Origin of the sequence: Rhodococcus sp. WWJCD1, from assembly GCF_002258735.1 — a bacterium.
Taxonomy (GTDB): domain Bacteria; phylum Actinomycetota; class Actinomycetes; order Mycobacteriales; family Mycobacteriaceae; genus Rhodococcoides.
Genome location: NZ_NOXY01000012.1, coordinates 287,778 through 399,903 on the forward strand (window position 1 = coordinate 287,778; position 112,126 = coordinate 399,903).

Here is a 112,126-nt window from a genome sequence, read left to right on the forward strand (position 1 = left end):
CTGGATGTCGTCTATTCCGAAACTCAGTGTTCTTGTCTTCTGTGTGGGGGAACGCTGCGCGGTGGAATCCAGTGTGGGAGCGCTCATCACTGCGTCCGATCGACGATGTGATCGACCATGGCGTTGATGGAGCCGAACGCTTTGGTGTCGTCGTCGGTGATGTCGACCTCGAACTCGGCGGCCACGGCCACGACGAGCTCGAGCGTGTCCAACGAGTCGAGCTCGATACCGCGGCCGAACAGAGGCTGGTTGTCCGACACCAGTTCCGGCGAGGTCTGCAGACCCAGGCGGTCGATGATGAGTTCCTTGAGCCGGTTGTTCAGGGCGAGGCGTTCGGTGGCTGCGGCGCGAGTGGAGGAGCGGGTTGCGGTGGTCATGATGTTCCTTCCGGATGGTGTGGCGAATTTCGGGAATCGATGGGGGGAGTCGGTTCAGGCGGCGATCATGCCGCCGTCGACGGTGAGGACCTTGCCGGTGATGTAGGACGAGGTCGGCATGCCGAGAAAGACGACTGCCTGGGCAACTTCGGCGGCAGTACCGAAGCGTTGCAGCGGGATCGCGTTGCGAGCGCTCTCACGCATGGCCTTCGGCACCGCGCGAACCATGTCGGTCTCGATGAATCCGGGAGCGACCACGTTCACGCGAATCCCGCGTCCGGCTACCTCGGCAGCGAGGGACTTCGCCATCGAGATGATGCCGCCCTTGCTGGCGGCGTAGTTTCCCTGACCGGCCCTGCCGGCGACACCACTGGTGGAGCTGATCATCACGATCGCGCCGCCGGTGGAGAACATGAGCTTCGTGGTCTCGCGGGCGGTGAGGAATGTGCCGGTCAGGTTGGTGGCGATGACGGAGTCCCACTTGCGGGCACTCATCGTCGCGAAGTGCCCGTCGGCGGTGATACCGGAATTGAGCACCGCGACGTCGAGTCTACCGAAGCGGGAACGTATTTCACGGAACATCGCGATCACGGCTGTCTCGTCGGATACGTCGGCGGCGATGGTGGTGGCTTCGCGTCCGCGCTCACGGACGGACTGGGCGACCTTCTCGGCGTCCTCGGAACTGCTGCGGTAGTTGATGATCACGTCGCATCCTGACTCGGCGAGTCCGATCGCAACGGCGGCTCCGATGCCGCGCGATCCTCCCGTCACGAGTGCCACGGGCGGACGGTCGGTCACGGGGGTGTCGGTCATGAGCGTGCTCCTCTCGAATTGGTGGTTCCTGCCACGATGTGTTCGGGCGGGTCGAAGCCGGGAACCTCGGTCCCCAGACCGAGGCGACTCGATCGGTCGAGAACCAGAGCCGCGACGGCGAGGTCGAGGATGCCGAGGCCGAACGGAGAGAACACAACTCCCGCCGGATCCGGCCGATAGGTGCCGGTGCGCAGAATCGAACCGAGCGTTCCCTGCACGAAAGACAGGTCCGGTTGCTGCTGCGCCGCCAACGCAATCGAGGTGTTCTCCCGATTGACGTGGTCGACGTCGTCGACCACGTTGTGCGAGGACAGAATCGACGTGACCGTCAGATCTCGCAGCGAGACGTGCAGCAGCACTTGACCAGTCGGCCTGCCCGATGCAGCGAGGGTGAGCCAGGGGGCGGGTGCGGTGGTGGTGACGGCGACCGTGTCACCGCGCTGAATCACCTGCTCGGCGCGGTCGACGACGATGGGTGTCAACTGTGGGAATTCGCGACCGATGACGTCCCCGAATTGCCGGGCCCGGTGGGGGTCGTGGTCGAACAACAGTGCCGTGCGTGCCTCGGGATGAGCGACGCGAAGGAACCGAACCTGTTCGAGTGCAATGGTTCCGCAGCCGATCACTCCGATTGTCGTGACGGGTTGTCCGGCTCGCAGCGTCATGCTGGCCAGCGCCGCTGAGGCCGCGGTACGCCAGGCGTTGATTCTGCTGCCTTCCACGATTGCGCGCGGGTAGCCGGTGTCGAGACCCGACAGGAGCACCAGGGACGAGGCCCGCTGACGGCCGGTGTCCACATTGTGCGGAAACGACGACACCCATTTGACACCCGCGAGGGCCTGGTCGCCACCGAGATAGGCGGGCAGTGCGATGAAGCGTGTGCCCGGTTGGTCGATGGGCCGCACGAACGCCGAGAACGGCAGGTCGGATTGACCCAGATCATGTGCGATGTATGCAGATTGGACGGCATGCAGCACTGCCATCTCGGAGTCCGCCAGTGCGCGGTGCACATCGTCTGCGGTCATCAATTTCATCGTCGAAGCAACTCCTCGAGTCGGGTGGATGCGGCGAGTACCGCCGGTAGTCCTATGTGGTTCTGGACCCACGCGTCGTCGTAGATCGAGTGCAGGTATCGGTCACCGCCATCGGGGAGGATGGTCACGACGGTGCTGCCTGCCGGTAGTCGAGGCAGGTACGCGGCGATGGCCGCGATCACCGCACCGGACGAGCCGCCGGCGAGAATCGCCTCGCGCTCGGCGAGCAGCCGGCACGCGGCCACGCACTCGGCGTCGGTGACGAATACGACGTCGTCGGCCAGATCGTCTCGGAAATGACCGGGCACCATGGTGGATCCGTGTCCCGGGAGGGTGCGGCCGTAGTCGGGAGCGGGCGGTGCCATCGAACCGAATATGGCGCTGCCGCAGGCATCGACGGCCACGATGCGCGTATGGGCTCCGCTGCTGCGAAGGTGATCTGCGATGCCGCGGAGCGAACCGCAGGATCCGGCGGCCACGAACAACACATCGGGTTCTCCTATGGCGTCGACGATTTCGCGTGCTGTTCTCCTGTGTGCGGCCGCTCCGCTCGGATTGTTGTACTGATCGAGGCACAGTGCGCCGGGAATGGACGTCAGCAGCTCCTGGACCCGGAGCAGCCTGGTAGGCAAGAACTCGCCGGTGGCGTGGTCGCGTTCGGTGACTATCTCGACCCGTGCGCCCAGTGCCCGCATGATCGCGAGATTGGTGTGCGATGCCTTCGGATCGGTCACCACGTGCAGACCGAGGCGGTGATAGGCACAGACCAGCGCGAGCGCGACACCGAGGTTGCCTGAACTGGATTCGACGATCGTGGTGACGCCGGGAACAGCGCGTCCCTCTGCCAGGGCTGCCTCGACCATCTCACGCGCCGGTCGATCCTTGGTGCTACCACCGGGATTGGCGCGTTCGACCTTGGCGAGAACGCTGGCGGACACGGTGCGAAACAGTCGGTCCAGTCGGACCATGGGGGTCGCGCCGATTGCGGCGACGATGCCGTCGTGCACGGGGCTGATCGGATGTCGGGTTGCTGTGCCGTCCAGAATTACGGTCATGATGCACCTCCGGTTCTCGGGGGAGATGTCGCCGGCAACATCTGCAGGCGGATCTCGCTGACGTAGCGGTGCCCGACTGCGTCGGCGAGCCAGGAACTGCCCGGATCGGGCAGGCATTCGGTGACGACGATCGGATCGAGTCGGTGCTGCTGGCGCCGGACCTGATGGACGAACGCCGCCACGAGTGTCGGACTGTCGAGGTCGAGATAGAGCGGCTTCGTCTCGCCCGGCACCTTTGCGTACACCCGGCCCGGCAATCCAAGCTGGCGGCGCCAACGGGTGACGGCCGCGAAGTCGTGCCATGCAACGGTTTTCGTGGGCAGAGCGAGTTCGCCGAACGGACTGCGCCAGGTCTGCCGGAACACCACCGTACGATCGACCTCGAGCCGGGGGGTCCTCTGTCCGCGCAGCCCGACCTTGAAGCCGTCGGCTGCGACGATCGACAGTGGCACGGCGAAGGCTTCGGCGAGGGTGAATCTGCATCCGTCGGGCAGCACCACGAACGTGTGCCCCTCGGTTCTGTCGAATCGAATGTCCGACGCCGCCACCACCGATCGAGGCTCGCGCGCAGCGGCATTGGTGAAGCCGATCGACGTCTCGTCGTGGCCGCACGTGGTAGGTACGAACCGGCCGGTGTTGCGCTCCCACGTCGAGGGCAGCAGCGGGACCAGTCTGCGGACCCCCGAGACTGCGTTGATGGTGTCGCGGAAATCGTCGGCGGCGCCCAGGTTCCACGTGAACACCGGCACGTCCAGCGAGACCAGAGCGGCGTGCATCTCGCCGAGAATCGCAATGGAGTCACCGGCCAGAAGCCGATCGGCGTTCTCGGCGACGAACTGCAGATCCGGACTGTGCGGCAGATTCACCGCGGTACCGGTGAGATCGGTGAATGCTGCCCGTGTCGTCAGTTCGGCTGCGCTGCGCTTGATGACAGCACCGTCCAGCTCGCCCGGTTCGAGGCCGATCGACTGCGACCATCGGTCGGCGAGTTCACGGCGAGCGCGGTCGGCCCCAGTGCCCTCGCCCCAGAACACCGTCATGGTGCGGGGCCATACTTCGGCAAGCGTGATCGAGGTCAGATCGCCGCGGGCCGCGCGGTCGATGATCGCGTCGATCTCGGCGACGACGTAGTAGGCGAGGCGATCGGTGAACCACCGCGCGGCGTCGGCGATGAGTGCCAGAGCGTCGGCATGCGGGGCCAGCGCAGCGGTACCGATGGTCATGGTCACATCGCGGGCCGCGTCCTCGAAGCAGACGCTGCGGGCGGCGTACGACTTCGCCTCGGCGCGATGTGCTTTCACCTCGGTGATTCGCTCGAAGTCGGCCGAGAGTGCGGTGAGGGCAGCGTCGAGAGCATCCGGGGTGCCGGCCTCCGAGACCGCCCGCAGCCCACCGTCGATGTCCGCGAGATCGCGAAGGCAGCGGGCCGCCACGGAGGCGTCGGCGATAGGGAGTACGCGGGACTCGAGGATGCGGTGAGCGTCGGCGGTGGTCGGAATTCGGGCGTCCCAGTTCAGTACCTTGCGCCGAACGAGCTTGCGTACTGCCGTGTCCACGGCCGTGGCGTCGAGTGCGAGCTCGTCGGCTATCCGGTCGATGGTGGCGTGCCCGTCACAGCGGAGCACGATGCGGAGGTCGTCCTCGGCGAGCCGGATGCGGCGCGAGCCCGACCGGGCCTGCGACCGATCCGTATCGACTGCGACATCGGGGCGCAGGTACGGCGGGAGCCAGCGTCGGATCTGCCCGTCTCGGGACCACGCTGCGCCGATCGCCGCCGCGGCCCAGGCCTCGAGGAAGGTGCGGCGTTCGCGGATCAGCTGCGGCCCGTGCTCGAGCTCTCCCTCGGTGCTCTCACCCAGTTCCACCCACGCTCCGGGACCGAAATAGCCGATGGTCTCGGCCTTCCCGCAGTAGCGCTGCCAGTACAGGGCAAGCGATCGCAGACGCTGTCGACGCTTGGACGGCGATCCACAGAACGGACTGGCAATCTGACGCCAGGCACGGCGGTTCTGCCACACCAGTGCGGTGACGAAATCCTCGCGCTCGACCAGGAGCGTCAGACGAGCCTCCTCCTCGTTCCGGGACGCGGTGAACTCCTCCTCGGTGGCGACGGACGGCCCACCGAAGACGTCGAGGCCGTCGGCAGAGAAACCGGCGCTGCGCAGATTGGCTGTTCGCCACAGGTCCCAGTCGGTGGTGCCCAGAGCGAGGGTGCGGGTGAAGGGCGGGTCGGTCAGCGCGGCGTGCCCAGTGGTGTGCGGAAGTTCGACGGCGGTCACGACGCTGCCCTCTCGGTCTCGTCCGCTCGCGCAGCCGTGACGCCTGCGGCGAACCGGGTGACCGCTTCGACCACGGAACCGTCGGGAACGTGGGAGAAGCTGAGACGAATTCCGTCGGCGTGTTCGTCGGCGAGCGAGAAGTGGCTTCCGCCGACGATGGAAACGCCATGAGCTGCAGCATGTTCGACTACCGATGCCGTTGGGTAACCGTCGCTACGACGCAACCAGATGTAGAAGCCGCCACGAGGGGATTGCCATTTCCACTCGTCCTGATCGAGACGTTCGGCGAGTTGAGCGTCCATCAGCGCGGCACGACGCGCATAGACGGTGCGGAAGGCGTCCACCAGATCGAGCCAGCCGTGCTTGGCGTAGTAGCGGCCGACGGTTGCCTGGGCCAGCGGCGCGGGAGAGAGTGTGGTGATCTCGGCTACGGTGCGTAGCTCGTCGGCGAGCGCGGCGGGCGATTCGATCCAGCCGCAGCGCAGACCGGGCGCGAGGATCTTCGAGAACGTTCCGAGGTGAATCACCCGCTGCGGATCGAGACTGCGTAGCGTCGGGGCGGTGCGGTTGTCGATCGTCACGCCCGGAAAGCTCAGCAACGCATAGGGATCGTCCTCGATCACCGTCAACTCGGCCGATGCTGCCGCCTCGACGATGCCCCCGCGTCGGTCCGCGGACAACGATCGCCCGGTCGGGTTGTGGAACGTTGGATTGGTGTAGAGCAGCACCGGATGACCTCCCGTGCGGCGAATCTCGGCAGCGACTGCCCGGATGGACTCCGGAGTGGGTCCTTCGCAGTCCGATTCGACTGCGACGGTGTGCAGGCCGGCGGTACGAAACGCCGCCGCTGCACCCGGGTATATAGGTGTCTCGCACAGCACAGTGGCTCCGCCGCCGGCGAATGCCAAAGCTACGGTGAGCAATCCGTTCTGCGAACCGGCAGTCGGGATGAGATCTGCCGCGTTCACCGGGGCCCCGCGGAACTCCATGGCCCCGGTGATAGCGGCGGCCAAGGCGTCGGGCATGCGATAGGTGGAGTACTGCAGCAGAGTTCGCCCGCCGAGTCGCAGCATGCTGCGCATGGCATCGCTGATGTCGCTGGAAGGGAACAGCTCCGGATCCGGCAATCCGCCGGCGAGGTTGATGGTGTCTGCAACGGTATCGAACAGTCGGGGTAACGACGACCGAGTTGGCCGCGTCGGTGGCAGTGCAGTGGTGAGCATGTGAGATCCGTCCTCGAAGAGTCGGGTGCGAAGAACTACTGCAGCTATGCCGCAGCGAGAGTCGATACGGTGTCGAACAGGACGTCGGGGCTCAGAGCCGCACCTGCAGTGAGAGATTGCTCGTCGAACTCGACTCCGAAGGCATCCTCGATGGCAACCAGGATGTTGACCACGCCGAGGGAATCGATCGACGACTGCGAGAACGGACGGTCGGGTGCCACGACCGACTCGGGGGCGAGAGCGGCGAGAACGGAATCAAACTGCGAGCGCTGCATGGTGGTCTCCTGAAGGTGTCGGGGTGGTGGTGTCGAGTTCGGCGCACAGGGCGCGCCGGTCGGGCTTCCCGTTTGCGGTGAGGGGGATGTGGGGGCGGTGGACCACGGCGTTGGGATGCCGGACGGGATCGAGCGCGGCGCGCAGCTGCTGATGCACCCAGCGCGGATCGGCTGACCCGGTGACGATCAGACGCAGAGCTCCGTCCTCGGTGACAACGGCAACCGCCTCGTCCACGGAGTCGAAGGACTCTGCACACGATTCGATTTCGACGAGTGAGATGCGAACACCGTTGCGCTTGACGACGTCGTCGTCGCGTCCCAAGAAGTAGAGCCGCCCGCGGTCGTCCATGTATCCGCGGTCGCCGGTGTGCAGTTCGAGACCATCGGCACCGGGGCGAAATCTGTTCTGTCCGTTCATGGGTACGTTCCAGTATCCGGCCATGACCGTCTCGCCGGAGACGACGATCTCACCGGCAGTTCCTGCCGAAACGGGTGTTCCGTCACCTGCGACGATGCGGATGTCGTCGCCGGCGATGGGGTACCCGACCGAGTCCGGATACTCGTCGAACTGCTCGGGCGGCAGAATGGAGATGCGCTTGCATTCGGTCATGCCGTACATCGAGGCGTAGCGGGATCCTGGGAAAGACTGGAGCAGGGTTCGAGCGAGTTCGGGTGCCAGCCGGGCACCGGTGTTGGTGAAGAGGCGAACTGTGGTGATCGAGGCTGTGCGGCGAGCCACGATGCGCAGGATCTGGGCGAGCGCCGGTACCAGTGGGATGACGGTCACGGAGCGGCGTACCACCAGGTCGAGGATGCGCAGATCCTGGATCCCCTCGGCAACCACCACCGAGGCTCCGACTGCGAAGGACAGAAACACCTGGTAGAGGCCGTAATCGAACGACAAGGGGAGACGGCACAGCACAACGTCGTCGGATCGGTAGCCCAGGCCGGTGCCGATGGCGCTGACCGCGGCAGCGACTGCTCGGTGTGGGCACACGACACCCTTGGGACTACCTGTGGTTCCGGAGGTGTAGATCAGCAGTGCGATGTCGTCGGGTCGAACGGGACTGGTGATCGGAGTTGTGGATCGGGAGCTTCCCAGGGCGGCAGTGACGCTGTCGACGGTGAGAACCCGCACCGGGCTGTCCTCGTGACGCTCTGGGTGATCGGTGACGACGAGTCGGCAGCCACTGTCGCGGACTATGTGTGCTGCCTGGCTCGCGGTGAGTTCGTTGTTGATCGGTACGAAAACTGCTCCTGCACAGACGGTTCCGAACAGCAGCTCGACGAATGCTGCACTGGACCGGCCGTGATGTACGACGCGATCGCCGGGCCTGATGCCGTTGTCGATCAACCACGCCGTCACACGCAGAACGCGCTCCCGCAGCGACCCGTAGGTGAGCTCGGTATCGCCGTCGACGATGGCAATGTCGGTTTCCCGACCCTGGTCGAGGAGCTCAGGCAGCAGCATCGGATCGGCCCTTCATCGTGGACGACAGGCGATCGATGTCGCGCGGTGAGGTGATGCGCACGACGGTGGCCGATGGCAATGTGCGCGAGGCGATTCCGGCCAGAGTGCCGGCCGGTGGCAGGCAGATCGCGCTGCTGATGTCGGCTGCGCGGAAGGTCTCGAGGCAGAGGTCCCAGCGGACAGGTGCGGTGATCTGTTCCACGAGTCGCTCGCTCAGGGCCGTTGCATTCCTGACGTACGCGCCGTCGGCGTTGGACACGATGGGAACGTCGGCATCGCGCACAGGAACCGACGCAATCGCCTCGGCGAAGACCTCGGTGGCCGACTGCATCGCGGCACTGTGGAACGCACCTGCCACGTGCAGACGGCGTACGGCGGTTCCGACGGGTGGTGCAGCGACGAAAGCCTCGATCGCGTCGATCGGACCCGCGGCCACCACCTGACCCGGGCCGTTGTGGTTGGCCACGGTGAGGCCGGCTGATTCGATTGCGTCGGTGACGGTTTCGAGATCCCCGCCGAGTACGGCCGCCATCGATCCCGTGGTGGCTGCACACGCGGCGGCCATCGCGCGGCCTCGCACGGCGGCCAGATGTACCGCGTCCGCCGGGTCGAGTGCTCCGGCCAACGCTGCTGCGGCCAGTTCTCCGACCGAATGCCCTGCCACCGCGGTGTGGGCCTGGCCGGCGTCTGCCAGGGCGTCGATCACCGGAAGCCCGGCAAGGAGTGCGGCGGTGACGAGGAGGGGCTGTGCGTGCTCGGTACGGGCGATCTGGTCTTTGCTCGCGGTGGTCCCGAGCGCGATCAAGTCGATGTCGGCGCGCTGAGACCAGTTCGCTACCAGTCGATGTCGATCGGGGTCCTTGAGCCACGGTGCGAGCATCCGCGGCGTCTGTGCTCCCTGTCCGGGGGCGAGAAGGGTGATCATGGTGGTCCTCGTGCTCGTAGGTTCGGGGCATGCTTTCTCGCGCGGCGGCCGGAGTGGCCGATGCGTCGGGTGCTGCTGGAAGAGGATGGGAAGTACACGTGAGTCACTGGCGGCCGGTTGCCCCAGCGAATCGTCGGACGGCGGCGAAGGAGAATCCGACGAACCAGGCTGCGACGTTGATGAAAGCACCTGCCAGTGAGGCGTGAGATCCGTCGAGGTTGTAGCCGTCGGTCAGCGCGTAGCGGGCCAATGTCGCCACACCGTAGAGCGGTGTCACCTGTGCGACTGCGAGCATGCCGCCCGAGAGCGGGATGAAGATGTTGCCCAGGAAGGCGAGCCCGGTCATGACGACGCCGGGAACGTGGGTGACCACCTCGGGTGGCAGCAGCATCCCCAGCACCAGGCCGAGAGCGGAGAAGATGGCAGATCCGATCCAGGCCACGACGAGCCCGGTGATCCAGACGATCGCGTCGGCGCGGGCCCCGGTGAGTGCTCCGAGGATGCCGACCACGATGACCGGAATGGCCGCGTACACCTGGCAGGCGATGATGCGCGATGCGACGTAGCCGCCGGCACCCAAGGGCGACAGGCGAATTGTCCGCAGCCAGCCGTTGGCCTTCTCGTTCGAGATGCCCGCGGCCCGCGAGATGGTGCCGATCGACGCACCGTAGACGGCGATTCCGATCATCATCCAGGCCTGAAAGTTGCCGTGCGGCAGATCGACTCCGGCGCTGGGTTCCACGACGCGAAACAGGGCGAGGTAGAGCACGGCGGGCAGCGCGACGGTGAAGATCAGATTCTGTGGGGTGATCTGCCTACGGATGTCGTGCAGTACGAACGTGGGGTGTAGTCCGCGGCGGGGGCGTAGTGAGGTTGTAGTGGTCATCGAATGTCCTCAGTTCTGGTGAGTGCGGTCGGTCAGCGCCGAGAATGCTTCGTCGAGTGAGGCCGACACGATCGCGATATCGGTCGCGGAGGTCGACGTGCTCAGTGCGCGCACCACGGGGTCGGTATCGGTGCACACGAAGCGGAACCGGCCGTTGGCGAGTTCCTGCAGTCGCGAGCCGGTCTGCCCTGCAACGAATTCGGCCTCGGAGCGTGGCAGGTTGGCGTCGACGGTCCGATTGGAGACGGTGGCCTTGATCTGGGCCACCGTGCCGTCGGCGACGAGGGCGCCGTCGACGATGACGACGATTCGATCGGCGAAGTCCTGTGCCTCTTCGAGGTAGTGGGTTGCAAACATCACGGTGGTGCCGTTGGCTGCCTGTGCGTGCATCGCCTGCCAGAAGTGCTTGCGCGCAGTGACATCCATGCCGGCGGTCGGTTCGTCGAGCAGCAGTAGTTCGGGGTCGGACAGGAGCGCGAGAGCGAACCGCACCTTCTGCTGTTCGCCACCAGAGCATTTCGATACGCGTCGATTCACCAGTTCACCGAGCCCGGCCCGGGTGATCGCGGCGGCAGGATCGGCACCGATGTACAGCGAGCCCATCATAGTGACCAGTGCGCCGACAGTGACGTCCGGCAACAGTCCACCGGACTGCAGTACCGCTGCGCTGCGTCCTGTCGACGCGGCGGTCAGCGGATCGGTGCCGAGCACCTCGATGGTGCCGCCGTCCGGTTCGGTGAGTCCGAGGATCATGTCGATCGTCGTGCTCTTGCCTGCGCCGTTCGGTCCGAGAAACGCCACAACCTGCCCGCGGGGAATCGAGAGGTTCAGTTCGCGAACGGCGCGGAACTTCGAACCCGTGGAGTCGCTGAACGACTTGTGGACACCCTTGGCGTGCACCGCGAGTGCAGTCTCGGTACTCACCGCCTCGGCGCGAGTTGAACTCTGCGTGATCATCTGCAATTCCCTTCGCTCTTTCGTCAGTGGATCTTCAGCCGTGTTCCTCGGCGACACATCAGACTCTTCACCTCGGAGAAAGCGCAGGTCAACGCCAAATGGCACGTCGTTTCGGCCGTCACGATGAACTGTTGACAACTGTCACGTGCAATTACGGACCAGGTGTCACGTAAGCGCCCCGATGCAGGGATTCACGCCCCTCGCGGGGATTCACACCGCCTAGAGCGGGCGTGAATGACGATGAAGGGCGTGGATTGGGTAGTGGACTTATCGTGGCGTGATGGAAATCGGATTCGACGCGGGTTCGTATACGGTCCGTGAGGTCGATGGCGGAGACACCACCGAGCGGTTCCTGGCCGTGTTCAACAGCAACCCCGAGTTCCTCGATGCGAGCACGTTGCACACCGGCGTCACCGTCTTCACCGAGGTGGATGTCGAGAAATTTCTCTGGCACAACACGGTCATGGAGAACTCTCACTGCCTGGTGATTCGTGCAGCAGAACGAATCGTGGGGGTCATGACGTTGCTGGTTCCGCATCCCCGCGAAGGTCAACCGTGGGTGGGGAGTCTGATCGTCGACGGGGAACTGGAGCATGAGCGTGTGGCGAATCCGGTGCTGGCGGAGCTCGAGCGCATTCTTGTGGCACAGGGGTGGACCCATGTGTTCGTGGGTCCGATGGTGAGCATGGTCGAGAGCATCGGATGGTGGCGTTCCCACGGTTACGAGCCCATCGAACGGCGTCTGGACAACGACAAACGCGAAGTCGAGGTCCACCGAAAAGCGTTGCGGTCTATCAGTTCTCCGGAGTGAGCGCCGAGATGTTCGACGACGTCAGATCATCCGTGTCGGCCGTCTCGTCGAAGTAGCGACGGAAGAGCATCCGCATCGATTCGATGACCTCGACGTGCTGTTGAAGAATGATGTCGAGAGACCGATCGGTGCCAGTGGCGAGACGACCGAACCGGGCTTGCAGATCTTGCGCAGACTTCAAGTCGCCCCACGGAGTAACGACATCCATCGCTCGAGCGTCAACCTTCATTTTGTCGAGGTGTGCCAGGTAGGTAACGCAAGCGGCGTCGCATTTCGCGGCGACGTCGGAGGGAATTGTGATCGCGCCGGCGTCGGCTTGGGCGTTCAGATCCTGCCAGTGCGCGATCAGATCTGGTTGGGCATCGGCCACGGTTTCGACATCCTTCGTTTCGGAACTTTAGGTGGGTAGCTCGGAATCGAGCCGGGAGACAACTTCGTTGATTTCCGTGCACGGGTCGTACGGCGGGTCATCGACCAAGGCGCTTGTATTCAGGGTTGCCATGATTAATTCGGTCCCAGCAGTGAAGGCGACCCCGCAGTCGAGGGACGCGTCGGAAGCGACTTGCTGAAACTGGGTGGCTGCCCGTGGACCCACCCGCACAGGGGCGAGTCGATCAAAACGACTCGCATCGCTGATCCAATCGATGCCTCGAATCCCCACAAATACCCGCACGTAGTATTTACTCGCCGACGGCTCGTTCTCCCACCCACAGATCTTGAATCCGTATTGATCCCGGCCGAACACCCCCGACTCCTTGGTGTCGACGTTCAATCCCGCTTGCTCGATTGCCTCGTCGGGGATGGTGCAGGGATCCCATGGCGTAGTGGGTGTCGCGACGGTGGTGCTTGTCTCCACCCGCGGCGACGCTTCCCCTTCGGTGGTGCTCGAGCAGCCCGCGATCAGCAGAAGTGTCGCCATCATCGGGATCCATCGACGTGCCCTGCGCATTGCTCTTGTCCGTTCCTCGAGAACACCTACGTTCTTGGACGCAGCACAACCAGCGTCGGTTCCCAAGTGTCAGCAATTCGGGAGTCTCAGAATCTGTGACAGGCTGGCAGACGTGGAGGATTGCGACGACGGCAACCCAGGCTTCACTACCGTGCTGGTCGAGACGGGTATCTACGGGGAACTGGATTTGATCTACCGGGACGACGAGGTATGCGGTTCGTATCGCGAGGGCGTACCCATGACCGTCACGATTTCACGCACCGGGCCTCGGTTCTCGGACTCGGCACCGATCGGGACGCGCAGCGCCGCAAACCTGCAGGCGAGCATCGACGGCCGCGACATCGTTCTCGATCCCGGCCGCGCGAGGCTCTTCAAGCGGTCCTACCGCGTCGGCATCCAATACGCCGGACGTACTCTGTCGCTGCGCGCCAAGAACCTGGAAGACAGTGTGCTGTTCGATGGTTCGTCGGATCGGGGCGACAACGAGTTCGGGGTGTTGACTCGCGTTTTCGGTGGAGGTGTCGATGTGTTGTGGTCGCTGCCTTTCAAGATGGTGAACAAGACGATCGAACCGCCGACGCCGTCCCGAGAGGACGCCCTCGTCGGCATCGTCGTCGCCGCAGCGTTCGGAACCGGTGGGCTGTCGTTGACGACCATCGTGATGGGCGCACTCGAATCGATCCTTCCGTGACGGTCCCGCGGGCAACGCGCTGACAGATCGGCCTCGATTTGGCATGGTGGAGGGATGCAGCGGCGCGTGGGCGAGAGTTGGTCCGCGGGACCGGTCTCAGGGGTAACCCCTGGGTACATCACGAGAATCGAGCACTGCGTCCGAAGCTGGTCTGCACGCTCCGCGTGCTTGGCAGCTCCGAGGACGAAAGATTTCGGTCGCCCCGCGCCGTTGCATGTCACAGCGCCGCACGTGATCGGTAAACATCCGTGACCGAGCGGGAGTTCACCCCGAAAGCAGCGGCGACACTGGCACGCCTGGCTGCCGAGGCCGAATGGACGCGGTCCGGACTGGAGGAGGCGTTCGAGCCACTCGTCCCGGCCAAGGCGTCATGGTTGGCGGATCGGGTAATCAACTTGTATCCGAGTCCGCCGTTCGACGAGGCGTCGATTTTCGTTCTGCTGCGCGACCTTCCGTTCATTCCGGAACCGTCGGTTTCGTCACAGAGACCGACTCGTAACAGTGACAAGCCCTGGCGATTCGAGGTACCGCGGTACGAGACCACCGGCCAGCTGGCTCGGTCTCTCGACCTGACGATCTCCGAAATCGAATGGTTTGCCGACCTGCAGGGAAGGCTCCGTACTGCGCCGTTCCCGTTGCAGCACTATCGATCTGCGCGACTCGACAAACGTCAGGGCATTCGACTACTGGAGGTCCCGAAACCACGCTTGCGTGAGATTCAACGAAAGATACTGCGCCGCATACTCGATCGAATTCCTGCCCATCCAGCGGCGCATGGCTTTCGGAAGACGCGCAGTCCGCGTACCTTCGCGATGCCGCATTCCGAACGCGATGTGGTGGTCTCGGTGGATCTCCGACGCTTCTTTCCGTCCATCGGGTTCGATCGAGTGGTCGCGATCTTCGAGGCGGTCGGCTACCCCAAGAGGGTTGCGGCGAATCTCGCCGCGCTCTGCACGACAGTCACCCCTGCCGGCGAATTGGTCGGGGTAGACCGTCCCACTGCGGCGCGGCTTCGAGCCACCCACTTGCCGCAGGGTGCGCCCACATCACCGGCGTTGGCCAATCTGGCTGCCCGACAACTCGATATCCGAGCCGCGGGCCTGGCCCGGTCCGTCGGCGCTCGCTACAGCCGATACGCAGACGATCTGGCGTTCTCGGGTGGTGCAGACATCGACGTCGACAGACTGCTGTGGCTGATTTCCCAGATCGCCCACGACGAAGGCTTCACCATTCATCCCGACAAGACCAGGGTTCGACGCGCTCATCAGCGACAACAGCTGACCGGGCTCGTCGTCAACTCGTGGCCGGCAGTGCCCCGAGAGGAGTACGACAATCTCAGGGCACTGCTGCACAACTGCATCAGCACCGGACCATCTGAGCAGAACCTGCATGACCACAACGACTTTCGAGCACACGTCTACGGACGCATCGCCCGGATCGGCGAGACGAACGAAACGCGTCGAGCAAAGCTGCTGAGCATGGCGGCCCAGGTCGAGTGGGCCTGAAGCCGCAGTTCAGACGGCTCGCACCCGCAGCAACACTCCGGTCTGAGGGAACAGCACCGGAAGAGCCACGCCCGCCTGCGCCAACATCGAACCCGACAACTCGACGATTCCGCCGTCGGCGATCCATGGCGGTAGTTCGATTCCGTTGCCCAGGTCGCTGAGCTCCCGGACGAACTCGACGCGGTACCGAACATGTGGATCCAGACCAGGGAGTCGGACCCGATCGGTGCGGTCCTCGGGTGAGGTATCCATCCGCACTACCGAGTATGCGGCCTCCGACAGATCAGCTGCCACGACTCCGTGTACCCAGACGCTCGGGTCGGGATGGTCGGCGCGCACAACATCGCCGGAGTGCAACAGCCCGCGCAGTTCCTTGTACAGCCCGGTCCACGACGTCAGGTACTCGTGGTCCTCGGACGACAGTTCGGTGACGTCCATCTCCAACCCTGCATGGCCGAACAGCGATGTCAAGCAACGGAACTGGAGAGTGGACCACCGACCCGACGTATGCGCGATCTGCGGCCCGACATGCGAGCCGATCAGTTCCGGCGGCAGCAGCTGGGTGGTCCAACGCTGCAGCCGTTGACGTTCGAGCGGATCGTTGGTGTCCGACGCCCAGACGCGGTCCGTGTGCTCGAGCACCTCCAGGTCGATGCGAGCACCGCCCGATGCACAGGATTCGAATTCGACCTGTGGATGGCGGGATCGCAAGGCGTCGAGCAATCGATAGAACGCCGAGGTCTGTGCATGCACCGCAGCGCGACCGTCGGAATCGACCGCCAGCATCAGGTCCCGGTTGTGATCCCACTTCACGTAGTCCGGCCGCTCGTTGGTCAACACCGCATCGATGGCCGAGAGGAGATAGTCGAACACGTCGTCGCGGGTCAGATCCAGTACGTGCTGATGACGCCACTCCAGCGGGATGCGGGCAGGAGCGGCGAGCAGCCAATCGGGATGTGCCCGAGCGATATCGGAGTCCAGGTTGACCATCTCGGGCTCGAACCACAGGCCGGGGCTCATCCCGAGCGCTCGAACGTGATCGAAGAGCGGTGCCAGCCCATCGGGCCAGACTCCCTCGTCCACCTGCCAGTCACCGAGACCGGCTCGGTCGTCACGTCGGTGACGGAACCAACCGTCGTCGAGCACAAATCTCTCGACGCCCACGCGCGCGGCGACATCGGCGATACCGCGAAGCCGGGTGAGATCGTGGTCGAAGTAGACGCCCTCCCACACGTTGAGCACCACCGGCCGCGGCGACGAGGGATGCGCCGGACGGGAGCGCGTCCAGCGGTGCAGCGAGTGCGCCGAACCGTCAAGTCCAACAGCCGAATAAACGAAATGCACCCACGGCGTCGAGTAGGTCTCGCCGGTCTGCAGCACCACCTCACCGGGAGCGAGCAGTTCACCACCGCCCAGAACGCCAGAGGCCTGACCGGCCCGCTCGGGAAGCCGCTCGGCCAGGTGCAGGTGATCGCCGCTCCACGCGACGTGCGCACCCCACACCTCGCCGCTACGGAAGCCGAAGCCCTCGCTGCCTGCGGTGAGAACCAGGGTAGCGTCGTGCCCCGTTCGTCCGCGGCGTGAAGCGCGCACCACCGCACCGTGGTCGAACCGTCGACGCTGGGGGGTGCGCTCGCGGCAGTGACGGCCCGTCAGATCGAGGAGTTCGGTTGCGGTGTCCGGCAACGGCATCAGGGTCACAACGCCGTCGACGGTCAGGGGTCCACCGTCGACGTTACGAACACCCTGCCGAATGCGCAGTGATCCACCGACCTCGAGGGACAACTCGATCGACCACGAGATGCCTAGCTCGCTATCGGAAGCGTCCACAGTGCAACCGAATTCGGTAGCGGAGATGTTCACATCCGCCCAGCGCGGGTACTGCACCGAACCGTCACGATGCATCGCCAGAGCCGGGGTGCCCTGCCAGGCGTCGTCACCGCCTGGTGCGAGGGTGAGCCACCGCGGCACATCCACACTCGAATGCGGAACCGCCGGTATTGCGGCCCTGCGCAGTTCGGTGAGGTCGAAATCGGTGAGCTCACCGAGATCGGAGCCCCAGTGCAGCACTGCGGGAACGGCGGTGGACGACGGTCCGAGGATCACCATGACGCCGTCGCGGCGCAGGACGGTGAAGCTCACTTGTTGGCACCCATCGTCAGACCGGACACGAAATGGCGTTGCAGCGCAATGAACACCAGCACCGTCGGCAGCGCCACCAGTACCGAGCCCGCCGCGAGCAGGTTGGTGTCGGTGAAGAAGCTGCCCTGCAGATTCTGCAGCGCCGTTGTCACCGGAAGCTTGTCACCGCTGACCATCAGGGCCAGGGCCCAGAAGAAGTCGTTGTAGATCCACGTCACCATGAGGGTGGCGAGGGCTGCCAGCGCGGGCCGGCACAGGGGCATGACGACCTGCCAGTACTGCCGGAACAACCCGGCTCCGTCGACGGTCGCGGCCTCGAGCAGTTCGTACGGCACGGTTTTCATGTAGTTGCTGAGCACGAAGACGCAGAAGCCCGTCTGGAATGCGACGTGCACGATGATCAGTCCCCAGTAGCTGTCGTACAACGAGCCCGAGGAACTCATCCAGTACGGAACCGGAATTGCGTTGTACAGCCGGAACAATGGGGTCAGCAGAGTCTGCTGCGGCAGCAGGTTGCCGGCGATGAACACCGCCAGCATGAAGATGTTGAACTTCCAGCTGAACCGCGCCAGGATGAACGCCGCCATCGAGCCGAAGAAGAGGATGAGCAGCACCGACGGAACGGTGATGACCATCGAGTTGAGGAAGTAGTGCGGGATGCCGCCGATCTGCCACGAGTCGATGTAGTTGTCCAACGTGAAGCCGCCCACCGACAGGTACCCGTTGAGCAGCACGTAGTCGTAGTCGCGGAACGAGTTGTACACCGCCCACACCAGTGGGAACAGCCAGGCCAGCGCCATGACCGTCAGCAGCACGTAGATCGCGATCTGTGCGGTGCCCGCGCGTCGACGATTGGCGACGGCCGCGCGGTTGCGGGTCAGTGGATCGCGCTCGGGAGGTGCTGTGCGCGTGAGTGAAGTGGTCATCAGTCTTTGCTCCGAAGAACGATGGCGAGGTACAGGGCGATGAATACGAGCGAGATGCCGAGCATGATGGTGGCCAGTGCCGAACCGAATCCGATCCGGCTCGCCTCACCGACTACGTTCGCCGTCACGAGAGCCGAGATCAGCTCTAGTCCGTTGCGGCCCTTGTTGATCACCCACACCAGGTCGAAAGCGCGCAGCGCCTCGATCACGGTGATGACGATGATCAACAGGTTGGTGTTCTTCATCAGCGGGAAGATGACGCTGAAGAACGTGCGAATCGGCCCGGCACCGTCCATGACCGCAGCCTCGCGGACGGACGGGTCTATGGCCTTCAGACCGGCCAAGTACAACAGCATGATGTAGCCGGTGTGACGCCAACCTGCCGCGACCATGACGGCCCAGATGTTGATGTCCGGATCGCCGAGCCAGTCGACGTCCGTGCCGAGCAGGCTGTTGAGGACGCCGCCCTCGGTGGAGTAGATGAGCTGCCAGATGAAGCCGATGAGGGCCATCGACAGCACCACGGGGATGTAGAAGATGCTCTGGTAGAGCCGAGATCCCTTGAGATTCTTGTCCAACAGAATCGCGAGCAGGATGCCGATGACTGTGGGGACGAGGAACAGGAAGACTAGCCACAGCACGTTGTTCTGCAGTGCTTGCTGGAACGGCGGATACGCCTGGACCGCGTCGACGTAGTTCTGAGTACCGATCCACTCGATACTCGACGTGCCGCCGATTCCGTCCCAGCGTGCGAACGAGAGGATCACCGTGAACACGGTGGGAATCCAGACGAGACCGATGACGATCATCGCGGGAACGCCGAGCATCAGTGCGATGGTCCACTTCTCGCGAACACTGCGCCGAATCTTCGGCGACTTGACCCGTTCGGGTGCGGTCATGGCATTACCTGATCTCGAGGTCGAGTGAATGATGGGGGCCGAATCACACTGCGCACGATCATGTTCCGAACACCGCCGACTTCTGGCGCTCGATGCTGCGGACCAATCCGTCGACATCGTTCGGGTTGCCGATGAACTGTTGCAGAGCCGGGATCATGACGATGGACGCGAAGTCGGGTCGGGTGTCGCGGTCGAAGAACTGAGTGATGGATCCGGCGTTCTGCACGAGGTCTGCCGATTTACGCACCAGCGCAGGGAAATCCGACAGGTCGGCGTCACGGTGTGCGGGGATGGCCTGCGGATCCTGCTTCGCATAGGCCACTGCAGGCTCGGGGCCGGTGAGGAAGGTCAGCAGCTTCTCGGCAGCGGGACGGTTGCGCGGATCGGCGCGCATCATGAAGCCGTCCATCGGGGCCTCGACCGCGGAACTGCCGATGGCGGAGTCGAGTTCGGGGAAGGGGAAGAAGTCCAGATCGTCGCGCTCGGCCCCGGCGGGGAAGCTCTGTGCGACGAACATGCCGGCGACCAGGGACCCGACGCTCTTGTTGAGCAACGCCGTCTGCGCATCGGCGATCTTGCGGCCCAGCGGCTGCGGTTGATGGAACGGCAAGAGCTCGCGCCAGGTGTCGAACACCGTGCGGACGCGGTTGTCGGTCCAGCTGACATCACCGGCCAACAGGGTGCGGTGGAAGTCGACACCGTTGAGGCGCAGGTTCAGGTAGTCGAACGTCCCCATCGGTGGCCAGCCGTCACGGGCACCGAAGCCGATCGGGGTGATGTTGTCGGCCTGCATCTGCTTGTTCAGCGCGACCCATTGGTCGTAGGTCTTGGGCGGTTCGTATCCGCGCTCGGCCCACAGGCTCGGCCGGTAGAACACTGCCCAGGGGTAGTAGAAGAACGGAATCAGATACTGGTTGCCGTCGGATCCGGTCGAGTTCTCCTTGAAGCTGTCGCTGTATCCGCCGCCGTTGCTCGCCCACACATTCGAGACGTCCTCCACCAGACCCTTGTCTGCGAAGTACTTCATTCGGTAGCCGCCCATCCAGGTGAACACGTCGTCCGGCGTCCCCTGGAGGTAGTTGTTGACGTTCTCCTGGAACGACGTCGAATCGACGGTGTTGACGCGGATGTCGCCACCGGTCTGTTGCCGATACATGGCAACGAAGTCCTCGACTCCGACCTTGGAGTTCTTGTCCGACAGCCGCGAGCCGAGCGTGACCGTGTTGGGATCGAGACTGCTCGAGCACGACGACAGCACGCCACCGGCGGTCACTGCGCCGGCGGCAACGAGCGCTGACCTGAGGAAGTCGCGCCGAGACGGCTGCCACGTACGCGGCCACTCGTGTGGGTTCATGAGAATCCTTCGCCGGAAAATGTCGATAACGATCAGAAATGAACATCCACGATGTTGAACGATGTGCGTTTACTGACCGTTCGGGGTGATGCAGGTTACAGAAACATGACTCGGCAGCGTCTGTCAAGCTCTTGATGGTCCCTTCACCTGCGTCAGTGGGAAAATGTTCATTCATGTTGACATCTGAGAGCTGCTCGTTCATATTGTGAGCATGGACACAGCGCGACGTAGCACCTGGCCGACCCGGGGAATTTCTTTCGGAGGCGATTACAACCCCGAGCAGTGGCCCGAGGACGTGTGGCATCGCGACGTCGAGCTGATGCACGAGGCCGGTGTCGACTTCGTGACCGTCGGTGTCTTCTCCTGGGCGCGCCTCCAGCCGACCGCGACGACGTGGGACTTCGAGTGGCTCGATCGGGTCATGGACCTGATGCACCAGGGCGAGATTCGGGTCGATCTGGCCACGGCTACCGCGTCGCCCCCACCCTGGTTGGCCACGGCCTACCCGCAGATGCGTCCGGTCGACGATCGCGGCTACCGGTACGCCATCGGAAGTCGTCAGACGTGGAGCCCCAGTTCCACTGTGTACCGCGAACATTCACTCGCGCTGGTCGAGAAGATGGCGCACCGCTACGGTGAGCACCCCGCGCTGGCGATGTGGCATGTCTCCAACGAACTCGGCTGCCACAACGCCCTGTGCTACTCCGACGACAGTGCCTACGCGTTCCGGGAATGGCTCAGCGCCAAGTACATCGACCTCGAGACCCTCAACACCGCCTGGGGCACCGACTTCTGGAGCCAGCGCTACAGCGACTGGGACGAGATCGTTCCTCCATCGGTGAGCACCACGTTCGGCAACCCGACTCACCAGCTCGACTGGCGACGCTTCTGCTCCGACGCACTGCTCGAGCAGTACCGCGCCGAGAAGGCCGTGCTGAATCGCGTCACACCCGAGATTCCCGTGACCACGAACTTCATGGTGGGTATGGGACAGGGCCCCGCGCTCGCCGGCAACATGGACTATGCGTCGTGGGCCCCCGAGCAGGACATCGTCTCCACCGACCACTACCTCGTCGGACCCGAAACAGGCGACGCCGCAGCACATCACAAGCTCTCGTTCTCGGCCGACCTCACCCGTGGCGTGGCAGGCCGTCGACCATGGTTGTTGATGGAGCACTCCACCAGCGCCGTCAACTGGCAGCACATCAACCGCGCCAAGGTTCCCGGCGAGATGATGCGTAACTCGTTGGCGCACATGGCTCGCGGAGCAGACGGTATCGCCTACTTCCAGTTCCGTGCCTCCAAGGCGGGTGCGGAGAAGTTCCATTCGGCTCTGGTTCCCCACGCCGGTGAGGACTCCGCCCGCTGGCGCGAGGTCGTCGAGCTCGGCGCGGCTCTGCGTCGCATGGCCCCGGTGGCAGGCAGCACCGTCGATGCTCGGGTTGCCGTGCTCTTCGACTGGGCCTCGCAGTGGGCGTGCGAGCAGGAGGGCCATCCGTCGATGGCGATGCAGCCCATGGAGATTGCTCGACGCGCACATCGCGGATTCACTTCCGCGGGCGTGACCTGCGACGTCGTCCCGTCGTCGACGGACCTGAGCGATTACGACGTGATTGTGGTTCCGGCCCTCTACCTGTGCAGCGACGAGACCGCTGCGCGGATAGCCGACGCTGCCGAAGCAGGTGCGCAGGTGCTCGTCACTGCGTTCTCGGGAATCGCCGACGAGGACGATCACGTGCGACTCGGCGGCTACCCGGGTGCCTTCCGCGAGCTGCTCGGCGTCCGAGTCGAGGAGTTCTTCCCGCTCGCGGACGGCGAGATCCTGACTCTCGACGACGAGACCCTCGGGGAGATCTGGAGCGAATACCTCACTGCGTCCGAGGATGTCGACGTCCTCGCGCGGCATACCCAGGGCCACTTGCGCGGCGTTCCCGCGCTGACCAAGCGCGCAGTCGGCTCCGGCACCGCCTGGTACGCGGCCACCGTCCCCGACGCGGCGGGCTGGGCCACGCTGGCCGACAAGCTCTGCGCTGCAGCAGAAATCGATACCCGACGCGACCTCGGATCCGATGTGGAGATCGTGCGACGATCGGCAGGGGAGCAGTCCTGGCTCTTCGTACTCAACCACGGGAGCGACAAGGTCAGCGTGCCGGCCACAGGTACCGACCTGGTCGGTGGGGCACAGGTCGACGGTGAGCTGATCGTGGCCGCAGGCGGCAGCGCAGTGATCGCCGAGACCCGCTGATGCTCGCCCATCAGCGTCAGCAGAAGATCCTCGACCAGGTGACGGCCTCGGGCGCAGTCAAGGTCGCCGATCTGGGTGCAGCGCTGTCGGTGTCGGACATGACCATTCGACGCGACATCAACGAACTCGTCGCCCGGGGTCTGGTCGAGCGGGTGCACGGCGGCGTCACGCTCCCCCGATCGGCGAGTGTGTTCGAGCCGGGGTTCTCGGCCAAGTCCGAACTCGATCGCGACGCCAAGGCCGCAATTGCCAAAGCCGCTGCGCGTTTCGTGCGACCGGGAACATCGATCGGTATCTCTGGCGGCACTACAACGCACGCGCTGGCCGAGGAACTGCTCGACGTCCCGGACATCACCGTCGTCACCAATTCTCTTCCCGTTGCCGACCTGTTTCACACCGGTGGCCGGACGGATCAAACCGTGTTGCTCACCGGCGGGGAACGCACACCCTCCTACGCGTTGGTCGGGCCGCTCACGGTCAGTGCACTGCAGAGCATCCACCTGGACATGCTGTTCCTCGGGACGCACGGGGTGGACATCGAATCGGGGCTCACCTGCCCCAATCTCATGGAGGCACAGACCAATCAGGCGCTGGTGGCGTCGTCCCGCCGCGTCATCGTGCTGGCCGACCACACCAAGTGGGGTGTCCGTGCGCTCGCCAACACCATTCCGCTCTCTCGCGTCGACGTGTTCGTCACCGATGCCGGACTCGACTCCGGCGTACAGGACGCGTTGTCCGAGGTGGTCGACGACGTGGTGATCGCCGGAGGCCCTGTCGACACGAACGAGGAACGAGTACTCGATGACCGCGCATGACGCCACGACGCACGCACTGCGCAAGACGTCGACCACTCTGGCCGATGGTCGAGAGCTGATCTATTACGACGACACCGAGCCGTATGTGTCCGGTGGAGCCACCCGCGACCTGGTAGATACTCGTGCCCTCGCGCCGTCGATGTCGCAGTCGCAGATGCGATTCGACGTTCTCACCGGCGAATGGATCGTCATCGCCGCTCAGCGGATGGACCGGACGTTCTTGCCGCCGGCCGACGCGTCGCCGCTGGCTCCGAGCCGACCGGACCGGCCGGCGACGGAAATTCCGGCTGCGGATTACGACGTGGTCGTGTTCGAGAACCGATTCCCGTCACTATCGGAAACTGCTGCACAGCAGACGCTTCCGACAGAGGTGGACGGTGAGGCGCTGTGGCCGCTCGCGCCCGGCACCGGCCGCTGCGAGGTGATCTGTTTCGCCAGCGATCCGGATGCTTCTTTCGTCGCTCTGGAGCTCTCCCGGGTCCGCACCATCATCGACGTCTGGGCCGACCGCACCGCTGCGCTCTCCGCGATCCCCGGCGTGCAGCAGGTCTTCTGCTTCGAGAACCGTGGCAAGGAAATCGGTGTCACGCTGACGCACCCGCACGGTCAGATCTACGCCTACCCCTACCTCCCGCCCCGGACCGATGCGCTGATGAGACAGTCTCGCAAGCACTTCGAGAACACCGGACGAGTACTGCTGGCCGATGTCCTCGCTGCCGAACTGCGTTCGGGTCGACGCATTGTCGTCGACGCCGAGCACTGGGTCGCCTACGTCCCTGCAGCGTCGCGGTGGCCGGTCGAGGTTCACCTCGCCCCTCGTCGCGATGTGGCGGACCTCGCCGAGTTGAACGATGCCGAGCGTGACGAACTGGCCGAGGTCTACCGGCATCTGTTGCGCGGAGTCGATGCGTTCTTCGAGGGTGTGGACGAGGTGCCGTACATCTCGGCGTGGCACCAAGCTCCCGTGGGAGCCGGCCGCGAGCTGGGACGGCTTCACCTGCAACTGTTTTCGATGATGCGCTCACCGGGTCGGATGAAGTTCCTGGCTGGATCCGAATCGGCGATGGGTGCGTGGGTCAACGACACCACGCCGGAACGGATCGCCGATCGACTGCGCGAGGTTCTCGGATGAAGTGGCTCGATGTCGTCGCCGAGGAAGATCTCGCCGACGGGGCCGCAGCGCTGTTTCGCAGCGCGTTCGGCGCCGAACCCGACGGCGTGTGGATCGCTCCGGGCCGAGTCAATCTGATCGGTGAACACATCGATTACGCAGGCGGGCTCGTGTTGCCGTTCGCGTTGCCGTACGCCACCGCGGTCGCGGTACGTCGTCGCGAGGACACGGTGATGCGCGCCGTGTCGACACACACCGACGAGTCGTGGACGGGTGAGCTCGCGGAAATCGGCCCTGGCACACCGTCGGGATGGGCCGCGTACGTGGCAGGCGTGGCCTGGGCGCTACAGGAGCACGGGATAGGCGGAGTCGATGTTGCCGTGCACTCCTCGGTGCCGGTGGGTTCGGGCCTGTCGAGTTCGGCAGCCCTCGAGTGCTCGTTCGCCCTGGCACTCAGCGAGTTGTTCGATCTGCAGGTCGATCGAAACATTCTGATAGACGCCAGCATTCGAGCCGAGAACGAGATCGCCGGTGCGTCGACGGGCGGCATGGATCAGAACATTGCGATGTCGGCTCAGCCGGGACACGCGCTGCTGCTCGATTGTCTCGACGGGTCGACGCGTCAGATTCCCCTCGACCTCGATGCGTCGGGAACCAGGCTGCTGGTGATCGACACCAACGCACCACATCGGCTGGTCGACGGTCAGTACGGAGCGCGTCGGAAGTCGCTCGACACCGCGTACGCCGAATTGGGGGTCACGACGCTGCGCGGCCTCGATCTCGAGCAGACCGCCTCGCGCCTCGTCGACGACACTCTGCTCTCCCGAGTTCGCCACGTCATCAGTGAGATCGGGCGGGTGGAGCAGGCAGCCGAGCTACTGGACCGCGGTGCCGCAGGCTCCGAACTCGGTGAGTTGATGACGGCCTCGCACGTGTCGTTGCGAGACGATTACGAGGTCAGCTCTCCGGAACTCGACAGTGCCGTGGACGCAGCGCTTCGCGCAGGTGCTCATGGGGCTCGCATGACCGGCGGAGGATTCGGCGGATCGGCCATTGCCCTGGTGCCGTCGGACATCGTCGACGCCGTGGTGGTCGAGATCGACTCCAGTGCAGCACGAGCCGGACTGCCACAGCCCACATTTCTCCGTGCCGAGCCCGCCGGCTCCGCGCATCGATTCTTCTAACCTCTACAAAGGAGCACTCCCATGGCACAGGTCACGTACGAAGGAGCGACCAAGCTGTATCCGGGATCGGACGTTGCAGCGGTCGAGTCGTTGGATCTCGCTATCGAGGACGGCGAATTCCTCGTTCTCGTCGGCCCGTCCGGCTGCGGAAAGTCCACCTCGCTGCGCATGCTCGCCGGGCTGGAGGACGTCGACTACGGTGCCATCAAGATCGGTGACCGCGACGTCACTTCACTGGCACCCAAGGAACGTGACATCGCGATGGTGTTCCAGAACTACGCGCTGTACCCGCACATGACCGTCGCGAAGAACATGGGCTTCGCGCTGCAGATCGCCGGTATGGACAAGGCAGAGGTGGGCCGACGCGTCGAGGAAGCGGCCAAGATTCTGGACCTGACCGACTACCTCGGCCGTAAACCCAAGGCGCTCTCCGGTGGTCAGCGTCAGCGCGTTGCGATGGGCCGTGCGATCGTGCGGAACCCGCAGGTGTTCCTCATGGACGAGCCGCTGTCGAACCTCGACGCCAAGCTTCGCGTCCAAACCCGTACGCAGATCTCCCTGCTGCAGCGCAGGCTCGGCACCACCACGGTGTATGTCACCCACGATCAGGTCGAGGCCATGACCATGGGAGATCGGGTGGCGATCATGAAAGCCGGTGTGCTGCAACAGTGCGCCAGCCCGAAGGAGCTCTACGAGCGTCCGGTCAATGCGTTCGTTGCCGGCTTCATCGGCTCGCCCGCGATGAACCTGTTCGAGGTGGACGTTGTCGCCGGTGCCGCGAAAATCGGATCGCTGACGGTGCCCATCGAGCGATCGATTGCCGACCGCATCGACGGCAGCCGCGTGACGATGGGCGTGCGACCGGAAGCATGGACGCTGTCCGATTCCGGTACCGACATCGTCGTCGACGTTGTCGAGGAACTCGGTGCAGATGCCTACATCTACGGCCGCACCGTCGAGGACGCGTCGAATCTCGGCACGCTGGGGGCGCAGATCATCGCCCGGATCCCCGACATCGCGACGCCCTCTCAGGGAGACGTCATTCGAATCGCTCCGCGCGCCGAGACGGTGCACTACTTCTCGACGAAGACGGGATTGAATCTGCGCCCCTGAGCTGGTGCACTGATCAAAAACGGAGGCGGGTATCTGTGACGGTTCACGCGACACTGGCCGCTCCGACGGTCGACCTGCGCGGGCCGTGGCTGGACGCCCACAACGAGTGGGGGCCGGGCCTCCACGAGGACGGGTTCGGAGTGACGGCCGCCGATGATGTCTGCAGCGTCGAGGGTTTCTCGGACTGGATCGACCGGCTTCGGAGCGACGCGGGATGTACGTACCGGTGGATCGTCGAGGGCGAGCGAGTATTGGGCGGCGTCGCACTCAGACACGACGGCCACGAGCTCGCCGACCGTCTCGGGCACATCGGCTACGGGGTTCGGCCGTCCGAACGAGGTCGAGGAGTCGCCTCTCGGGCAGTACGCGAGATGCTCAGGCTCGCCGCAGACTTGGGCATGACCCGAGTGACCGCGGTATGCGAGGTGGGCAACGCGGCCTCGATTGCGACCCTGAAGCGTGTCGGAGGTGAACGTGTCGACGGCATCGGGTCGGCGGTTCGCTTCCGGATTCCTGTGCCCTGATTTCTGCGCTTGACCCTCACACTGTGTGAGACGAGAACCTCGGAGGGTCATGTTCAGCATCGGAGAGTTCGCATCGATCGGCCGGGTCTCGGTTCGGATGCTTCGGCATTACGACGAGATCGGGTTGTTGACGCCGGCGCGGGTGGATCCGTTCACCGGATACCGCTCGTACGACGGCTCGCAGTTCGAGGTTCTGGGACGCACTCTCATGTTCAAGGACCTCGGGTTCCGGCTCGACGAGGTTACGCAGATCGTGCATGCCCAGGTCAGCGACGGCCGTCTACGCGAGATGCTCGCCGCCAAGCGCGATGACGTCGTGCGTCGACTCGATCTCGACGCCGCTCGGCTGCGTCGCATCGATGCGCGGCTCTCCCACACCGAAGGGATTTCGATGATCACCGTGGACACCAAATCGTTGCCGGCCACTCGCATCGCTGCCGTCACCGAGACCGCCGCCGGGTTCGGGCCCGCAAATATCGGCCCGGTCATCGGCCCGATGTATGCCCGACTCGCTCAGACGCTCGACGGGCACGGCGTGACGTTCGGCCCTTCGTCGATCGCCATGTACGAGGCCGTCGACGACGGAGACGGCACGGGCATCACCGTGCACGCCGCGTTCGCGGTGGGGCCTGAGGTCGTGGCCGGCGAGGGATACGAGGTACGGGAACTGCCGCCGGTCGATCTGGCTGCCACGACCGTGCACCACGGGTCGATGGCCACGATCGGTGAAACGTGGGAGCAGTTGATAGCGTGGATCGAGGCCAACGGCTATGAGCTCTCAGGCGTCTGCCGGGAGTTCTACCTGGTGTCGGAGCCGCAGCCGCAGGAGAACTGGGTTACCGAACTCCAGCAGCCGGTGGTCCGACGTCAGGATGCCTGAGCGAGCTCGACGAGCGCGGTGCACTGGCAGCCGCCGGTGACTTCTTCGCACTCGAGCACCAGGAAGTGACGGACGTACTCGAGGTCCACGCAGTCCGGCTCCGTGCACTCCGCACCGCCGACCGCGTGGATCACGAGTGTGCCGTGGCAAGTATCGAAGCTGGTGGACACGCGAATTCCCTTCTGTCGTTTCTTCTACATCCTTGATATCACCGGGCTCCGACAAGTTCGGGAGAAGACCAGCGTGTTCGACGCCTGAGCTGGGTGACAACCACGACCGTCACGGCCGGAATCCAGGCGTATCCCAGAGCCGTCCGGATGGCTGTGTGGTCGCCCAGCCATGCGCCGACACTCACCAACGCGGTGGCCCAGACCCCGGCCGCGACGAGACTGATCACCGCGTATTCACGCCGTCGCAGGGTGGTGGCAGCAACGAGTCGAGGGGCGATGGTGCGGATGCCTCCGACGAGATGGCCTGCGGCCGCCACTGTGCGTGGTCGTGCTTGTGCCGAAGCAGTCACTCCGCGGACCACCCGGGTCAGCGTGCGCGGCAACGCGGATTCGATCCGGCCCGACCCGAGAATCGTCTTGCTGCGGCGACTGCGCCAGAGCGCCCACTGAGCTCCAGTGCTCGACGCCACCGCCGCAGTGACGACAGCGGGAAACCACGGTACGACGTCTATCGATGTCAGTACTCCGAGCGTGATCGGCACACTGTTCCCGGGCGTGAAAAGACCGAGCAGAGAGCCGGATTCGAAGGCCAGCAACACGACGACACCTGCGAGGACGACCCAGACCGGCACGGTCGAAAGGCGATCGACGTCGAATAGGTTGAAGTTCATACCCGTCGAATATTCTCGCCCGCAGAGCGGGAAACACCACGGTCGTCCCACCGATCGATGGTAGTGCGTGCCCTACCATGCGCCGTGGGTTCACAGTGGGGACAAGTCGACAGGCGCCCACTTAGGCTGATCCGCATGAACGAGGCACTACCGATTCCCCTGAATCCGCTCAGGGCCTGGATATCTCCGAACTGGTGGCTGGCGCTGGGCTCGCTGCTTGCGTCGATGCTGGCCGGCCTCGGCGGCTGGATGATCCTGGGCCTGCTGGTACTCGCTGTGTGCGCACTCCCGTTTGCGCTGAGCGGAGTGCTGGTCTTCGCGCTGACGATAGTGGTGCTTCGATGGATGGATATCGCCGCTCGAGCCGGAATCGGTTTCACCAGCGGTATCGCCATCGCGGGACCGGCGGTGACCGTCTATCCCACCAGCTGGCGCAAGCTCGTCTGGTGCGTCCGCGACGTCGGACTATGGAAGTCGTTGTGCTACTGGCTTGTTCGCATTCCGATCTCGGCTGTCCTGGTGTTCCTGCTGCCCGCGCTCTTTCTGGTTCTCCCCGTTCTCGCAGCGGCACCGTTCGCGTGGATCGTGACGAACCCGGTCGGTAATCAGCTCGAAATCGGTGATCGGGTGGGCTACCCGCTCGTCGCACTGGTCGGCGTCGCTGCCCTGGCCACTTTCGTTGCGGGATTGCCCTTGCTGGTGACCGGCTTGGCGAGACTCGACTGGTGGAGTGCCGCAGCGCTTCTCGGACAGTCCGAATCGAGTAGGAGGGTGGACGAGCTGACGGTGAGCCGGGCACGGGTCGTCGACGCCGCAGATGCCGAGCGCCGCCGCATCGAACGCGATCTGCACGACGGCGCCCAACAGCGCCTGGTCTCGGTGGCGATGTCACTGGGGCAGGCGAAGTCGCGCGTCTCTGCGGACGACGATGCGGTGCTGAAGGAACTGCTGGACGACGCTCACCGGGAAGCCAAGAATGCGATCGGCGAGATCCGAACCCTCACCCGTGGTCTGCATCCGCCGATCCTGACCGACCGAGGACTCGATGCGGCACTGTCGTCTGTCGCGGCCCTGTGTTCGGTGCCGGTGACGATCGAGGTGGACCCGGCTCTGTCCGGGCCGCAACGACCGGACGCCACCGCCGAAGCGACCGTCTATTTCGTCGTCTCGGAGGCCCTGACCAACGTCAGTAAACACGCGAGCGCCGGCCGCGTTCGAGTCGACGTCACGAGGAGTGAGTCCGCTGTGCAGGTGAAGGTGGTCGACGACGGTTGCGGCGGTGCGCATATCGCTCCGAACGGAGGCTTGGCCGGTCTCGCGGACCGACTCAGCGGAATCGACGGCACCCTGTCGGTCATCTCACCGACCGGCGGCCCGACAAGTCTGGAGGTGAGCATCCCGTGCGAGTGATCATCGCCGACGATTCGGTTCTGTTGCGAGAGGGTGTCGCTCGACTGCTCACCGACAGTGGAGCCGACGTCATCGGCAAGGTGGGCGATGCGTCGGAGTTACTTGCTTCGATGTCTGCTGCCGACCCGCTCCCCGACGTGTGCGTGATCGATGTTCGGATGCCGCCCACCTTTCTGGACGAAGGTCTGCGCGCGGCGTTGGTCATTCGCCAACGATGGCCCGCCGTAGGTGTTCTCGTGCTCTCGCAGTACGTGGAGGAACGGTATGCGGCCGAGTTGATCCGGCAGAGTACCGACGGCGTCGGGTACCTGTTGAAAGATCGTGTCGCCGATGTGGACGACTTCGCCGACGCCGTGCGGACGGTTTCGGACGGCGGTACCGTCATCGATCCCGAGGTGGTGCAGCAGATTCTGGCACGCGCACCGCGATCGGATCCTCTCGATTCGTTGACGCCGCGGGAACGAGAAGTGTTGACGGCTATGGCCGAAGGTAAGTCCAACGCCGGCATCGCGGCCGCGCTGGTGGTCGGTCAGGCAGCCGTCGAGAAGCACATCGGAAATATCTTCGCCAAGCTCGGTCTGCTCGGCGACAGCGCTGATCATCGCCGCGTCATGGCCGTTCTACGATACCTGGGAGCTATTCGATGAAGAAAGTGTTGTGGCGCAACATCGTTGCCGTGTCGGTTGCCGTAGTTGTCGTGGGCACCGCCGGTGCAGCTACGACGGCAGCGATTGCATACGGCTTCACCACGCCGAAGATGCAGTCTTTCGACTACACCGAAGACCATGCCGTGTCCGGGAACAACCTTGCTTTCACGACGAGGTTTGCCCATGTGACGGTGTCGATGAGCCCCGATTCCGATGTGCACGTCCGGGCCGACGGGTCCTACCGGGGAGATATCCCGGCGGTCGATATCAGTGACGACGGATCGAAGATCGCGGTGGAATGTTCGTACCGAGATCGTGGCAGCTGCGACGTCGATGTCGAGCTTCGGATTCCCGCGGGGTCGATACTCGATATCAACGGAATGGCGGGCGATGTCGTTCTCTCGAACGTGGATGCGCAGACATCGGTGACAACCGCGTCCGGGGCGGTGATCGCTCGTGGTTCCGCAGGAACCCTGGATGTGACCACCCGATTCGGTGATGTGGACATCACCGACGCGGCGGTGTCTGCGATCGAGGTCGACACGACATTCGGGCAGGTCGTTCTGGACTCGCGAGTTCCACCGGATTCGGTGCTCGTGCAGAACACGATGGGAGACAGCACGATCCAGCTTCCGGCGGCCGAATTCTACGACGTCGATGCGTCGTCGGAGAAGGGGGACGTCGAGACGGACGTGGTCGACGATCCGAGTTCGCCGCGATCGGTGTCGATCACCAGTGAGGAAGGCCAGATCTCGGTGCAGCGTAGATAGTTCCAGTCAACTACTGCTGTTCGATGGCTGCTGTTCAATGACTCCGACGCCATGCGCTGAACGAACGGACCGAGGATGTGGTGGGACGCGTCAGCCAGGGCCATGGATGCAACTCGACCGGGGCGATGGCGTCGGCGATGCGGGAGAAGCCGGGAACGGGTGCCCAGGTGGCGGCCAGCGATCGTCCGGAGAGCTCGTCGGAGACTCGGCCGCGACGTACCTCCAACGGCCTATTCGACGCGATCTCGCCGAGTGTCTCGGCGAGAAACACCAGTCGCTTGCCGGAGAGTCGCAATTTTCGCAGGAGTGGTTCGTCGAATACGAAGACGGCAGGTCGCTCGGGATTCGCAGCCAGTGCTGGGTCTGCGGTGCCGAGCGATTCGGCCGTCAGCCAGACCTGTTCTGCACCATCGCCTTCCATGTGTGCCGGGCCCGCGGGAATCGGAGCCTTGTTCAGATCAGGCCCGTCGACCGTCGGCCCGAGATCGTCGTCGGGCCAATTCTCGATGGGGCAGGCATCTTCCAGTGCGCAATTGCGGCACAGCGACGGGGCGCGCTTGTTCACCTGCCATCGGCTGAATCCGTAGACCTTCCCACTTCCGGTACCGACGGTCCACTGCCAGCCGAGGCGGTTCGCGGCACGAGAGCCGTCGAGCAGGTGGGCGAACATCTCGTCCTCGCCGTCGCGCCACGTCGCTCCGGCACGGACTGCCCACTGGGAGGCCAGCCACATGCGTGTTTGGTTGACCAGCCAGCCGTCCTCGTGCAATTCACCCACCACCGAAGACATGCAGTTCATCTCCTCGGCCCAGGGCTGCGCCGTCCAGTTCTGCTGCCGCGGTTGCTCACGCCGTAGCGAACGCCCCAAGTCGGTGCCGACTCGTGCGTAGAGATGGCGGGCGTACTCCTGCCACATGAGCTCGTCGCGGTACCGGGAACGGTCGCGTGGGGGAGCGTCGGCGACCGCGTCCCAGACTTCTCGAAGCGTCAGCAGTCCGTGGCGAATGTACGGCGACATGCGGCTTGCGCCGCGGCGATTCACCGGGAGGACGGTGCTTCGGTCGCGGGCGTAGCCGGTGATGTCGAGTCCGGCCAGGGCGGTATCGGCAGCGGACTGCCCGCCGCGGATGCCGCCCGCCGTGATGCCATCCGGCCCCTCGCGCGTCAGATCGCTCAGATGCTCGGCAACCCAGGCGACGACATCGTCGGTGGCGGCGCCGTCGGCGATGGACGGGGGAGGGGGCAGCTCGGGCATGCCGTCGGACTTCCCCGTCGGCCCGGAAGGGAAACGCAGCTGTCAGGGGCGGGGCAGGCGGCGGTGGAGGGGGTTCGATGTCGTCCTGGTTGCGGATCGGCCCGCGGCCGGCAGAGACGAGACGACGGCAGGCGTGTCCGCGGTGGCGCGTGAGGCGTCGTGTGCCTTCATTGCAGCGCTGTTTCCTCTGCCGAGGGCCGGAGAAGAGATCTGTCGTGCAGCTGCCTCGCCACAGTCAGGGCACGGCACCTCGCCGGGAACGTCGGCCATGGTGAATCTCTGCTCGACGGGGGCGCAACGCTGTGCGCAGCGGAAGCTGTAGGTGGGCACGCATTCGAGAGTAGCGCGAGGTGCCGAATCAGTGGCGTTCCGGCGCAACGTCATACAAGATTTACACGGCATATCGAGCCGGATACTTCACGACGGTGCAATGATCGAGGGAGGAGAATCCGCGCAACCGGAGGTGCCTCGTGCCCGAACTGCTGTTTCCGCTCGACTCGACGAAGAGTTTCACCGAACAGGAGATCGTCGGCCACAACCGATGGCATCCCGATATCCCGGCGGCGGTTACGGTCAAACCCGGCACGTCTTTTCGAGCGCATTGTCGCGAATGGTTCGACGGGGCCATCCGCAACGACGATTCGGCCGAGGACATCCTGAATGCGCCGCTCAACAACGTGCACACGCTGTCCGGGCCGTTCCACATCGAGGGAGCCGAGCCCGGTGATCTGTTGATCGTCGATATTCTCGACGTCGGTCCGATCCCGCAGGAGGATTCGGGTCCGCTGGCCGGCCAGGGCTGGGGCTACACGGGCATCTTCGCCAAGCAGAACGGCGGCGGGTTCCTCACCGATCGATTCCCCGACGCGTACAAGGCGATCTGGGATTTTTCCGGGCAGACCACCACATCTCGCCACGTACCGCACGTGAAGTACACGGGCATCACCCATCCGGGCTTGATGGGGACCGCGCCCTCGGCGCAATTGTTGGCGAAGTGGAACGCCCGTGAAGGTGCTTTGATCGCCACGGACCCCAACCGTGTCCCGCCGCTGGCGCTTGCTCCCGAACTCGACGGGGCAATTCTGGGATCGTTGAGCGGCGACGAATTCTCCCGCGTTGCAGGCGAAGCCGCGCGCACGGCACCGCCCCGCGAGAACGGTGGAAATCAGGACATCAAGAACCTCACCAAGGGCACCCGCGTCTTCTATCCGGTGTTCGTGCCCGGGGCGAAGTTGTCGTTCGGAGACTTGCACTTCTCGCAGGGAGACGGCGAGATCACGTTCTGTGGAGCCATCGAAATGGGTGGTTTCATGGACCTGCACGTCGACCTGATCAAGGGTGGCATGGAGACCTACGGGGTGAGCGAAAACGCGATCTTCATGCCCGGCAACACTGCGCCGCAGTACTCGGAATGGATTGCCTTCTCGGGCATTTCGGTGACCGTCGACGGTGAGCAGAAGTATCTGGACTCCGACCTGTCGTACCAAAACGCGTGCATGCACGCGATCGACTACCTCACCAAGTTCGGCTACAGCCCCGAGCAGGCGTACCTGCTGCTGGGCTCGGCCCCGATCGAAGGACGCCTGTCCGGGGTGGTGGACATTCCGAACTCCTGTGCCACCGTGTACATCCCCACTGCGATCTTCGATTTCCCGATAGCGCCCTCGGCAAGCGGTCCGTTCCAAATCGACCCGGGAATGGGAGCGCCGAGAGCGCAGTTCTGATCTACTTCGCTCGAGATGTCGCAACTGTGGATGCTGGAGGACATGGAACCGTGGCCTGACGAACCTGCCGTGGGCGCGGTGTTCACACCTACGACGTACTGGGCGTCATCAGAGCAAATGGAACTGCCCGCGGAGGTGTGCACCGAGGTGCCGGCTCGGGTCGAGGCCGTGGATATCGATGGCAGAACTGAGTGGGTGGCTCATCTCGGCGACGGCTTCATAACGATGATGAGCGACATTGCCGTGGTTGGTGACGTGGTGCTGCGTGGGTGCTTGGTGTGGGACAGGTATCTGTGGTTGGACTTCAAGACAAGACCGCAGGGCAGTCTCCGCATCCTGGATCGGGCGGGTCTTCTCGTGCAACGTGAGGAGTGGACCGCCACGCGACACCCGGGCATGTTCAGCGTGACGTACAGCGGTGCGCTGGAGTATCACCAAAGGGATTCAGGACCTGCAGGATTCGGGGTTCGATGGAAGGCATCGATTGTCGAGACTGTTACGCCGGATAATTGAGGCATCTCAGTAGTTGTGCTCGTCGTGGCCCGCGGTGACAATCTGGTCGACGCGGACGGAACAGGTTTCGAGCTTGTCGAGCGCCAGAATGTCGGTAACGGTCTTCGTGCTGCCTCCGAGATACGCACAGGGGAAGTCGAAGTGTTGAGCCATGCACCACGCGTGATCGACGGGCCACCACAAATTCGGTGGCAACCCACCGAGGGTGTCCGTTGCGCGTGCGACCGGTCCCCTCAACAGGAAGTAGTTGTAGCCGGCGATGTTTGCGGTCGGTGCCGCGTCGCGAATGTCGTCGAGAACGGTGTTGCCTTCCCAGACGGCGTACCAGCAGTCATTCGGTGTTGTCGTATTTCGAGTGAGTACCTCGAGGACGGGTGCCAGCTGATCACGTGAGGGTGCAACGGGTTTCGCCGGAGTCGGACGAGGCGCGCTACCGAGAGGGGGATACAGGATCCGGGCATAGGAGTCGAACACAGTGGGGACAAGCGAGCCCACCGTCGTCGTCCGGACGACGCCCAGGTTGTCGTCCACCCACAGGGCTTCCGATACATCCTGTTGCAGCGAGTCTTTCGACAACTGGGCGCGATGGTGTCTCAATGGCTGTACCAGGGTTGTGGGCGGGCAGGATCGTCGCTGACAGTGTCGACTAGACGATCAGCGAGAACGTCCTCGATCGCTGATGAGCTGGCACCGATGGTGGCGAAGTGGGGGTCGACGTCGTTGGCGATGCACCAGGCGCGGTCGGAGGGCCAGACGAGCGAGGGAATCGGCAGACTCTCGGAACCCGGGGGATCGAGCGCCTGCTCCCAGTTGAGCAGGTCCAGCGCAGGTCCTCGGAACAGGAACGCTCCCCGTTCGGGCAAGTTGATTCGTGCGGCACCCCGAACCGTTGGACCGCCCCATCCCTCCCACACACAGAAGTAGCAGTCCAGTGGTGTCGTCGTGTGCTTCGCCAGTGTCGCGACGACTATCGCCAATTGGTCTGTCTCCGAGCGCTCGTCGTATGGAACGTCAGCCTCGCCCTCGCGTTGAGTCGGGTGTTCCGGATCTGGGATGAACCGTAGCCGCGCGTAGCTCTCGTACCCCAGTGGGCCCCTGGTGACAAGGTCCCACCAATCGCGGTCAGCGTGGACGAGCCAATCGGCGGCAGTTGCATCGTCGGACGGTCGCACGGTCATGCTGTGCACTTCCTGTCGATACCAAGCTTTCTGATCCTGGGCGCAATCTGATGCGTTGCCACGACGCTACCGAGCAACCCGGTGGATCGGACTACTCGCGGTGGTGCAACCGTCAATTGGGAACGTGTGTTCGAAAATGTGTCGGTGGGTCGCGATAGATTCTGTCCATGCTTTCGGGGGACGGCGGACCAGGGGTGGACGGCATCGAGACGGTGCCGCCTCCCCCTGTCGTGTCCGATCCCGAGTTGTCGGTGTTGGTGGATCGTGTGGAGTCCGCGGTCGCGGAGCTGGCCGAACAAGCGTCGGTGTCGTGGACGAACGCCGACCGGCGTGCGGTGATCCAACGCATGGAAACACTCACCCGATCGGTGACGGCGTATTCGTACACCTGGCTCAACGAGTTGATCGCTCAGCACGGGCTCGATGTGTACCCAGGCTCGGTGCCGTCGTCGGTGGCGTGGATGCTGCGGATCACCCCACGAGCAGCCGGTGCACGGGTGCGTCTGGCTGCGGAGTTGGGTGACCGCATCGCATTGTCGGGTGAAGTCCTCCCTGCGCTGCTGCCGCATACCGCCGAAGCGTTGCGGGCGGGGTTGCTCGATGCCAAGCATGTGCAGATGATCCGCGAGTTCTTCAAGCACTTGCCTGCCAGTGTGGATCCGCAGACCCGGGATCTCGCGGAACAGCAGTTGGTGGGCTACGCCTCGACCAGACTCCCTGACGACTTCGCACCGCTGGTGGCGCACCTGGACTCGATCCTCAACCCCGACGGCGACTACGACGAGGACGAGGACGAGGACGAGGACGGTAAGCCCAAGCCACGCAAACGACGCGACGCGTTCTTCTACCTCGGTGAGCAGGGTGCCGACGGGATGTCGGAAGGCAACTTCTGCGTCGACCCCGAACTACGCGCCTATCTCGAGGCTTTGTTCTCCAAAGCCGCGAAGCCGGGAGTGAACAACCCGGCCGACCCGACGTCGGTCGTCCACGGGGGCGAAGGCGACAGCAAGTCCACTGCATCACGGCCCGAGCCGCCGTCCGGTGATGCAGGGTCGAGTGATGCGGGTCTGTGGGATGGAACGGACTGCAACGATGACGATGCCTGCGGTGAGGGCGACTGCAGCGACGGTATCGACTGTGGTTGCGGCACAGGGCCCGACGACACCGGCGGATACGACGGCTCCGACGACACTGCAGGCGCTGCCGACCCCGGCGGTCACTCCGGATCCGACGCCGGCGGTCACGATGACTTTGACGATGATGCACCGGACACCGCAGTGCGGGACGCTGCCGCCGCGCGGGATCGACGCACCCAGAACGAACGCCGTCACGACGCCCTGAAGATGGCACTGCGGCACACACTCGCCTCCGGGACCCTCGGCACCCACCGCGGCCTGCCCGTCACCGCCATCGTCACCATGACCCTCAAAGACCTCAACGCCGGTTGCGGATACGCCATGACCGGCACCGGATCCCGAGTGTCCATCCGCGACGCCATCCGCATGGCCTCCCACGCCCACCACTACCTGACCATCTTCGACGACAACGGACGCGCCCTCTACCTCGGCCGATCCAAACGCATCGCCTCCGCCGACCAACGCATCGTGCTCATCGCCCGAGACCGCGGCTGCAGCTTCCCCTCCTGCACCCGCCCGGCAACCTGGTGCCAAGCCCACCACCTCGACGACTGGACCGACGGCGGACCCACCGACATCGACTCCCTCACCTTCGGCTGCGACATGCACCACGCACTCGTCGGCACCGGCCCCGGAAAATGGGCAACCACCAAAACCGGAGCAGCACATCGCTACCCAGGCCGCACCCTCTGGCACCCACCCACCGGAATGGACCCCAAGCGCCGCGGGCTGATCAACCACGCACACCACCCAGAAGAAGTCCTCTACCCGCCCGAACACCACGACGACACTGGCGACACCGGAGACGAGGAACCACGACAACCCGCATGACGACCAACACCAGCATCACGGCAGAGCTCTGTCTGTCTGTCGTCGGTACATCGCGCCCGCACCGGCCGTGCGCGAAAATAGAGGGGCTCTCTAGTCGGTACCTGCGTACGGTGGGTCGATGATGGTTCTCGCGAGCAGGACCGCGGTGTTGTCGCCGCCGGTCTTCTTCGTCTGGAAGGCACTCATGCGCCCAGATCTGCATCCGAAGAATCAGGGGTTCGCCTGGCCGGTGATGTTCGAGGATCAGCCGCTACCTCGCATCGTCGAGAGCAGCGAGTTCGACCGCGTTGTCTGGAGCTCGCCGTGGCAGAGTCTCCCCGACATCCTGTTGCAGTTCGACCTGACTCCAGAAACTCGTCTGCGCTGGACGCTGTTGGCCCACACGCCGGCACCCGATCAGCAGGCGGTCGAGTGGCTCCGCGACCAAGTGAGCCATCTGGTGAACATCGACCTGCGCAACGCGATCGAATATTGAACTGTCATCTGTTGCCGCCGCTCGGTCCGTAGGGATAGCGCTTGCCGACGGCGAACCACAGGATCGGCCCGATGATCGGCAGAATCAACGCGACGAATGCCCACGCCAGCTTGACCACAAGCCCCGTGCTGGGGTCGCTGAGGATCGAGGCAAGTGCCATGGCGTACAAAGCGATTGCAATCGCGACACCGGCAGAAACCATGGCTCCTAAGGTAGCTCAATCCGCGTTGCGAACAACCTCGATCAGCCTGTTCGCGAAACTGGTTGCGGTGATGACCAATCCGTTGTTCAGCTGTGGATCCAGTACCGCACTGCGACCCGCGGCGACAGCGGGGAGGTTCTGCCACGCGGCGATTCCGTCGATCTGGGTTGGATCGGTCGTCTGGTGGAAGATGAACTCCGCATCCGCGATCTGGTACAGATTCTCGACCGACAGGCGATAGTTTCCTTCCTCGTCCTCGGGGTTGTTTTGCAAGACAGTGAATCCCATGTCCGTGGCCACCGCATTACCGAGGTAGTTGGTCCATACGATGACGTATCCCTTGGCAACCGGTTCGCTGGTGATGAGGGCGATTCTGCGACCGTTCGTGACCGCGGCCGCGTCGTCGATGGTCCGCTGGTACTCGTCCAGACGCGGCTGCACAGTGTCGAGTAGACCGATGGCCGAGAACTGGTCGACGGTGTACCGCTCGAAATCCGGTTCGTTCACCTCGACGGGAAGGACAGGCGCGATCTTGGTGAGCTGTTCGTTTCCGTACCAGTCGAGTCGCCATCCGTTGGCACGCATCACGATGAGGTCAGGCGACAGCGCCGCGATCTCCTCTGCCGTCGGACCGTCGGGTCCACCGATGACCTGGGTCTGCGCGTCGAGCAATCCCTCGAACTGTCCCGCGGGACGCACGCCGGGCTGGAAGGTGTTGCCGGTAGCAATGATGGGATATCCGGCCAGCAGAGCGAATTCGAGATCTCCCCGTCCCTCCATCACGACCACGCGGGTGGGGCGCGCGGGAACGGTGACATCGAATCCGTCGCCCGTCATCCGCACTGTCTGCGAGGTCGCGGCTGCCGCGTCCTGGCCCCGAGGCGAGCAGGCGGTAGCGAGCGCAACCGCCCCGGCAGCCAGGAAGAACCCACGGCGGTCGAGCATTGCGGACGTCAAAATTCGAGAGGGCATTGGGATAGGCTACCCTTTGTTCTGGTGCCCCTGTGATGGTCCCCGATCGGCGGCCCAGCAACGACCCTCCACTGCTCACGGACGCCTGTCTGGGCGGCCGATCCTGCGAAGGCGCTCCACGGTCTCGTCAGGATGCAGGGAGTGCTGCAGTTCGACAATGGCGGCATCGTCGAGTTCGACGTCCATTGCCCCTGCTGCCCAATCCCATTCGGCCGTCGACCAGACGAAATGAGACACACCCCATTTCGGAAGCCAACCGTCCTCGCTACGGCGCCGCCGACCTAGGAGCGTCCGGCGATTATTCGTCTCGAAACCTCCGTCGCCGACCTTGTTGATGTGCACGTCTCCCGGAGTGAAATCGAGAGGTGCACGCACGATCACCGGTGTCGACGCCACATTCTCGGTGAACCACCGGGCCTGCTCTCGTTGCCGAGCTCGGTAGTCCTCCTCGAGCTGTTCCTGATACTCCTCTGTTGTGTAGGCGGGACCATCCCAGACGAATACTGCATCGTCGATCGGCTCGCCGATCGTCACGTCGACGAACTGCGAACCGATCCCGTCCTCGTCGATGCGGTCACCCAAGATGAAACCGGATTCGACGTCGACCCAGATGCGCAGCGGATACGGTTTCCCTTCGGGAGGAGCCAATTGCACAGTCCAACAATCGCGTCCGGCGAACTCGACCGTCTCCACCGTGCCGATCGGTTGCGCGAATTCGTTTCCGGTCCACTCGGCGGTACTGCGTTGCCGCAACAAGAATTGGCTGGGACCCAGGTAGATCACGCGACCGGGTGGGCCGACGCGTGGGCGATCGGCCCGCCCTGTGAAGTCCCAGGCGCGCAGGCCGTCGCTGATGAAAATAGGACTACCGTCGAGGTGTTCGACGCGGGCCTTTCTCCCGGATCGCCATACCCGACAACTGTCTTCGGGTGCGATCAGAACGGGAGGCGTGCCGCTGTAGGCGAATCCTTGACGAAAGGACTCGGGACTTCCTGCTTCGTGGATCTCCTCGATAGCGCCCCGCATCGGTATGGTCGAGTCAGTGGTCATGGCCGTGAGAACCTCGATCCAGGCGGTCATTGCTGCAGCTTAGTGCTGAGCAAGGTCCATAGGCTGGCTATTCGAGGTGACGGGACGGGGAATCATGGACGGCAGCAATCCCACCGGGGCGCTGATCTGGTTCGTCGCTCGGCCACGAGACTCCGATACCGATCAGCGAACGAGTTCGTAGCGGGCCAGCCACAAACCAGGCAGAACCTGCTGATTCTCGGTGTGCACGAAGCCGAACGATTCGTAGAGTCTGCGCGCCGGTGAATTGTCTCGCCCGGTAGCCACCTGTATACGTTGTCCCGCAATCGATTCGATCACCACCACGACCAATGCTCGTCCGATGCCCTGGCGATGTGCGCGTGGTGCCACCACCAGCCGATCGATCTCAGACTCGGACCACGCTGCGGCACCTAGGATTTCGTCACCCTGCCGCGCGACGAGCCAGTGGACCTGTGCAGCGCACAGATCGTCCACCGACTCGTGCAGCAGCGGGATGCGGTCGTCGCCGATCAGTCTCGCTTCGACTGCGTACGAACTCTTCTGCACCGCGAGGATCTGCTCGGCGAGGCCCAGATCGGCCGCAGGGGCGACGCGAACTATCTCAATAGCGACCACCGGCGGGAGCCGGCAGAGCGTCGAGGGCAGCCAGGTGGTTCGGGCTCAAGGTGAGCGAGGCTGCGCCCGCGTTCTCGTCCAGACGCGAGGTGCGTCGGGTGCCGGGAATCGGGACCACGTGCTCACCCTGCGCCAGAACCCAGGCCAGGGCCACCTGCGCCGGCGTCGCACCGAGCTCGTCGGCGACGGCTGCGATGGCGTCGACGATCACGAGGTTCGCGTCGAGGTTGTCCTGGCTGAAGCGCGGCAGGCGAGCACGGAAATCGTCTGCGGCGGGCGCTGTTCCGCGGAAGTTGCCGGTCAGGAAGCCGCGGCCAAGGGGTGAGAACGGCACGAAGGCCGCGCCGTTGTCTTGCGTCCACTTCAGTGATGTGGCGAGGTGATCGCGCGTCCACAGGGACAACTCCGACTGCACGGCAGAAATCGGGTGCACCTGCTGGGCCCGATCGAGCTGCTCGACGGTGAACTCCGAGACACCGAGCGCCCGAACCTTTCCGGCGTGCACGGCCTCGGCCATCGCGCCGATGCTGTCCTCTACGTCCACCTCGGGATCCGGACGGTGGAGGTAGTACAGATCGATGTGGTCGACGCCCAAGCGGCGGAGTGAATCGTCGATTGCCGAACGTAGGTGATCCGGCTTGCCGTTGGGGCCCGAAATGACCGGTTCTCCGGCGTCGCCGACGTGGGAGACGAGACCACCCTTGGTCGCGAGTATCACCTCGTCGCGTCGGCTACCGATGGCCTTGCCGACGACTTCCTCGTTGGTGAACGGTCCGTACACATCGGCCGTATCGATAAAATTCACACCCAGGTCCAAGGCGTGCCCGATGACACGGTCGGGGGTCTCCGTCCGGTCGTCAGCCTTGTATGCCCAGGTCATTCCCATGCAGCCCAGGCCGATGGCGCCCACCTCGGGGCCGTCGTTCCAGAGAGTTCGGGTCGGTATGGTGCGTGCGCTCATGTACTCGACACTACGACGGGAAAACCGTTGTCGCTCGGACTTGCCCCACGACTAGCATCACCGCATGGCTCTTCCGCACTCGAAGGTGTATTTCGGCGATCGCTTGGTGGACGCGCAGGACGCAACGCTCGGGGTTGCTACCTCGGCCGTTCTGTACGGGCTCAGTGTCTACACGGTGTTCCCGGTCCAGGTGGACGGTGAACGGCGTACCGCTTTCCGGTTGCTCGATCACTATCAGCGACTCGTCGAATCCTGCAAGATCATCGGCATCGACACGTTTGCCTCGCAGTGGACGTTCGAGCGATTCGTACAGGCAACGCGGGACGTGGTTGCCGCCAACGCTCCGACGACCGAGGTCTACGTTCGAGCTACCGTCCACGTCGACGAGTCGATCCCTGGAACGCGGGTGCGTGGCCTGCACACCACGGTGTCCATTTTCCTGTACGACGCCAATCCCATTGTCCCGCAGGACGGGATGCGATTGAAGACCAGTGTGTGGCGGCGTATCCCGGACAACGCCATTCCGTCCCGCGCCAAGGTGAACGGAGCGTACGTCAATTCCGTTCTGGCGAAACAGGATGCGATCGACAGTGGCTTCGACGACTGCATCTTTCTCGACATCAACGGCCACGTCTGCGAGCTGAGTGCCGCGAACATCTTCCTCGTCCGCAATGGTGTGCTCGTCACTCCCGACGTCACCAGCGACATTCTCGACGGCATCAACCGTCGAACCATCCTGACCCTTGCACGCGAAGAAGGACTGACGGTTCAGGAGCGCACCGTCGACCTCACCGAGCTGTACATCGCCGACGAGGTGTTCGTCTGCGGCACCTCGGCGGGAGTTGCCCCGGTGTACGAAATCGACGGTCGTGCAGTCGGATCGAAGGAAAGCGGGCCAGTGACGCTGACTCTCCGTAAGCGTCATCAGGCCGCGCTCGCGAGCGACGAGGTACACGGTTGGGTGAGTGTGCTGTGAGTGCTACGCCGGGCAGGTCGAGGCGAGTCCGGTGATCAACGCGTTCGTGGCCGGCTGCTCGAGAGGGTCGGCGGCCGGATTCGGAGCCGCCGTGGTCCAGGCCAGCGATACCTGACGGTGTCCGTCGGGACTGGAGAACTGGAAGGTGCGGTAGCCGAACCCGTTGCCGCGCTGGCCGAACACGAGCTCACCCGCGCCAGGATTGCAGGCATCGCCGCCGAGCAGCAGTCCGAGGCCATACGCGGACGGCGTGAGGACCTGCATCTCGTCGATCAGATTCTGCGGGATCAGCGTGCCGTCGAACAGTCCACGGAAGAAGGTGTTCATATCGCCGACCGTGGACACCACGGCGGCACCGGACGACCAGATGCTGGCGTCGTAATCGGTTACGTCGGTGTACGTCCCGTTCTCGAGTGTGTAACCGTGCAGCGCGTCGTCGGCGATGGCCGCATCGGTTGGGTAGGTCGTGTCGGTCATGCCCAGTGGGTCGAAGATCCTGTCCTGCAACGACTGTCCGATGCTCTTGCCGTCGAGATCGGCTGCGATGCGACCGAGAAGGACGTAGTTGGTGTTGGAGTAGGCGAATGTGGACCCCGGATCGGTGGGCCACGGCATGGCCAGGGCCTGGGAGATCAATTCGTCGTCGGTAACCGAATCGGCGGAGCGTGCGGCAATCTGCTCCGCAGAGTCGAAGCCGACCAGGTAATCGGGTACGCCGCTGGTGTGATCGAGCAACTGACGGACGGTGACCGGCTTGGGCAGCAGGCCGGGTAGCAGCTCGTCGACCTGCTGATCGAGCTGAAGTCTGCCCTCGTCGACAAGCTGCAGCACCACGGCTGCCACCATCGACTTGGTGACGCTGGCGATACGGACCGGGTCATCTGCGGACGCAGCCTCGGTACCGTCGCGCTCGACGAGGCCTGCGGCTCCCGACCACGAATTCTCGCCGTCGCGTACCTGCGCAACAGCGGCAACGGATCCGGCGTCGACCAGGGCGTCCAACGCTGCCTGGACGTCGTCGGTTCTGATGGTTCCGCTCGAGGGCGTGGTGGTGGTCGCTTCGACGGCAGAGGGCTCGTCGGACGATGTGCACCCACTGACCAGCAGAGATGTCGACACGGTGAGGGCGGCGAGGATTCGTAGCTTGCTCATGTCTTCGACGCTAACGCCATCCCGCGAAGGATTTCAGTGTCAAATGTCAGTGATTCTCGATGAGTCAGCGATCGACCTGGCAGAAGCGGAGGTTGTTCGAGAATGGGTCTATGACCGTCATGGTCGGACCGCCCGGTCCGTCGTGATCGATTCCCGGTCGACTGCGTGGGTGGTTCTTCTGCAAGAGTTCGCCATTGAACGACACGACATCCGCGATCGGTATCCAGACGGACGATCCCGGTGTGCCGTCGCCGTAGTGCTGGGACAGATCCAGGATGCACTCTCCGCGTGAAATACGAATGTACAGCGGCAGATCCGGCTCGAATCGATGTTCCCATTCGACCGAAAAGCCCAGATAGTCCAGATAGAACGCACGCGCTTCGACGTCGTCGAAGATGCGGAGAATCGGAACTGCCGAGCCGAAAGCCTTCATGACATCGAGTGTGGCATGTCCAGCGCCGCCCGCGCCAGGATTGCGCTACCGTTGGCTCGAATCCAGCAGCACCCCGGCCGCAGCCTTTGCTGCAGAGGCAGATTCGGCCAGTTCGGTAATGGCGGCGGTAGTTTGAGCGCCTTCGGCGAGCAAGGCGATCTGCAGCCCGACGGTCGGCTCGCATCCGGCTTCGACGGCCAAGCGGGTGACGTACTCGATGAAACGCCTCTTGTGCTGATGAGCGGCGTCGGCGACCTCGGGCATGGTTGCGCCCAGTTCGCCGAACGAGTTGATGAAGGCGCACCCGCGGAAGTCATCCTGGCGAAACCAGTGGTCCAAGAAGTCGAAGATCGACAGCAGTTTCTCTCGAGGGGATCCGTGTAGCTCTGCTTCGGCGTGGATGCCGTCAGTCCACTGCTGGGTGCGACCGCGAAGAACCTCGGCGACGATGGCGGTTTTCGAGGGAAAAAGCGTGTACAGGCGCTTGAGGGAGATGCCGGCCTTGGCACGCAACTCGTCCATACCCACCGCCTGGATGCCACGCGCATAGAACAGTTCGTCCGCGGCGTTCACCACCTGTGCCCGTCCGATTTCCGTACTGGTCATCGCTCACCCCTTGCCGAGAGAACCAACGTTCTCTACAGTAGTCCACATGTCGAGAGAACGACCGTTCTCCCGCTCGATGTTCAGGACACAGGAAGGCAGGATCATGGCGTACATCAACGTCGGAACCGAGAACTCCACCCCCGTCGAGGTCTACTACGAGGATCACGGCTCCGGACAGCCCGTTGTGCTCATCCACGGCTACCCGCTCGACGGCAACTCCTGGGAACGTCAGTCGCGCGCACTACTGGACGCCGGCTACCGCGTCATCACCTACGACCGTCGTGGGTTCGGGCAGTCGAGCAAGCCCACCGTCGGCTACGACTACGACACCTTCGCTGCAGACCTGGACAAGGTGCTCACCGAGCTGGATCTCAACGATGTCATCCTGGTCGGATTCTCCATGGGCACAGGCGAACTGGCTCGGTACGCCGCGAAGTACGGCACCGACCGCGTGGCGAAGTTCGCATTCCTCGCTTCCCTCGAGCCGTTCCTGCTGCAGACGGACGACAATCCCACCGGCGTTCCGCAGTCGGTGTTCGACGGTATCGAGACCGCCGCCCGCGAAGACAGGTTCACCTGGTTCGAGAACTTCTACAAGGACTTCTACAACCTCGACGAAAACCTCGGCAGCCGAATCAGCGAGGCCACAGTGCGCGCGAGCTGGAACACCGCCACCACCAGCGCACCTGTCGCGGCATACGCCGTCGTACCGACTTGGCTCGAGGACTTCCGCGCGGATGTCGCGAAGGTACGAGAATCCGGCAAGCCCACGCTGATCCTGCACGGAACCGCGGACAACATTCTGCCGATCGATTCGACGGGTCGTCCGTTCCACGAGGCGTTCCCCGAAGCCACGTACGTCGAGGTCGAGGGCGCGCCCCACGGACTGCTGTGGACGCACTTCCAGGAAGTCAACGACGCGCTGCTCGCGTTCGTGAAGTAAGAGCACTACGGCGGCAGGCATTCCGGCCTGCCGCCGAGTGGGCTGCTAGACCGCGACGACGCCGTCGTGGTCGCTGTAGACGATCTCGCCCGGGTTGAACGTGATGCCGCCGAAGCTCACCGGCACGTTCTTCTCACCCGAGCCGGTTTGCGTGCTCTTGCGCGGGTTGGTCCCCAGCGCTTTGACGCCGATCTCGAGTGTGCGCAGGATCGCGGAGTCGCGCACCGCACCGTTGACGATGACACCCGCCCAACCGTTGGTGACGCCACGTCCGGCGATGATGTCGCCGACGAGGGCGGTGTGCACGCTGGCATCGCCGTCGACCACCAGAACGCCACCGTTGCCGGGCTCGCCGAGCGTCTGCTTGACCAGCAAGTTGTCCTGGAAGCAACGGATGGTGGTGATGGGGCCCGCGAATTCGGTGTGCTTGCCGAACTGGATGAACTGGGTGTCGCAGCTACGGATCTCGGGACCGATCTCGTCGGCCAGATCAGCTGTTGCCTTGAATTCCACAGGTGAAGTCATGCGGCACAGACTATCGCTCGCTCATCAGCCCCGGCCGTGACGCCGTTCGTAGTCGTCGCGAGTGCGGTCGACGCGGCTCTGCGCTTTGGCGTTGATCAGTTGCGGGTCGAGGCCGTGAATCAGCAGGCGATGCCGCCGATAGACGTTCATCAGGGCAATCGAGAAGTACACCAGCGGGATGAACAGCAGCGACATCATCGCGAGCGACATCCACAGCGGACCCGGAATCAGCAGGAACAGCAGCAGTAACGGAATGATCGGCACGATGAATCGGGCGATGTAGCGGACCTGGGCGCCGTTGCCCACGAGATCCTTGCGAACCCAATCCTGCATCGACTCGGGCAGCGTGCGTCCGAACGAATAGCCCAGAAACTGCAGCGGAGTGGGCGTCGTGCGTTCGGTGGTCATCGCGCAATGCTAGTCCCGTCTTCGTTGGTAGATCTCACCGTTGACTGCGGTTTATCTCATATGTGACGATAACGTCAGTTGAGTCGGAGGCGTCGACAAGAAGGACTTCCACTGTGATCGATCGCAGAACCCTGCTGGGCACCCTCAGTGCCGCGACGATCTCCGGGGTTGCCCTCTCGACACTTACCTCCGCTACGACACTGACCTCCGCTACGGCATCGGCCTCCACCGGCCCGGCCGCAACCGGGGTGATCGACGTCCATTCGCACATGGTTCCCGACTTCTACCTGCGCGAAGCCCTCGCGTCGGGCATCGCATTTCCCGACGGCATGCCGAAGTGGCCGAGCTGGTCGGTGGGCGAACACCTGCAGATGATGGACGGCTGCGGCATCGACAGAGCGATCCTGTCCGTCTCGTCACCCGGAGTGCATTTCGGCGACGACGGCAAGGCGGCCGATCTTGCCCGACGCGTCAACGACTTCGGGGCCGGGGTGGTCGCGAGTCGACCCCGACTCGGATTCTTTGCGTCGCTACCGCTCCCGAACGTCGTCGACTCGACGGTCGAGGCAATTCGTGCGCTCGATCAGCTCGGTGCCGACGGAGTGACGATGATGTCGAACGCCGGTGGGATGTACCTGGGCAACGCCGTGCTGACGCCACTGCTCGCCGCGTTGGATGCGCGATCGGCAGTTGTGTTCGTGCATCCGACCTCTCCGCCGAATTCCGCTGCCGTGTCGCTCGCGCGCCCGGCCCCGATGATCGAATTCCTCTTCGACACAGCGCGAACCGTCGTCGACCTGATTCTGTTGGGTGTGGTCGACCGATTCCCTAACATCCGTTGGGTGTTCACTCACGGCGGCGGAGTACTGCCGCTACTGGCGGATCGGGTCGACTTCTTCCGGACGCAGGTCGGCCTGGGGACGCCGACGACGCCGGATGTACTGCAGCGCTTGTGGTTCGACCTCGCCGGTACGCCGGTCCCGCGGCAGCTGCCCGCGCTGTTGTCCACCGTCGGACCCGATCGGCTGGTGTACGGCAGCGATTACTGCTTCACGCCGATCACCGGCGTGCAGGAGCAAGTGCGATCACTCGACGCCGGTGCTGCGAACGGCGGACTCGAGAACTGGCGCGCGGCCACATCCGTCAACGCCCGCCGACTGCTGAAACTCTGATCCGAAGGAGGCGGGTAATGCCGATGAAAGCACAAGCACTGCAACCGATCTCCGAACAGTGGGATTGGCAGATGAATGCTGCCTGCCGCTCGATGCCGGTCTCGATGTTCTACCCGCCCCTGGGGCTGCGGGGATACTCGTTGAGAAACCTGGAGCGACAGGCCAAGCTCGTGTGCGATCGATGCCCCGTGATCGCGCGCTGTCTGCAACATGCACTCGATACGGACGAAAGGCATGGAGTCTGGGGTGGATCGACCGCACACGAGCGGTCCGCGATGGCCCGCGTCAACCCTGACGGGCAGCGTTCGCGACAATGACGTCGCGAAGGTACTGCGCCAGTCCGGCGGCAATATCGTTGTAGTGCTTGGCAAATCGCTCGTCGGCGATGTACATCTCCGCCAGGTTCACCTGCATCTCGTAACCGCAGTCGTAGTACCGCTCGATCGATGCCCGATGACGCTCGGCCAGTTCCCCGGCCTCGGTGGAGTCCGGCGACACACCCCGCTGCATCGCGGCAGCGAGATCCGCTTCCAGTAGGTCCGTCTCTTCCTTGACGGCCTTCCAATCGTCCTTGGTGAACGACGCCGTTCGCTGCTGCGACTGCTTCCACTCGTCCGTCTCGCCCCAGCGTTGCTCGGCCTCCTCGGCGTACTCCTCGCCGGGCCAGTTGTCTCCGAAAATCTCGCGCTGCTCCTCGGGAGTCAGTTGCATACCCATCTTCTTCGCCTCCATCATCTTGTCCACGGCCGCAGCCATTGCGTGCAAGTGATCGATCCGCTCGCTGAGCAGGTCGCGCTGCCGACGTAGATGCGACATGGCGTCGACCGCCGGGTCGTCGAGCAACGCTGCAATGACCTCGAGCGGAAACCCGAGTTCGCGGTAGGTCAGTACCTGATGCAGCCGTTCGACATCGGCCGACGAATACGTCCGATAGCCCTTGGGGGTTCTCCCAGATGGCACCACCAACGCGATCTCGTCGTAATGATGCAGCGTTCTGACGCTGACACCCACCAACTTCGAGACCGCGCCGACCTGCATGCCTGCCGAATCACTCACGAAGGACACTGTGCTGCCTCCCGTGGCGTGAGGGTCAAGACGAAGCTCGAGTCTCCTAGCGAATCACGCGTTCGCAGCCGGAGGTCGGCACGCCGGCGAGACGTTGTGCGAGCCAATCGTATGCGCCGGGACGGCCGTTGGACTGGGCGAGTGTGTGGTCTCCCGGGACCTCTTCGAGATGGACCGAAGCGCCTGCGGCGCACCACTGGTCCTGCACGGCTTCGGCACCTTCCTTGGGGATGAGGAAGTCCTGCAGGCCCTGGTAGATGTACACCGGCGCGTCCGGCTTCTTCTGGCCCATCCGGTTTTCCTCGACGACGGTCTTGGTGATCGGATGCTCGAAGACATCAGGGACGCTGGAGAGGTTTCGCTGGTCCAACAGCAGTAGTCCCGTGTAGGACAACACATCCACGCATTGATCCTTCTGCGCCAGAGCCAGTCGCTTGCCGTTGTCGTTGGCGAGCTGCCGCATCTCGGGGTACTCCCGGGACAGTCCGATTGTCGCCGCCGTGAACAAGCCCGATCCGATCTGACCGTTCAAGGAGGTCTGCAAAATCTTGTAGTCGGTCGGCGGACCGCCGAACGCGACGCCGGCGATGTTCAACTCCGGTGCGTATTCCGGAGCCAACTGCGCTGCCCAACCCGAGGCGATGGCACCGCCGGAGTAGCCGGTGATGCCGATCGGTGCATCCGCGCCCACTCCCGCGCTCTGGGAGGCGCGCAGGCCGTCGAGCACGGTGTGTCCGGAGACGAGACCGGCCGAGTAGGCCTGCCGAGGTCCTTGATAGTCGGTGACGACGACGGCGTAGCCGCGATCGAGCAGAATCCGTACCTGATCGATCTCCTTGTTGTTGCCCCGCGGGAGGGTGTACGACGGCGCGCACTTGTTTCCGAGCGAGTCCGTTGCCTCGTTGTACGCGATGACGGGCCGGTCACCGCCTCCTGTCCACGGTGCGTTGGGAGTCAGCACCGTCGTCGCCGCCGCGATGGGCTGGTTCTTGGAGTCGGTCGAGCGGAAGAGCAATTGCACCGACGACGCCCCGGGCGTCACCGCGACATCACGACGGTTGAGCACTGCACCAGGCTGGAGATTCTCGTATCCGGCAGGCGGATCGAACCATGGATCACCGAGTGAGGTGGGGAGATACGCATCGGGATCGCTCGGCGGCGAGATGAAGTCCTGAAGTGGATCTGCTTGAGCCGACCCTGCGAACGACAGCATCAATGCTGCAGCTCCGGCCAAAACGAATGCCTTGCGCATGTATTTCCCACCCCAGTAGCTCCGTACGCCCCGACGTCCGGTAGACCACTGCCCATCGTGCCACAGGATAGGCCGACTTCGACCCTGTGAACTGAGCCGAAGACCAGGTAGGTTGTCTGTTACTCCGAACACTACTCACCAGTAGGGACATCGAAATGCCTGCACCGTCCGCCTCGACCTTCTCTCGGCTCGCTGATCTCATCGCCATTCCCGACGCCGAATCGCGGCCGACGAAAACGATCACCGAGGTCTTCACCGGCAAGGAGCTGGCGACCATCCCGGTCGGTACCGCTGCTGATGCGACGGCAGCGATTGCACGCGCACGCGCAGCTCAGGCGGCATGGGCCAAGCGCCCGGTGTCCGAGCGCGCGGAGATCTTCCACCGCTACCGAGACCTCGTGCTCGCCCATCGCAACGAGCTGATGGACATGGCGCAGGCCGAGACCGGCAAGTCTCGTGCCGCGGCTCTCGAAGAAGTTCTCGACATTGCGATGACCTCGCGGCACTACGCGCGCACCGCCGCGAAGCTGCTGGCACCCAAGAAGGTCACCGGCATGCTGCCGGTGCTGACCAAGACGCGAGTTCGATACCAGCCCAAGGGAATCGTCGGGATCATCTCCCCATGGAACTACCCGATGACCCTCGCAGTGTCCGACGCCATTCCGGCCCTGCTGGCCGGCAACGGAGTGGTACTCAAGCCCGACAGTCAGACGCCGTACTGCGCCCTCGCCTGTGTCGAACTGCTCTACAAGGCAGGTCTTCCTCGTGACCTGTTCGCCGTGGTGCCGGGGCCGGGTTCGGTGGTGGGAACCGCATTGGTGGAGAACACCGAGTACGTCATGTTCACCGGCTCCACCGCCACCGGTCAGCTGCTGGCCGAGCAGGCGGGGCGTCGACTCATCGGGTTCTCCGCCGAGCTCGGCGGTAAGAACGCCATGATCGTGGCCAAGGGTGCGAACCTGCGGGAAGTGTCCGACGCGGCTGTCCGCGCCTGCTTCTCGAACTCAGGTCAGCTCTGTATCTCCATCGAACGTATCTACGTCGAGAAGTCGATCGCCGCAGAGTTCACCGAGAAGTTCGGTCAGCGAGTGCGCAACATGACCCTCGGAGCCGACTACGAATTCGGCGTCGAGATGGGCAGCCTCATCTCCGAGGATCAGATCAAGACCGTCTCGTCTCACGTCGACGACGCAAAGGTCAAGGGCGCGACCGTGATCGCAGGCGGCAAGGCTCGCCCCGACATCGGCCCGCTGTTCTACGAGCCGACGCTGCTGGCGAACGTCACCGAGGACATGGAGTGCGCGGCAACCGAAACCTTCGGGCCACTGGTGTCGATCTACCCCGTCACCGACGTCGACGAGGCCATCGAGAAGGCCAACGACACCGAGTACGGACTCAACGCCAGTGTGTGGGCGAAGACCAAGGCGCAGGGTGAAGCCATTGCGGCGCGGCTGCATTCGGGCACCGTCAACGTCGACGAGGGCTACGCACCGACGTGGGGAACCACCGGCGCGCCGATGGGCGGCATGGGCGTGTCCGGGATGGGCCGCAGGCACGGCACCGAGGGCCTGCTCAAGTACACGGAATCGCAGACGATCGCCACGACGCGTCTGCTCAATCTCGGCGGACCGCGGGGACTTCCGCCGAAGTTGTGGGCGAAGATCATGCCGCCGTTCGTCAAGGCGCTGAAGTACATCCCGGGTCGGTAGACCGGCCCCGCGGCGTCGACGACGGGGGAGGTTCTACGTAGCTCGTAGAACCGACATGCTCAGTGCCCTGCTGTAGACCGAGTCGGTTCCGACTCGGTCGAACGTCGGCCACGACTGCAGATCGATTCCCTCGTCGTCGAGTGCGGTCGTGGGTATGTCCCACACGGTGTTTCCGGTTCTGACGTCGATGCCTCGTAGTACCTCGGGGCCGAAGAGAGTGGCGACGTCGCCGTCCAGTGCGCCGACTTCGGCGAATCCGCCGGACTCTCGACTCCACAACGTGGCTCCGGTGTCGAGGTCGATTGCGGATTCGGTGGCCGTGTCGTTGTTGCGGAGCAGCGCCACCGAACCCACGACGGCGTAGGCGAGCCCGTTCGTTTCCAGGAATCGCGCGGCGGGTTCGGAGACGTCCGCTGGAACAGCCCAGACCAGACCGTCGTTGGTCCACACCGGATCGGGAACCGACGGTCGGTATCCGCCGGTGCCGAGCAGTATCGGTGTCGACTGGGCCGGAGAATCGAACGACGGCTGCTGCAGGGTGACGGAAGCCGTTGCAGCGAGCGCGGTTCCATCGGTATCGACGACCTCCGAGCCCGTGACCGTGCTGGGGTCGGAGCAGTCGGTCCGTACCACCCGAACTCTGCCGTCGAGCGAGGCAGCGCCGGACCGAACGCAATCGGGAGCTGTTCTCGACCAGAGATTGTCGCCGGTGTCGAGGTCGAAGGCGAAGAGGCCTTGATCGTCGTCGAACAGTCCGATTCCGTTATCCGTGTGCAGCGTGGAGGCGTGAAGCGACTGCGCCGAGTCGAACTGCACCGACCAGTCTGCGTCGAGAGCGTCCGCGGTGCCGCGCGATACTGTTGGCTCGGCACCCTCGTCCGCCGCATGTGAGGTGTAGACGCGGCCGCCGGACGTCGTCAGATTCGTGATGGGGAATGCTGCGTCCCGAGTGGTCGACTCTCCGGATTCGCCGCTTACAGTGAGGATTTCGGAACCCGACCCGTCGTTGCCGCGATAGCAGACGACGTCGCCGTCGACGAATTCCCTGCCGCAGCCCACGATGTCGTCCGCCGGAACACGCCAGCGCACCGCCCCGTCGGCGATGTCGAGACCCACCAGGGTGGCATCGAGGTACTCTCGTCCGTCCGGACGGCCGACGAGGGTGACGACCGTCGACCCGTCGGTGATGGAGCCGGATTCCATCGAGTCGGCCGTGCTGCCTCGCACGGGATCGCGGAACTGCCCGTCCGACACGTCGAGGTCCGAGGGCGACAGGGTCCATCCCAGACCGGGTGCCGCTCCGGTGGCACCGTCGACCGGTGTGCCGGCCGGAGGCGGCTGCTTCTCGGCCGCGCACGCCGCGCAGACGATGGCTGTTGCCAGGAGCACCGCGGCGGCGGACAACTGGGAACGTCGTGTCATGGAAGGTGCTCCCGGGAAAAAGGTGGGCGGTCTGTTCCGTCAGCATAGAGAACGAAAATTCCCCGCACTCCTGACGGGGTGCGGGGAATTCTTCGTCGTGCTGGGCCTAGTTGACGCTGTGGCCGTTCAGTCCGGCATTGGCGTAGTGATTGCGACTGTCGGGAATGTGGTTGTCTCCCAACACCCGAGCGATCTGCTCCTCGCTGAGTCCGAGGCGACGAAGCCGCTCGCACACTGCGTCGAAGTCGATCATCTTCGCATCGAGTTCCTGTTGCAGTGCAACAACTTCGGCGCGAATGGTCTCGGCCTCGTCGAGTGCGGCCAACGTGTCCTTGGGCTCGGGCAACAGCAGGGCGAGCAGTCGATCACGTGCGTCGGTGCTCAGACCCTCGAAGGGGCGCTGCCCCGGCTGGGCCTCGTGCCGACCCTCGATGCGGCGACTCTCGATGCGACGATCGGTTTCGTACTCTGTCTCGTAGTCGGTCGAGACGTACTCCTGCGTTGCACCGAAGGACGGGATCTCGGCGAACTGATCCTTCGACTCGTCCACCGGTCCTGTTGCGGGAGTCGAGGCGATGTCGATCGTCTGGCGCAGTGGGCGATTCGGGATGAAGATCACTGCGATCAGCGTGACGATCGCAACGAAGCCGGCGATCATGAAGATGCGTCCGGTCGCATCACCGTAGGCGGTGCGGATGACGCTGACGATCGGTGCGGGCAGTGACGTCAGATCGAGTGAGCCGCCGCCGCTGGCCGAGCTGTCCACGCCGAGCTGAGTCAGACCGGACGCCGACTTCTCGGCCACTCGGGTAGCCAGCAGGGAGCCGAGAACCGAGACGCCGATCGCGCCGCCGAAGGTACGGAAGAAGGCAACCGTCGACGATGCTGCACCGACGTTCTGCACGCTGACCGTGTTCTGCACTGCGAGAACGAGATTCTGCATCAGCATGCCGGTACCCAGGCCGACGATGGTGATGAAGATGCCGACAGTGACCAGGCTGGTGGCGTGATCGATCGTCCCCAGAAGCAGGAATCCGACAACCAGCAGAACGGAACCGGTGACGATGAACGGCTTCCACTTTCCGAACTTGGTGATGAGCTGACCCGAGCCGACGGAGGCGACGAGCATGCCGAACACCAGTGGGATCGAGAGCAATCCGGCTTCGGTGGGGGTGTAGCCGCGAGCGGTCTGGAAGTACTGGCCGAGGAAGGTGGTGGCTCCGAAGAGGCCGACACCGACGGCGATGGACGCGACGATGGCCAGGCCGGTGGTGCGCTCGGTGACGATCTTGAGCGGGATGATCGGCGACTTGTGCCGAGCCTCGACGATGATCGTCGCGGCGAGCAGCAGAACTCCGCCGCCGACCAGGTAAGCGGTCTCACGGGAGATCCAGTCGTAGTAGTCCGCCTTGCCTGCGAACGAAACCCACACGAGGAGAACGGAAACGCCCGCGGTCAGCAGCAGTGCGCCGAGCCAGTCGATGGAGACGTTGTCCTTGCGGACGGTCTTGATGTGCAGTGTCTTCTGCAGCAGGCCGAGGGCGATGACAGCGAGCGGCACGCAGACGAAGAAGCACCAGCGCCAGCCGAGGGGGCTGTCGACGATGACGCCGCCCAGGATGGGGCCACCGGACATCGACACGGCCATGACAGCGCCGGTGTAACCCGAGTAGCGACCGCGATCACGCGGGGAGACGATGGTGCCGATGATGGCGATGACGAGTGCCGTCAAACCGCCCATGCCGATGCCCTGCACCACACGAGCGGCGAGCAGCAGCGGAACGTTGTGCGCGAAGCCGGCTATGAGCGAGCCGGCGACGAAGATGACGATCGCGCTCTGAACCAGGACCTTCTTGTTGAACAGGTCGGCGAGCTTGCCCCAGATGGGCGTCGACGCGGCGTTGGCCAGCAGTGCGGTGGTGATGACCCAGGCGTACGCGGTCTGCGAGCCCTTCAGGTCACCGATGATGGTCGGGAGTGCGGTCGAAACGATGGTGGTGCTCAGCAGCGCGGTGAACAGCGCGGCCAGCAGACCGGTGAGGGCCTCGAGGATCTGGCGATGCGACATCGCATCGGGATCGGCGACTGCCTGATTGGGCGGATTCTCCGCTGTTGTGGTCATGTCTTATCTCGCAATCAATTCAATGCGGGCCACGTCCTGGTGCTGGGCGTGGGCGTCTTCGGTGAACGTGTCGTTGAGCTTGCGGATGGAATCGAGGGCATCGAGGGCCTCGGTTTCACTCCACTCGCTCAACATCTCTGCCAGGCGTCGTGCTCGCCTGTCCCAAATTTGTTTCAGTCGAGCCTGACCTTCGTCCGACACGCAGACCCGGGACGCCCTTCGGTCGTCCGGATCGGGGTGCCGATCGATGTAGCCGAGGTCGACGAGGTCCGCGATCTGCCGGCTGAGGGCGGACTGGCTGACGCAGAGCCTGCTGGCGAGGTCGGTCTGTCTGCATTCACCTTCGGTCGCGAGGATGGCCAGCACTCCGGTCAGCGCCTGCGGCAACGGTGAATCCTCGACTCCGGTGGTCACGGCCCGCTTCAGCGTGCGCCCGAAGAGGAAGACCTCTTCGACCAGCGACTCCGCTGTCGTGGATTGAACTGCCATGAGTACTCCAACACTGAGTTCGATTTACTTGCTGTCTGCAACCATATATATACATACATGCGCTAAGCAAATAATATTCCTGTCTGGTGAATCACAGTGACGGGTCTGCTGGGGCTCGGGGGGGATCCGAACGATCCGCGGTCCAGGGGAGCTAGTGCGGGTAGAAGAACGACCGCCGGACGGTCATGGCGACGGTGTCGCCCACCTGTGGACGCGGTCCACGAACCGAGCAGCGGAAGTCGACGTCGTCGCTGCGCACCAGCACATCGCAGGCATCACGTCCGAACAGCGAGGAGGTCACGGTGCCGCTGATCCCGCCGTCGGGCACGATCTCGATGTCGGTCGGCAGGACCGCGAGTGTCCCGGGTCCGGTGCCGTCGGATGCCAGTGTGAGGGAGCCGGAGGTGAAGGTGCCGTGGGCAACGGTGCCGTCGACGAGGGTGGCGTCGGACAGGAAGCGGGCGACGAACGCCGACTTCGGGGCACGCACCACGTCCTCGGGTGTACCGACCTGCGCGATGGTGCCCTGATCGAGGACGACCACCCGGTCTGCGAGGGCAAGGGCCTCGGTGCGATCGTGCGTCACATGTACGACGGTCAACCCTGCTGCGCGCGTCATCGCCCGAAGCTCGAGGCGAAGGCGATCGCGTAGAGGCTCGTCCAATGCCGAGAGAGCTTCGTCGAGGAGCAGCGCCCGCGGCGACGAGACCAGAGCGCGAGCGAGCGCAACGCGTTGCCGCTGGCCACCGGAGAGAGTGGCGGGGTCCCGCTTCTCGAGCCCCGGCAGTCCGACGAGTCCGAGCACGTCGGCGACCTTCTTCGTGCGCTCCGCCTTGGATGCCTTGGACAATTCGAGTGGGTAGGAGACGTTCCTGCCGACGGTGCGGTGCGGCCACAGTGCATGCTGCTGGAACACCATCCCGAGCCTGCGGGACTCGGGAGGCGTCGAAACGCGTTCGCTTGCCACCACATCCGGGCCGATGGAGATGGAACCGGCGGTGGGCGTCAGGAAGCCGGCAACTGTGCGCAGCAGTGTGGTCTTTCCCGAGCCCGACGGCCCGACGAGTGCAACGAACTCTCCGTCGGCGATGTCGAGATCGATTCCCTCCACGCCGACCGTGCCGTCGTGGTACCGGAGGCCGAGATGTTCGATCGTGATGGCAGACATCGGGTTCCTTCTTATCGGCGTCGGATTTGCGGGCGTCCGGCTCGGGTGGAGGCGACCAGGCCCAGACCAGCGAATCCGACGAGCGCGACGAGTAGGGACAGGGCAGAGGCGGCGTTGTAGTCGCCGGCCTGCTGCAGGTTGAATATGGATACGCCGAGGGTCTGTGTGCCCGGAGCGACGAGGAGCACCGACATGGTCAGCTCGCGCACTGCAGTGAGGGCTACGAGCACCGCTCCGGTGACTGCGGCGGGGATCGCCATCTTCCACGGCACGTCCCAGAGCGACCGAAGATGTGATGCGCCGGAGGATCTCGCGACTTCTTCGAGGGCCGTCGGCGTGGAACTCAGTGGCGCACGGACGGCTTGGACGACGATCGCGAGGAACGCCATGACGTAGGCGCACAGGATGACCCACTTGGTGTCGAACAGTCCGGTGTAGCGTCCGATGATCAACCAACCGACGGCGATGACCAGGCCGGGAATTGCCTGCGGCAGCATGGCAGCCAGGTCGAGGCCGACGTTGTCGCGGGATCGGGTGCGGGTGGTGAGCACGCCGATGGCCAAGCCGAGGAATCCGCAGACGAGAGCCGCCGCGAGGGCCAGCGTCACCGAATTCTGAATGCCCACCAGGGTTCCCGGTGCGGTGACGGCACTTTCGATACTCTGTAGCGTGAGGTTTCCCCAGGTGAGCGGTACGCCGGGGGCCGGCAACAATGCCTGAGTTGCCAGCGCCAGGATCGGCAGTACCGTCAGGGCCAGCCCAAGGATCCATGCAGCGACGCCTGCCAGAATTCGACTGCAACCCAGCGGAAGTAACTGTGGGGCCGTGACTGCGCCGTCCAACTGAATCGACCGGCGGCCGAGAATGCGATCGATCGCGACTGCGACCACGGCGAGTGCGAGGAGTCCGATGCCGATGGTCGAGACCACTTCGAGCGGTCGACCGACGGTACCCGACTGGATGTATCGGTACACCATGGTCGAGAGCGTGACGTAGCGCTCGGGCAATCCGATCAGGGCCGGAATGCCGAAATCCGCAAGATTGGATACGGCCGTCAACGTCAGTGATGCCAGCAGGGCCGGGCGCAGCAGTGGCAGCGTCACGTCGCGCATGGCCCGGAACGGTGATGCTCCGGCAATGCGAGCCGCCTGTTCCAGATCGCCCGGTACTCGTCGCAGTGCTGCCGAGATGATCAGGTACGCAAGCGGATACGAGTGCACGGTCAGCAGGAAGATCACGCCGTCACCGCCGTAGATGTTCCACAGCGGTCCGCCGCCGAACGTCTCGTTCCAGAACGAGTTGATCATTCCGCTCGGGCCCAGCAGTCCCGTCCACGCGATCGCGCCGACGAACGGCGGAATCAGCAACGGGCTGAGCAGAATCAGACGTAGTACCGAGCGACCGGGCAGATCGGTGCGATCGAGAACGAGGGCCATGATCGTCGCGATCGCCACCGCCGCTGCCGCCGACAGACCTGCAGATACGACACTGTTGGCCGCAGCCGAGGCGATTCCTCCGTCGAGCAGCTCCTGAATGTGGTTGCCACCGAGTCCGATCGAGACCACGGCGGCCAGCGGTGCGCCGATCAGAGCCAGGACGGCCAGCCACAGGCAGGCGCGTACCCAGGTGACGCGGTCAGCCAAGAAGATCGTTGAACGTAGCGACGGCATCGGGCTGCGAGGCGGTGATGGTGTCGAGGTCCGGGTTCAGCAGTGCGATGTCGTCGAGAGCAGGCGCGCCCTCGGGCGTGCCGACATCGGACCGGACCGGCAGGTACTGCTGCTCGACGGCGATCTCCTGACCGCGCTTGCTGACCAGGAAGTCCACGTACTTCTGTGCGGCCTCCTGATTGGCCGAGTCCTTGAAGATTCCGGCGGGCTCGGAGATGTACGGGACGCCATCGGTCGGATACGAAGCGGCGATGGGCGAGCCCTTCTCGGCCAGTTCGCGCACCAGGTAGTCGACGACTATCCCGACCGGCTGGGTGCCTGCCGCAACCGCCTGAGCGACGGGGCCGTTGCTCTCGGCGACCACGGGCTCGTTGGCAACGAGGTCGGTGAGCCACGGAAGCCCGAGGTCTTCCTGGCCGAGCCACACCGCGGTGTTGAACGCTGCCGCGCCGGACACGTCGGGATTGGGCAGCGTGATCTGGCCCTTGTACCGCGGATCGGCCAGTTCTTTCCACGACGTCGGAGGCTGCGAGACGGCCCCGGTGTTGTACGCGATGACCGTCGGAATGATGCGGGTGCCCACGTAGTAGCCGTCGGGATCGACGACGTCGGGATCGAGCGCATCGACGTCGGCCGGGGTGTACTGCAGCAGCAAGTCGTCGGCCTTGTACTTCTCGAAGGTCGGAGCGTCTGCGGCGAGCAGAACATCGGCACCGATGGAACCGGTCTGCCGTTCGGAGGCGATGCGCGCGTTGAGATCGCCGGTTCCTGCACGGAACACCTGCACGTCGATGCCAGGATTCTCGGCGGTGAACTCGGCGTTGAGCGCATCGATCTTGGCCTGCGGCTCCGAGGTGTACACCGTGAGGGTGCCGCTCGCACCGTCTCCGCCGGCCTCGGGGGCCGCAGGCTCGGAGCATGACGCAAGGGTGAGAGCAGCTGCGAGACCGAGGATTCCACTGGCGGCGACGCGAGAAACGATGTTCACTTCAGACTTCTCCTGAGAAATATCGAGCACGGAAGCTGCTCATGCTTCCGACCGTAACCGACGCGCTGACGTGTGTTGTGGGAACCGCACATGTCGTCGGGGTGAACGAATCGATGGTTTCAGGGGGTGCCGATCTGGACCAGTTCTTCGATGCCTCGAAGATCCTCGACTTTCGGGTCATCGGCCGAGCACCGTGGATCAGATCGCCCGCAAGGGCCGGGTCGTGTTCCGAGTCGAGACGTCGGCTACGTCGACGAAGTTGTTCCATTGTCATCGGTCTGCCGGACCCAACAAGGTGCTCGGTCGTCCTGCGACCGTAATCAGCAGCGACTCGCCGGCGTCCGCTCGCTTGTCGTACCCCTCGCCTACTCTCTCGACCACACACATCCGGGGGGACATCATGAGCAACCGCAGATCGCGTAGCAGAAAGACCAGTCGCGAGGCCTACAGTCAGGCTCAGCGTGAAAGGGAACCTCTTTTTTGGCCGAGCGCCCTTCTTCACTTCTCCGATTGGCTGGTCGAGAATGCCTTGGTCGCAGATCAGTTGACGGCTTTTGCGACCGCAATGACAGTCGATCGGTCGGTCCGCGAGCGGAACGTGAGCGTGTACGGCGCAGATTTTCCGATCGACATGTTCTGTCTCGAAGATCACGAGTACTTCGACCTCGATGAGTATGAACGGTCGCCGTGGGAGCGCGACGAGATTCGCCGCGCCATCGATCTTTTCGGCAAGTTCGTCGTCGCCGAACAGCTGTCGCCATCTCAGAACGAAGAGATCGCGAGAGAGATCGGGTCCTCGTCTGCATTCGCGCCGGTGCCCAGTTCTCCGATATCGCCGGGGCGCTCGAGCCCACTGAGTACACCGATAGTGGTCTCACTCCTGCAACGTTTGGCAACGTGGGCTGCGACTGAGCGCCGCGCGCCATCGGCCCGAATCGACTACTGGGACGACTCGGCCGAGATCGTAGCTACGCTTGGGATTCCTGGTTTCGACAGTATCGCTACACAACCTGACTTCATGGCGATGGTGAACTATCGATCGGTGTTGGATACCGCCCGTAGGGTCGGTGTCCTCGAGAACGCGGGCCAGATTTATACCCTCGGACCCGAAGCCTGTGCTTGGGTGGTGTCTCCGAGTGCGGACCGAACTCGCGCCGCCGTGGTCGAGGCGTACGCATCCTGCTTGACGCCTGTGTACGACTCCGGCGATGATTCCGTGCAGTCCGAGCTCGTGGCAGGCTCGGCGTTGGCGACCACCGTGCTCGTGCGCAGCCTCGTCGGTGATCCGGTAGGGGAATCCGACGGTGTCGTTCTGGGAACGATGTCCGACAGTAAAGTAATTCAGACCGTCGCGACACTCCGGTTCATGTCGATGTTCGACCTCGGATTGCTCGTCAAGGTGAACGACAAGTTCTGCGTACCTGACCCTCTGGCACCCCTGCTGCTCGAGGCGCTCGATCGAGATCGTCTGCGGCGCAAAGGGCGTGCAGCATGACTTGATGAGCGGTCGGTAGCACATTCTGGTTCACGAGCCGAGTGCGTGTACGGCAAAAGTGCGTCCCCAATCCGATACGGCCCCGTCGCGACCCCAAGTCGACGGCACAGCGCCGATCAAAGTGAGGAAGTCCAAGGTCGGTCGAGCGAGGTACTGGGCGTAGCGTCTTTCGCTTTCGGGGATTCGCCATCCGATGGTCTCGAGGCTTCGAAGGATCAGCAAATTGCGTTCGGTCGCAGAGCAACTCCCTGCAACCGACACCAGGAGTAGCGCGCCCGCATCCTTCTCGTACTGCTCGCGGCCAAAGGGCATCCGAGCCGCGGCGTGCGACCACAGGCGGACTGGGTCGGTGGCCAGGGTGTTGCCCAAACGGGTGCGAAGTAGCCGTCCTTTCAGCACGCGAACCAGTCCGAGTTGCGTCACAGCAGCCCGAAGCCAGTGCACCTGCTGATGGTCCACCTCGCGGTTGGAGTTTCCGAACCATTCGGCACCCCACTCGAGCTCTACACGCATCGCAGCAACGTCTTTGGGCGGGAGATAGCCCGCAGCAGTCAGCGTGATTCCGTCTGCACCCACCCGCGCCAGCATCCACGTCAGCTTATCCATTGCCGATGCCGCCGCTGCGAGGTCCACCTGTGCCACATCGAAATCGACGCGTGCGAGGACATCGGGCAGATCGGGGTGATACTCGAGGGACCCGCGTTCGAGAAGCGAGCCGAGTTTGGGTAGCCGCTCCTGTACGCGGCCGGCCAAATCCGTCACGGCGCGCCGCAACGCGATTCTGTTGTTCGCGTCGGCCACCGCGAAGCGCGCCTCGAAGCTGCCCGCCCACTGCTTCATGTGGTTGTGCTCAGGATGATCGGTATCAGCGAGAACCTTCAGCAGTTCGTCGTAGCCCGACGTGCCACCGCAGTCCTCGGGTGGGCAGGCGCGGTCGCCGTCGAGGCAGGCTGCAGTACCGGCAACGGTCGATATTTCCTCGACGACCAGGTGGTGTGTCCATCCGTCACCGAAGTCGTACTCGTACCCGAGACGATCCCCGACGGCACCGAGGACTTCGTCCACTCGAACGCCGTCCTCGAGCGTCCCGGTGCCGTAGTCCCACTCCTCGAGCGCGGACTTCATCTCGTAGCGTCGACTGGTTCGATAGGGATCGTCGCCGACGAAGAACATGTGCAGGTGTCGGTCTTCCCAGCCCATGACGTCTTGGATGACGTCGTGTAGCTCGGGCAGTGTGGCGTCGGAATTGATGGTGAACTGCCGCCACACCGCTGGTTCGATGTCGGCCAGAGTCACCTTGATCGTCAGCATCGAAACATCGTCCCCCATGTGCGAGATGCTCGTCGAGAACGTCCCCGCGGGGACGCTTTCGGAGCGATACAGTCCAAACATGGACGTTGTGCGCGCGATGCCCCTGCTCACGGTCACCGATCTCGATGCGACGCTGGATGCGTATGTACAGGTCACGGGTATGGAGGTTGTGATGAACCACGGTTGGATCGCGACGCTTGCTCCGGCCGGCGACAGCTCGGCGCAACTGAGTCTGATCACCACCGACCCCACCGGACCGGTGAACCCGTCGGCGTCGATCGAGGTGGACGACGTGGACTCGGCCTATAGAGCCGCAGTCGACGCGGACCTCGAAATCGTCTACGAGATCACCAACGAGGAGTGGGGCGTACGCCGATTCTTCTTCCGCGATGCGAGCGGCAATGTGGTGAACGTGCTCGCCCACATGTGAGATCAGTTGGGGTGCAACAGAGTTCCTCGTAGAACACCTCGAACGGTGCGGGTGGCGACGATGATCCAGGCTGCGAGCAGTGCCGCATACAGCACAACGGCGAGGGCGTGAACGAGACCTAAATCGAGGGCACTACCCAGGGCAGTCGCTCCGGTGACACAGGTGCCGATGGGAAACGTGAACGACCACCACGTCAGCGAGAATCCCATGCTTCTGCGCGCCGCGTACACGGTGAGAGCGGCGGCGAGCGCGAACATCAGCGTGCCGAAGCCGCCCATGATCAGCCCGTAGCCGATGCCGAACACGTGTAGTCCGACGGCGATCGACGCCTGTGAACCGGTGAACACCATCGATGCATCGGTGCCGAGTAGGTTTGCCGCAGTAATCGATTGACCGATCAGTCCCAGCGTGATCCACACGGTGGGAGCCGCGTCGACGGGCGGTAGACCGCCGTGCACCAGACGTCCGTAGATCAGCGTCAGCGTGATCATCCCGACGATCAGCGACAGCCCGAACATCGCGTAGCAGGCGCACAACAGAGCCAGCCGCCACTGGCCTTCGGGCAGGTGCGGAAGCAGCAACGCCCCGGTCGACGCCGACACCATCGGCGGGACGACGGGCATCAGCCAGGCCGGCAGGGCGGCGACGTTGCGGTGATCGGACGTGGTGATCATTCGATACGGAACGGCGACGCTGGTGAACAGGCCCGCGAGCGTTCCCGTGATCCACAGGATGGCGAACACTGCGGTCGACGCCGAGGGGCCGAGCACATCGGCTCCGAGGAGACTGGCACCTGCACCGACGGTCAGTAGTGCCATGGGCGGGGCTCCGTAGAACTGCACCATCACCGGATGTCGTGCGTACTCGACGGCCCGGTCGCGATGCCCGATCCAGTGCAGCGCGAAGGCTGTGCCGATGACGACTAGCGCCGCAGTGGCACAGACCCAGACGGCGACCGCGAAAATGTGCAGAGCCGGGAACTGCACGGGCAACGTTGCGGCTGCGGTTGCGACGATGCCGGTCCCCATCACCGCGGCGAACCAGTTGGGGGTGATGTGCTCGAAGGTCCGGCGGTGCGAATCGGTCTCGGTCGAGATCGGGGCGGGGACGGTCACGGTCATGTCTTCAGCCTGCGCGGCGCCGTGCCCGCTCGGTAGGCGCCGGTTTGTTCACCGGTCATAACGTGGGGTTATGGCTGTGTCTTCGCCGCCACAGCCAGCAACTCTGCGGCCGGACCGGTCGGGATACGACCGGACGGCCAGATGGCCCTCAACTCACGACGCAGAGTCAGCCCTGGGATCGGCACCTGGATCAGGGTTCCGGCGGCCAGCTCGGGGGCGACGGCCAGTGAGCTCAGAACGGCTCCGCCGATTCCTGCGCCGACAGCCGATTTGATAGCCGTCGTCGAGGAGACCTCGAGGAGCGGAGCCGTTGGTTCCCCGAGTCCCGCTGCGGCCAAGGCATTTTCGTAGGCCGAGCGCGTGCCCGAGCCCGTCTCTCGCGTGACGAGTGCCGTGGCGACGATTTCAGAGGCGGTGGGCGAGGTGCTGACCCAAGCGTGTCCTGGCGGGACCACGAGCACCAATTCGTCGGTGGCCATGGTCCGATGGTCGAGACCTGCAGGCAATCCAGGGCTTTCGATGAAACCGATGTCTGCGCTACCTGCCAGCACCTTCTCGGCGACCACCGTGGAGTTGCCCGAACTCAGCGTCGGCACGATGTGCGGGAGATGCGCATGCAGCGTGACCAGCCAGCGTGGCAGAAGATACTCTGCGACAGTCTGACTCGCGGCGATCTGCACGTGGCCGATGCGTTCGGCATGCAGCGCGGCGATCGCCGTCGCCAAGTCTTCTGCCGACCGGACGACCGGTGCGGCCCAACTTGCGACGAGCTCGCCGAACTCGGTCAGCACCGTTCCGCGTGCGCCTCGTTTCAGTAAGGGCGCGCCGACACGACGCTCCAGCGCACGGATACGGGAACTTGCCGCCGGCTGCGACATGCCGTGAGCTCGACCCGCTCGCCCGATACTGCCGAGCTCGGCCACCGACAGCAACAGATCGATGCTGGTGAGATCGGCAACGTGCGGGGGAAGCGGCACAGGGCGAGCCTACTTTCGTCAGTATTCGCTGAACAGGTCCAGCTCGCCGTCGGGTTCGGTGCTGCCCTCTATCTCTACTGTGTCCTCGGAGTCGTCAGGGTCGCTACGCTCGTGCAGCACCGAGCCCACCAGCGCGGTGACGTCGATAGCTGCGGGATCGGGGATCGGATGCCCCTCGACGAAGGCGAGTCGCTCGGCCGACAGGTACGCCAGCCGCACCGCCTGCACGACGAGGACGCGTCGCAGGCCCTCGGACACCTCTCCCCGTTCACGAGTGACGGCGGCCAAGCGTGAGATTGTCTCGGCGCGGCGCGCGATACGGATGTCGGGGTGCCCGCGCTCGCGACGCGTCTGTTCGGAGATCAACGACCGGCGCAGCGATGCGGGCAGCGCGATGGGCTGCGAGACCGGCGGGATCTTCTCGTTGAGGATTGCTTTGTGTCGCGATTTGTCGATGGCCTCGAGGTAGGCCGTGTACTCGTGGGCATTGAGATCGCGCTCGGCAGCCCGGAAGTGCGCTGCGCCATCGGACTTCTTGAGGTCCTCGTACTGCCACAGTGGCCAGATCTCGATCTCCGCGACCTCGAACACGTCGAGCACCCGCATCGCGACGGCATCGGTTCGCTGGTTGGTCAGATGTCGTTGCACTCGGACACTGAGCTTCTCTTTGGTCTGTCCCACATAGATCGGTTCGCCGTCGTAATCGTAGAACGCGTACACACCCCACTTGGCTGCCGACCACACTCGCCCCTGATCGTCCTTTTCGCTCAGCACTTCTCGTAGCGCTGTGCGAAAGGACTGCACGTCGTCCGCCGGCAGGGTGCTCTTTCGCGGCGCGACGGCCGACGCCCGCAGTGAGGACTTACCGTGACTGGACATGTGCCGCAGCAGAATTCAGGGCCGTCGAATTGACGAGAGATCCGGTGACGAGCGGCATCAGGTAGTGCTCGGCGAGCCACGCGACCACGGGAACACACACTGCGTCGCCGAAACCGAAGAGCGCCTGATTGTTTCGCAGACCATCGAGCGTGTAGCCACCGGCACCCATCAGCCGGGCGTACTCCACCGGCGTCATCCAACGCACCTGCAAGCGGCCGTTCCCAATCTTGACGACGGCCTGCTTCGACGAACCGCCGCGGGCGGTACGGAGGCACCCGGAGATGTCGTCGGGTCGAGCCTCCCACACCGCGACGCCGTTACGAGTGCGACGGTAGGCGGTGCGGTAGCTGACCTTGCGGGCCTTCTTCAGAATCTCGATGCGCTGCAACTGAATCGGCGACAAGGACTGCACGAACGCCGCGGTACGGGCTGCATCCCACCACCGCGAGTCTCGGTAGTCCATACGCTCGACCACGTCACCGAGACCGCTGGTCAACGGAATGGGTGGACTCGGTAGCGGTGCTCGATGCGTCAGCAACGTCGAATCGCCGTACACCGCCTGGAGCCAATCGGGTCGTAGCTCGCTGTTGGGATCGCGGGCATCCTCGGGGGGATTCTGCGCACCGATCAAGAACAGGCGCGGACGCGACTGCGGGACGAAGCGTCGAGCATCGATGGTCAACACATCCACCGAGTAACCCAGTTCGTTGAGCTCCCGGACCGCTGCGGCCAGATCGTCTCCGCCGTGACTGGTGGCCAGGCCGACGACATTCTCGAGCGCGACCACCTCCGGGCGTGCGGCACCGAGTTCACCCAGCACCCGGGTGAAATGCCGGAAGGTCGACGAGTTCTTGCCCGCGAGACCGGCCCGGCCACCGGCCAGCGACAGATCGGTGCACGGAAACGATGCCCACGCCAACGACAAGCCTTCGGGCAGATCGTGACCGCGAGTGGCAGCGACATCGCCGAGCTGAAAATGGCCCGCATCGTCACCGAAGTGCTGGCGATACATCTGGTGCTTGTCACGCTCGATGTCGTTGGCCCAGCGCACCTCGAAACCGGCCTGCTCCAAGCCCATTCGGACGAGACCGATGCCGGCGAAGAACTCCGCGACCGTGGGGATACCGTCGACCGAAGACGCCGAAGAACCACCCGGCACCACTGTCAACTTCGGCATGCACCCAGGCTAGTACAGACCCCCGACAGACTGACCTGTCCGGTCATTCCGCAGGCTCCACTCCTGCCTATTCGGACCTTCCGCAGGCTCCACTCCCGCCTATTCGGTCATTCCGCAAGGCTCCGCTCCTGCCTCATGCCGTGGTTGCCAGCGCCGCCGCCAGGCCGAACGCCACCGCCAGTAGACACACGTGCGAGGCTGAGCGGCCCAGCGAGTACTCCACGGTAGATCGGTGCGCGGCGGCGCTGGGCAACCACGTCCGGCGAATTCGGTTGGCCACCGCGACGAGGATCACGGTGATCAGGACCTTGGCGAGAACGATTCGGCCGTAACCGGTCTCGACCGCTGCGGCGATGTTGTCCAGCTTGAGGACCGCGTCCAGCACGCCGGTGCCGGCGACGGCGAGTACGCACCAGAAGGCGATCCTGGAGTAGACCGGCAGCAGCGTCGCCCAGGCGGACTTGCTCCGCAGACTCAGCGCCATCGCACCGAGAACGCCGACCCACACCGATGCGAACAACACATGCACCGCAACGGCAATGGAGCCGAACGCAAACTGTGACATGTGGCCGGTGATCGGGCGCGCGACAAGGGCGAGGGACGCCAACACGATCACCGGAATCGGAGACCAGTCTGCCTCGCGTCGATAGCCGGCCACTCCGATGGCGCACAGGGCAAGCGCAAGAAGTACCGTTGCCGTCCCCAGTCGACCAACCGAGATCTCGGTCGCGAACGAGGTGAATGCGCTCGGCGACAACGTCAACGGAGTGCGACCAGCAGAATCGGCAGCGGCCGCGATGAGCAGAACGAACTCGGCAACCGCCCACAGCCCCGACAGGAATCCGATCGCTCGCCACATCACCAGCGGGTCGACGGCGGGGCGTCCGGAATCGGAATTGCCGTCCATGACAGCGAGAACGCCGAACCCCAACACCACCGAACCCGAGGCCACCGCAACCACCCGCAGCCACGACGACCCGCCGGGGAAGGTGGGGTACGCGAGTACGAAGGCGGCCGCCACCCCCAGCAACGACGCGGCTGCGGCGGCGAGCACGAGCCGAACGCTTCTCTCGCTCACCGCAGCCACGCCGGTCCTACTTCTTGGTCTTCGGCTTACGCAGGGCGAATCCCAGTGCCCCTGCGAAGGCCAGAACCGCAACCACGATCAACACGATGTGCCCGTAGCCGCCGAGGAACCCGCCCTCGGACTCGTCCGAGGTGCCCGACGCGTCGGCCGGTGCCCCGGGCGTTCCCGAACCCTCCTGAGTCAGCGTGAACGTCGCAGTGCCGCTCACCGGATGACCGTCGGCCGAGGTGATGCGATAGGCGAGGGTGTAATCGCCGGTCGGTCCCAGCTCGCCGACATCGACGACGACGCTCTGGCCCTCGATGCGGGCGTCGCCCTTCGACCAGATGTTGCCGTCGGGTCCGACGACGTTGAGCGTGGCGAACTGCGACTGCGGTACCTCGTTGAACGTCACCGAGGCCGTGGCCGGAGACGCGTCGAGAGAGGAGCCGTCGGCTGGGCTGTATCCGGTGACCTGCGAGTGCGCCGACGCGATGGGGGCGGCGATCAGCAACGTCAGCAGCGCTACGACCAGTGCTTTCGCAGTAAAAACCAGTGCCTTCGCAGAAAAGGCCAGCGCCCTCACGAGCGCCGGGCCCGGATCGTTGCGCCGATGCCGAGGCCTGCGCCGACGGCTCCGAGCACCAGTCCGACGCCGGCGAGCCAGCGAGCGGTGTTGTCGGAAGTCGACGCCTCCGACGATGCCTCGGCGGTCTCGGTGGTTGCCGACTGCATGCCACCGTGCGCCTCGCCGCTGGCCGCGGCGAGAGTCAGAGTGGGAGCGGGCAGTTCGGGCTCGCTGCCGTCCTGTGCCATGGGCTCGTTCCACTCGACGACCTCACCGTCGGTGTAGGTCTGCGTGGCGGGGAAGGAGACGGTCTCCTCCTCGGGCAGCGGGCCCGCCGACAGCAAGAACTGCTGGAACTGGCCCGGGCCGACCTCGGCACCGGGGTTCGCCGTCCACGTCACCGACACCGCGAGATCGGCCGAGTCCTTCTCGACGGTGGACGTCCAGCCCGGAATGGGCTGCGTACGAGCAGAATTGAGGCCAGGCAGGGTGACCTTGACCGAACTGGTCGCGGCGGTGTCGGACTCGGTGGGAACACGGAACGTCAGCACCGAGTAGCCGCCCTGCTCGGCGTCGGGAGCAGAGACGACGACGTGTGCCGATGCCGCGCCTGCGCCGATCAGCAACGCGCCGACGGTGGCCCCGGAAACGAACAGGGCACGGGAAAGAGAGCTCTTCATGGGTATTGGGTCATTTCTGTGTGGAGAAGTGCGGAATGGGATGTCGGTCAGTACGACGACCGCGAGTGGAGCCCGCGGAACGAGTAGATCGACATCGGGGGCCCGCGACGAGAAATGGCCCAGTCCAGCGCGGTGCCGTGTATCGACGGCAACGCAACGGAGAATCGGACGCGACCGACGGCGGAACCGTCGGGCAGGGGAGTGAGGAGCGCGAGAACGGCGCGGACGATGGATGTGATCGGTCCGTAGAGGCGTTCGGCGGCGGCGATCAACAGCGCGGCGACCACGGACGCGGCCGCGTGGAAGGCAATCATCGCTGTGCTGGGGAGTAACGAGTGGCTGTGCAGCATGCCCGACATGTCGCTCAGGCTCAGCGCGATGTGGGCGAGAAGTTGGCCGACCATCAAGGCCGGGAGCAGTACCGTCGACCGTCTCGGTACTGCCGTCATGGCCCCGACGCCGATGCTGACGACGACAAGCAGAGTCAGAGCGGCTCCGTCGGGCCAACCGCCGCCGGCCATGCCGTGCGCGGCCACTGCGAGCGCCGCGGTGACGCTACCGACAGCTCCGCCGCGCAGTGGTGCGGCGGAGGCGTCGGTCATCGGTTGTTCAGAGGTCAGCGCACGCCGAGGCGGGCCAGCAGATCGGCTTCGATGCCGTCGAGCTCCGCGGAGATGGCCGCGTGGGCGGTCTTGCGACGAGCGGGCGGCATCTGCTCGGATGCACGCACAGCGGTCGTCAGATCGTCCAGGCGCTCGCTGATCGCGGCACCGAAACTCTTGGTCTCGGGATCGGAATGACGCGCACCGATGGTGCTCAGCGACTTCTCGGCCCCGGCGATGCGGGCACTGAGCTTGCCGCCGTGGCCGGTGTACTCGCTGAGCTGATCCGTCGCGATACCCATCTGCTGCGCCTTGCGGCTGTCCAGCTGCCCCCGGACGACGGTGGCCGCGCGGTAGGCGATCGGAGCGAGCACCGGAAGCAACAGCCGAGCGATGCCGAGGTACTTACGGATCTGCGCCACGTTGAGCGTGCCCTGAGCGGCAGCCTTCTGCTGCGCCCGCAGAGCCGACACCTGCGCCTTCTCGACATTCTTCTGCGACTTCGCCTCCACCGCGCTGAGCTTGCTCTGCGCCTTGGCGATCGACTTCAACTGCTTGCGCTCGTTCTTCGCGCCGAGCTTCGCTTCCAGAGTGGCCTTGTGCTTGAGAGCCTTGGCCTCTGCCTTGCGAGTGGCACGACCCTTACGCTTACGGAACAAACCCATCGACAAGGCTCCTGACATGTACTGCTCGGCGGAAACGGTGCGTTCCACACAGCCTATCGGGCGCTGATCTGTGATGGCTGTCGGAGGGCTGACCTAGTGTCTTGGAGTGTGAACGGTCAACGAGGTGCCTCGGTGTCATCTCTCGAGCTGTCATCTCCCGTGCTGCTCGACGCCGGATCGTTGACGCGCTGCCGTCATCGGCTCTATCTCGATACCGCCTACGGATCGTTGCTGCGCGGTGAACCCGAGAATCCCGGCGTCCGCCAGCGCCGGGAAGCAGCGCAGGCGCACCGCGAGAACATCCGTATGCAGCTGGCCGTGGCAGATCCGATGGAGTGGACCGAAATCGACGAGCCGACGGCCCGTGCCGCGGCCGAGGCCACTGTCGCGGCCTGCCGGGCCGGAGTCGAGCGAATCTGGAACGCGGTGCTGCCTCTCGAGCGCGACACCGGTCGGCGTGGACGTAGCGAACTTCTCGTGCGCGACGCGGCGGGCGGGTACATCCCGGTGATCGTCGTCAACCACAAGGTCACCGATCCGGGGCGCGGCGCTCGAACGACCTCGCTGACGCACTGGTCCCCGGCCGTCGACGAGACCCTGAAGGTGCGCAGTCAGTTGCGTGACCAGCTTCGGCTCGCCCACCTCTACCGCATGCTGGTGCACGAGGGACTGGAAGCGTCCTCGCCCGTCGGCGGCGCGGTGGGCTATCGCGGCGACTGCATGCTGGTCCACGATCTGACGACGGTGCTCGGCGAATACGACACGCGCTTCGCAGACCGGCTCGCCGTGGCCCGTGGCAGCGCGTTCACCGTTCCCTCGCAGGTGAGTGAATGTCGTTCGTGTGCGTGGTGGTTCGACTGCAAGCCGCAGCTCGAAGCCGTTCGTGACGTCTCACTCGTCGCGTCGGGTTCTCGGGCGGACGTGCTCCGCGCTGCGGGTGTGCGCACCATCGACGAGTTGGCGCAGTGGACCGGTCCGGCTCCCGAGGAGTGGCCGTTCGGAAACTTCGACGACGCGGTGTCCGCGGCGCTGGCCTGGCGAGCCGACGTCCCTCTGCTCCGGCGCTCCGAGACCGTCTCGGTGCACCGCGCCGACGTCGAGGTGGACGTCGATATGGAGAGCTACCAGGAACACGGCGCCTACCTGTGGGGCACGTTGCTCACCGAGGCGGGTGGGCCGCCGCCGATATACCGGGGTTTCGTCACGTGGGATCCGCTGCCGACCGTCGACGAGGGGCGCTCGTTCGCGGTGTTCTGGAACTGGTTGATGGAGGTCAGGGCCGACGCGGCCGCCCGCGGCAAAACTTTTGCGGCGTACTGCTATTCGCGTCAGGCCGAGGACAAGTGGTTGCTCGATTCCGCTCGTCGATTCGCCGACGTCCCCGGGGTTCCCACCGAGGCGCAGATTCGCGAGTTCATCGACAGCGAGCAGTGGGTGGACGTCTACCAGGCCGTCAGTGATCAGTTCATCTGCCCGAACGGCAAGGGGCTCAAGAAGATTGCCCCGGTGGCCGGTTTCGCATGGCGCGACGACGAGGCCGGTGGGGAGGCGTCGATGGGCTGGTACCGCGAGGCCGTCGGCTACGACGCGGACCCCGACCATACCCAGCGAGAGCGGCTGCTCGTCTACAACGAGGACGACGTGCTGGCAACAAAAGTGTTGCGCGAGTGGATGACCGACCGCGCCGAGAAGGAGATCCCGACCGTGGCGGACCTACGCGCTCGTGCGTGACCCCGCCTCGGAGAAGCGGGGTCACGCGACGGCTGTCTAGCGCGGAGCCATGCGGATAGCGCCGTCCATACGGATGGTCTCTCCGTTGAGGTAGTCGTGCTCGGCGATCATCTGGACGAGCTGGGCGTACTCGCTGGGCTGAGCCAGGCGAGAGGGGAACGGCACCGACGCCTCGAGGCCCTGACGGTATTCCTCGGTGACGCCGGCGAGCATCGGAGTGTCGACGATGCCGGGGGCGATGGTGTTGACGCGGATGCCGACCTGGGCCAGGTCGCGGGCCGCGGTGATGGTCATCGCGTGCACGCCGCCCTTGGAGGCGGTGTAGGCGATCTGGCCGATCTGACCCTCGAATGCGGCCACCGATGCGGTGTTGATGACCACGCCGCGCTGGCCTGCGTCGTCCACGGTCGACTGCGACTGCATCCGGTTCGCGGCCAGCCGCATCACGTTGAACGTACCGAGCAGGTTGATGGTGATGACGGTGCGGAACAGCTCGAGATCGTGCGGTCCCTTCTTGGACAGGATGCGACCCGCCCAGCCCACGCCCGCGCAGTTGACGACGATGCGCAGGGGCACACCGGATTCGACGATGGTGTCCAGTGCGGCCTCGACCTCGGCCTCGCTGGTGACGTCCGCGGGCAGCAGAGTCACCCCGGCCGGGACGCTGTCTCCGGCGCGCTCGATGGACTGCGGCAGGTCGAGGCCGAATACGGTCACTCCCGCGGCGGCCAGACGAGCGGCCGTTGCGGCTCCGAGGCCGGACGCCCCACCGGTGACAAGTGCTGCTGTTCCTGAAATCTCCACGTCGTACGATCCCCTTCGCTCACGGTGGCGGGCCACGGCACAGGCTGCGACCTCGTAGTCGCTTGCACCATAACCGGCGGGGCACCTCACCCACCCTCAGGCGCCCTGAAGGGGACCTACTTGATCCCGCTGCGCGCGAATCCGGCGATGAAGTACTTCTGGAAGAACAGGAACAGCAGCGCCATCGGTACGACGTTGATCAGCGCGAATGCCATCGTGGCACCGTAATCGCTGTTCGCCTGGCCCTGCAGGTACAGCAGGCCGATCGGCAGCGTGAACAGCTCGTTCTCCCGCAGGGCGATCAGCGGCCACGCGAAGTCGTTCCACGACTGCAGCAGGCTCATGAAGGCGAGTACGGCGATCAAGGGACCCGACAGGGGCAGCACGACGCGCCGGAAGATCTGCCAGTGCCCCGCACCGTCGAGACGCGCCGCTTCGAGCAGCTCGCGCGGAATGCCGAGCATGAACTGGCGCGCGAGGAACAGGCCGAAGGCCGACGCCGAACTCGGCAGGATCACCGCCCAGTACGTGCCGTACAGGCCGAGCCCGACGACGATGCGGAACAGCGCCACCATGATCACCTGCACCGGCAGCACCAAGGTGGCCAGCGCGATGAAGAACAACGGTGTGGAGAATCGGAAATTCAAGTGCGCGAACGCATATCCTGCGAGCAGGCTCGTGACCACGGTGATGATCGTGACCACGACGGCAATGGCGATCGAGTTGCCGAGCCACGTCGCGACCGGGAACGAATCGAACACGCGGGTGACGTTCTCCCACGTCACCTGGCGTGGCCACAACCGTAGCTCGCCCCCGCCCAGCAGCTCGCCGCGAGTCGAGAATGCCACGGCGAGCATCCAATACAGCGGTGCCACGGTGATCAGACCGATGACGGCGATGATCACGGTGCGCAGCACCATTGCCCGGCGAGCGGACGCGTTCCTCGGCCCGCTCATTCGACCAGATCCTTCGTTCGGCTCGCGCGCCACTGTGCGGCGGCGAAGGTGAGGGCGAACAGGAACAGCACCATGCCGATCGACGCGGCGTAACCCTGATCGCGGGTGACGAAGCCCGTCTCGTAGGCGTACGTGACCAGCACCGACGTCGCCCCACCCGGTCCACCGCCGGTGAGGACGAAGACGAGATCGAAAACCTGGAACGAGTAGATGACGTTGAGCACCAGTAGGAAGAACGACGTCGGCCCCAGCAGCGGCACCGTCACGTTGCGGAAGCGTTGAAATGCGTTCGCGCCGTCGAGCCTGGCCGCCTCGTACAGATCGGGACCGAGGCCTTGGAGGCCGGCCAGGTAGATCAGCATGTTCAGCCCGGTGCGCCACCACACCGTGGCGATGACGATCGACGCGAAAGCCGGTCCGGGCGAGGACTGCCAATCGATAGCGGGCAGCCCGAGGAAACCGATCAGATTGTTGAGCACGCCCGAGTTCTGGTCGAACACCAGAATGCCGATCAGTCCGGTCGCCACGCCCGAGACGGCCATCGGCAGGATCACCAGTGAGCGCCACAACGGCCGCGCAGGTAACGCGGAATTGAGCAGTACCGCAGCGATCAGACCGAACAGCATCGACAGCGGAGTGACCAACGCGGTGAACACCAGCGTATTGATCAGCGCTCGCCAGAACAGCGGATCCTCCACCAGGCGTGCGTAATTGGCCGCTCCGACGAACTTCCCGGCACCGAATCCGTCCGTCTGCTGCAGGCTGACCACGAACGCGGCGACGAGAGGAACGAGGACGAACACGGCCAACAGTGCATAGCTGGGGGCCAGGAATCCGGCGGCCGCGAACGCTTCTTTGCGCGCACCTGCCCGCTTGGGTGTGAGGTTCGGTGTGGCCGTCATGCGCCGGTGACCCCGGCGATTCCGGTCTGCAATGCCGACACGGTGGCAGCGGCGTCCTGCGAGCCTGCGAACGCGAGATCGAGTTGCTCCTTCAGCACCGGGATTATTGCCGACATCGACGGCGAGGCCACCTGAGCTGCATCCTGCGGCTGCACGGTGGTCGCTTGCGCCGCGAAGATCGGGGCCAGCTCCGACCGGATGTCGAATTCGAGGTCGGAGTTGAGCAGGTCGGTGCGCGTGGGCAGCAGGGAGGCGGCCTTGCAGAAGTTGCGCATCTGCTCCTGCTGAGTGACGAACTCGAGGAACGACGCCGCCAACTCGGGCTGCGAGGTCTGCGACGTGGCGACGAGTGCGTTGCCGCCGAAGTCGCCGCCGCCCCGGCGATCTCGTGGTGCATAGGTGGCCGTCCAATCGAAGCTGGCCGTGGCATCGGCGTCGGGCAATTGGAACGCACCCGACCAGACCATGGCCACCGACTGCGAGAACCACGCCTCGCTCGCGTAACTCGACGACGCGATGGTGTTGTTGGCAGGCACGTAGCCCTTCGAGAAGAAGGACGACGAGAATTCGACGGCCCGGCGCGCCTCGTCGGAGTCGATCAGTGGAGTCTTCTGATCCTCGGCCAGGAAAGACCCACCGGCCTGGAACAGCAGACTCAGCCAGCGAGTGACACCGTTGCCCTGCCAGTTGTAGGCCCACGGATACTTGTCGGTCGGCAGCGATGAACGCAGTCGATCGCCGATCGACGTCAACTCTTCCCACGTCCAGGCGTCGTCCAGACTTGTGGGAACCGAGTCGATACCTGCCTGCGACAACAGGTTTCGGTTCACCAGAATTGCCGAGGTGTCGGTGTGGTGCGGCAGGCCGTAGGGGATTCCGCCGTTCTGCACCGCGGCCCACGCCGTCGGCGTGAACTGATCCCGCGTGTCCGACGCCAACAGCGGCGACAGATCCAGCAGTTGGCCTCGGCCGGCGTATGCGCCGAACGTGTAATACGGAACGCGGAAGATGTCGGGTGGGTTGCCCGCCTGCAGCTGGGCGTCGATGTTGGTGAACATCTGCTCGTACGGCACCGCGTTGAGGGTGATCGTCGACCCGGGATTCGCCGCCTCGAATGCGCTGATCGAGTCGCGGAAGCCGGCCAACTCGGCATCGGTGCCCCACGTGGTGAACGTCAGTGTGCCCTCGGCCTGCTGCGACGGGCTGGACTTGACGAAGCCGCACCCCGCCAACAGCAGCGGCACGGCGGCGGCACCGGATCCGATCAGGAACGATCGACGATCGAGAGGCATGGCGGGGCTCCATTCACCGGCAGCGGCTGTACAGACCTACTGGTCCGCCGCAGGGTAACCACGACGGTCTCGGCCCAAACCCGGCGTTCAGCTGGTGATTCGGCCGGTGTCGTCGTACTCGATTCGCCGTGCGGTGTCGCCGAGGTCGTCGAGCAGAACGGTGGCCGCGACCGGGCGCCCGGGAGGGAGGAGCCGGACCGTCACGGACCCGGCGTCGGCACCGTCCAGGCTGTTCGACGCGGCGGCCACGATGCGGTCGCGTGCGTCGTCGTTCAGCGTGGCCGGGGCTCGGTCGTCGAGCATCATCACCTCGACCCCTCGGGCCCGTGCCGATCTCGCAGCGCGAGCGAGGTCGGGTCGCACCAGACCGCGGGCGCGCAGGGAATCGCGGAGTTCGGCTTCGAGCAACACGCACGCGAGGATCTCCTCCTCTGTGAGGTCGGGGCCGTCGGCTATGCGCTGAAGCAGCGGACGGGCCAATGCGTCGAGACTGGCCAGACGCGCGTCTCGTTCCTCGAGGACGGCAGCCGCGGCGGCTCGGGACGCGATACGCACCGTGGACTGCGTGCGCAACTCGAAGATTGCTGCGGCCAAGGGGCGGATGGTGAAGGCGAAGAATGTGGCCATCAACAGCGGAGCGACGTTGATGGCGCTGAACGAGAGCCCGTACAGCACGCCCTGGCCCGTCACGGCCGCCCACCCGATGGCGACGGCCATGGTCAGCACCAACCCGAGCCACGCGGCCGGTGTCCGGCCGCGGACGCACATGAAGGTGTAGATCACCACGGACATGCCCAACGGCCAGGTCTGCAGGCTTCCGGTCAGTGGTACCGGTAGCACCGCGAAGACCGCGGTCGCGGCGACCGGACCCGATACGGTGAGCAATGCTGTCGAGCGAACCCCCAATGGATCGCCCGAAGCGCCGAGCAACAGGGTGACGGCTCCCGCGAACACGAGAACCGCCGCGAACGGTGGCCACACCGCCGAGACCCCGTCGAGCGTCGCGCCGGCGCACACGGCACACGCGAGAACGAAGAACACTGCGACGGCATATGCGGCCGTCGACTTCATCGACAGCAGGTCGCGGATGTCCTGGCCGTTCATCCTTTCCAACCCAACCGCACGATGGTGCCGGCGCTGGAGGACTCGATGTCGGCCGATCCGCCGTCGAGCTGACGCATCCTGCCCTCGATGCTGACGGCGACGCCCAGTCGGTGGGGCGGCACCGAGCGCCGATCGAAGCCCGCACCGTCGTCACGAACGGTGACCTGCAGAGACGACGGGCCCACGCGGGCAGTGACCGATCGGTTCGACGCCGGTGCGTGAATTCGGCTGTTGCGCAGTGCTTCAGCGAGAGCTGCAGCGACGGATCTGACGACGTCGGCCGGGTAGTCCTCCGATCGTTCGGGCTCTTCCGCCTGTACGGTGAATTCGATCGACTCGTCGACCGTCGTTGCGGCGGAACGAAGCTGAGCGAGAGCCTCGTCGGCTGAGAAATTGTCGGAGACGGTACCGGTGGTCAGATCGTCCAGATGGGCGAGTGCCGACCGGGCCTGGCGGGCCAGACTCGGGGTGCGGCCATGGCGCGCGACGGCGAGCAGCGAGGACATGACCTCGTCGTGGATCAGCGCGTCGAACCGCTCACGCTCGACTTCGCGCGCGGAGGCCGCCGCCGCCCGTGCCGCGTCGCTGTGTGCTTCGGAGATGGTGGCATCGAGAATGCGTCCGGTGCGTACCGCGGCGAGTGTGGCCGCCACGAACACCGTGCAGAACATCATCGCGAAGAAGATCTCCGCAACGATGTTGCTGCGCGGGAACGGTTCTCGCAGAGCCTGATTGGTGAGTTGGACGATAACAACGCTGACGGTCATGTGGACGAACGCCGGAACGGGACGCCACACTGTGGCAGCGGCGAGCGCCGCAAGGCCGGGGAACGCCGCGAGAAATGTCCCGGCCTGATCGAAGGCGGTGCCGTCCCAGGCGGCCCACCACAGCAGGGCCATGATCGGGAATGCCGACGCCGCAACCGAACCGGCGATCCTGATGGCAGTGATGCTCGGATGAAAGGTGGAGGCTCCGAACGCGAAACCGCTGCCGAACACGACCACCACGGTGACCGGGGTCCACCAACCGGGAACTGCTTCGCTACTGCGCCCGATGTCGGGAATCAACAGCAGCAGATAGACCAGATAGCCGGTACCGACAAAACGGCCGAAAATTCTGATCAGTCGATCCGTCGAACGGTGCGCCGCGTCGGCTCCGGCCACCTGCTGCTCGTCGTCCATTCACCCCTCCGAGGGAGGAGTGTAAACCAAGGTCAGGCGTCTTCGGTGGTGGTCTGCTGCTCGATCTCGTGCGACCCGTCGGAGCTGGAGGACTCGGTGCGGGACGCCTTGGCGCGAAGCACCGCGACGATGACGGCGGAGATCGCCACGACCACTCCCGCTGCGATGTACGGCGCGGATGTGCCCGGCATGAGGCCCTCGAAGAACAGGACGGCACCGAAGACGAAGAACAGGATTGCAGCGCCGTACTGAATCATGCGCTCCGGCAAGTGCTTTCCGAGAACCGCACCGACGACAATGGCAAGCGCATCGGCCGCGACCATGCCGATCGTCGAGCCGATCCAGACGCCGACCCAGTCGTTGTCGGCAGCGAGAGTGACGGTCGCCAGCATCGTCTTGTCGCCCAGCTCGGCGAGGAAGAACGCCGAAGCGATCGCCAGGAAGGCGGACTTGGTGACGCGGGAGGCCTTCGCGCCTTCGTCGTCGGACAACGAGTCGCCGCGCAGCGTCCAGAGTCCGAAGATGACGAATGCGATGCCGCCGACGATCGATATGGCCTCGGTGGGGATCGACACGCCGAGGAAGTGGCCGACCGCGACGGACACGAGGTGCACGATCGTGGTGGCGACCGTGATGCCGCCGATGACGACGTACCACTTGTAGCGCAGAGCGAATGTCATGGCCATGAGCTGGGATTTGTCACCCAACTCGGCCACGAAAATGACAGCGAAACTCAACAACAATGCGGACAGCACAGCAGACTCCTCGGTCGTCGAACGGACCGAAGGTCTCGCCCACCGGAAGAACCGGTTCAGGTGCCGGGTCGCAGTTTTACGACCAGTATGTCGACACGTTGATTGGGGGCTACTCCCCTTCGCTGTAGACGACTCTAAGTGCCGTTTCGCGAATTGTCCAATGCGCCAATAAGTTTGGGCACCCGAAAAATCGTGTGCGGGGAGCGGTCAGGAGGCGAGGAGCATTGCCAAAACTGCGGTGTCGGGATCGCTGATCGGATCGAGGCCGACCCGACTGACCATCGATGTCACGGTGCCGTCGGATTCGGCCTCCACCCACGCAGCCCGGTGATCGAGGCCGAGATGCGGAAGACCCGGCAGCAGAACACAACCGGAGGCAGCGCCCGCGCACTCCGGAAGTGAGGGCGTCGTCTCCGACGGTGGATGCAACATCAGCAACGCGGCCGGCTGATGGGCCGAGAATCGTCCGGGTGCCAACGCGAAATCGCCGATCACCGGTCCCTCGGCCACCACCAGGCCGACCGTCCCCGGCTCGGGATCCTCGGGCAACTCCTCCCGCACCCCGAACACCGTCGACGTCGCCAACAGACCCGGCATCGACGCAACCCGAACGGTCAGCGCCAAAAACTGGGCCCACTCCTTGGTGGTGTCCGGCCAACGGCCGGAGATCACGAACCCGCGCAGCAGACCGGCGGCGTGAAAAGGCGAGACACCGATGAGATTTCGATCGTCCATTGCGCATCCCTCCCAGACAGGTACAAGGCAGAAGCCGGGTACACGACGTTGGGTAAGGAGAAGGATGACCCGAAAACGGCTGGCACACAAGATGGGGAGAGTGCCAGCCGAAAACGTAGCCGCCCCACGGCGGGTCGGCAGTCGATACGCTGCTGCGGTGAAAAACAGAGGTCGACGAATCCGCGGTGCGCGCACCTGGCGAGAACAGCACGTTGACCGTCGCGCGCGTGCGAGCCGACTCGTTGCGATACATGACCCAGGACGGATCGTTCCCGTACTCGGTTCTGGCCGATCTGGGCTACCGAGCCCCCGCGCAGCAGGATCGCGGTTCGGACGCGGTGCAGACCCTCGACGTCAGTCCGGAATTGATCGATGTACTGGCGGCCGACGACATCCTCCTGCTGATAGACGCCGGGACGGAGGATGCCGTGGCACAGCTACGACAGAACCCGCTCTTCACCGGTCTCGGTGCTCGGGTGATCGAGTTGCCGTCGAAGGATTTTCTCTTCGGCAACGTGCTGACCGCCCGCGCTCTGATCGACACCGCGTCGCAGATCGGGGGCTGACGTGCCTGCATCCGAACGCTGGGTGGGCTGCGCTGCGGTGGCGCGCGCGAGCAACGAGTCGCTCCGCGGAACAGCAGCGAGGGCCGAAGGGTGGGTATTGATCGAACATCGCGGCCCGTGGGGTCGCGAACCATGGGATCCGGAGGGTCCGTTGGGCCGGATCGGCACCGAACTCTCGCGGCGCTGCAAGGCCGTCGGCGTTCGCCCTCAACTCGTGCGAGAAACTCACGGCAGGCGTGAACCCACCGATACACGACGGGTGTTCCTGGTTCATTCGGGTCGCCGCAGTGCATGGCTGGAGCAGTACTCGATCGACACTCTCGAGCAAATACTTCGACTACCGCTCGAAGCCGCCGCCGAAGGCACCCCACCCGGCACCGGGACTCGCGTCGACCAGCGGCTGTACCTCGTCTGCACGCACGGCAAGAAGGACCCGTGCTGCGCGGTGCTCGGTCGGCCGGTAGCGGCTGTCCTGAATCGACCGAACGGGCGGGTATGGGAATCGACGCATCTGGGCGGGGACCGATACGCAGCAGGCATGGTGGCATTGCCGGACGGTAGCTATTACGGCAACCTCGACCCGGCAAACGCGCAGGCCGTGGTGGACGGTCACGACCGCGGGCAGCTCACCCTGCAGAACTACCGGGGCCGCTGCACCGACGACACGGCCGCTCAGATCGCCGAACACGCCGTACGAACCGAGTACGGCCTTACCGGAATCGACGACGTGCACCCGACCGAGGTCACCTCGTCCAGCGGCGGGTCCGATGTCGTCGTGGTGACAGCGTCGGGATCGGTGCAGGTACACGTGACGCCCGATCCCGAGACCCCGCGTAGGACGACCTGCCGCTCGGAAGCATTCGCGACGCCCGACCACGGCGTCACGTCGATTCGGTCGGTTCCCGCAGCCGGGAGCGCATGACTTTTCGAACGAGACAGGGCCACCGCAACGGATGCGGTGGCCCTGTCTGCGATTGCGCGACTTACGGCAATCTCGAAACCTACGGGAAGATCAGACCCGGGGTCTTCGAGGTGGCGGCCTCGAAACGAGCCTGGACGTCGGCCCAGTTGACGACGTTCCAGAACGCCTTCACGTAGTCGGCCTTGACGTTCTTGTACTGCAGGTAGAAGGCGTGCTCCCACATGTCGACCTGGAGCAACGGGATGATGCCCAGCGGCACGTTGGCCTGCTGATCGTAGAGCTGGAAGGTGAGGAGCTTCTTGCCCAGCGAGTCGTAACCCAGCACTGCCCAGCCGGAGCCCTGCAGGCCGTTGGCGGCAGCGGTGAACTGTGCGCGGAACTTGTCGAACGAACCGAACTGGTCGTCGATCGCGGCACCGAGCTCACCCTCGGGCTTGTCGCCACCGTTGGGCGAGAGGTTCTTCCACCAGATGGAGTGGTTCACGTGGCCACCGAGGTGGAACGCGAGGTTCTTCTCGTGCAGGAAGATGGCAGCGTGATCGTCGTTCTCGCGTGCTGCGGCGAGCTTCTCGAGGGCGGTGTTCGCGCCTGCCACGTAGGTGGCGTGATGCTTGGAGTGGTGAAGCTCGTTGATCTCGCCCGAGATGTGCGGCTCGAGGGCGGAGTAATCGAAATCAAGGTCGGGCAAGGTGTACTCGGACACGTGGTTCCCTTCTCTAACGACGCCGTACCCATCGCGTGATGCGGGCACGTTCGTCCTACTTCGGATCTTTCGTGGGGTTCAACCCAATCTCATTCCTACCCCTTGTGCAACCGTTGTAACCGAGATGCTTTTCTCGGAATAAATTCACGTGAACAAGGCAACGGAATTCGCGGCTGCGAATTCGCTCCGAATATCACGAAACAGTTGCGGAGCGGGTCTGGATTGGTCCTGAAGTTGAACGGAACCTAAACTCGCGGGTGTGGAAGGGGACCGACCGAGCCGAAATACGGTCGAGGACTCCGCCGTCGTGGAGCCGGTCACCGCGCCCCGAGTTCAGATGAACGGTGCCGACCTCCTTCGCGTGATCGCTGTTTTCGCAGTCCTGTACTCACACATTTCGTTCTATCTGATCGACGACATCGGCGGTGGCTGGTGGGTGATCGACGTGGTCAACACGGTCCTCATCCAAGACGCCGGACTGAACCTGCACCTGTCCTTCGTCGGCGTCAGTATGTTCATGCTGCTCACCGGCCTGCTGATCACCCGATCGGCGATGCGGCACTCGCGTCGGGACTTCATGGTCGCGCGTCTCGCCCGCCTGGTCCCTGCGCTCTGGTTCGCCGTCGCGCTGGCGGTCATCCTCGTCAAACTCGGCCTCAACGGGATGTTCAGCGGTCAACCCGGAATCACCAACGGCGAGGCCGTGCTCAGCTTTTTCCTCGGCGGCTTCTTTCTCCGACCCGAAGTTGCCGTCCTCGGCGTCACCTGGACGCTCGTCGTGCAAATCGTGTTCTACCTGTACTGCGTTGCCATGCGCGGGCCGCTGCGTACCCGACCCATCGTGGTGCCGCTGGTCGGAGCTGCATTGTGCGCTGTGGTCATCGCCTACAACCTGTACCTGCCGCAGCCCTACACGATCCCGTTCCTGACGAAGGTCGCGGGAGTACTACCGACCCTGTTCCTCGGCCAGATCATCTATCTCGGCTGGGCGAAACTGGTCGGCTGGCGATGGGTGGTCGTCGGCGTCATCGCGCAGATCGAAGTCATCCGGCTCTCCATCGACGTCCACACCTTCTGGATGGGCGACACCTACCTGTGGACCCTGCTGGTCATCACCGGCATCGTCCTGATCCTGGCCCGATACGACGGGCCCATCACCCGCTGGCCCGTCGTCCACTGGATCGGCACGCGTAGCTACGCGATCTATCTGATCCACACCCTCGTGCTGTACCGCATCTACGCCACCGTCGAGCCGCACCTGGGCCCCAGCGCCGCCGTGCTGGCCTTCCTCGCCGGCACAGCGGCACTCGCCGAAATCATGTACCGCTGGATCGAACTGCCCGCGGCTCGACATATCAGCTCGACCTACGCACGCCTACGTGCTCGATCCGCCGCCTGACCGAGGCCCCCTGGGTACTCGATGTGACATTTGGTGGCCTTTTCGGGGGTCAATGTCACGTTGAGTGGACTCGGGCGGCCGGTTTCTGGGGGTCAGAGCTGCGGGAGAACCTCGGAGGCGACGAGCTCGAGGTGATCGAGATCGGTGAGATCCATGGTCTGCAGGTACACCCGGGTGGCTCCGACGGCTCCGAAGCTGCCGATCTTGTCGACCAGTTCGGCGGGGCTGCCCGCGGCACCGTTCTCGCGTAACTCCGATACCTGACGGCCGATGGCGGCGGCGCGTCGAGCGATGTCTTCTTCGGTGCGGCCGCAGCACAGGACGAGGGCGTTGGAGTAGACGAGGGAGTCCGGATCGCGGTCGGCGGCAGTGCAGGCAGCGCGGACGCGACCGAACTGGGTCTCGGTGTCGGCCAGCGACGCGAAGGGGATGTTGAATTCGTCGGCGTACTTCGCGGCGAGTGCCGGAGTGCGCTTCTTTCCGCCGCCGCCGATGACGATGGGTGGGTGCGGGGTCTGCACCGGCTTGGGGAGCGCGGGGGAGTCCGTGACGGGGTAGTGCGTGCCGTCGTACGAGAACGTGTCGCCGACGGGGGTGTCCCAGAGTCCGGTGATGACGGCCAGTTGCTCTTCGAGCCGGTCGAAACGCTCACCGAGCGGCGGGAACGGGATGCCGTAGGCCTTGTGCTCGTCCTCGAACCAGCCGGCCCCGAGCCCGAGGTCGACGCGGCCGCCGCTCATGGCGTCGACCTGCGCGACGCTGATGGCCAGTGGCCCCGGGTAGCGGAAAGTGGCGGAGGTGACGAGTGTGCCGAGCCGAATGGTCGACGTCTCGCGGGCCAGGCCTGCCAGCGTGATCCAGGCGTCGGTGGGCCCGGGACCGCCGTCGCCGCTCATCGCGAGGTAGTGGTCGGATCGGAAGAATGCGCCGTAGCCGAATTCCTCGGCTGCTTTCGCAACGCGGAGGAGGTCGTCGTACGTGGCACCTTGTTGCGGTTCGGTGAAGACGCGCAGTTCTACGGACGGGAGGGGAGCCTGCGGAACGACCTGGGATGGGAAAGTCATGTTCGCCAGCCTAAACAGCGCCTCCACCGGACCGCAGACGGTCGCTGTGTCAAATCACCATCGATCCACAACCTGCGTTGGTACTCGGTACACCGCGAGACCGACTCGACGCTCTGACCTGTGGATAGAAACCGGCACAGGCCCCGATTCTGTGCATCAACCTGTGGATACTGTGGATAACTTCTGTGGCGTGAGTGACGTAGGTCATAGCGCCGCCTTGCTCGGGTCGTCGGGACACGGGTGGCAGCCTCGCGCGAGGCCGTGACAAGATCGAGGTGTGTCTCACCCCGAGCAGCCGCCCGCCGTCACCGTCGACCGACTTCCGGTGCCGTTTCCCGAGACGGCACTGCTGCTCGACGTACGTGAACCCGAGGAGTGGCAGGCCGGGCACGCGCCAGATGCCGTCCACATCCCGATGAGTGACATCCCGTCCCGCGCCGGTGAGATCGACAATCAATCCGAGGTCTACGTCGTCTGCAAAGCCGGTGGTCGGTCGGCCCGCGTCGTCGAATACCTGAACCGAGTGGGTTTCGAAGCGATCAACGTCGACGGTGGGATGCTCGCCTGGCAGGCCGCAGGTCGACCGATCGAACGCGACGACGACTCCCACGAACCGAGAATCATCTAGATGACGGCACCGCGGGGACGCGCACAGGCGTTCCAGGTCTGTGCCCGCTGCAGCACTCGCTGGGCGGTCGGTGCACGGCCGGGCACGTGGTGCCCCCGCTGCCACGGCGTCCTGCTCTCGCCGGTGTCGACCCAAGCGCCTGCGCAGGGCCGACGAAACTTCCGCTGGGTCGCACGACCGGCGACATCGCGCTCGACGTCCGCCCGCACGACTCGAACCGCAGCCCCGACGCCGACGCCGCACTACGATTCGACGCCTACCTGGGGCTTGCGTGACATCCCGCGCGATCCGGAGGCGAGTCGGCCGGTGGGACGCGTCGAGCAGTACGCCGCGAACGCGCAGTTGCTCGTCTTCGTCACCGCGCTGCTGCTGGCTCTCGGCGCGTTCGCCGAGGTGTTTCGCTACGGAATTCTGCTGTACAACCGCACCCGACTCGTCTCGCCGATCACCCTGGCCGTATCCGACGCGTTGGTGTACTTCGCCCAGGTCGGCTCGCTCGTCGTCGGCCTGTTCGCTCTCGTCGGCTCGTCGTGCTGGTTGATCCGGCAACGTCGGCTCGCTTTCGCCGCAGCGGGCGCGACCGATCCACGATCGGTGCGATGGATGCTGCTGTTGTCGATGCTGCCGCTGGTGCGCATCGTCATGCCCGGGGTGTATCTGACCGAGCTGGCCCGACTACGGGGTGACACCGAGGCCGACGTGCACCGCGAGCTGTTTCTGGTGCGCATCTGGTGGGGTGTCTGGGCCGCGAGCAATGCGCTGGTGGTCGTCCAACTGCTGTGGAATCTGCAGGGCAGCCTGCAGGCCCGGGCCGATGGAGTTCTCCTGTCGGCGGTCGTCGCGGCAGTAGCTGCGGGTTCGGCCGTGCTCACCCTGGCGGTGATGCGCCGATTCGAGGGCCGCACGCTGCGCGGATCGGCCCTGGCGCGTCCTACTCGATGGGTCATGGCCACGGGCAAGGTCACCGCCCCGAAGGCCACCGACATCGAGGCGACCGGTCCCGAGCGCTCGAAGGAAGAGCCCGCCGAGCACGAAGCGGTGACGGCGTCGTGAGTCCCGATCGCCGCGGCCCGCTCGTCGTCGCACATCGCGGTGCCTCGGCGGCCAAGAAGGAACACACCCTCGCGGCGTACGACCTGGCGCTGCGTGAGGGAGCAGACGGCGTCGAGTGCGATGTACGACTGACCAAGGACGGTCACATCGTGTGCGTGCACGACCGTCGTGTCGACAGAACCTCGAACGGCACCGGAATCGTCAGCGAGATGAATTTCGCCGAACTTGCGCAGCTGAACTACGGCGAGCCCGACGAACCCGCCGACCTCCTGACACTGCACGATCTCATCGCGCTCGTGCTCGACTGGACCAGCAAGCCGGTCAAGGTCTTCATCGAAACCAAGCATCCCGTGCGCTACGGCTCGCTGATCGAGAGCGCGGTACTCGAGGAGCTGGGCAAGTTCGGCATCGGTGCGCCCGCATCGGCAGACCACTCGCGAGCGGTCATCATGTCGTTCGCACCGTCGGCGGTCTGGCGGGTACGCCGCTCTGCCCCGATGCTCCCGACGGTGCTCCTCGGCGACAGTTCGCACTACCTCGGCGGAGGAGCGGCGACGACCGTCGGTGCCACCGCCGTCGGACCGTCCATTCGTGCGCTGCGCGAGCACCCGAGCATCATCGACCGCGCCGCCGCGTCGGGCCGGGCCAGTTACGTGTGGACCGTCGACGAGAAAGAGGACGTGGACCTGTGCCGCGAACTCGGTGTCGGATGGATCGCCACCAACCACCCCGGCCGAACGCGAGCCTGGCTCGAATCGAAGAACGTGTAGGTTTTCGGGCGTGGGTAAGAGCAAAAGAAACAGTGGACCGAAGCAGGGAAGCAACCGAGCGGCGAAGCTGGCGCAGCGTGAGGCCGAGCGCGCGAGCATCGACTCGGCGTCGGCCCGCCCGTTCGAGGGCCTGGCCGCCGAATGCGATCTGGTAGCGCTGCGCGAGTTCGTCCCGTCGGCAACGGCAACCGCGCCGATCACGGTGGACGGTCGCACCATCACGCTGGCAACGGTGCTGCCCGGTGCCGTTGCGGCACTGGTGCGCGAAGACGCGGGCACCGTCGAGGGATTTGTCGGCCTGCAGGTGCAGACGCAGTCGAAAGACGTTGCAGCAGATATCAGTAGCGCACTCGGCTGGGTGTCCACTGCTTCCGCGGGCGAGTCGCTCGAAGCCGCGAACATCACCGACAGCACCCCAGCGTTGACCGAGGTGCTCGACGCGTCCGCGCTGCTCGAGATCACCGTCCATCAGGACTTCAACTGGTGGATTCCCGAAAGTGCCACTCCCGCAGCCGATGTGACCGCCACTGTGGAGCGTGCGAATCAAGCGATCATGCCGTCGGCACGGATCGAAGCGGACGGCGTCGTCGCGGCCTGGTGGGTGGATGCGGGCGACAAGGCGCACATCCGCTGGGTTCGGCCGGAGAGCGAAGACGCTGTGATGCTCGCTCTCGCTCGGCTGCACGCTGCGGGCGATCTGCACCTGGGCGAGGGATCGCGCTACGCCGGTTCGTTCCGTACGCACGGATTGCTGGTGCCGGTGTTCGATCTCGATCCCGAGATGCACCCCACCGAATGGGCTTCGCCCACAAAGGAATTCGGAGACAAGCTGAGCGAAGCTCTCGCTGTCGACGCTCCGCTCACTGCAGCGCAGCTGCGCTCACGTGACGGCTTGCGCGGTCGTCAGGTCACGTTGCGCTGACGGCTTCCGGCCGGGATACGCGGTCGAGACGAATTGCTCGGAAACGCACATCGGGTGGCCGCCCGAACAAGAATCCTTGTTCGGGCGGCCACCCGTACGAGCGCGCTACTTGCGGCGGGATTTACAGCGATCCGCCGGCAACGGTGGGTGCGCCTGCGTCGGCGACCACGCTGGTGTTCATCTCGCGGGCAACGAACTGCTCGAGGTCGAACAGGTTGTGGCCCGCGCGATCTGCGATGTTGAGCAGGGTCTTCATGCTGGCAACTTCCTCGACCTGCTCCTTGAGGAACCACTGCATGAACTGCTCGCCGAGGTAGTCGCCCTCTTCGCGTGCGGTGCTCGCCAGCGCGATGATCTGGTCGGTGACGGTCTCCTCCTGCGCCAGCGCCAGGGCGATGGCCTCACGAGGATCGGTGAAGACGGACTTCGACGCGTCGACGCCGGTCAGCTCGACCGTGATGTCGCGATCGAGGAAGTACTGCACGATCATCATCGCGTGGTTGCGCTCTTCGACCGACTGCGCGTAGAAGTGCTTGGCCAGCTGCGGCAGGTCGACGTTCGCGAAGTAGACAGCGGTGGCGATGTACTGCTGCGAGGCGTTGAACTCGTTGCGAATCTGGTCGCGAAGAAGTGCATGGAACTTGGTGTGGCTGGTTTCTTTGATATCTACGCTCATGACGAGGACGATATGCCTGGTCAGAGGCGTTGTCATCCAAGTCGAACCTAATTGAGGCGAACGTAGCCTAATACAGTGGATCCTAAATGTCCGCTCTGAGCAGGGCGCAAGCTACGCGCTCCCTGCCTCTTTCGGGGCATTGGTGGCGCGGATCACCGATCCACCGATTTCTCGGGCGACGTACTGCTCGATGTCGAACAGGTTGGATTCGGCTCGCCGGACGATGTTGAGCAGACTCTGCATCGCCGCCACCTCCTCGACCTGCTCGGTGAGGAACCAGTGGGTGAACTGCTCGCCGATGTAGTCGCCCTCGGCCCGGGCAGCCCGCGCGAGCGCGGTGATCTGCTCGGTCACCGTCGTTTCCTGTGCCAGTGCCAATTCCACCGGCTCGACCACCGACTCGAACGCCGTCACCACGTCGCCGATGCTCGACGCGTCGACATCGAGTCGATTGTCGATGAGGAACCGGATCATCATCATGGCGTGCCGACGCTCTTCGGCGGACTGGGCGTAGAAGCGGGTGGCCAGCTGCGGTAGATCGTTTCGGTCGAACCACACCGCGATCGCGACGTACTGCTGCGATGCGGTGAACTCGTGCCGCACCTGAGCGCGCAGTAGATCGTGGAACGACGCACCGGGCGTCACGGCGGGCTGGGCAGACGGCAGTGTCATGGTCCACAACCTACCGGTCTCGGGTGGAGTGGAGCCTGCAGGAACGACCGATTCGGCGGCTCAGGGCCCGCCGGTCAGCAGATCCGGTGGAATTTCGCGATCCTGGGCGATGGCGTCGAAGAATGCCGGTGCGCGGGTGTCGTCCCACAACAGCACGTTTCCGACGTCGGAGTCCTGGAATCCGCCGACCGGTACCGTCGTGGTCACCGGACCTCCGCGCATCGCCCAGGCCAGCGCGGCGAGGTTCCAGATGTGGTCTCCCTCGTCGACGCTCAACGACGACGCCGTATCGGACACCAGCGGCCACAGCTTCAGTGGGTTGAGGAAAGTCGATGCGCTGGTGGCTTTTTCGAGCAGTGCGGACATGAATGCCCGTTGATTGTTCATTCGGTCGAGATCGGCCAGCGCGGTTGCGCGGGACCGCACGAACCCGAGCGCCTCGGACCCGGTGAGATCCTGGCAGCCGGCGGGAATGTTGATGCCCGCCAACGGATCGTCGATTGCGTTCTGCACGCACACGTTCACCCCGCCGACCGCGTCGACTATCCCGGCGAAGCCGCCGAAGCCGATCTCGGCGTAGTGATCGATATGCACCCCGGTCGCGCCTTCGACCGTCTGTACCAACAGTGACGGTCCACCGAATGCGAAGGCCGCGTTGAGCTTGTCTTCGCCGTTGCCCGGAATGGACACGTACGAATCGCGAGGCAGGCTGACCATCGTGGTCGCCCCGCTGCCCTCGGGAATGTGGATCAGGATGATCGTGTCGGTGCGGCTCGGGCCCACCTCGCCGCCGGTGGCCAGCGTGGCCTCCTGTTCCGGCGTGAGGCCTGCCCGTGAATCCGACCCGACGAGAAGCCAATTGGTGCCTGGAGTGTCTCCGACGCGACCAGGGTAGGAGGTGAGGGCGTCGACTCGCGTCAACGAGCTGTCGACGTAGTAGACGACGCCGCCGATTCCCAGCACGAGAACGAGCAGCACGATCAGGAAACGTCGACCCCAGCGTCTGCGCTTGCGCGGCTTCGCGACCTTGGGTGGGTGCGAATCTCGTTGTGGTCGAGCCGGTTGTGGTCTGGCGGGTTCCGGCCGGCGCTGTGCAGGCGCGGCGGGTTGCTTGCGCTCCTCGGTGTACGGCTCCGGCTGCTGGCGCGGGGCATACCCGGTGCGGCCCTGCTGCTCGTCCGCGGATCGTGAGTACTGACGCGTCGAATTGGGTGTATCGGGTGTATCGGACCGGGGTGTACGAGACTGTGCCGAACCGGGTTCCGGAGCCTGCGACCACGCCTGCTGGGCCGCGGCCGAGCGCGGCGGCCCGGCGACAGGCCGGCCGTCGCGCCGAATGAACTCGGTGCCTTCAGGTACCTGACCCGGTGGGACGGGGAGGCCGCGTGCCGGACGCTCGGGGTTGTACTGGCGCGGCCCTCGCTCGGGTGGCGGCTGGCCGGGGCGATACCCGCGAGGAGGCGGCGGCTGCTGGGCGGACGGCTGTCGGAAGGGCCGCTGGCCGGGTGGTCGATGGCCGGGGGACTGTTGGCCGGGGGACTGTTGGCCGGGCCGGTTGGGGCCAGGAGGCTGTTGGTTCGGTGACTGTTGGTTGGGGCGCTGGGGATTGGGGCGCTGGGGATTGGGGCGCTGCTGGTCGGGCGGCTGCCGGCGGGGTGGCTGCTGCGGGGGTTGCCCCTCGGCGCGACGAGGCTGAGCTGCTGGACCGGGCTGCGGTGGGCTGGGTCTAGCTGCTGGACCGGGCTGGGGCGCTGGATCGGGTCGGCCGTGACGACTCGGCATCGATCGGTCGGGCGGCGTGCGCCCCGGCGGGGTCTGACCTGGAGGGGGTGCCTGACCTGGAGGAGGCGTGCGACCGGGAGGCGGCGTGCGCCGGTCCGGCGCGCCGTGCCGTCCGTAGCGATCGTCGTCGTTCACGGATCGACTGTAGCTGTCGGCGCGGAAACAGCATGGTTCCTCGCGCCTGGATCGGGTCTGGATTCAGGGGAGCCACGACAGATGTTCGCGCAGGAGGGCATAGCCGACGAAGGCGACGATATCGATCAGAGCATGCGCGATCAGCAGCGGCCAGAGCCTGCCGGTGCGCTGCCAGTAGCGGCCGAAGACCAGCCCCATCAGGAAGTTTCCGATGCCTCCGCCCACCCCCTGATAGAGGTGGTAGCTCCCGCGCAGCAGCGCCGAACACAGCAGTGACTTGTTTTCACCGAGCCCGAGTCTGCGTAGCCGGGAGATCAGGTAGGCCACGACGATGATCTCCTCGGCACCGGAGTTGGCCAGCGCGTACAGGATCAGGGCCGGCACGCGCCACCAGTGGTCGTCGAGGGCGCTGGGAACGACGTTCAGATTGAAACCGAGAGCGTTGCCGACGAGATACAGCGCCAGCCCGGGCAGCCCGATCAACGCCGCCAGTCCGACGCCGTGACCGAGGTCGATCTTCAGGCGCGGTCTGGCCAGTCCGATTGCCCGCGGTGCCAGGTCGGCTCGCCACAGCAGGTACAAACCCAGCCCGCCCCAGGCACATAACCGCAGAATGCTGAGCAGTTGGAACAACAGATCGATCAGGCTGAAGCTCGACCGCGACGAGTTCAGTGCCACGGTCTGATCGGACAGCGCCGCGGTCTGTAGGGCGTCCTCGACGAGAGAGAGGATGCTGCTCATTCCGCTGAGGCCGAACGTCACCAGCAGCACGATCGCGATCTCGACCTTGATGGTCGTGCGCTCGCGAGCGTCGGGCAGGGGAGCCGTGCGCTCCGGCGGCGGTGGCGTCAACCAGCTCTTGAAGTCGATCACCGCACGAGTCTGCCTTGTTTGTCGAAACGTGCGTCAGCCGCGAGCGCGTAGGCCGTTCAGAAACGGGCAACCGGCGAGTACCCGCAGGGCCCGACTGAGCGAGAGGACGTCGTCGACGGGCTCGGCGAATCCCAGGCGGACGTCGTTGTCACCGCAGTCGCTCTCGATGCGCAGCCGAATTCCGTAGCGATCGATACCCAGCGGACGGATTCGACCCTGCCGCAGGGACGGCGGGAGGCGTCGGGAAAGTTGGGCGAGCAGATCGGGATGGTCGGAATCGAGGTGCTCGAGCCAGCTCGTCTCCATCTCCCAGAACGGATCGGGTTCGGCCGCCAGCAGCGATTCGACGTCGACGGGTTCTGCGCCGGTGCTGTCTGCGACCACTGCGGAGCTCACGATCAGCCGCATCAGCGAGGTGGTGTGACCGACGTCGAGCAGGGCCGCGTGCGGGTGTTCTGCGGCCACGGCTCCGGCCATGGGACGCATCAGCGATTCCGGGACCGGACGCAGATCGCCGCGCAGCCACACCAACGAACGCACTGGTTCACGTAATGCGAGTGGCGCGTGATCGGTGAGTTCGAGGACGGCAGGAATGCCCGCCCGCGAGGATTGCCAGGTGTTGGCGTCGTCGAGAGAGTCGGTGGGGACGGCCAGAATCATCTCGCCGTTGGGTCGCAGATGATGAAGGGACGTGACCACCGGGTCGCTGCCGTCGATGGCCAGGGCGGCACCCTCGGCGCGCATGCAGGCACTGCGCACGCGTTCGGCAGTGGACGGTCCGGTGGTGGTGGTTGCGCCGAGCATGGGCTCCTCCGATGCGATCGGGCTGGGCAAGAAGGTGAGGCATACCTAAGTAATGTGTCCCTAAGTTATACCGGTGTGGCGAGGATCGCAAGAGCATCCCGGGACTACGGTGGGGGCGTGCCGATTCCGTTGACCCTCGGTGTGCCACACCGACCCGACCCGAACGCACTCGTGCACGGGTTGCTGCTGCCGATCTGCTCCGATTCCGTCGAGCTGAACGCCGCCCCGCAGGGGGCCGAGTACGGCCCGCCCGTGGTCCGAGCGTCGACTCTGCTCGCGATGACGGACACGGCCGATCTCGGGCGCATCGTGGTGCACCTCGACATCGACCCGGACGAACTCCGCGCAAGTCGGACCGGCGGCTACGAGGTGGTCCGATTCGACGTGGACGCCCCCGCGGAACATCTCGCCGATGCGCTCGCGCTGCGGTTGCCCTCGCCGCTGGTCGTCTTCCCGGTGTTCGACGCCATCGACGTGGCCGAGACCGCGGAGGCCGTCGTCTTCGCGCACCGGACTCCGGGCATCAGCGTCGCCGATACCCCGAGACGCATCGCCGACGTGCTCGCCGTGGTCTCCCATGCAGACGTCGGCCTGGTCGCCCGAGCGGACACCGGCGACGACGTCCTGGCGATCCTCGCTGCGACGGTGGCATCGCTGCGCGGAGACGACATCAGCGCAGCTCTGGCCGCCCCGAATGTCGCCGCGCTGCGGGCCTTGATTCCCGAGGCCGCCGAGGCGGTGCGTGAGGTGCTGCTCGGAATCGAGATCGCCGACGCCGTCGCTGCCCGCGAACGGCTCGTCGAGGTCGGTTTGATCGCTTCGTGGACGTCGACAACGTAACCTCGAGGCGTGCCTCGCATCGCTTATTTCGGCCCATCCGGAACGTTCACGGAGATGGCGCTGGCGCAGTTCGAAAAGCTCGGAACCATCGCCGCCGTCGGCCTGGACGGTGCCGTCGAGCGCGTGACGGCAGCGAGCCCGCCCGCGGCACTCGAGGCCGTGCGTTCGGGTAACGCCGACGCGGCCGTCGTCCCGATCGAGAGCTCGATCGAGGGCGCGGTACCGCCGACCCTCGACGCGTTGTCCGAGGGTCGCCGGTTGCAGATCGTCGCCGAGACCGAGATCGAGGTGGCCTTCACCATTCTCGGGGGCCCCGGCGTCACCCTGGATTCGGCCCGCACGATCAGCGCCTACCCCATCGCGCTCAATCAGGTGCGACAGTGGTTGCAGGCCACCATGCCCGGCGCGGCAGTGCAGTCGGCCTCGTCGAATGCCGGTGCGGCAGAAGATGTTGCCGCCGGAATGGTCGACGCGGCGGTGTCGACACGGTTGGCCGGTGAGCGCCTGTCGCTGCCGACGTTGGCCGACGGCATCATCGACGTGGAGGGTGCGCGAACCCGCTTCGTACTGGTGACACCGCCTCGGCCCGTTGCTCCCCGCACCGGTGCAGACCGCACCGCCGTGGTGCTCGAGCCGCCCAACGACCCGGGCACCCTGCCTGCGGCGTTGGCCGAGTTCGGGATTCGCAACATCGACCTGACGTTCATCGAATCACGTCCTACGCGTTCGCAATTCGGCACGTACCGATTCTTCGTCGACTGCGCAGGCCATGTCGAGGATCCGCTCGTCGCCGAAGCACTGACGGCATTCCATCGCAAGATGCCGCTGCGGTTCCTCGGATCGTGGCCCATCGCAACGGGAGCGGGTGGATCGGTGCCGCCGCCGATCGACGAGCACGTGCAGTGGCTCGACGATATTCGCGCCGGACGCGGTGATCTGTGATGGGCAAGCTGATTCTGGTGCGGCACGGTCAGACGAAAGCCAATGTTGCGAAGATGCTCGATACCGCGCCGCCCGGAGCCGAGTTGACCGAACTGGGTCACCAGCAAGCCGAAAGGTATGCCAGGACCTGGGTGGGGCACCCACCTGCCGTCCTCGTGTCTTCGATTGCGTTGCGCGCGAAGCAAACTGCCGGCTACATCGAGCGGGCAACCGGGGTTCCTCTGGTGGTGACCGAAGGAATTCAGGAGACCTACGCCGGAGATCTCGAAGACCGAGACGACCCCGCTGCGCACAAGGAGTTCACCGAGGTCTTCCATCGCTGGCACACCGGCGATCTGGCGGCGACAGTGCCGGGCGGCGACAGCGGGCATTCGGTGCTGGAGCGTTATGTGCCGGTGCTCGATGCGCTGCGCGCGCAGTACCTCGGCGACGACACTGCCGGCGATGTCGTCGTCGTGAGCCACGGTGCCGCCATCAGATTGGTCGCGGCGGTACTGGCCGGCGTCGACGGCACGTTCGCAGCCGACAACCATCTCGACAACACTCAGACGGTGGAACTGTTGCCGCTGCCCGGCGGGAGTTGGGCCTGCGGTAAGTGGGGTACATTCCTGCCGCCGTTCGAGGGCCAGGGCAGCGAGAAGGCCGACAACCCGATCAGCTGAGCCTGTCAGACCCTGTCTTCGTCAGACCCGGTGTTCCCGAGCCGACTCGATCAACTCGGTCAGCGCCGCCGTCACCTTGCGGTCCGTTGCCCCGGTCAATGAGCTCCAGGACGTGCCGTCGGCGGCCAGGGTGGAGGTGGCGACGATGCGTCCGGCTCGGGTATCGAACAGGGCGACGGGTCTACCGGCCACGTGCCGGGTGCCGTGTCTGGGCGCCACAGCCGTGATCTCGGTTCTGCCGGCGCACGTGGCCATGACCGATGCCAGGGCCGACGCGCGGTCGTCGGCTATCCCGATGCGGCTGAGGCGGGAAGCGGTTGCTCCGACATCGCTCGGTGCGGCATCGAGGGCCTGCGCCAGCAATGCGGTGGGAGCGTTGACGATGCCGGGGTCGAACGGCGTAGCGGGACCGATCGTGACAGCGAGATCTCGGGCCGGGTCGCCGTGGATGACGCGGATGGTGACGACGTTCTCTCGCCGGACCGCAGAGACCGTGATCCGGTCGTCGGACGCAACGCAGATCCGGGTGGTAGGAGCCGGCTCGTCGCTCTCGACGTCGAACACTCGCGCCGAGACGTACCAGTGCGGTTGTTCGAGAACCCGCATCCACTGCTGTAGATCCTCGTGAACTCGGCCGCCGGTGATCAGGCCGACGTTGTCCAGTGCGTCTCGGCCACGACCGAGGGCGCGATCTCGGGCAGTGGCGTCGTCGAAGCGCGGAAACACGTCGAGGACGACGGGTAGTTCGGCGATGGACAGCTCGTCGACCAGGAAGTCCATCTCGTCCACACCGAGCGCGGCGTTCGGCAGTGTGTGGCCCACCGGCACGGTTCCCAAGTCGATCAACGGCCGTTTCCGCTGGTATCGGGTACAGGCAGGGCTGGATCCGCACCGATGACGGACGGTGCGACGGTACGGCCGTCGGCGAAGTGCTCGAACTGCTTGAGGTAGTCCGGGGTCTCGTGTTCGTCGTCCTCGGCCTGCCCGCGAGTGCCCGATGCGGGCGCACCCGCCGTGCCGGTCCCACGCTGTGCGAGGCCCCCGTCGGCGGCGGTGGGTGCGCCGAACGCATTGGCAGGGCCGCTCTGGCCTGGACCGAAGAGCGTCGAACCGCCACCGGCAGGACTCGGCGCAGACCCGGGCATTCCGACACCGCCGAAGCCCCCGAGGCCGGCACCTCCTGCCCCGAACGAGACCGGACGCGTGGAGGCCGGGCCGACCGCGAGAGACGCCGAACCGTTGGACGCGAATCCGTGACCGCCGCCGACGCCGGACAGTGCCGTCGACCCGATGTTCGACGCGGCAGTGGCCACGGTGGACACGCCGGTACTTGCGATGGAGGTGGCAGCGCTACCGATCTGTCCGGCGGCCGCGGCCACTCCGGGATTCTGTGTTGCCGCCATCAGGCCGCCGATCGCAGCCTGAACGGGCGAGGTCATCACGGCGTTGGCGAACTTTCCGAGGCCGCTCCCGGAATCGGACACGATCGCGGGCGGATGATCGAAGGTGGTCTTGACGATGCGGTGCGAGTTGACCAGCTCGAATCCCTCCATCACCAGGGCTGCCCGTATGTCGAGCAACCGGTCTGCCACCTCGGCTGCCTCGTAGCTGCCGTTCAGCGCGCCGCCCGTGGAGGCAGCGGTGACCTTGGCGGCCTGCACGACGCCGATTTCCACCAGTGACGGCATGGTCGCGAGCGCCACGCCATAGGTGGTCCCGGCGGCCGGAGCCTCGACCGACAGCGCGGCCGCTTTCAATGCCGTTGCCCCGGTCCACGTTGCGAAACGTGCGAGCGCGGCCTGAGCGAGGAGGGCCGAATCGCCCTCCCACCCGGCGGTCAACGCCGCAGTGACCGCGGCGATACTCGCCGACGCCTCCGTGAACGCCGCAGCCACCGAACCCCACGCGCCGCCGGCGACGTGCAACGGCACCGGACCCGGCCCGAGCAGTCGGGTCGAATTTCCCGTTGCCGTGCGCGGTAGCCACACCACACCTGTCACTCCGAGCGTCATCCTCTAGCCCCCATGATGTTCGAGCCCTGCATCGTTTCCTGTGGTGCGGTCGAGCTGTGTTGCGAGCGTCAGATGCCGGGTAGACCGGGTAGGCCGCCCGCCGTGTCGTCGTCGGTTGCCACGTAGTCCGCGGCCTGCTTCCGTAGTTCCTCGGCGGCGCGGTGTAGCTCTGAAATGCCCTGTGCTGCAGCAGGTCCGAAGGTATCGGCCGCGGTGCCGAAGAATCGTTCGGTGAGTAGAGAGACCTCGTCGGTGCCGGGCGGTAGTGGCCGCACGGGGATCGCCGTCGTGGTGACGGCGGCCTGCAACCTGGCGGCGACCGCATCGAGCTCCGACGCAGCGAGCTGCAGTGCCACCGGATCCACCTTGATGACGGTCATGAGCCATGCCCCCGATCGAAGAACTTCCACTGTCGGTAGGTAGGACGCCACCGTGCACGGTTTGGTTCCATCGATGCGAGAAATACTCAGATCGACTTCTCGGCCACCGCACCGATCGTCCACGCGCCGCCACGACGACTGACGGAAGTGCGGCTGAGCGGCGACACGTCGACCCGCCAGAACGACCGAACCGGAGCCTCCAACACCAGCACCACCACGGCCCGAATCACAGCGGGGGAGGTCACCACCAGCGTGCGACCGGGAGTCGAACCGACATCTTCGAGCCACTTCTGCACGCGAGAGAACAACGCGACCAGAGACTCGCCGCCCGGCGGCACGAACGCCGGATCGCTCAGCCACGCCATCGCGTCGGCGTCGGGCAGATCGGTCATCTCGAGTCCCGACCAACGGCCGTAGGCGATGTCGGCCAACGCGGGCTCGAACGAGATGTCGGTGCCGAAGATCTGCGCCGTGGCCATCGATCGAGATTCCGGGCCGGACAGAACGCGGTCGGCTCGGGGAATGTCGGTCACCGCAGCAAGGTCTCGCACTCCCGAGTCGTCCAGCGGCTCGTCGCCCGGGAATCGGCCGGTGCGCATTGCGGCGGTTCTGGCGTGGCTCACCAATATCAGTCGGGTCACGGACGCAGGCACCGTGTCATTGTGGCGCAGCCAGGTGTCATTGTGGCGCAGGTGTTGTTCAGGCACCGAGCTGCGGTCGGTCAGGACAGCGATTGACACAACGACGCGTTCGGTGCCACAGTTCGCAGGTTAGACGCGATGTACGCAGGTAATCCGGTGAAAATCCGGAACGGTTGCGCCACTGTGATCGACGTCGGGCATACGTCCGAATTCGAGAGCCAGAAAACTCGTACATCGCATGGCCGTCTCTTCTTTTCGGAAGGGACTACGGGACGCATATCCCAGGAGGACACCATGGCAATCACTCATTCCCCCAGTAATACGACGGAGTCGGCGGCCCTCGCCGTCATCGTCGCCGCGACGATCCTGCTCGCTTTCGTCGTGCTCTACCTGGTCGGCTTCGATCAGGGCGCAATCTCCCGCAGTGGCATGTACATGCACGAACTGATGCACGACGGCCGCCACCTGCTGGGTCTGCCATGCCACTGACCGATACCCACGGCCCGACGTTGCAGGGCACATTCGTCCAACTCCTGCTCCGGGGTCTGCTCGCCGGACTCCTCGCGGGCCTGCTCGCCGGAGCAGTCGCCTACGTCGTCGGTGAACCGCACATCGACTCGGCCATCGCCATCGAGGAAGCAGCCGGCACCGACGCCCATCACGCCGATGCCGATGCCGCACCGGCGGCGCACTCGCACGGCGACGAGGAGGCGCTCGTCAGTCGGGACGGACAACGCGTCGGACTGTTCCTCGCCACCGGACTCGCCGGCCTGGCACTCGGCGCGATCTTCGCGTCGGCACTGCACTATTCCCGACGCTTCAGCTCCCTCCCGGGCTCGATCCTCGCGCTCGTCGGAGCCGGTGCCGGGTGGTTGGCCATCGAAGCGGTGCCGTTCTTCAAGTACCCGGCCAATCCGCCGGCCGTCGGAGATCCGGAGACCATCACCCAGCGCACGTGGCTGTGGCTGGCATCGGTGATTCTCGGTCTGCTGGCCGTCGGAGTCGGAATCTATGTCGCGAAGGTCGTGGCATCGCAGCATTCGGTGGCAGTCCGCGTCGGCGCACCGATCGTGGCGTTCCTGGTGATCGTCGGCATCGGGTACGCACTGTTGCCCGAAATCAACGAGGTGGGCGCGGACTTCCCGGCAACCCTGCTGTGGGAATTCCGCCTGTCGTCACTGGCCACGCAGGCAACCCTGTGGCTGGCCCTGGGATTGGGCTTCGCGTTCCTCACCGATCGCGCAGTTCGACCTGTTCGCCGAGAGGCAGTTGCGGCGTAGCCCAGCGTCCGCGTGAATGGACCACTGCATCGCCGAGACGTGTGCACAGTGCCATTGACGCTGTGCGGGTGGCCCGGTCGGTCCGGGTGAATGGACCATTGCACTGCTCAGACGCATGCAATGGTCCATTCACGCGTTCCGGGGGTGTGCGAGCGGGTGAGCGCGGGCGGGTGATCGAGTGCGCTCAGCCGAATCCGAGTTGATGCAGTCGTTCGTCGTCGATGCCGAAGTGATGTCCGATTTCGTGGGCCACGGTGATGGCGATTTCGCGTCGAGCCTCGGTTTCGTCGTCGACCATCTCGAGGATCGGCTTGCGGTAGATCGTGATGACGTCCGGTAGGTGTCCGCTGTACTCGTAACGCTCGGTGAGCGCGATGCCTTCGTACAACCCCAGGATGTCCTCGGTGGGGTGTTCCTCCTCGACGAGCACGACCACGTTGTTCATGAAGTCGGTGAGCTCGCGCGGCAGGGTGTCGAGGGCGTCGGACACGGCTTCCTCGAAGTCGACGCGGGTCATCTGGGTGGGGATGTCAGCCTCCGGTGGTGATCGGAGCAGCACCGGGCAGCGGAGTGGGCAGCGCGCGGCCGTCGGGAGCTGATGGCGGTGGGACAGGCGCTGCACCGTTGATGAGGATGTCGCCCTTCGCACTGCCGACGATGGTCGCGAATCCGCCGGAATCGAGTTCCTTGCCCACCGAACACGTCACCTGACGGCTACCGGCGAGCCAGCTTGCGACGTCGATGGTGTCCCAGAACAGGGTCAGCGTCTTGTCGCGCAATGCCGTGTCCGAGCCGAGATAGCCGTTGACGGCGTCGGTGCAGGTGCCTTCCAAGTACGCGTCCTGATCGCCCTCCGACGGGTGGCCGCCGGGGAATTGCTGCGTCAGGTTGATCACCGAGGCGACCTCGAAGGCGTGCGGTGCCGAGCAGTCCACCGGATCCGCGGGCACGTTCTGATTGATGCCGATACAGGTGCCCGTCGGCCAGACCTTGGACTGATCCTGGTCGAGGATCGAACCGGTCATCTCCAGCAGAGCTCCGGTGTTCGACGGCATCTGCACCCCGCAGCGCAGGGTCCGCTCGCCCTTGGCCCACCCGGCCTGGCTGGGGAACATCAGCCCGACGCCGAAGAGTCCGTTGGGATCGAACTTGGCGCCGACGTAGTCGTCGACGGCGGCCGTGCAGTGTTCGTCACGCAGCTGACCGAACCGAATGGACCCGGGATACTGCGAACCGGGACCGAACTCGACGCCCGGGTAGACGCTCATGTCGATGTCGCGAGCGACCTCGAAGCGATGAGGATCGGCGCAAGACACTTCGGCGAGATCCTGTCGGTCGGTCTCCGGATCGTCGGTGGGCGTCCACTGCAGGCACGTACCGGGATCGGCTGCGCCGAACGAGGATGCCGATACGGGTCCGTCGGTCACCGGACCACTGGCCGCCGAATGGGTGGTGATCTTCTCGGGTGCCGAGAACCCGTCGGAGAGGAACGCCGTCGCACCCGCGGCCAGCACTGCACCGACCGCAACCATGGCGAGCCCACGTCGGGCGGTGGTTGCGGAGAGAGTTCGCCGATTCCGGCTCTCTGGGGGGTCTGTTTCGTTCGCGGACATCGCCTCCATCATGCCCGAGTATGTTCGGTCCTCATGAGCGACCCGACAGGTGACGACGACCTCAGCGAGCTGGCCGGCCGACTGTTCACGATGGCGCGCACCGGTGATGCGGCCGGTTTGGCGAGCTACGTGGACGCGGGCGTTCCGGTGAATCTCCACAACGAGTCCGGGGACACGTTGGTCATGCTTGCCGCGTATCACGGGCATGCCGATGCGGTGCGCGTGCTGGTCGAGCGCGGTGCCGACGTGAACAAGCCCAACGACAAGGGGCAGACCCCACTCGCGGGTGCGGTCTTCAAAGGGGAGGACGACGTGGTGCGAGTTCTCGTCGACGGAGGAGCCGATCCGCACGGGGGTCACCCGTCGGCAATCGATGCCGCCACGATGTTCGGACGCGAGGACTACCTGGGGTTGCTCGGCAAGTAAGGTTCCCTCTCGTGATCGACCTGAAATTCCTTCGCGAAAATCCTGACGCCGTACGCGCCTCACAGCGCACCAGAGGCGAGGACCCCGCCCTCGTCGACGCGCTTCTCGATGCCGACGCGTCCCGCCGGGCCGCCGTGCTCGCCGGAGATCAGCTGCGCGCCGAGCAGAAGGCATTGGGCAAGAAGGTCGGAAAGGCCTCCGCCGAGGATCGTCCAGCGCTGCTCGCCGGGGCGTCGGAACTGGCCGCCAAGGTCAAGGCCGCGCAGGCCGCCGAGGCCGAGGCCGACGCAGCTCTCGACACGGCACACCGGGCGATCTCCAACATCGTCCAGGACGGCACGCCCGCAGGCGGCGAGGACGACTTCGTACTGCTCGAGACGGTCGGCGACATCCCGGAATTCGATTTCGAGCCCAAGGACCACCTCGAGCTCGGTGAGTCGCTCAACTTGATCGACATGGAACGCGGAGCCAAGGTCTCGGGCTCACGCTTCTACTTCATGACCGGCTACGGCGCGTTGCTGCAGCAGGGTCTGCTGCAGCTCGCCGCGCAGAAGGCCGTCAAGAACGGGTTCACCATGATGATCCCGCCGGTGCTCGTGCGGCCGGAGATCATGTCGGGAACCGGTTTCCTCGGTGCTCACGCAGACGAGATCTACCGCCTCGAAGCCGACGATCTCTACCTCGTCGGAACCTCGGAAGTTGCTCTCGCGGGCTACCACTCGGGTGAGATCATCGATCTCGCCGACGGCCCCAAGCGCTACGCCGGCTGGTCGTCGTGCTTCCGCCGTGAAGCGGGCAGCTACGGCAAGGACACCCGCGGCATCATTCGCGTCCACCAGTTCGACAAGATCGAGATGTTCTCGTACATCAAGCCCGAGGACGCGGCCGCCGAACACCAGAAGCTCCTGGAGTACGAGAAGGAAATGCTCGCCGCGGTCGAGTTGCCCTATCGCGTCATCGACACCGCAGGCGGAGACCTCGGCTCATCGGCCGCGCGCAAATTCGACTGCGAAGCGTGGGTTCCCACGCAGAAGGCATACCGCGAGCTCACCTCGACCTCGAACTGCACGACCTTCCAGGCCCGACGCCTCGGCGTTCGATACCGCGACGAGAGCGGCAAGCCTCAGATCGCCGCGACCCTCAACGGCACCCTCGCCACCACGCGGTGGATCGTGGCAATCCTGGAGAACCACCAGCAGGCCGACGGCACCGTCCGGGTTCCGGAAGCCCTGGTGCCCTTCGTCGGGACCGACGTACTGCGCTAGTTGGGTCGTTCCGCAGGCTCCACTCCGGCGGTAGTAGTGCAGGCTCAGGCGATGTCGCCGATGCAGTAGCCCTCGCCGCCGACGGTCAGTACGAACGTGCGGTTCTGGTATGCCCCCGAGGCATCGATGATGTCGGCATTGACCTGCGTGTAGATGCCGTTCTGAGCCGTGACGAACACGCTGTCGGGATCGAACGAGGTAATGCTCGGCAGAATCGCCGGGTCCTGTGCCAGAGGTGGGGCGGTAGGAGACCCGGTGCCGTTCGGATCCCACGTGCCGCGACTCTCGCACACGAGTGGGTAGCGCTCCTCCACGTCGTCCCGGTTGACCGGAATGCCGGCGATGCGGCCCAGATAGCGATCGACGGAGTAGGCCGCGTCTGCCGCGTCGAATACGGGGGCGGTGCCGGTGGGGTAGACGGTAGGGCAGGCGTAGCCGGACGTGATCTCGCTGCGCTTGATGGCGACCGTCGCAGTGGGCCCGGTCCACGTCACCGCATACTGACCGTCGACGGCGGGAGCAGCCACAGCAGCGAGGATGGCACCGGTGTCGACATACATAGTCGGGATGTCGGTGGGCGGGACGGTCCAGCACTTTGCCGTCACGACACCTATGCCGCCGCCCGTGAGATCGTTGACGAACGGCCGCAGGGCCGCCGCGGCCGCGGGATTGCCGGGCGCTTCGCCGACGGGTGGCCCCGGTGGGATGGGCGGGGGCATCGGGGTGGTGGCTGTGGTCGACGGCGATTCCTGGGTGGTCGACTCGTCGGCTGTGGACTCGACTGTGTTGCTCGGCGAGGCGGCCTGATCGGACGGGATCCCGACCGCGGAATCGCAGGCACCGACCAGTGCGATCGTCGCGATCAGCGGCAGCGCGGTTCGGCCGACTCGGCTGCGCCGCGGTCGTGCCGCTCTGTTCTTCACGTGTTTGTCTCCCCCATAGCTCTTCTACCGAACTGCGCACGACCCGACCGCACTCTGCCGCACCTTTCTCCGGCCCCGTCCACCGACTACGCTAACCGACTGTGGAACCCGTCTACCGATCAGTCATCGGCATCGCTCGCACCGTGTTCGCGTTCGAGGGCCTGAAGTTCGAGGTCGAGGGCGAGGAACACATCCCTGCTACCGGTGGCGCGGTCATCGCCGTCAACCACACCGGATACATGGACTTCACCTACGCCGGACTGCCACCGCGGCGAGTGAAGCGCTACATCCGCTTCATGGCCAAGAAGGAAGTCTTCGACAACAAGATCTCAGGCCCCATCATGCGTGCGCTGCGGCACATCCCCGTCGATCGTGGGGCAGGTGCCGAGTCCTACAAGTCGGCGGTGGAAAGTCTGCGCAACGGCGAACTCGTGGGCGTGTATCCCGAAGCCACCATCAGCCGAAGCTTCGAGATCAAGGAATTCAAGTCCGGCGCAGCGCGCATGGCCATCGAAGCCGGCGTCCCCATCATCCCGACGGTCATCTGGGGCGCGCAGCGCGTGTGGACCAAGGGCTACCCGAAGCGATTGGGCCGCACCAACACTCCGATCTCCATTGCCGTCGGTGAGCCGATTGCGCCGGTCGGACCGCCGAACGAACTGACCGACAAGCTACGCGCGGTGATGCAGAAGATGCTGCTCGAACTGCAGGAGAACTACCACCACGAGCCCGGCGCGTATTGGGTGCCGGCCCGACTCGGCGGTAGTGCCCCGACCCTGGAGGAAGCCGATAAGCTCGACGCCCAGGACCTGGCGGCACGTGCGGCCAAGCGCGCCGAATAGAACTGTGCGATGAACCTCCGCGGTGAACGGGTCGTGCTACGGCCCGTCGCCGCCGAGGATGTGCCGGAGCTGCGCCGAATTCTGCACACCCCCGAGGTGTACGCGCGGTGGGGCGACGAGGATGCCGACGAGAACTGGCCGTCCGACAACCCTGAAGAGAACCGCATGGTTGTCGAATTGGATGGTGCGCCAGTCGGATTGATTCAGTACGGCGAGGAGACCGACCCGATGTACCGGCATGCGTCGATCGACATCTTCTTGGATCCGGCAGTGCACGGCGGTGGCGTCGGAAAAGATGCCGTGGGGACACTGGTGCGCTACCTAACAGTCGATCTGGGACACCACCGCCTGGTGATCGATCCGGCTGCCGACAATGCGATGGCGATTGCGTGTTACAGCGCAGTCGGTTTCGAGCCGGTCGGGATCATGCGCAAATACGAGAAGGGTCCCGATGGCTGGCACGACAGTCTGCTGATGGACCTGATCGTCGAGTAGCTATCTGCCGCTCGCCGGAGTGGAGCCCGCGGAACGACCCGTGAGGCCAGGAAGTGACAGGCGAAATCTCGCGCCCGTAGGCCCTGCGGCACAGACCAGTTCACCGTTGTGTGCGCGAGCGAGCGTCCGTGCGATCGAGAGCCCGAGCCCGACGCCGCCGGAGGAGCGATCGCGTGCGGAGTTCAGCCTGACGAGCCGCTCGAAGATGCGCTCACGGTCTGCTTCTGGGACACCGGGCCCTTCGTCGTCGACGGTGACGACGGCCTCGTTGCCCACTGAATTCACGGCGACAGTGATACTGCCGCCTCTGGGCGTGAAACGACTGGCGTTGTCGAGCACGTTGGACAGAATCTGCTCGATGCGGCCTACGTCCACCCGAACCGGAACCGGTTGCGCCGCATCGATATCGAACTGAATGTGCGGGGTGAGCAGAGCTGCTCTCTCCACCGTGCGGCGGGTGAGGTCTGCGAGGTCGGAATCTGTCAGCTCGAGGTCCGAAGTATTCTCTGCGCGAACGGAATCGAGCATGTCGGATACAAGACGCGATGCTCTGGCGGATTCGCCGACCAGCAACTCGCTCCAGCGTGCGACTCGATCGGGGCGTTGCTCGGCATCGCGCTGCAGCGACTGCGCCAACGCCGAGATACCGGCGACCGGTGTGCGCAGCTCGTGTGCGGCATCGGCCAAGAACCGGCGCATGTCCTCCTCGGCGAGCTTGGCTGTGCGTGCGGCCGAGGCCTCGCGTCGTTCGGCGTCCTCGAGGGCGTCGAGCATCTCGTCCACGGCCGATGCCGTACGGCCGAGGTCGGTGTTCGGTTTGGTGGGGAGCAGGCGTCTACCCCTGTCGCCGTTGGTGATTCGACGTGCCACCGAGGTCATGGAGTCCAGTGGAGACAGTGCGCGCCGCACGGCAAAGGTCAAAGCAGCGGCGGCCAGTAGCAGCGTGACGGCTCCCGCCCCCAGCATCAGGATCCGGAGTTGACGCCGAACGTCGGCGATCGCGGTGGTATCACCGAGGAGCGACAGTGTCGAACCGTCGGGCAGGGGTTTCGTGATCTCCAGCGAATCCGACGGTGGGGCAGGCGGATCGGGCGGTCCCGGGGGAGTGGGAGCATTCGACGGGCCGGACGGAGGGTTGGGTCCCGCGGGCCGATCGTCCTGCGCGGGCGGCTCGCCACCGGGTGCCCCGTACACCGTGCCGTCCGCAGCGGTGACCCGAACTCGGATGGCGTCGCCCTGCAAGGCCTGCACCAGATCCCCGGGCCCGACGCCGCTCTCCACGAGCTCGACGGCACGGGTTGCCCGATCCGACAACCGTGCCTCCAGATCGCGCCGAAGCTGTTGACCGAGAACGACATCCACCGACGAACCGACAATCACCAGCAGTGCCGCGAACAACACGACGACGGTGGCGACCACCCGCATTCGAAGCGACGGAGTCGGCGTCCGCATCACTGCGGAGCCCGCAATGCATAACCGAGGCCCCGGACGGTATGGATCAACCGCGGGCCATGGGCTTCCATCTTGCGACGCAACGCACTGATGTGAACTTCCACCAGGTTGCCGTCGTACGCGCCGTAGCCCCAAACCGATTCGAGGATAGACGTTTTGGAGACCGTGCGTCCGCGCTGCGCGACCAAGAACGTGGCCAAGCGAAGCTCTGTCGCCGTCAGATCGAGAACCTGACCCGCCCGAGTCACAACTCCGGCAGGCTCGTCGACCAGTAGATCGCCGACCTGGACTGCGTCGGACGACCGACCGCGGCGGCGCAACACGGATTTTGCGCGGGCTACCACCTCGTCGAGCTGAAATGGCTTGACCACATAGTCGTCGGCACCGTCACTCAGTCCGCGCAGTCGGTCGGCCAGTTGGTCCTTCGCGGTGACCATGATGATGCCCGCGTCGGTGCTCTGCCGGACCACGTCGATGAGAGCGAAACCGTCTCGCGCACCGGGCAGCATGACGTCGAGAATCACCACATCGGGCCGGAAGCCTGCCATCGTGGTCTCGAAATCGTCCCCGTCGGGCAGAGACGCGGCGGTGAAGCCCGCGTCCTCGAACGCGGCCACCAGCGCTTCCCGGATGGGCAACGAGTCCTCCACCACCATCACCCGGGGAGCGGAACTGTATGTCATGCCTCGATTGTCACCCACGAGCTGAAGTGATCCTGAAGATGCGCCCGGCTTCAGGGTTACTTCAGCTAGCGACGGCAATGTCGGTGACAGAACGAAACGAACGAGACAGTCCGAACAAGGAGTGAACGTGAACGATCAGACTCAGCCGATTCCCGCCGCATCGAACCCCGAGCCCGCACCGAGTGCCGAGGCCGACCCGACTCGGGCGAACAAGCCGAAGAGTTGGAAGGGACGGGTACCGCTGGCAGCGACCGCAGCAGCGGGTCTGGCCGTCGGAGCCCTGGTGACGGCGGCAGTGTTCGCAGCCACCGGCCCCGACGTCTCGCCTGGCGTGTCCACGGTGGCGTCGTCGTCCGCCCTCGGACAGCGAACCGACGGTGGTGGCGGGTCGGATGCATCCGAGGTGCCGGCAGCCCCGGAGTCCACCGACGGTTCGACGGCCCCCGCACCGGCTGACGGTGCAACACCGCCGGCCCCGGGTGACGGCGCAACTCCGCCTGCTCCGCCCGCAGGAGGCCCGGGCAAGGGTGGCCCGGCTGAGGGCGGTCCGGGTAAGGGTGGACCGGGCGCAGGTGGCCCGGGTGGTGCTGTGTGTGCACCGGAAGACGGTGCGACGCCACCTGCTCCGCCCGCCGAAGGCGATGGTGCGATTCCTCCTGCGCCGCCGGCAGCTCCCGCTGATGGCGCGACCCCTCCGGCTCCCGCTGATGGTGCGACTCCGCCTGCACCGCCAGCAGCTCCCTCGGGTTCCTGAGCTCAACCTCCTCCAGCCCCGCACCGTGTTCTCGGTGCGGGGCTGGTTCCGTGTGTGGGTGGTTATGTGATGTGGGGGCCGGCTCGGGCGTGGGATTGTCTGGGTTGTCGGTACGGGTCGACGGTGGCCGGCGGTACGAACCACGGGTGGTTGTCAGTGCCGATGAACACTTCCCAGTCCGAATGGTGGATGAGTCGGTGGTGGAATCCGCACAATAGGACGAGATTGTTCATGTCGGTGGGTCCGCCGTCGGTCCAGTGCCAGATGTGGTGGCCTTCGGTCCATGCTGCGGGTTTCCCACAGCCTGGGAACGCGCAGCCGTGGTCGCGGGCGGTGAGGGCGCGTTTCTGTTTGGCGGTGACGGTGCGGGCGGTGCGGGCGAGGTTGATCGGTGAGCCGTTCTCGTCCATGACGATGGCGGTGAGGAGGCAGTCGCAGGCCAGTTGGCGGGACGTCTCGCGGGTGAGTGGTCCCATCCACGGCAGCCACCCGACGGTGGTGCCGTCGCCGAACAGGTCGCGATACGCACCACGATCGGCGGTAGCTGGCCGGCTGTTGTTGTCGGATTCGGTTGCGGTGCTGCCATTCTCAGAGTCGCTGTCGGCGTTCATGGTGCTGCGGAGGTCGGTGAGATCTTTCAGGCTGATGTGCAGGTTGAGGTGCGGCTTCTCCCCGCCTTCGGTGGGTCGGTTGCTGGAGGCGAGGTAGCGGTCGAGGATGTGTCCGAATGCCTCGGCGCGGCGTAGGGCGGGGCTGCGTTCGTCTTGGGTGCCGTCGGCGGCGGGCTGGGGTTCGGTCAGGGGTGAGAGTGCGGCGAGGAGCTTTTCTCCGGTGATGGCATCGAAGTCACCTTTCAACGCCAATCGCCCGTTCAGGGTCCTGGAGGCGAAGAGTTCGTTGCGGTCGGTGTCCTCGGGTGGTGGCTTGTTGCCACCGTAGGTGTCTTTCAGTTTGGTGATCGCTTCGCGGATGCGGTCGGTACGTGCGCAGGGTCCGGTGGCGGCGGTGATCATCGCCTGCCGGGCGATGTCGCGACCCTCTTGCGGGAGGTTCTTCGGTGGGGTTTCGGCAAAGGTGAGGATCAGAGCGGCGTGGTCGATGGTCATGACGCCGGTGTTGACCGCGTCGGCGATATCGGGGAAGTTCTTCATGCCGCGCCCGAGGGCGACGATTTTGGTGGCTTTGCTGGGGGTGAGCAGGGTGGTGGAGGTCAGCCATCCGGCAGGGCCGGGGAAGCCGAGTTTCTCGCGGGAGACGCGGGTGTCGATCTCGCTGACGAGGGCGATACGTCGGGCTTCCATCAGCTGGATTCGGTGGGAGACATCAGCAGCGTCGGCGAGGAGTTCGCTTTCGCTCAGTTGCCAGATCTCCGTTGTCATGGACCAAGTGTATCGAACGTGCGTTCGACTGGCAATGATAGTCGAATCGAAAACTATTGTCTTGCATAAGGATTCGCGAAGGTAAACCTGTCGGTGGCCTGTGGTATCAGCCCGCCACGCAGCCGTATACGCCTTCCGGCGGGCGATCGCACGAACTGGTAGGTCAATCCGTCATATCGTCGGAAGAGCTTGGATCAGCTGCTCGCGCAACTGTTTCCAGCTCGGATCGGTATTGCGCCCACCACGCTGCATCGCCGTCGGTCATGTTCTCGTTGCCGAGGCGCAGTCCAACGGAGTTGTCGATCAATTCGCGCAGTATGTCTGCGTGCCCGGCATGTCGATTCGTTTCGATACACATATGCACCAGCACGCGATGCAACGTGACTTCTTGCTTCTCCACCGGCCAGTGCAGGACGCGTCCGACTGTGTCCAGGTCGTGTGAATCGATGGTCTTGTCGGCATACGTCCAGGCCTCGCGGTACAAGGCGACTATGGATTCGGATGACTCATCGGCCGTGGCCCACATGTCGGCGTTGAGCCGGGCCGTGGCTGATGCCTCCAGCTCCGCGAAACGAGGTGGGAACTCGCGACCGAACGTGAGGCCGAAGTAGCCGTACTCGACGATCGCCAGGTGCTTGACGAGACCCAAGAGGTTCGTTCCGGTCGCCGTCATCGGCCGACGCTTCTGGTATTCGGTCAGGCCGTCGAGTTTCCACACCATGTTCTGGCGTGCGATGCGAAGGTACTGGTGCAGATCGTCTTTCATCGGTATCAGTTCATCGATGCGTGCCACACGAGGGCGGCAGCCAGTGCGCCGAGTCCGTTCAAGGACCAGTGCAGGGCAATGGGTGCGATGAGACTTCCGCTGCGGCTGCGCAGCCACGTGAAGACCACACCGGCCGCGGCCGTTGCAATGACAGCCAACCCGATGCCGACGATCTGCCCGAACAGGCCACCGCCGAGGAACCCACTGAGGCCGACGTTGCCCGCCGTCAGGCCCAGCGAGGACGCGA

The 112,126-nt window shown here is 64.9% G+C and carries 121 protein-coding genes (2 of these 121 only partly in view); 42 read left to right on the plus strand and 79 right to left on the minus strand.

What is annotated here, in order from left to right; translation table 11 throughout:
• The 12 genes from fabZ to CH286_RS09085 all read right to left on the minus strand — a co-directional run.
• Nucleotides 1-87 carry the start of a 3-hydroxyacyl-ACP dehydratase FabZ gene (gene fabZ, locus CH286_RS09030; RefSeq protein WP_094608988.1) on the minus strand. The gene continues 429 nt to the left of window position 1, outside the view, so only the first 87 of its 516 coding nucleotides appear in the window; it begins with the start codon at nt 85-87; the stop codon falls past the left edge of the window.
• Nucleotides 87-377, minus strand: a complete 291-nt coding sequence (locus CH286_RS09035) for an acyl carrier protein (protein WP_032378844.1) — start codon at nt 375-377, stop codon at nt 87-89. The genes fabZ and CH286_RS09035 overlap by 1 nt, the downstream gene beginning before the upstream one ends.
• A gap of 54 nt (nt 378-431) precedes the next feature.
• Nucleotides 432-1,190 carry a 3-oxoacyl-ACP reductase family protein gene (locus CH286_RS09040; RefSeq protein ID WP_032401584.1) on the minus strand — a complete coding sequence of 253 codons (759 nt, stop codon included), beginning with the start codon at nt 1,188-1,190 and terminating at the stop codon, nt 432-434.
• A complete protein-coding gene (locus CH286_RS09045) occupies nt 1,187-2,224 on the minus strand; it encodes a hypothetical protein (protein ID WP_037152286.1) in 1,038 nt (345 codons plus the stop codon). The genes CH286_RS09040 and CH286_RS09045 overlap by 4 nt, the downstream gene beginning before the upstream one ends.
• On the minus strand, nt 2,221-3,279 hold the full coding sequence (gene sbnA / locus CH286_RS09050; RefSeq protein ID WP_094608989.1) for a 2,3-diaminopropionate biosynthesis protein SbnA: 1,059 nt from the start codon (nt 3,277-3,279) through the stop codon (nt 2,221-2,223). Before sbnA ends, CH286_RS09045 begins: the two co-directional genes overlap by 4 nt.
• Nucleotides 3,276-5,558 carry a lantibiotic dehydratase gene (locus tag CH286_RS09055; protein ID WP_094608990.1) on the minus strand — a complete coding sequence of 761 codons (2,283 nt, stop codon included), beginning with the start codon at nt 5,556-5,558 and terminating at the stop codon, nt 3,276-3,278. The genes sbnA and CH286_RS09055 overlap by 4 nt, the downstream gene beginning before the upstream one ends.
• Nucleotides 5,555-6,781, minus strand: a complete 1,227-nt coding sequence (locus tag CH286_RS09060) for an aminotransferase-like domain-containing protein (RefSeq protein WP_094608991.1) — start codon at nt 6,779-6,781, stop codon at nt 5,555-5,557. Before CH286_RS09060 ends, CH286_RS09055 begins: the two co-directional genes overlap by 4 nt.
• A 44-nt stretch (nt 6,782-6,825) precedes the next feature.
• A complete protein-coding gene (locus tag CH286_RS09065; RefSeq protein ID WP_094608992.1) occupies nt 6,826-7,056 on the minus strand; it encodes a phosphopantetheine-binding protein in 231 nt (76 codons plus the stop codon).
• Complete coding sequence (locus CH286_RS09070; RefSeq protein ID WP_094608993.1) at nt 7,037-8,527, minus strand: class I adenylate-forming enzyme family protein; 1,491 nt, start codon at nt 8,525-8,527, stop codon at nt 7,037-7,039. Before CH286_RS09070 ends, CH286_RS09065 begins: the two co-directional genes overlap by 20 nt.
• Entirely contained in the window at nt 8,514-9,452 is a 939-nt protein-coding gene (locus CH286_RS09075) for an ACP S-malonyltransferase (RefSeq protein WP_037152292.1), read from the minus strand. The genes CH286_RS09070 and CH286_RS09075 overlap by 14 nt, the downstream gene beginning before the upstream one ends.
• 103 nt (nt 9,453-9,555) lie before the next feature.
• A complete protein-coding gene (locus tag CH286_RS09080; RefSeq protein ID WP_094608994.1) occupies nt 9,556-10,338 on the minus strand; it encodes an ABC transporter permease in 783 nt (260 codons plus the stop codon).
• A 9-nt stretch (nt 10,339-10,347) separates the two neighbouring features.
• On the minus strand, nt 10,348-11,295 hold the full coding sequence (locus CH286_RS09085) for an ABC transporter ATP-binding protein (protein WP_094608995.1): 948 nt from the start codon (nt 11,293-11,295) through the stop codon (nt 10,348-10,350).
• A gap of 280 nt (nt 11,296-11,575) precedes the next feature.
• Here CH286_RS09085 and CH286_RS09090 point away from each other — a divergent pair, with 280 nt between their 5' ends.
• Nucleotides 11,576-12,106 (plus strand): hypothetical protein, encoded by a 531-nt coding sequence (locus CH286_RS09090; RefSeq protein ID WP_094608996.1) that lies wholly within the window; start codon nt 11,576-11,578, stop codon nt 12,104-12,106.
• On the opposite strand, the gene CH286_RS09095 is transcribed toward CH286_RS09090, so the two are convergent.
• Both CH286_RS09095 and CH286_RS09100 read right to left on the minus strand, forming a co-directional pair.
• Nucleotides 12,090-12,476 carry a hypothetical protein gene (locus CH286_RS09095; RefSeq protein WP_037152299.1) on the minus strand — a complete coding sequence of 129 codons (387 nt, stop codon included), beginning with the start codon at nt 12,474-12,476 and terminating at the stop codon, nt 12,090-12,092. The genes CH286_RS09090 and CH286_RS09095 overlap by 17 nt on opposite strands.
• Nucleotides 12,477-12,503: 27 nt before the next feature.
• Entirely contained in the window at nt 12,504-13,055 is a 552-nt protein-coding gene (locus tag CH286_RS09100) for a DUF3558 family protein (RefSeq protein WP_080734453.1), read from the minus strand.
• Nucleotides 13,056-13,167: 112 nt separating this feature from the next.
• On the opposite strand from CH286_RS09100, the gene CH286_RS09105 reads away from it, so the two are divergent.
• Both CH286_RS09105 and CH286_RS09110 read left to right on the plus strand, forming a co-directional pair.
• The gene (locus CH286_RS09105; RefSeq protein ID WP_037152305.1) at nt 13,168-13,746 is read left to right on the plus strand and encodes a hypothetical protein; all 579 of its coding nucleotides are present in this window, start codon (nt 13,168-13,170) and stop codon (nt 13,744-13,746) included.
• A 248-nt stretch (nt 13,747-13,994) separates the two neighbouring features.
• The gene (locus tag CH286_RS09110) at nt 13,995-15,251 is read left to right on the plus strand and encodes a reverse transcriptase family protein (protein ID WP_094608997.1); all 1,257 of its coding nucleotides are present in this window, start codon (nt 13,995-13,997) and stop codon (nt 15,249-15,251) included.
• Nucleotides 15,252-15,260: 9 nt separating this feature from the next.
• Here CH286_RS09110 and CH286_RS09115 read toward each other — a convergent pair whose 3' ends face one another.
• The 4 genes from CH286_RS09115 to CH286_RS09130 are packed head-to-tail and all read right to left on the minus strand — an operon-like array spanning nt 15,261 to nt 20,572.
• Nucleotides 15,261-17,393 (minus strand): alpha-galactosidase, encoded by a 2,133-nt coding sequence (locus tag CH286_RS09115; RefSeq protein ID WP_217902913.1) that lies wholly within the window; start codon nt 17,391-17,393, stop codon nt 15,261-15,263.
• A complete protein-coding gene (locus tag CH286_RS09120; RefSeq protein ID WP_080734454.1) occupies nt 17,390-18,319 on the minus strand; it encodes a carbohydrate ABC transporter permease in 930 nt (309 codons plus the stop codon). The genes CH286_RS09115 and CH286_RS09120 overlap by 4 nt, the downstream gene beginning before the upstream one ends.
• Nucleotides 18,319-19,218 (minus strand): carbohydrate ABC transporter permease, encoded by a 900-nt coding sequence (locus CH286_RS09125; protein ID WP_032378859.1) that lies wholly within the window; start codon nt 19,216-19,218, stop codon nt 18,319-18,321. The genes CH286_RS09120 and CH286_RS09125 overlap by 1 nt, the downstream gene beginning before the upstream one ends.
• Nucleotides 19,219-19,276: 58 nt before the next feature.
• Entirely contained in the window at nt 19,277-20,572 is a 1,296-nt protein-coding gene (locus CH286_RS09130) for an ABC transporter substrate-binding protein (protein ID WP_032401573.1), read from the minus strand.
• A gap of 211 nt (nt 20,573-20,783) precedes the next feature.
• Here CH286_RS09130 and CH286_RS09135 point away from each other — a divergent pair, with 211 nt between their 5' ends.
• From CH286_RS09135 to CH286_RS09165, 7 genes are read left to right on the plus strand one after another with little or no spacing between them, the layout of a single operon-like run.
• The gene (locus CH286_RS09135; RefSeq protein ID WP_052058552.1) at nt 20,784-22,817 is read left to right on the plus strand and encodes a beta-galactosidase; all 2,034 of its coding nucleotides are present in this window, start codon (nt 20,784-20,786) and stop codon (nt 22,815-22,817) included.
• Nucleotides 22,817-23,632 (plus strand): DeoR/GlpR family DNA-binding transcription regulator, encoded by an 816-nt coding sequence (locus CH286_RS09140; protein WP_032378862.1) that lies wholly within the window; start codon nt 22,817-22,819, stop codon nt 23,630-23,632. The genes CH286_RS09135 and CH286_RS09140 overlap by 1 nt, the downstream gene beginning before the upstream one ends.
• Nucleotides 23,619-24,764, plus strand: coding sequence for a galactose-1-phosphate uridylyltransferase (gene galT, locus CH286_RS09145; RefSeq protein WP_080734455.1), 1,146 nt, complete (start codon nt 23,619-23,621; stop codon nt 24,762-24,764). The genes CH286_RS09140 and galT overlap by 14 nt, the downstream gene beginning before the upstream one ends.
• Nucleotides 24,761-25,927: a galactokinase gene (galK, locus tag CH286_RS09150; RefSeq protein ID WP_037152309.1), complete on the plus strand. Its 1,167-nt coding sequence runs from the start codon at nt 24,761-24,763 to the stop codon at nt 25,925-25,927. The genes galT and galK overlap by 4 nt, the downstream gene beginning before the upstream one ends.
• 21 nt (nt 25,928-25,948) lie before the next feature.
• A complete protein-coding gene (locus CH286_RS09155) occupies nt 25,949-27,040 on the plus strand; it encodes an ABC transporter ATP-binding protein (protein ID WP_032378864.1) in 1,092 nt (363 codons plus the stop codon).
• A gap of 35 nt (nt 27,041-27,075) precedes the next feature.
• Complete coding sequence (locus tag CH286_RS09160) at nt 27,076-27,564, plus strand: GNAT family N-acetyltransferase (RefSeq protein ID WP_217902914.1); 489 nt, start codon at nt 27,076-27,078, stop codon at nt 27,562-27,564.
• A gap of 49 nt (nt 27,565-27,613) precedes the next feature.
• Nucleotides 27,614-28,444: a MerR family transcriptional regulator gene (locus tag CH286_RS09165; protein ID WP_094608998.1), complete on the plus strand. Its 831-nt coding sequence runs from the start codon at nt 27,614-27,616 to the stop codon at nt 28,442-28,444.
• On the opposite strand, the gene CH286_RS09170 is transcribed toward CH286_RS09165, so the two are convergent.
• Nucleotides 28,432-28,614, minus strand: coding sequence for a hypothetical protein (locus CH286_RS09170; RefSeq protein ID WP_230592311.1), 183 nt, complete (start codon nt 28,612-28,614; stop codon nt 28,432-28,434). The two genes, CH286_RS09165 and CH286_RS09170, sit on opposite strands and share 13 nt — an antisense overlap.
• A gap of 38 nt (nt 28,615-28,652) precedes the next feature.
• Nucleotides 28,653-29,285: a DedA family protein gene (locus CH286_RS09175; RefSeq protein WP_032401568.1), complete on the minus strand. Its 633-nt coding sequence runs from the start codon at nt 29,283-29,285 to the stop codon at nt 28,653-28,655.
• A 135-nt stretch (nt 29,286-29,420) separates the two neighbouring features.
• Here CH286_RS09175 and CH286_RS09180 point away from each other — a divergent pair, with 135 nt between their 5' ends.
• From CH286_RS09180 to CH286_RS09190, 3 genes are read left to right on the plus strand one after another with little or no spacing between them, the layout of a single operon-like run.
• Nucleotides 29,421-30,695, plus strand: coding sequence for a sensor histidine kinase (locus CH286_RS09180; protein WP_212709783.1), 1,275 nt, complete (start codon nt 29,421-29,423; stop codon nt 30,693-30,695).
• Complete coding sequence (locus tag CH286_RS09185) at nt 30,686-31,342, plus strand: response regulator transcription factor (RefSeq protein WP_094608999.1); 657 nt, start codon at nt 30,686-30,688, stop codon at nt 31,340-31,342. Before CH286_RS09180 ends, CH286_RS09185 begins: the two co-directional genes overlap by 10 nt.
• Nucleotides 31,339-32,112: a DUF4097 family beta strand repeat-containing protein gene (locus tag CH286_RS09190; RefSeq protein WP_094609000.1), complete on the plus strand. Its 774-nt coding sequence runs from the start codon at nt 31,339-31,341 to the stop codon at nt 32,110-32,112. The genes CH286_RS09185 and CH286_RS09190 overlap by 4 nt, the downstream gene beginning before the upstream one ends.
• A gap of 34 nt (nt 32,113-32,146) precedes the next feature.
• Here the strand turns inward: CH286_RS09190 and CH286_RS09195 are convergent, their stop codons facing one another.
• Together CH286_RS09195 and CH286_RS27615 are read right to left on the minus strand one after the other, a co-directional pair.
• On the minus strand, nt 32,147-33,367 hold the full coding sequence (locus CH286_RS09195) for an FAD-binding domain-containing protein (protein ID WP_094609001.1): 1,221 nt from the start codon (nt 33,365-33,367) through the stop codon (nt 32,147-32,149).
• A gap of 42 nt (nt 33,368-33,409) precedes the next feature.
• Complete coding sequence (locus tag CH286_RS27615; RefSeq protein ID WP_176458189.1) at nt 33,410-33,697, minus strand: FmdB family zinc ribbon protein; 288 nt, start codon at nt 33,695-33,697, stop codon at nt 33,410-33,412.
• Nucleotides 33,698-33,837: 140 nt separating this feature from the next.
• Between CH286_RS27615 and fmdA the strand changes: the two genes are divergently transcribed.
• The gene (gene fmdA / locus CH286_RS09205; protein WP_094609002.1) at nt 33,838-35,091 is read left to right on the plus strand and encodes a formamidase; all 1,254 of its coding nucleotides are present in this window, start codon (nt 33,838-33,840) and stop codon (nt 35,089-35,091) included.
• A gap of 42 nt (nt 35,092-35,133) precedes the next feature.
• A complete protein-coding gene (locus CH286_RS09210) occupies nt 35,134-35,604 on the plus strand; it encodes a hypothetical protein (protein ID WP_255182617.1) in 471 nt (156 codons plus the stop codon).
• A 6-nt stretch (nt 35,605-35,610) separates the two neighbouring features.
• Here the strand turns inward: CH286_RS09210 and CH286_RS09215 are convergent, their stop codons facing one another.
• Nucleotides 35,611-36,180: a hypothetical protein gene (locus CH286_RS09215; protein WP_141215821.1), complete on the minus strand. Its 570-nt coding sequence runs from the start codon at nt 36,178-36,180 to the stop codon at nt 35,611-35,613.
• 17 nt (nt 36,181-36,197) lie between these two features.
• Entirely contained in the window at nt 36,198-36,782 is a 585-nt protein-coding gene (locus CH286_RS09220; RefSeq protein ID WP_094609005.1) for a hypothetical protein, read from the minus strand.
• 167 nt (nt 36,783-36,949) lie between these two features.
• Here CH286_RS09220 and CH286_RS09225 point away from each other — a divergent pair, with 167 nt between their 5' ends.
• A complete protein-coding gene (locus CH286_RS09225; RefSeq protein ID WP_094609006.1) occupies nt 36,950-38,749 on the plus strand; it encodes an HNH endonuclease signature motif containing protein in 1,800 nt (599 codons plus the stop codon).
• Nucleotides 38,750-38,867: 118 nt separating this feature from the next.
• Nucleotides 38,868-39,224 carry a hypothetical protein gene (locus CH286_RS09230; RefSeq protein ID WP_141215822.1) on the plus strand — a complete coding sequence of 119 codons (357 nt, stop codon included), beginning with the start codon at nt 38,868-38,870 and terminating at the stop codon, nt 39,222-39,224.
• A 4-nt stretch (nt 39,225-39,228) separates the two neighbouring features.
• Here the strand turns inward: CH286_RS09230 and CH286_RS09235 are convergent, their stop codons facing one another.
• The 5 genes from CH286_RS09235 to CH286_RS09255 form a co-directional block, all read right to left on the minus strand.
• Nucleotides 39,229-39,426 carry a PLD nuclease N-terminal domain-containing protein gene (locus CH286_RS09235; protein ID WP_094609008.1) on the minus strand — a complete coding sequence of 66 codons (198 nt, stop codon included), beginning with the start codon at nt 39,424-39,426 and terminating at the stop codon, nt 39,229-39,231.
• 15 nt (nt 39,427-39,441) lie between these two features.
• Complete coding sequence (locus CH286_RS09240; RefSeq protein WP_255182618.1) at nt 39,442-40,398, minus strand: ABC transporter substrate-binding protein; 957 nt, start codon at nt 40,396-40,398, stop codon at nt 39,442-39,444.
• Nucleotides 40,399-40,473: 75 nt separating this feature from the next.
• Nucleotides 40,474-41,478 (minus strand): hypothetical protein, encoded by a 1,005-nt coding sequence (locus CH286_RS27830; protein WP_176458190.1) that lies wholly within the window; start codon nt 41,476-41,478, stop codon nt 40,474-40,476.
• Between the two features lie 132 nt (nt 41,479-41,610).
• A complete protein-coding gene (locus CH286_RS09250; protein WP_176458191.1) occupies nt 41,611-42,063 on the minus strand; it encodes a GNAT family N-acetyltransferase in 453 nt (150 codons plus the stop codon).
• Nucleotides 42,050-43,024: an aldo/keto reductase gene (locus CH286_RS09255; protein WP_094609011.1), complete on the minus strand. Its 975-nt coding sequence runs from the start codon at nt 43,022-43,024 to the stop codon at nt 42,050-42,052. Before CH286_RS09255 ends, CH286_RS09250 begins: the two co-directional genes overlap by 14 nt.
• 64 nt (nt 43,025-43,088) lie before the next feature.
• Between CH286_RS09255 and CH286_RS09260 the strand changes: the two genes are divergently transcribed.
• A complete protein-coding gene (locus CH286_RS09260) occupies nt 43,089-44,000 on the plus strand; it encodes an aminotransferase class IV (protein WP_032401468.1) in 912 nt (303 codons plus the stop codon).
• Between the two features lie 3 nt (nt 44,001-44,003).
• Here the strand turns inward: CH286_RS09260 and CH286_RS09265 are convergent, their stop codons facing one another.
• The 3 genes from CH286_RS09265 to CH286_RS09275 all read right to left on the minus strand — a co-directional run bounded on the left by CH286_RS09265 (nt 44,004) and on the right by CH286_RS09275 (nt 46,191).
• Nucleotides 44,004-45,152, minus strand: coding sequence for a serine hydrolase domain-containing protein (locus tag CH286_RS09265; RefSeq protein WP_094609012.1), 1,149 nt, complete (start codon nt 45,150-45,152; stop codon nt 44,004-44,006).
• Nucleotides 45,153-45,216: 64 nt separating this feature from the next.
• Entirely contained in the window at nt 45,217-45,585 is a 369-nt protein-coding gene (locus CH286_RS09270) for a glyoxalase superfamily protein (protein ID WP_094609013.1), read from the minus strand.
• A 45-nt stretch (nt 45,586-45,630) separates the two neighbouring features.
• Entirely contained in the window at nt 45,631-46,191 is a 561-nt protein-coding gene (locus CH286_RS09275) for a TetR/AcrR family transcriptional regulator (protein WP_094609014.1), read from the minus strand.
• A 103-nt stretch (nt 46,192-46,294) separates the two neighbouring features.
• Here CH286_RS09275 and CH286_RS09280 point away from each other — a divergent pair, with 103 nt between their 5' ends.
• A complete protein-coding gene (locus tag CH286_RS09280) occupies nt 46,295-47,134 on the plus strand; it encodes an alpha/beta fold hydrolase (RefSeq protein ID WP_032401466.1) in 840 nt (279 codons plus the stop codon).
• Nucleotides 47,135-47,179: 45 nt separating this feature from the next.
• Here the strand turns inward: CH286_RS09280 and rraA are convergent, their stop codons facing one another.
• Together rraA and CH286_RS09290 are read right to left on the minus strand one after the other, a co-directional pair.
• Nucleotides 47,180-47,659 carry a ribonuclease E activity regulator RraA gene (gene rraA / locus CH286_RS09285; protein ID WP_094609015.1) on the minus strand — a complete coding sequence of 160 codons (480 nt, stop codon included), beginning with the start codon at nt 47,657-47,659 and terminating at the stop codon, nt 47,180-47,182.
• Between the two features lie 24 nt (nt 47,660-47,683).
• The gene (locus tag CH286_RS09290) at nt 47,684-48,067 is read right to left on the minus strand and encodes a DUF5313 family protein (RefSeq protein WP_032401464.1); all 384 of its coding nucleotides are present in this window, start codon (nt 48,065-48,067) and stop codon (nt 47,684-47,686) included.
• A gap of 113 nt (nt 48,068-48,180) precedes the next feature.
• Here CH286_RS09290 and CH286_RS09295 point away from each other — a divergent pair, with 113 nt between their 5' ends.
• Together CH286_RS09295 and CH286_RS09300 are read left to right on the plus strand one after the other, a co-directional pair.
• Entirely contained in the window at nt 48,181-49,239 is a 1,059-nt protein-coding gene (locus CH286_RS09295) for an amidohydrolase family protein (protein WP_255182619.1), read from the plus strand.
• Nucleotides 49,240-49,310: 71 nt separating this feature from the next.
• On the plus strand, nt 49,311-49,556 hold the full coding sequence (locus tag CH286_RS09300) for a WhiB family transcriptional regulator (RefSeq protein WP_254925535.1): 246 nt from the start codon (nt 49,311-49,313) through the stop codon (nt 49,554-49,556).
• Here CH286_RS09300 and CH286_RS09305 read toward each other — a convergent pair.
• Both CH286_RS09305 and CH286_RS09310 read right to left on the minus strand, forming a co-directional pair.
• A complete protein-coding gene (locus tag CH286_RS09305) occupies nt 49,525-50,277 on the minus strand; it encodes a MerR family transcriptional regulator (RefSeq protein WP_032401482.1) in 753 nt (250 codons plus the stop codon). The genes CH286_RS09300 and CH286_RS09305 overlap by 32 nt on opposite strands.
• Before the next feature lie 73 nt (nt 50,278-50,350).
• Nucleotides 50,351-51,556 carry a lipase family protein gene (locus CH286_RS09310; RefSeq protein ID WP_094609016.1) on the minus strand — a complete coding sequence of 402 codons (1,206 nt, stop codon included), beginning with the start codon at nt 51,554-51,556 and terminating at the stop codon, nt 50,351-50,353.
• A 155-nt stretch (nt 51,557-51,711) separates the two neighbouring features.
• Between CH286_RS09310 and CH286_RS09315 the strand changes: the two genes are divergently transcribed.
• Complete coding sequence (locus tag CH286_RS09315) at nt 51,712-53,265, plus strand: succinic semialdehyde dehydrogenase (protein ID WP_094609017.1); 1,554 nt, start codon at nt 51,712-51,714, stop codon at nt 53,263-53,265.
• Nucleotides 53,266-53,298: 33 nt separating this feature from the next.
• On the opposite strand, the gene CH286_RS09320 is transcribed toward CH286_RS09315, so the two are convergent.
• The 6 genes from CH286_RS09320 to CH286_RS09345 form a co-directional block, all read right to left on the minus strand.
• Nucleotides 53,299-54,687 carry an outer membrane protein assembly factor BamB family protein gene (locus tag CH286_RS09320; RefSeq protein ID WP_094609018.1) on the minus strand — a complete coding sequence of 463 codons (1,389 nt, stop codon included), beginning with the start codon at nt 54,685-54,687 and terminating at the stop codon, nt 53,299-53,301.
• A 106-nt stretch (nt 54,688-54,793) separates the two neighbouring features.
• Nucleotides 54,794-56,809, minus strand: coding sequence for an MDR family MFS transporter (locus tag CH286_RS09325; RefSeq protein ID WP_032401459.1), 2,016 nt, complete (start codon nt 56,807-56,809; stop codon nt 54,794-54,796).
• Between the two features lie 3 nt (nt 56,810-56,812).
• Nucleotides 56,813-57,298, minus strand: coding sequence for a MarR family winged helix-turn-helix transcriptional regulator (locus tag CH286_RS09330; RefSeq protein ID WP_032380909.1), 486 nt, complete (start codon nt 57,296-57,298; stop codon nt 56,813-56,815).
• Nucleotides 57,299-57,449: 151 nt separating this feature from the next.
• The gene (locus tag CH286_RS09335; protein WP_094609019.1) at nt 57,450-58,466 is read right to left on the minus strand and encodes an ABC transporter ATP-binding protein; all 1,017 of its coding nucleotides are present in this window, start codon (nt 58,464-58,466) and stop codon (nt 57,450-57,452) included.
• Between the two features lie 11 nt (nt 58,467-58,477).
• On the minus strand, nt 58,478-60,109 hold the full coding sequence (locus CH286_RS09340) for an ABC transporter permease (protein WP_255182620.1): 1,632 nt from the start codon (nt 60,107-60,109) through the stop codon (nt 58,478-58,480).
• Complete coding sequence (locus CH286_RS09345; RefSeq protein ID WP_032401456.1) at nt 60,102-61,124, minus strand: ABC transporter substrate-binding protein; 1,023 nt, start codon at nt 61,122-61,124, stop codon at nt 60,102-60,104. Before CH286_RS09345 ends, CH286_RS09340 begins: the two co-directional genes overlap by 8 nt.
• 598 nt (nt 61,125-61,722) lie before the next feature.
• Here CH286_RS09345 and CH286_RS09355 point away from each other — a divergent pair.
• The gene (locus CH286_RS09355; protein WP_141215823.1) at nt 61,723-62,619 is read left to right on the plus strand and encodes a hypothetical protein; all 897 of its coding nucleotides are present in this window, start codon (nt 61,723-61,725) and stop codon (nt 62,617-62,619) included.
• A 30-nt stretch (nt 62,620-62,649) separates the two neighbouring features.
• Here CH286_RS09355 and CH286_RS09360 read toward each other — a convergent pair whose 3' ends face one another.
• Nucleotides 62,650-63,948 (minus strand): plasmid pRiA4b ORF-3 family protein, encoded by a 1,299-nt coding sequence (locus CH286_RS09360; protein ID WP_176458192.1) that lies wholly within the window; start codon nt 63,946-63,948, stop codon nt 62,650-62,652.
• A 61-nt stretch (nt 63,949-64,009) separates the two neighbouring features.
• On the opposite strand from CH286_RS09360, the gene CH286_RS09365 reads away from it, so the two are divergent.
• Nucleotides 64,010-64,360, plus strand: coding sequence for a VOC family protein (locus tag CH286_RS09365; protein ID WP_032401481.1), 351 nt, complete (start codon nt 64,010-64,012; stop codon nt 64,358-64,360).
• A gap of 2 nt (nt 64,361-64,362) precedes the next feature.
• Here the strand turns inward: CH286_RS09365 and CH286_RS09370 are convergent, their stop codons facing one another.
• From CH286_RS09370 to CH286_RS09410, 9 genes are all read right to left on the minus strand, one after another.
• Complete coding sequence (locus CH286_RS09370; protein WP_094609023.1) at nt 64,363-65,481, minus strand: TDT family transporter; 1,119 nt, start codon at nt 65,479-65,481, stop codon at nt 64,363-64,365.
• A 68-nt stretch (nt 65,482-65,549) separates the two neighbouring features.
• The gene (locus CH286_RS09375; RefSeq protein WP_032401451.1) at nt 65,550-66,458 is read right to left on the minus strand and encodes a LysR family transcriptional regulator; all 909 of its coding nucleotides are present in this window, start codon (nt 66,456-66,458) and stop codon (nt 65,550-65,552) included.
• An 18-nt stretch (nt 66,459-66,476) separates the two neighbouring features.
• Nucleotides 66,477-67,337, minus strand: a complete 861-nt coding sequence (locus CH286_RS09380; RefSeq protein ID WP_141215824.1) for a GIY-YIG nuclease family protein — start codon at nt 67,335-67,337, stop codon at nt 66,477-66,479.
• Nucleotides 67,321-68,514, minus strand: a complete 1,194-nt coding sequence (locus tag CH286_RS09385; RefSeq protein ID WP_255182621.1) for a DNA cytosine methyltransferase — start codon at nt 68,512-68,514, stop codon at nt 67,321-67,323. The genes CH286_RS09380 and CH286_RS09385 overlap by 17 nt, the downstream gene beginning before the upstream one ends.
• A 133-nt stretch (nt 68,515-68,647) precedes the next feature.
• Complete coding sequence (locus CH286_RS09390) at nt 68,648-69,592, minus strand: copper resistance D family protein (RefSeq protein ID WP_255182622.1); 945 nt, start codon at nt 69,590-69,592, stop codon at nt 68,648-68,650.
• Between the two features lie 16 nt (nt 69,593-69,608).
• The gene (gene mprA, locus CH286_RS09395; RefSeq protein ID WP_080734460.1) at nt 69,609-70,166 is read right to left on the minus strand and encodes an MprA protease, GlyGly-CTERM protein-sorting domain-containing form; all 558 of its coding nucleotides are present in this window, start codon (nt 70,164-70,166) and stop codon (nt 69,609-69,611) included.
• Nucleotides 70,163-70,828, minus strand: coding sequence for a YcnI family copper-binding membrane protein (locus CH286_RS09400; protein ID WP_037152382.1), 666 nt, complete (start codon nt 70,826-70,828; stop codon nt 70,163-70,165). The genes mprA and CH286_RS09400 overlap by 4 nt, the downstream gene beginning before the upstream one ends.
• Before the next feature lie 47 nt (nt 70,829-70,875).
• Nucleotides 70,876-71,430: a hypothetical protein gene (locus tag CH286_RS09405; protein WP_094609024.1), complete on the minus strand. Its 555-nt coding sequence runs from the start codon at nt 71,428-71,430 to the stop codon at nt 70,876-70,878.
• Nucleotides 71,431-71,444: 14 nt separating this feature from the next.
• Nucleotides 71,445-72,095: a DUF6474 family protein gene (locus tag CH286_RS09410; protein WP_094609112.1), complete on the minus strand. Its 651-nt coding sequence runs from the start codon at nt 72,093-72,095 to the stop codon at nt 71,445-71,447.
• Nucleotides 72,096-72,257: 162 nt separating this feature from the next.
• On the opposite strand from CH286_RS09410, the gene CH286_RS09415 reads away from it, so the two are divergent.
• The gene (locus CH286_RS09415; RefSeq protein ID WP_094609113.1) at nt 72,258-73,826 is read left to right on the plus strand and encodes a TM0106 family RecB-like putative nuclease; all 1,569 of its coding nucleotides are present in this window, start codon (nt 72,258-72,260) and stop codon (nt 73,824-73,826) included.
• Nucleotides 73,827-73,862: 36 nt separating this feature from the next.
• On the opposite strand, the gene CH286_RS09420 is transcribed toward CH286_RS09415, so the two are convergent.
• The 8 genes from CH286_RS09420 to CH286_RS09455 all read right to left on the minus strand — a co-directional run bounded on the left by CH286_RS09420 (nt 73,863) and on the right by CH286_RS09455 (nt 81,555).
• Nucleotides 73,863-74,630, minus strand: coding sequence for an SDR family NAD(P)-dependent oxidoreductase (locus CH286_RS09420; protein ID WP_032380920.1), 768 nt, complete (start codon nt 74,628-74,630; stop codon nt 73,863-73,865).
• A 116-nt stretch (nt 74,631-74,746) separates the two neighbouring features.
• A complete protein-coding gene (locus CH286_RS09425; RefSeq protein WP_052058565.1) occupies nt 74,747-75,586 on the minus strand; it encodes a carbohydrate ABC transporter permease in 840 nt (279 codons plus the stop codon).
• On the minus strand, nt 75,583-76,488 hold the full coding sequence (locus CH286_RS09430; protein ID WP_094609025.1) for a carbohydrate ABC transporter permease: 906 nt from the start codon (nt 76,486-76,488) through the stop codon (nt 75,583-75,585). Before CH286_RS09430 ends, CH286_RS09425 begins: the two co-directional genes overlap by 4 nt.
• On the minus strand, nt 76,485-77,780 hold the full coding sequence (locus CH286_RS09435; protein WP_094609026.1) for an ABC transporter substrate-binding protein: 1,296 nt from the start codon (nt 77,778-77,780) through the stop codon (nt 76,485-76,487). Before CH286_RS09435 ends, CH286_RS09430 begins: the two co-directional genes overlap by 4 nt.
• A gap of 87 nt (nt 77,781-77,867) precedes the next feature.
• Nucleotides 77,868-78,884, minus strand: coding sequence for a hypothetical protein (locus CH286_RS09440; RefSeq protein WP_094609027.1), 1,017 nt, complete (start codon nt 78,882-78,884; stop codon nt 77,868-77,870).
• Nucleotides 78,881-80,065, minus strand: a complete 1,185-nt coding sequence (locus CH286_RS09445; protein WP_094609028.1) for a sensor histidine kinase — start codon at nt 80,063-80,065, stop codon at nt 78,881-78,883. Before CH286_RS09445 ends, CH286_RS09440 begins: the two co-directional genes overlap by 4 nt.
• Before the next feature lie 32 nt (nt 80,066-80,097).
• The gene (locus tag CH286_RS09450; RefSeq protein ID WP_032380925.1) at nt 80,098-80,820 is read right to left on the minus strand and encodes a TMEM165/GDT1 family protein; all 723 of its coding nucleotides are present in this window, start codon (nt 80,818-80,820) and stop codon (nt 80,098-80,100) included.
• A 207-nt stretch (nt 80,821-81,027) separates the two neighbouring features.
• The gene (locus tag CH286_RS09455; RefSeq protein WP_094609029.1) at nt 81,028-81,555 is read right to left on the minus strand and encodes a peptidase; all 528 of its coding nucleotides are present in this window, start codon (nt 81,553-81,555) and stop codon (nt 81,028-81,030) included.
• Nucleotides 81,556-81,740: 185 nt separating this feature from the next.
• Here CH286_RS09455 and CH286_RS09460 point away from each other — a divergent pair, with 185 nt between their 5' ends.
• Both CH286_RS09460 and CH286_RS09465 read left to right on the plus strand, forming a co-directional pair.
• The gene (locus CH286_RS09460; RefSeq protein ID WP_094609030.1) at nt 81,741-82,121 is read left to right on the plus strand and encodes a hypothetical protein; all 381 of its coding nucleotides are present in this window, start codon (nt 81,741-81,743) and stop codon (nt 82,119-82,121) included.
• Nucleotide 82,122: 1 nt separating this feature from the next.
• Nucleotides 82,123-83,043, plus strand: a complete 921-nt coding sequence (locus CH286_RS09465; protein WP_094609031.1) for a sucrase ferredoxin — start codon at nt 82,123-82,125, stop codon at nt 83,041-83,043.
• Nucleotides 83,044-83,122: 79 nt separating this feature from the next.
• Here CH286_RS09465 and CH286_RS09470 read toward each other — a convergent pair whose 3' ends face one another.
• Nucleotides 83,123-83,746: a superoxide dismutase gene (locus CH286_RS09470; protein WP_032380929.1), complete on the minus strand. Its 624-nt coding sequence runs from the start codon at nt 83,744-83,746 to the stop codon at nt 83,123-83,125.
• A gap of 337 nt (nt 83,747-84,083) precedes the next feature.
• Here CH286_RS09470 and CH286_RS09475 point away from each other — a divergent pair, with 337 nt between their 5' ends.
• The gene (locus CH286_RS09475) at nt 84,084-85,145 is read left to right on the plus strand and encodes an acyltransferase family protein (RefSeq protein ID WP_094609114.1); all 1,062 of its coding nucleotides are present in this window, start codon (nt 84,084-84,086) and stop codon (nt 85,143-85,145) included.
• A 92-nt stretch (nt 85,146-85,237) separates the two neighbouring features.
• On the opposite strand, the gene CH286_RS09480 is transcribed toward CH286_RS09475, so the two are convergent.
• Nucleotides 85,238-86,209 carry an LLM class F420-dependent oxidoreductase gene (locus CH286_RS09480; RefSeq protein WP_094609115.1) on the minus strand — a complete coding sequence of 324 codons (972 nt, stop codon included), beginning with the start codon at nt 86,207-86,209 and terminating at the stop codon, nt 85,238-85,240.
• 277 nt (nt 86,210-86,486) lie between these two features.
• Here CH286_RS09480 and CH286_RS09485 point away from each other — a divergent pair, with 277 nt between their 5' ends.
• From CH286_RS09485 to CH286_RS09500, 4 genes are read left to right on the plus strand one after another with little or no spacing between them, the layout of a single operon-like run.
• A complete protein-coding gene (locus CH286_RS09485) occupies nt 86,487-86,837 on the plus strand; it encodes a rhodanese-like domain-containing protein (RefSeq protein ID WP_032381046.1) in 351 nt (116 codons plus the stop codon).
• Nucleotides 86,838-87,890 (plus strand): DUF4328 domain-containing protein, encoded by a 1,053-nt coding sequence (locus CH286_RS09490; protein WP_094609032.1) that lies wholly within the window; start codon nt 86,838-86,840, stop codon nt 87,888-87,890. It begins immediately after the preceding gene.
• A complete protein-coding gene (locus CH286_RS09495; protein ID WP_032401441.1) occupies nt 87,887-88,660 on the plus strand; it encodes a glycerophosphodiester phosphodiesterase in 774 nt (257 codons plus the stop codon). The genes CH286_RS09490 and CH286_RS09495 overlap by 4 nt, the downstream gene beginning before the upstream one ends.
• A gap of 10 nt (nt 88,661-88,670) precedes the next feature.
• Nucleotides 88,671-89,582: a DUF5926 family protein gene (locus tag CH286_RS09500; RefSeq protein ID WP_176458193.1), complete on the plus strand. Its 912-nt coding sequence runs from the start codon at nt 88,671-88,673 to the stop codon at nt 89,580-89,582.
• Between the two features lie 121 nt (nt 89,583-89,703).
• Here the strand turns inward: CH286_RS09500 and CH286_RS09505 are convergent, their stop codons facing one another.
• The 5 genes from CH286_RS09505 to CH286_RS09525 form a co-directional block, all read right to left on the minus strand.
• Nucleotides 89,704-90,258 carry a ferritin gene (locus CH286_RS09505; protein ID WP_032381166.1) on the minus strand — a complete coding sequence of 185 codons (555 nt, stop codon included), beginning with the start codon at nt 90,256-90,258 and terminating at the stop codon, nt 89,704-89,706.
• Between the two features lie 111 nt (nt 90,259-90,369).
• Nucleotides 90,370-90,930 carry a ferritin gene (locus tag CH286_RS09510; protein ID WP_037152396.1) on the minus strand — a complete coding sequence of 187 codons (561 nt, stop codon included), beginning with the start codon at nt 90,928-90,930 and terminating at the stop codon, nt 90,370-90,372.
• Between the two features lie 60 nt (nt 90,931-90,990).
• A complete protein-coding gene (locus tag CH286_RS09515) occupies nt 90,991-92,268 on the minus strand; it encodes an LCP family glycopolymer transferase (RefSeq protein ID WP_230592280.1) in 1,278 nt (425 codons plus the stop codon).
• Between the two features lie 642 nt (nt 92,269-92,910).
• Complete coding sequence (locus CH286_RS09520; RefSeq protein ID WP_037152398.1) at nt 92,911-93,720, minus strand: CPBP family intramembrane glutamic endopeptidase; 810 nt, start codon at nt 93,718-93,720, stop codon at nt 92,911-92,913.
• A 33-nt stretch (nt 93,721-93,753) separates the two neighbouring features.
• Nucleotides 93,754-94,524 carry a DUF2470 domain-containing protein gene (locus CH286_RS09525; RefSeq protein WP_032381051.1) on the minus strand — a complete coding sequence of 257 codons (771 nt, stop codon included), beginning with the start codon at nt 94,522-94,524 and terminating at the stop codon, nt 93,754-93,756.
• A gap of 117 nt (nt 94,525-94,641) precedes the next feature.
• Here CH286_RS09525 and CH286_RS09530 point away from each other — a divergent pair, with 117 nt between their 5' ends.
• The 3 genes from CH286_RS09530 to CH286_RS09540 are packed head-to-tail and all read left to right on the plus strand — an operon-like array spanning nt 94,642 to nt 96,968.
• Nucleotides 94,642-95,364 carry a hypothetical protein gene (locus CH286_RS09530; protein ID WP_094609033.1) on the plus strand — a complete coding sequence of 241 codons (723 nt, stop codon included), beginning with the start codon at nt 94,642-94,644 and terminating at the stop codon, nt 95,362-95,364.
• A gap of 9 nt (nt 95,365-95,373) precedes the next feature.
• Nucleotides 95,374-96,306 (plus strand): prephenate dehydratase, encoded by a 933-nt coding sequence (pheA, locus tag CH286_RS09535; RefSeq protein ID WP_094609034.1) that lies wholly within the window; start codon nt 95,374-95,376, stop codon nt 96,304-96,306.
• A complete protein-coding gene (locus tag CH286_RS09540) occupies nt 96,303-96,968 on the plus strand; it encodes a histidine phosphatase family protein (protein ID WP_094609035.1) in 666 nt (221 codons plus the stop codon). The genes pheA and CH286_RS09540 overlap by 4 nt, the downstream gene beginning before the upstream one ends.
• Before the next feature lie 21 nt (nt 96,969-96,989).
• Here CH286_RS09540 and CH286_RS09545 read toward each other — a convergent pair whose 3' ends face one another.
• From CH286_RS09545 to CH286_RS09560, 4 genes are all read right to left on the minus strand, one after another.
• Nucleotides 96,990-97,814: an ESX secretion-associated protein EspG gene (locus tag CH286_RS09545; RefSeq protein WP_032401434.1), complete on the minus strand. Its 825-nt coding sequence runs from the start codon at nt 97,812-97,814 to the stop codon at nt 96,990-96,992.
• Complete coding sequence (locus CH286_RS09550) at nt 97,811-98,980, minus strand: PPE domain-containing protein (RefSeq protein WP_255182623.1); 1,170 nt, start codon at nt 98,978-98,980, stop codon at nt 97,811-97,813. The genes CH286_RS09545 and CH286_RS09550 overlap by 4 nt, the downstream gene beginning before the upstream one ends.
• 68 nt (nt 98,981-99,048) lie before the next feature.
• Complete coding sequence (locus CH286_RS09555) at nt 99,049-99,360, minus strand: PE family protein (protein WP_037152410.1); 312 nt, start codon at nt 99,358-99,360, stop codon at nt 99,049-99,051.
• An 86-nt stretch (nt 99,361-99,446) separates the two neighbouring features.
• Nucleotides 99,447-100,013, minus strand: a complete 567-nt coding sequence (locus tag CH286_RS09560) for a histidine phosphatase family protein (protein WP_037152413.1) — start codon at nt 100,011-100,013, stop codon at nt 99,447-99,449.
• A gap of 282 nt (nt 100,014-100,295) precedes the next feature.
• Here CH286_RS09560 and CH286_RS09565 point away from each other — a divergent pair, with 282 nt between their 5' ends.
• Together CH286_RS09565 and CH286_RS09570 are read left to right on the plus strand one after the other, a co-directional pair.
• On the plus strand, nt 100,296-100,490 hold the full coding sequence (locus CH286_RS09565; protein WP_032381168.1) for a CbtB domain-containing protein: 195 nt from the start codon (nt 100,296-100,298) through the stop codon (nt 100,488-100,490).
• Nucleotides 100,481-101,281 (plus strand): CbtA family protein, encoded by an 801-nt coding sequence (locus tag CH286_RS09570; RefSeq protein ID WP_094609036.1) that lies wholly within the window; start codon nt 100,481-100,483, stop codon nt 101,279-101,281. Before CH286_RS09565 ends, CH286_RS09570 begins: the two co-directional genes overlap by 10 nt.
• Before the next feature lie 184 nt (nt 101,282-101,465).
• On the opposite strand, the gene CH286_RS09575 is transcribed toward CH286_RS09570, so the two are convergent.
• Entirely contained in the window at nt 101,466-101,798 is a 333-nt protein-coding gene (locus CH286_RS09575) for a metallopeptidase family protein (protein ID WP_080734486.1), read from the minus strand.
• Nucleotides 101,799-101,811: 13 nt separating this feature from the next.
• Complete coding sequence (locus CH286_RS09580; RefSeq protein ID WP_094609037.1) at nt 101,812-102,903, minus strand: septum formation family protein; 1,092 nt, start codon at nt 102,901-102,903, stop codon at nt 101,812-101,814.
• Between the two features lie 24 nt (nt 102,904-102,927).
• On the opposite strand from CH286_RS09580, the gene CH286_RS09585 reads away from it, so the two are divergent.
• A complete protein-coding gene (locus CH286_RS09585; protein WP_032381061.1) occupies nt 102,928-103,320 on the plus strand; it encodes an ankyrin repeat domain-containing protein in 393 nt (130 codons plus the stop codon).
• An 11-nt stretch (nt 103,321-103,331) separates the two neighbouring features.
• On the plus strand, nt 103,332-104,585 hold the full coding sequence (gene serS / locus CH286_RS09590; protein ID WP_037152786.1) for a serine--tRNA ligase: 1,254 nt from the start codon (nt 103,332-103,334) through the stop codon (nt 104,583-104,585).
• Between the two features lie 44 nt (nt 104,586-104,629).
• Here serS and CH286_RS09595 read toward each other — a convergent pair whose 3' ends face one another.
• Nucleotides 104,630-105,508 (minus strand): hypothetical protein, encoded by an 879-nt coding sequence (locus tag CH286_RS09595; protein ID WP_094609038.1) that lies wholly within the window; start codon nt 105,506-105,508, stop codon nt 104,630-104,632.
• Nucleotides 105,509-105,609: 101 nt separating this feature from the next.
• Here CH286_RS09595 and CH286_RS09600 point away from each other — a divergent pair, with 101 nt between their 5' ends.
• The gene (locus tag CH286_RS09600) at nt 105,610-106,350 is read left to right on the plus strand and encodes a lysophospholipid acyltransferase family protein (RefSeq protein WP_037152791.1); all 741 of its coding nucleotides are present in this window, start codon (nt 105,610-105,612) and stop codon (nt 106,348-106,350) included.
• Between the two features lie 9 nt (nt 106,351-106,359).
• A complete protein-coding gene (locus tag CH286_RS09605) occupies nt 106,360-106,845 on the plus strand; it encodes a GNAT family N-acetyltransferase (RefSeq protein ID WP_094609039.1) in 486 nt (161 codons plus the stop codon).
• On the opposite strand, the gene CH286_RS09610 is transcribed toward CH286_RS09605, so the two are convergent.
• Both CH286_RS09610 and CH286_RS09615 read right to left on the minus strand, forming a co-directional pair.
• Nucleotides 106,846-108,270, minus strand: a complete 1,425-nt coding sequence (locus CH286_RS09610) for a sensor histidine kinase (RefSeq protein WP_255182624.1) — start codon at nt 108,268-108,270, stop codon at nt 106,846-106,848.
• 26 nt (nt 108,271-108,296) lie between these two features.
• Nucleotides 108,297-108,980 (minus strand): response regulator transcription factor, encoded by a 684-nt coding sequence (locus CH286_RS09615; protein ID WP_052058601.1) that lies wholly within the window; start codon nt 108,978-108,980, stop codon nt 108,297-108,299.
• 127 nt (nt 108,981-109,107) lie between these two features.
• Here CH286_RS09615 and CH286_RS27835 point away from each other — a divergent pair, with 127 nt between their 5' ends.
• Nucleotides 109,108-109,734 (plus strand): hypothetical protein, encoded by a 627-nt coding sequence (locus CH286_RS27835; protein WP_176458194.1) that lies wholly within the window; start codon nt 109,108-109,110, stop codon nt 109,732-109,734.
• A gap of 62 nt (nt 109,735-109,796) precedes the next feature.
• Here the strand turns inward: CH286_RS27835 and CH286_RS09630 are convergent, their stop codons facing one another.
• The 3 genes from CH286_RS09630 to CH286_RS09640 all read right to left on the minus strand — a co-directional run.
• Nucleotides 109,797-111,113, minus strand: coding sequence for an HNH endonuclease signature motif containing protein (locus CH286_RS09630; RefSeq protein WP_094609043.1), 1,317 nt, complete (start codon nt 111,111-111,113; stop codon nt 109,797-109,799).
• 163 nt (nt 111,114-111,276) lie between these two features.
• Complete coding sequence (locus CH286_RS09635) at nt 111,277-111,879, minus strand: DinB family protein (RefSeq protein WP_037175127.1); 603 nt, start codon at nt 111,877-111,879, stop codon at nt 111,277-111,279.
• Nucleotides 111,880-111,884: 5 nt separating this feature from the next.
• On the minus strand, nt 111,885-112,126 hold the 3' end of the coding sequence (locus tag CH286_RS09640; RefSeq protein ID WP_032381067.1) for a CPBP family intramembrane glutamic endopeptidase. The gene runs 502 nt beyond the window's last position; the window shows 242 of its 744 coding nt (coding positions 503-744); its start codon lies beyond the right edge, outside the window; the stop codon is at nt 111,885-111,887.

Excerpts from the sequence above, each read along its gene's own strand:
- CH286_RS09175 (WP_032401568.1), bottom strand. The coding sequence starts at position 29,285 with ATGAACTTCAACCTATTCGACGTCGATCGCCTTTCGACCGTGCCGGTC.
- CH286_RS09605 (WP_094609039.1), top strand. The coding sequence starts at position 106,360 with ATGAACCTCCGCGGTGAACGGGTCGTGCTACGGCCCGTCGCCGCCGAG.
- galK (WP_037152309.1), top strand. The coding sequence starts at position 24,761 with ATGAAGTGGCTCGATGTCGTCGCCGAGGAAGATCTCGCCGACGGGGCC.
- rraA (WP_094609015.1), bottom strand. The coding sequence starts at position 47,659 with ATGACTTCACCTGTGGAATTCAAGGCAACAGCTGATCTGGCCGACGAG.
- CH286_RS09335 (WP_094609019.1), bottom strand. The coding sequence starts at position 58,466 with ATGTCTGCCATCACGATCGAACATCTCGGCCTCCGGTACCACGACGGC.
- CH286_RS09060 (WP_094608991.1), bottom strand. The coding sequence starts at position 6,781 with ATGCTCACCACTGCACTGCCACCGACGCGGCCAACTCGGTCGTCGTTA.
- CH286_RS09120 (WP_080734454.1), bottom strand. The coding sequence starts at position 18,319 with ATGACCACTTCACTCACGCGCACAGCACCTCCCGAGCGCGATCCACTG.
- CH286_RS09275 (WP_094609014.1), bottom strand. The coding sequence starts at position 46,191 with ATGACCAGTACGGAAATCGGACGGGCACAGGTGGTGAACGCCGCGGAC.
- CH286_RS09310 (WP_094609016.1), bottom strand. The coding sequence starts at position 51,556 with ATGCGCAAGGCATTCGTTTTGGCCGGAGCTGCAGCATTGATGCTGTCG.
- CH286_RS09435 (WP_094609026.1), bottom strand. The coding sequence starts at position 77,780 with ATGCCTCTCGATCGTCGATCGTTCCTGATCGGATCCGGTGCCGCCGCC.
- CH286_RS09610 (WP_255182624.1), bottom strand. The coding sequence starts at position 108,270 with ATGCGGGTGGTCGCCACCGTCGTCGTGTTGTTCGCGGCACTGCTGGTG.
- CH286_RS09630 (WP_094609043.1), bottom strand. The coding sequence starts at position 111,113 with ATGACAACGGAGATCTGGCAACTGAGCGAAAGCGAACTCCTCGCCGAC.
- CH286_RS09525 (WP_032381051.1), bottom strand. The coding sequence starts at position 94,524 with ATGCTCGGCGCAACCACCACCACCGGACCGTCCACTGCCGAACGCGTG.
- CH286_RS09315 (WP_094609017.1), top strand. The coding sequence starts at position 51,712 with ATGCCTGCACCGTCCGCCTCGACCTTCTCTCGGCTCGCTGATCTCATC.
- CH286_RS09410 (WP_094609112.1), bottom strand. The coding sequence starts at position 72,095 with ATGGGTTTGTTCCGTAAGCGTAAGGGTCGTGCCACTCGCAAGGCAGAG.
- CH286_RS09070 (WP_094608993.1), bottom strand. The coding sequence starts at position 8,527 with ATGCTGCTGCCTGAGCTCCTCGACCAGGGTCGGGAAACCGACATTGCC.
- CH286_RS09440 (WP_094609027.1), bottom strand. The coding sequence starts at position 78,884 with ATGAACGGCCAGGACATCCGCGACCTGCTGTCGATGAAGTCGACGGCC.
- CH286_RS09330 (WP_032380909.1), bottom strand. The coding sequence starts at position 57,298 with ATGGCAGTTCAATCCACGACAGCGGAGTCGCTGGTCGAAGAGGTCTTC.
- CH286_RS09565 (WP_032381168.1), top strand. The coding sequence starts at position 100,296 with ATGGCAATCACTCATTCCCCCAGTAATACGACGGAGTCGGCGGCCCTC.
- CH286_RS09140 (WP_032378862.1), top strand. The coding sequence starts at position 22,817 with ATGCTCGCCCATCAGCGTCAGCAGAAGATCCTCGACCAGGTGACGGCC.
- CH286_RS09255 (WP_094609011.1), bottom strand. The coding sequence starts at position 43,024 with ATGAGCGCACGCACCATACCGACCCGAACTCTCTGGAACGACGGCCCC.
- CH286_RS09100 (WP_080734453.1), bottom strand. The coding sequence starts at position 13,055 with ATGCGCAGGGCACGTCGATGGATCCCGATGATGGCGACACTTCTGCTG.
- CH286_RS09085 (WP_094608995.1), bottom strand. The coding sequence starts at position 11,295 with ATGATCACGCAGAGTTCAACTCGCGCCGAGGCGGTGAGTACCGAGACT.
- CH286_RS09265 (WP_094609012.1), bottom strand. The coding sequence starts at position 45,152 with ATGAGCAAGCTACGAATCCTCGCCGCCCTCACCGTGTCGACATCTCTG.
- CH286_RS09325 (WP_032401459.1), bottom strand. The coding sequence starts at position 56,809 with ATGACCACAACAGCGGAGAATCCGCCCAATCAGGCAGTCGCCGATCCC.
- CH286_RS09555 (WP_037152410.1), bottom strand. The coding sequence starts at position 99,360 with ATGACCGTCATCAAGGTGGATCCGGTGGCACTGCAGCTCGCTGCGTCG.
- CH286_RS09195 (WP_094609001.1), bottom strand. The coding sequence starts at position 33,367 with ATGCCCGAGCTGCCCCCTCCCCCGTCCATCGCCGACGGCGCCGCCACC.
- CH286_RS09380 (WP_141215824.1), bottom strand. The coding sequence starts at position 67,337 with ATGTCCAGTCACGGTAAGTCCTCACTGCGGGCGTCGGCCGTCGCGCCG.
- CH286_RS09190 (WP_094609000.1), top strand. The coding sequence starts at position 31,339 with ATGAAGAAAGTGTTGTGGCGCAACATCGTTGCCGTGTCGGTTGCCGTA.
- CH286_RS09090 (WP_094608996.1), top strand. The coding sequence starts at position 11,576 with ATGGAAATCGGATTCGACGCGGGTTCGTATACGGTCCGTGAGGTCGAT.
- CH286_RS09580 (WP_094609037.1), bottom strand. The coding sequence starts at position 102,903 with ATGGAGGCGATGTCCGCGAACGAAACAGACCCCCCAGAGAGCCGGAAT.
- CH286_RS09135 (WP_052058552.1), top strand. The coding sequence starts at position 20,784 with ATGGACACAGCGCGACGTAGCACCTGGCCGACCCGGGGAATTTCTTTC.
- CH286_RS09550 (WP_255182623.1), bottom strand. The coding sequence starts at position 98,980 with ATGACGCTCGGAGTGACAGGTGTGGTGTGGCTACCGCGCACGGCAACG.
- CH286_RS09405 (WP_094609024.1), bottom strand. The coding sequence starts at position 71,430 with ATGACCGACGCCTCCGCCGCACCACTGCGCGGCGGAGCTGTCGGTAGC.
- CH286_RS09585 (WP_032381061.1), top strand. The coding sequence starts at position 102,928 with ATGAGCGACCCGACAGGTGACGACGACCTCAGCGAGCTGGCCGGCCGA.
- CH286_RS09270 (WP_094609013.1), bottom strand. The coding sequence starts at position 45,585 with ATGAAGGCTTTCGGCTCGGCAGTTCCGATTCTCCGCATCTTCGACGAC.
- CH286_RS09365 (WP_032401481.1), top strand. The coding sequence starts at position 64,010 with ATGGACGTTGTGCGCGCGATGCCCCTGCTCACGGTCACCGATCTCGAT.
- CH286_RS09455 (WP_094609029.1), bottom strand. The coding sequence starts at position 81,555 with ATGGACGATCGAAATCTCATCGGTGTCTCGCCTTTTCACGCCGCCGGT.
- CH286_RS09490 (WP_094609032.1), top strand. The coding sequence starts at position 86,838 with ATGACGGCACCGCGGGGACGCGCACAGGCGTTCCAGGTCTGTGCCCGC.
- CH286_RS09155 (WP_032378864.1), top strand. The coding sequence starts at position 25,949 with ATGGCACAGGTCACGTACGAAGGAGCGACCAAGCTGTATCCGGGATCG.
- CH286_RS09430 (WP_094609025.1), bottom strand. The coding sequence starts at position 76,488 with ATGACGGCCACACCGAACCTCACACCCAAGCGGGCAGGTGCGCGCAAA.
- CH286_RS09180 (WP_212709783.1), top strand. The coding sequence starts at position 29,421 with ATGAACGAGGCACTACCGATTCCCCTGAATCCGCTCAGGGCCTGGATA.
- CH286_RS09225 (WP_094609006.1), top strand. The coding sequence starts at position 36,950 with ATGCTTTCGGGGGACGGCGGACCAGGGGTGGACGGCATCGAGACGGTG.
- CH286_RS09320 (WP_094609018.1), bottom strand. The coding sequence starts at position 54,687 with ATGACACGACGTTCCCAGTTGTCCGCCGCCGCGGTGCTCCTGGCAACA.
- CH286_RS09370 (WP_094609023.1), bottom strand. The coding sequence starts at position 65,481 with ATGACCGTGACCGTCCCCGCCCCGATCTCGACCGAGACCGATTCGCAC.
- CH286_RS09400 (WP_037152382.1), bottom strand. The coding sequence starts at position 70,828 with ATGAAGAGCTCTCTTTCCCGTGCCCTGTTCGTTTCCGGGGCCACCGTC.
- CH286_RS09510 (WP_037152396.1), bottom strand. The coding sequence starts at position 90,930 with ATGACACTGCCGTCTGCCCAGCCCGCCGTGACGCCCGGTGCGTCGTTC.
- CH286_RS09475 (WP_094609114.1), top strand. The coding sequence starts at position 84,084 with ATGAACGGTGCCGACCTCCTTCGCGTGATCGCTGTTTTCGCAGTCCTG.
- CH286_RS09240 (WP_255182618.1), bottom strand. The coding sequence starts at position 40,398 with ATGCCCTCTCGAATTTTGACGTCCGCAATGCTCGACCGCCGTGGGTTC.
- CH286_RS09045 (WP_037152286.1), bottom strand. The coding sequence starts at position 2,224 with ATGAAATTGATGACCGCAGACGATGTGCACCGCGCACTGGCGGACTCC.
- CH286_RS09570 (WP_094609036.1), top strand. The coding sequence starts at position 100,481 with ATGCCACTGACCGATACCCACGGCCCGACGTTGCAGGGCACATTCGTC.
- CH286_RS09300 (WP_254925535.1), top strand. The coding sequence starts at position 49,311 with ATGAATGCTGCCTGCCGCTCGATGCCGGTCTCGATGTTCTACCCGCCC.
- galT (WP_080734455.1), top strand. The coding sequence starts at position 23,619 with ATGACCGCGCATGACGCCACGACGCACGCACTGCGCAAGACGTCGACC.
- CH286_RS09280 (WP_032401466.1), top strand. The coding sequence starts at position 46,295 with ATGGCGTACATCAACGTCGGAACCGAGAACTCCACCCCCGTCGAGGTC.
- CH286_RS09480 (WP_094609115.1), bottom strand. The coding sequence starts at position 86,209 with ATGACTTTCCCATCCCAGGTCGTTCCGCAGGCTCCCCTCCCGTCCGTA.
- CH286_RS09290 (WP_032401464.1), bottom strand. The coding sequence starts at position 48,067 with ATGACCACCGAACGCACGACGCCCACTCCGCTGCAGTTTCTGGGCTAT.
- CH286_RS09040 (WP_032401584.1), bottom strand. The coding sequence starts at position 1,190 with ATGACCGACACCCCCGTGACCGACCGTCCGCCCGTGGCACTCGTGACG.
- CH286_RS09575 (WP_080734486.1), bottom strand. The coding sequence starts at position 101,798 with ATGACCCGCGTCGACTTCGAGGAAGCCGTGTCCGACGCCCTCGACACC.
- CH286_RS09360 (WP_176458192.1), bottom strand. The coding sequence starts at position 63,948 with ATGGGGGACGATGTTTCGATGCTGACGATCAAGGTGACTCTGGCCGAC.
- CH286_RS09080 (WP_094608994.1), bottom strand. The coding sequence starts at position 10,338 with ATGACCACTACAACCTCACTACGCCCCCGCCGCGGACTACACCCCACG.
- CH286_RS09220 (WP_094609005.1), bottom strand. The coding sequence starts at position 36,782 with ATGACCGTGCGACCGTCCGACGATGCAACTGCCGCCGATTGGCTCGTC.
- CH286_RS09125 (WP_032378859.1), bottom strand. The coding sequence starts at position 19,218 with ATGACCGCACCCGAACGGGTCAAGTCGCCGAAGATTCGGCGCAGTGTT.
- CH286_RS09505 (WP_032381166.1), bottom strand. The coding sequence starts at position 90,258 with ATGAGCGTAGATATCAAAGAAACCAGCCACACCAAGTTCCATGCACTT.
- CH286_RS09385 (WP_255182621.1), bottom strand. The coding sequence starts at position 68,514 with ATGCCGAAGTTGACAGTGGTGCCGGGTGGTTCTTCGGCGTCTTCGGTC.
- CH286_RS09635 (WP_037175127.1), bottom strand. The coding sequence starts at position 111,879 with ATGAAAGACGATCTGCACCAGTACCTTCGCATCGCACGCCAGAACATG.
- sbnA (WP_094608989.1), bottom strand. The coding sequence starts at position 3,279 with ATGACCGTAATTCTGGACGGCACAGCAACCCGACATCCGATCAGCCCC.
- CH286_RS09425 (WP_052058565.1), bottom strand. The coding sequence starts at position 75,586 with ATGAGCGGGCCGAGGAACGCGTCCGCTCGCCGGGCAATGGTGCTGCGC.
- CH286_RS09035 (WP_032378844.1), bottom strand. The coding sequence starts at position 377 with ATGACCACCGCAACCCGCTCCTCCACTCGCGCCGCAGCCACCGAACGC.
- CH286_RS09615 (WP_052058601.1), bottom strand. The coding sequence starts at position 108,980 with ATGACATACAGTTCCGCTCCCCGGGTGATGGTGGTGGAGGACTCGTTG.
- CH286_RS09130 (WP_032401573.1), bottom strand. The coding sequence starts at position 20,572 with ATGAACCCACACGAGTGGCCGCGTACGTGGCAGCCGTCTCGGCGCGAC.
- CH286_RS27830 (WP_176458190.1), bottom strand. The coding sequence starts at position 41,478 with ATGACCGCCTGGATCGAGGTTCTCACGGCCATGACCACTGACTCGACC.
- CH286_RS09235 (WP_094609008.1), bottom strand. The coding sequence starts at position 39,426 with ATGGTTTCTGCCGGTGTCGCGATTGCAATCGCTTTGTACGCCATGGCA.
- CH286_RS09230 (WP_141215822.1), top strand. The coding sequence starts at position 38,868 with ATGATGGTTCTCGCGAGCAGGACCGCGGTGTTGTCGCCGCCGGTCTTC.
- CH286_RS09165 (WP_094608998.1), top strand. The coding sequence starts at position 27,614 with ATGTTCAGCATCGGAGAGTTCGCATCGATCGGCCGGGTCTCGGTTCGG.
- CH286_RS09210 (WP_255182617.1), top strand. The coding sequence starts at position 35,134 with ATGGAACCGTGGCCTGACGAACCTGCCGTGGGCGCGGTGTTCACACCT.
- CH286_RS09260 (WP_032401468.1), top strand. The coding sequence starts at position 43,089 with ATGGCTCTTCCGCACTCGAAGGTGTATTTCGGCGATCGCTTGGTGGAC.
- CH286_RS09065 (WP_094608992.1), bottom strand. The coding sequence starts at position 7,056 with ATGCAGCGCTCGCAGTTTGATTCCGTTCTCGCCGCTCTCGCCCCCGAG.
- CH286_RS09305 (WP_032401482.1), bottom strand. The coding sequence starts at position 50,277 with ATGCAGGTCGGCGCGGTCTCGAAGTTGGTGGGTGTCAGCGTCAGAACG.
- CH286_RS09075 (WP_037152292.1), bottom strand. The coding sequence starts at position 9,452 with ATGATCACCCTTCTCGCCCCCGGACAGGGAGCACAGACGCCGCGGATG.
- CH286_RS09445 (WP_094609028.1), bottom strand. The coding sequence starts at position 80,065 with ATGGACGACGAGCAGCAGGTGGCCGGAGCCGACGCGGCGCACCGTTCG.